The 84,418-nt window shown below is 39.0% G+C and carries 83 protein-coding genes (1 of these 83 cut by a window edge); 38 read left to right on the top strand and 45 right to left on the bottom strand.

Annotation, left to right across the window (positions count from 1 at the left end; all coding sequences use genetic code 11):
- A partial coding sequence (locus EHQ62_RS03070; protein ID WP_135640778.1) for a hypothetical protein occupies positions 1-640 on the bottom strand: 640 nt, incomplete at its 3' end.
- 10 nt (positions 641-650) lie between these two features.
- Positions 651-1,493: an SDR family NAD(P)-dependent oxidoreductase gene (locus tag EHQ62_RS03065; RefSeq protein ID WP_135640777.1), complete on the bottom strand. Its 843-nt coding sequence runs from the start codon at positions 1,491-1,493 to the stop codon at positions 651-653.
- Between the two features lie 117 nt (positions 1,494-1,610).
- On the opposite strand from EHQ62_RS03065, the gene EHQ62_RS03060 reads away from it, so the two are divergent.
- Both EHQ62_RS03060 and EHQ62_RS03055 read left to right on the top strand, forming a co-directional pair.
- Complete coding sequence (locus EHQ62_RS03060) at positions 1,611-2,054, top strand: MarR family winged helix-turn-helix transcriptional regulator (RefSeq protein ID WP_167482831.1); 444 nt, start codon at positions 1,611-1,613, stop codon at positions 2,052-2,054.
- A gap of 44 nt (positions 2,055-2,098) precedes the next feature.
- Positions 2,099-3,121: a glycosyl hydrolase family 18 protein gene (locus EHQ62_RS03055; protein ID WP_135640775.1), complete on the top strand. Its 1,023-nt coding sequence runs from the start codon at positions 2,099-2,101 to the stop codon at positions 3,119-3,121.
- 177 nt (positions 3,122-3,298) lie between these two features.
- Here the strand turns inward: EHQ62_RS03055 and EHQ62_RS03050 are convergent, their stop codons facing one another.
- The 3 genes from EHQ62_RS03050 to EHQ62_RS03040 all read right to left on the bottom strand — a co-directional run bounded on the left by EHQ62_RS03050 (position 3,299) and on the right by EHQ62_RS03040 (position 7,234).
- Entirely contained in the window at positions 3,299-4,390 is a 1,092-nt protein-coding gene (locus tag EHQ62_RS03050; protein ID WP_135640774.1) for a hypothetical protein, read from the bottom strand.
- An 83-nt stretch (positions 4,391-4,473) separates the two neighbouring features.
- Positions 4,474-5,433, bottom strand: coding sequence for an SH3 domain-containing protein (locus EHQ62_RS03045; protein WP_167482830.1), 960 nt, complete (start codon positions 5,431-5,433; stop codon positions 4,474-4,476).
- Positions 5,434-5,620: 187 nt separating this feature from the next.
- On the bottom strand, positions 5,621-7,234 hold the full coding sequence (locus EHQ62_RS03040) for a fumarate hydratase (protein WP_135640772.1): 1,614 nt from the start codon (positions 7,232-7,234) through the stop codon (positions 5,621-5,623).
- A 98-nt stretch (positions 7,235-7,332) separates the two neighbouring features.
- On the opposite strand from EHQ62_RS03040, the gene EHQ62_RS03035 reads away from it, so the two are divergent.
- Positions 7,333-7,929, top strand: a complete 597-nt coding sequence (locus tag EHQ62_RS03035) for a class I SAM-dependent methyltransferase (protein ID WP_135640771.1) — start codon at positions 7,333-7,335, stop codon at positions 7,927-7,929.
- Positions 7,930-8,009: 80 nt separating this feature from the next.
- Here EHQ62_RS03035 and EHQ62_RS03030 read toward each other — a convergent pair whose 3' ends face one another.
- The 4 genes from EHQ62_RS03030 to EHQ62_RS03015 form a co-directional block, all read right to left on the bottom strand.
- The gene (locus tag EHQ62_RS03030; RefSeq protein WP_135640770.1) at positions 8,010-8,408 is read right to left on the bottom strand and encodes a DUF3703 domain-containing protein; all 399 of its coding nucleotides are present in this window, start codon (positions 8,406-8,408) and stop codon (positions 8,010-8,012) included.
- A 121-nt stretch (positions 8,409-8,529) separates the two neighbouring features.
- Positions 8,530-9,009 (bottom strand): hypothetical protein, encoded by a 480-nt coding sequence (locus EHQ62_RS03025; protein ID WP_244241609.1) that lies wholly within the window; start codon positions 9,007-9,009, stop codon positions 8,530-8,532.
- A 42-nt stretch (positions 9,010-9,051) separates the two neighbouring features.
- On the bottom strand, positions 9,052-9,408 hold the full coding sequence (locus EHQ62_RS03020) for a DUF3147 family protein (RefSeq protein ID WP_135640784.1): 357 nt from the start codon (positions 9,406-9,408) through the stop codon (positions 9,052-9,054).
- 70 nt (positions 9,409-9,478) lie between these two features.
- Entirely contained in the window at positions 9,479-10,492 is a 1,014-nt protein-coding gene (locus tag EHQ62_RS03015) for an alpha/beta hydrolase (protein ID WP_135640769.1), read from the bottom strand.
- A gap of 73 nt (positions 10,493-10,565) precedes the next feature.
- On the opposite strand from EHQ62_RS03015, the gene EHQ62_RS03010 reads away from it, so the two are divergent.
- Positions 10,566-11,165 (top strand): TetR/AcrR family transcriptional regulator, encoded by a 600-nt coding sequence (locus EHQ62_RS03010; RefSeq protein ID WP_208720609.1) that lies wholly within the window; start codon positions 10,566-10,568, stop codon positions 11,163-11,165.
- Between the two features lie 93 nt (positions 11,166-11,258).
- Here EHQ62_RS03010 and EHQ62_RS03005 read toward each other — a convergent pair whose 3' ends face one another.
- The 3 genes from EHQ62_RS03005 to loa22 form a co-directional block, all read right to left on the bottom strand.
- On the bottom strand, positions 11,259-11,732 hold the full coding sequence (locus tag EHQ62_RS03005) for a DUF1801 domain-containing protein (protein ID WP_135640767.1): 474 nt from the start codon (positions 11,730-11,732) through the stop codon (positions 11,259-11,261).
- Positions 11,733-11,878: 146 nt separating this feature from the next.
- Positions 11,879-12,118 carry a hypothetical protein gene (locus EHQ62_RS03000; RefSeq protein ID WP_208720608.1) on the bottom strand — a complete coding sequence of 80 codons (240 nt, stop codon included), beginning with the start codon at positions 12,116-12,118 and terminating at the stop codon, positions 11,879-11,881.
- Positions 12,119-12,450: 332 nt separating this feature from the next.
- Positions 12,451-13,020: an OmpA family outer membrane lipoprotein Loa22 gene (loa22, locus tag EHQ62_RS02995; protein ID WP_208720613.1), complete on the bottom strand. Its 570-nt coding sequence runs from the start codon at positions 13,018-13,020 to the stop codon at positions 12,451-12,453.
- 56 nt (positions 13,021-13,076) lie between these two features.
- Here loa22 and EHQ62_RS02990 point away from each other — a divergent pair, with 56 nt between their 5' ends.
- The 4 genes from EHQ62_RS02990 (at position 13,077) to EHQ62_RS02975 (ending at position 16,939) form a co-directional block, all read left to right on the top strand.
- Positions 13,077-14,015 (top strand): RluA family pseudouridine synthase, encoded by a 939-nt coding sequence (locus EHQ62_RS02990; RefSeq protein WP_135640765.1) that lies wholly within the window; start codon positions 13,077-13,079, stop codon positions 14,013-14,015.
- Positions 14,016-14,089: 74 nt separating this feature from the next.
- Positions 14,090-15,562, top strand: a complete 1,473-nt coding sequence (locus tag EHQ62_RS02985) for a hypothetical protein (protein WP_167482829.1) — start codon at positions 14,090-14,092, stop codon at positions 15,560-15,562.
- Positions 15,563-15,633: 71 nt separating this feature from the next.
- Positions 15,634-16,368 (top strand): TerC family protein, encoded by a 735-nt coding sequence (locus EHQ62_RS02980; RefSeq protein ID WP_208720611.1) that lies wholly within the window; start codon positions 15,634-15,636, stop codon positions 16,366-16,368.
- 1 nt (position 16,369) lies between these two features.
- Positions 16,370-16,939 carry a DUF1569 domain-containing protein gene (locus tag EHQ62_RS02975; protein WP_135640763.1) on the top strand — a complete coding sequence of 190 codons (570 nt, stop codon included), beginning with the start codon at positions 16,370-16,372 and terminating at the stop codon, positions 16,937-16,939.
- On the opposite strand, the gene EHQ62_RS02970 is transcribed toward EHQ62_RS02975, so the two are convergent.
- Positions 16,928-19,210, bottom strand: a complete 2,283-nt coding sequence (locus EHQ62_RS02970) for a hybrid sensor histidine kinase/response regulator (RefSeq protein ID WP_482793324.1) — start codon at positions 19,208-19,210, stop codon at positions 16,928-16,930. The genes EHQ62_RS02975 and EHQ62_RS02970 overlap by 12 nt on opposite strands.
- Positions 19,211-19,369: 159 nt before the next feature.
- On the opposite strand from EHQ62_RS02970, the gene EHQ62_RS02965 reads away from it, so the two are divergent.
- The 5 genes from EHQ62_RS02965 to EHQ62_RS02945 are packed head-to-tail and all read left to right on the top strand — an operon-like array spanning position 19,370 to position 24,037.
- Positions 19,370-19,966, top strand: coding sequence for a response regulator transcription factor (locus tag EHQ62_RS02965; RefSeq protein WP_015676622.1), 597 nt, complete (start codon positions 19,370-19,372; stop codon positions 19,964-19,966).
- 45 nt (positions 19,967-20,011) lie between these two features.
- Positions 20,012-20,524, top strand: coding sequence for a SixA phosphatase family protein (locus tag EHQ62_RS02960; RefSeq protein ID WP_135632923.1), 513 nt, complete (start codon positions 20,012-20,014; stop codon positions 20,522-20,524).
- Positions 20,521-21,033 (top strand): hypoxanthine phosphoribosyltransferase, encoded by a 513-nt coding sequence (gene hpt, locus EHQ62_RS02955; RefSeq protein WP_135632925.1) that lies wholly within the window; start codon positions 20,521-20,523, stop codon positions 21,031-21,033. Before EHQ62_RS02960 ends, hpt begins: the two co-directional genes overlap by 4 nt.
- Positions 21,030-22,526 carry an adenylate/guanylate cyclase domain-containing protein gene (locus EHQ62_RS02950; protein WP_135640761.1) on the top strand — a complete coding sequence of 499 codons (1,497 nt, stop codon included), beginning with the start codon at positions 21,030-21,032 and terminating at the stop codon, positions 22,524-22,526. The genes hpt and EHQ62_RS02950 overlap by 4 nt, the downstream gene beginning before the upstream one ends.
- The gene (locus EHQ62_RS02945; protein ID WP_135640760.1) at positions 22,499-24,037 is read left to right on the top strand and encodes an NHL domain-containing protein; all 1,539 of its coding nucleotides are present in this window, start codon (positions 22,499-22,501) and stop codon (positions 24,035-24,037) included. The genes EHQ62_RS02950 and EHQ62_RS02945 overlap by 28 nt, the downstream gene beginning before the upstream one ends.
- 119 nt (positions 24,038-24,156) lie before the next feature.
- Here EHQ62_RS02945 and EHQ62_RS02940 read toward each other — a convergent pair whose 3' ends face one another.
- Positions 24,157-25,068, bottom strand: coding sequence for a phosphate ABC transporter substrate-binding protein (locus EHQ62_RS02940; protein WP_135640759.1), 912 nt, complete (start codon positions 25,066-25,068; stop codon positions 24,157-24,159).
- A gap of 109 nt (positions 25,069-25,177) precedes the next feature.
- On the opposite strand from EHQ62_RS02940, the gene EHQ62_RS02935 reads away from it, so the two are divergent.
- Entirely contained in the window at positions 25,178-26,593 is a 1,416-nt protein-coding gene (locus EHQ62_RS02935) for an OmpA family protein (RefSeq protein ID WP_135640758.1), read from the top strand.
- Here EHQ62_RS02935 and EHQ62_RS02930 read toward each other — a convergent pair.
- Positions 26,590-27,858 carry a lysophospholipid acyltransferase family protein gene (locus tag EHQ62_RS02930; protein WP_135640757.1) on the bottom strand — a complete coding sequence of 423 codons (1,269 nt, stop codon included), beginning with the start codon at positions 27,856-27,858 and terminating at the stop codon, positions 26,590-26,592. The two genes, EHQ62_RS02935 and EHQ62_RS02930, sit on opposite strands and share 4 nt — an antisense overlap.
- A gap of 48 nt (positions 27,859-27,906) precedes the next feature.
- Positions 27,907-30,294 (bottom strand): sulfatase family protein, encoded by a 2,388-nt coding sequence (locus tag EHQ62_RS02925; protein WP_135640756.1) that lies wholly within the window; start codon positions 30,292-30,294, stop codon positions 27,907-27,909.
- An 83-nt stretch (positions 30,295-30,377) separates the two neighbouring features.
- On the opposite strand from EHQ62_RS02925, the gene EHQ62_RS02920 reads away from it, so the two are divergent.
- The 4 genes from EHQ62_RS02920 (at position 30,378) to EHQ62_RS02905 (ending at position 32,701) form a co-directional block, all read left to right on the top strand.
- On the top strand, positions 30,378-31,244 hold the full coding sequence (locus EHQ62_RS02920) for an alpha/beta hydrolase (protein ID WP_039928543.1): 867 nt from the start codon (positions 30,378-30,380) through the stop codon (positions 31,242-31,244).
- 13 nt (positions 31,245-31,257) lie between these two features.
- Complete coding sequence (locus EHQ62_RS02915) at positions 31,258-31,695, top strand: FAS1-like dehydratase domain-containing protein (protein ID WP_015676961.1); 438 nt, start codon at positions 31,258-31,260, stop codon at positions 31,693-31,695.
- 17 nt (positions 31,696-31,712) lie between these two features.
- Positions 31,713-32,132, top strand: a complete 420-nt coding sequence (locus EHQ62_RS02910) for a MaoC/PaaZ C-terminal domain-containing protein (protein WP_015677334.1) — start codon at positions 31,713-31,715, stop codon at positions 32,130-32,132.
- A gap of 143 nt (positions 32,133-32,275) precedes the next feature.
- Positions 32,276-32,701: a PH domain-containing protein gene (locus EHQ62_RS02905; RefSeq protein ID WP_135640755.1), complete on the top strand. Its 426-nt coding sequence runs from the start codon at positions 32,276-32,278 to the stop codon at positions 32,699-32,701.
- A 169-nt stretch (positions 32,702-32,870) separates the two neighbouring features.
- Here the strand turns inward: EHQ62_RS02905 and EHQ62_RS02900 are convergent, their stop codons facing one another.
- The 6 genes from EHQ62_RS02900 to trxA form a co-directional block, all read right to left on the bottom strand.
- The gene (locus EHQ62_RS02900) at positions 32,871-33,461 is read right to left on the bottom strand and encodes a WG repeat-containing protein (protein WP_135640754.1); all 591 of its coding nucleotides are present in this window, start codon (positions 33,459-33,461) and stop codon (positions 32,871-32,873) included.
- 17 nt (positions 33,462-33,478) lie between these two features.
- Positions 33,479-34,231 (bottom strand): M15 family metallopeptidase, encoded by a 753-nt coding sequence (locus EHQ62_RS02895; RefSeq protein WP_208720607.1) that lies wholly within the window; start codon positions 34,229-34,231, stop codon positions 33,479-33,481.
- Positions 34,200-35,063 carry a VanW family protein gene (locus EHQ62_RS02890; RefSeq protein WP_135640753.1) on the bottom strand — a complete coding sequence of 288 codons (864 nt, stop codon included), beginning with the start codon at positions 35,061-35,063 and terminating at the stop codon, positions 34,200-34,202. The genes EHQ62_RS02895 and EHQ62_RS02890 overlap by 32 nt, the downstream gene beginning before the upstream one ends.
- Entirely contained in the window at positions 35,053-36,336 is a 1,284-nt protein-coding gene (locus EHQ62_RS02885) for a hypothetical protein (protein ID WP_135640752.1), read from the bottom strand. The genes EHQ62_RS02890 and EHQ62_RS02885 overlap by 11 nt, the downstream gene beginning before the upstream one ends.
- A 5-nt stretch (positions 36,337-36,341) precedes the next feature.
- Positions 36,342-37,634: a discoidin domain-containing protein gene (locus tag EHQ62_RS02880; protein ID WP_135640751.1), complete on the bottom strand. Its 1,293-nt coding sequence runs from the start codon at positions 37,632-37,634 to the stop codon at positions 36,342-36,344.
- Positions 37,635-37,701: 67 nt separating this feature from the next.
- The gene (gene trxA / locus EHQ62_RS02875; protein WP_135640750.1) at positions 37,702-38,016 is read right to left on the bottom strand and encodes a thioredoxin; all 315 of its coding nucleotides are present in this window, start codon (positions 38,014-38,016) and stop codon (positions 37,702-37,704) included.
- Between the two features lie 137 nt (positions 38,017-38,153).
- Here trxA and EHQ62_RS02870 point away from each other — a divergent pair, with 137 nt between their 5' ends.
- Positions 38,154-38,738, top strand: a complete 585-nt coding sequence (locus tag EHQ62_RS02870) for a Crp/Fnr family transcriptional regulator (RefSeq protein WP_135640749.1) — start codon at positions 38,154-38,156, stop codon at positions 38,736-38,738.
- On the opposite strand, the gene EHQ62_RS02865 is transcribed toward EHQ62_RS02870, so the two are convergent.
- The 3 genes from EHQ62_RS02865 to EHQ62_RS02855 form a co-directional block, all read right to left on the bottom strand.
- Positions 38,674-39,627 carry a type 1 glutamine amidotransferase domain-containing protein gene (locus tag EHQ62_RS02865; RefSeq protein WP_135640748.1) on the bottom strand — a complete coding sequence of 318 codons (954 nt, stop codon included), beginning with the start codon at positions 39,625-39,627 and terminating at the stop codon, positions 38,674-38,676. The two genes, EHQ62_RS02870 and EHQ62_RS02865, sit on opposite strands and share 65 nt — an antisense overlap.
- Before the next feature lie 101 nt (positions 39,628-39,728).
- Positions 39,729-40,760: an MBL fold metallo-hydrolase gene (locus tag EHQ62_RS02860; protein WP_208720606.1), complete on the bottom strand. Its 1,032-nt coding sequence runs from the start codon at positions 40,758-40,760 to the stop codon at positions 39,729-39,731.
- A 54-nt stretch (positions 40,761-40,814) separates the two neighbouring features.
- Entirely contained in the window at positions 40,815-42,677 is a 1,863-nt protein-coding gene (locus EHQ62_RS02855; RefSeq protein ID WP_135640746.1) for a gamma-glutamyltransferase family protein, read from the bottom strand.
- A 378-nt stretch (positions 42,678-43,055) separates the two neighbouring features.
- Between EHQ62_RS02855 and EHQ62_RS02850 the strand changes: the two genes are divergently transcribed.
- Together EHQ62_RS02850 and EHQ62_RS02845 are read left to right on the top strand one after the other, a co-directional pair.
- A complete protein-coding gene (locus EHQ62_RS02850; RefSeq protein WP_135640745.1) occupies positions 43,056-44,108 on the top strand; it encodes an SDR family oxidoreductase in 1,053 nt (350 codons plus the stop codon).
- 178 nt (positions 44,109-44,286) lie between these two features.
- Positions 44,287-44,877, top strand: coding sequence for a DUF4269 domain-containing protein (locus EHQ62_RS02845; RefSeq protein ID WP_135640744.1), 591 nt, complete (start codon positions 44,287-44,289; stop codon positions 44,875-44,877).
- Between the two features lie 113 nt (positions 44,878-44,990).
- Here EHQ62_RS02845 and EHQ62_RS02840 read toward each other — a convergent pair whose 3' ends face one another.
- Positions 44,991-45,596: an alpha-ketoglutarate-dependent dioxygenase AlkB family protein gene (locus tag EHQ62_RS02840; protein WP_135640743.1), complete on the bottom strand. Its 606-nt coding sequence runs from the start codon at positions 45,594-45,596 to the stop codon at positions 44,991-44,993.
- Between the two features lie 154 nt (positions 45,597-45,750).
- On the opposite strand from EHQ62_RS02840, the gene EHQ62_RS02835 reads away from it, so the two are divergent.
- The 3 genes from EHQ62_RS02835 to EHQ62_RS02825 are packed head-to-tail and all read left to right on the top strand — an operon-like array spanning position 45,751 to position 47,771.
- Positions 45,751-45,987, top strand: coding sequence for a hypothetical protein (locus EHQ62_RS02835; protein ID WP_135640742.1), 237 nt, complete (start codon positions 45,751-45,753; stop codon positions 45,985-45,987).
- The gene (locus EHQ62_RS02830; RefSeq protein ID WP_135640741.1) at positions 45,987-47,129 is read left to right on the top strand and encodes a suppressor of fused domain protein; all 1,143 of its coding nucleotides are present in this window, start codon (positions 45,987-45,989) and stop codon (positions 47,127-47,129) included. The genes EHQ62_RS02835 and EHQ62_RS02830 overlap by 1 nt, the downstream gene beginning before the upstream one ends.
- A gap of 60 nt (positions 47,130-47,189) precedes the next feature.
- Entirely contained in the window at positions 47,190-47,771 is a 582-nt protein-coding gene (locus tag EHQ62_RS02825; RefSeq protein WP_135640740.1) for a hypothetical protein, read from the top strand.
- 333 nt (positions 47,772-48,104) lie between these two features.
- On the opposite strand, the gene EHQ62_RS02820 is transcribed toward EHQ62_RS02825, so the two are convergent.
- Complete coding sequence (locus EHQ62_RS02820; RefSeq protein ID WP_135640739.1) at positions 48,105-49,124, bottom strand: synaptic vesicle VAT-1 family membrane protein; 1,020 nt, start codon at positions 49,122-49,124, stop codon at positions 48,105-48,107.
- A 77-nt stretch (positions 49,125-49,201) separates the two neighbouring features.
- On the opposite strand from EHQ62_RS02820, the gene gcvT reads away from it, so the two are divergent.
- From gcvT to EHQ62_RS02795, 5 genes are all read left to right on the top strand, one after another.
- Positions 49,202-50,314 (top strand): glycine cleavage system aminomethyltransferase GcvT, encoded by a 1,113-nt coding sequence (gene gcvT, locus EHQ62_RS02815; protein WP_135640738.1) that lies wholly within the window; start codon positions 49,202-49,204, stop codon positions 50,312-50,314.
- Between the two features lie 15 nt (positions 50,315-50,329).
- On the top strand, positions 50,330-50,722 hold the full coding sequence (gcvH, locus tag EHQ62_RS02810) for a glycine cleavage system protein GcvH (protein ID WP_135640737.1): 393 nt from the start codon (positions 50,330-50,332) through the stop codon (positions 50,720-50,722).
- A gap of 16 nt (positions 50,723-50,738) precedes the next feature.
- Entirely contained in the window at positions 50,739-53,654 is a 2,916-nt protein-coding gene (gene gcvP, locus EHQ62_RS02805) for an aminomethyl-transferring glycine dehydrogenase (protein ID WP_135640736.1), read from the top strand.
- Positions 53,655-53,668: 14 nt separating this feature from the next.
- Positions 53,669-53,998: a (2Fe-2S) ferredoxin domain-containing protein gene (locus EHQ62_RS02800; RefSeq protein ID WP_135640735.1), complete on the top strand. Its 330-nt coding sequence runs from the start codon at positions 53,669-53,671 to the stop codon at positions 53,996-53,998.
- Positions 53,999-54,313: 315 nt separating this feature from the next.
- Entirely contained in the window at positions 54,314-55,090 is a 777-nt protein-coding gene (locus tag EHQ62_RS02795) for a c-type cytochrome (protein WP_135640782.1), read from the top strand.
- 39 nt (positions 55,091-55,129) lie between these two features.
- Here EHQ62_RS02795 and EHQ62_RS02790 read toward each other — a convergent pair whose 3' ends face one another.
- The 5 genes from EHQ62_RS02790 to EHQ62_RS02770 all read right to left on the bottom strand — a co-directional run bounded on the left by EHQ62_RS02790 (position 55,130) and on the right by EHQ62_RS02770 (position 64,306).
- Entirely contained in the window at positions 55,130-57,583 is a 2,454-nt protein-coding gene (locus EHQ62_RS02790; RefSeq protein ID WP_135640734.1) for a C1 family peptidase, read from the bottom strand.
- Positions 57,580-58,092 carry a permease gene (locus EHQ62_RS02785; protein WP_244241606.1) on the bottom strand — a complete coding sequence of 171 codons (513 nt, stop codon included), beginning with the start codon at positions 58,090-58,092 and terminating at the stop codon, positions 57,580-57,582. Before EHQ62_RS02785 ends, EHQ62_RS02790 begins: the two co-directional genes overlap by 4 nt.
- A 175-nt stretch (positions 58,093-58,267) precedes the next feature.
- Positions 58,268-59,968, bottom strand: coding sequence for a hypothetical protein (locus EHQ62_RS02780; RefSeq protein ID WP_135640733.1), 1,701 nt, complete (start codon positions 59,966-59,968; stop codon positions 58,268-58,270).
- A 38-nt stretch (positions 59,969-60,006) separates the two neighbouring features.
- Positions 60,007-63,381, bottom strand: coding sequence for a methylmalonyl-CoA mutase family protein (locus EHQ62_RS02775; RefSeq protein WP_135640732.1), 3,375 nt, complete (start codon positions 63,379-63,381; stop codon positions 60,007-60,009).
- Positions 63,382-63,484: 103 nt separating this feature from the next.
- Complete coding sequence (locus EHQ62_RS02770; protein ID WP_208720605.1) at positions 63,485-64,306, bottom strand: lysophospholipid acyltransferase family protein; 822 nt, start codon at positions 64,304-64,306, stop codon at positions 63,485-63,487.
- 71 nt (positions 64,307-64,377) lie between these two features.
- Here EHQ62_RS02770 and EHQ62_RS02765 point away from each other — a divergent pair, with 71 nt between their 5' ends.
- Together EHQ62_RS02765 and EHQ62_RS02760 are read left to right on the top strand one after the other, a co-directional pair.
- Positions 64,378-65,388, top strand: a complete 1,011-nt coding sequence (locus EHQ62_RS02765; RefSeq protein ID WP_135640730.1) for a phosphatase PAP2 family protein — start codon at positions 64,378-64,380, stop codon at positions 65,386-65,388.
- Positions 65,389-65,391: 3 nt separating this feature from the next.
- Positions 65,392-66,669 carry an oligosaccharide flippase family protein gene (locus EHQ62_RS02760; RefSeq protein WP_135640729.1) on the top strand — a complete coding sequence of 426 codons (1,278 nt, stop codon included), beginning with the start codon at positions 65,392-65,394 and terminating at the stop codon, positions 66,667-66,669.
- On the opposite strand, the gene EHQ62_RS02755 is transcribed toward EHQ62_RS02760, so the two are convergent.
- The gene (locus EHQ62_RS02755; protein ID WP_135640728.1) at positions 66,647-67,273 is read right to left on the bottom strand and encodes a hypothetical protein; all 627 of its coding nucleotides are present in this window, start codon (positions 67,271-67,273) and stop codon (positions 66,647-66,649) included. The two genes, EHQ62_RS02760 and EHQ62_RS02755, sit on opposite strands and share 23 nt — an antisense overlap.
- Here EHQ62_RS02755 and EHQ62_RS02750 point away from each other — a divergent pair.
- A complete protein-coding gene (locus EHQ62_RS02750) occupies positions 67,230-68,702 on the top strand; it encodes a hypothetical protein (RefSeq protein WP_208720604.1) in 1,473 nt (490 codons plus the stop codon). The two genes, EHQ62_RS02755 and EHQ62_RS02750, sit on opposite strands and share 44 nt — an antisense overlap.
- Here EHQ62_RS02750 and EHQ62_RS02745 read toward each other — a convergent pair.
- The 4 genes from EHQ62_RS02745 to EHQ62_RS02730 are packed head-to-tail and all read right to left on the bottom strand — an operon-like array spanning position 68,693 to position 73,334.
- On the bottom strand, positions 68,693-69,598 hold the full coding sequence (locus tag EHQ62_RS02745; protein ID WP_135640727.1) for an ATP-binding protein: 906 nt from the start codon (positions 69,596-69,598) through the stop codon (positions 68,693-68,695). The two genes, EHQ62_RS02750 and EHQ62_RS02745, sit on opposite strands and share 10 nt — an antisense overlap.
- 59 nt (positions 69,599-69,657) lie before the next feature.
- Positions 69,658-71,022, bottom strand: coding sequence for a PDZ domain-containing protein (locus EHQ62_RS02740; protein ID WP_135640726.1), 1,365 nt, complete (start codon positions 71,020-71,022; stop codon positions 69,658-69,660).
- Positions 71,009-72,466, bottom strand: coding sequence for a S1C family serine protease (locus EHQ62_RS02735; RefSeq protein ID WP_135640725.1), 1,458 nt, complete (start codon positions 72,464-72,466; stop codon positions 71,009-71,011). Before EHQ62_RS02735 ends, EHQ62_RS02740 begins: the two co-directional genes overlap by 14 nt.
- Positions 72,459-73,334 (bottom strand): LIC11113 family protein, encoded by an 876-nt coding sequence (locus EHQ62_RS02730; RefSeq protein WP_135640724.1) that lies wholly within the window; start codon positions 73,332-73,334, stop codon positions 72,459-72,461. Before EHQ62_RS02730 ends, EHQ62_RS02735 begins: the two co-directional genes overlap by 8 nt.
- A 172-nt stretch (positions 73,335-73,506) precedes the next feature.
- Between EHQ62_RS02730 and EHQ62_RS02725 the strand changes: the two genes are divergently transcribed.
- From EHQ62_RS02725 to EHQ62_RS02715, 3 genes are read left to right on the top strand one after another with little or no spacing between them, the layout of a single operon-like run.
- Positions 73,507-74,358: a sulfurtransferase gene (locus EHQ62_RS02725; protein WP_135640723.1), complete on the top strand. Its 852-nt coding sequence runs from the start codon at positions 73,507-73,509 to the stop codon at positions 74,356-74,358.
- A 60-nt stretch (positions 74,359-74,418) separates the two neighbouring features.
- Complete coding sequence (locus EHQ62_RS02720; RefSeq protein ID WP_135640722.1) at positions 74,419-76,653, top strand: alpha-glucosidase; 2,235 nt, start codon at positions 74,419-74,421, stop codon at positions 76,651-76,653.
- 11 nt (positions 76,654-76,664) lie between these two features.
- Positions 76,665-77,492: a metallophosphoesterase gene (locus EHQ62_RS02715; RefSeq protein ID WP_135640721.1), complete on the top strand. Its 828-nt coding sequence runs from the start codon at positions 76,665-76,667 to the stop codon at positions 77,490-77,492.
- Positions 77,493-77,561: 69 nt separating this feature from the next.
- On the opposite strand, the gene EHQ62_RS02710 is transcribed toward EHQ62_RS02715, so the two are convergent.
- The 7 genes from EHQ62_RS02710 to flgN form a co-directional block, all read right to left on the bottom strand.
- Positions 77,562-77,969 carry an OsmC family protein gene (locus EHQ62_RS02710; protein ID WP_135640720.1) on the bottom strand — a complete coding sequence of 136 codons (408 nt, stop codon included), beginning with the start codon at positions 77,967-77,969 and terminating at the stop codon, positions 77,562-77,564.
- Positions 77,966-78,640, bottom strand: a complete 675-nt coding sequence (locus EHQ62_RS02705) for a lysophospholipid acyltransferase family protein (protein WP_135640719.1) — start codon at positions 78,638-78,640, stop codon at positions 77,966-77,968. Before EHQ62_RS02705 ends, EHQ62_RS02710 begins: the two co-directional genes overlap by 4 nt.
- A 61-nt stretch (positions 78,641-78,701) precedes the next feature.
- Positions 78,702-78,941: a carbon storage regulator CsrA gene (csrA, locus tag EHQ62_RS02700; RefSeq protein ID WP_083901971.1), complete on the bottom strand. Its 240-nt coding sequence runs from the start codon at positions 78,939-78,941 to the stop codon at positions 78,702-78,704.
- A gap of 3 nt (positions 78,942-78,944) precedes the next feature.
- Positions 78,945-79,406: a flagellar assembly protein FliW gene (fliW, locus tag EHQ62_RS02695; protein ID WP_174705089.1), complete on the bottom strand. Its 462-nt coding sequence runs from the start codon at positions 79,404-79,406 to the stop codon at positions 78,945-78,947.
- A gap of 52 nt (positions 79,407-79,458) precedes the next feature.
- Positions 79,459-80,724 carry a flagellar hook-associated protein 3 gene (locus EHQ62_RS02690; RefSeq protein ID WP_244147691.1) on the bottom strand — a complete coding sequence of 422 codons (1,266 nt, stop codon included), beginning with the start codon at positions 80,722-80,724 and terminating at the stop codon, positions 79,459-79,461.
- Between the two features lie 5 nt (positions 80,725-80,729).
- Positions 80,730-82,643 (bottom strand): flagellar hook-associated protein FlgK, encoded by a 1,914-nt coding sequence (gene flgK, locus EHQ62_RS02685; protein ID WP_135640718.1) that lies wholly within the window; start codon positions 82,641-82,643, stop codon positions 80,730-80,732.
- Positions 82,644-82,652: 9 nt separating this feature from the next.
- The gene (gene flgN / locus EHQ62_RS02680; protein WP_135640717.1) at positions 82,653-83,165 is read right to left on the bottom strand and encodes a flagellar export chaperone FlgN; all 513 of its coding nucleotides are present in this window, start codon (positions 83,163-83,165) and stop codon (positions 82,653-82,655) included.
- A gap of 86 nt (positions 83,166-83,251) precedes the next feature.
- Here flgN and EHQ62_RS02675 point away from each other — a divergent pair, with 86 nt between their 5' ends.
- Positions 83,252-83,431 (top strand): DUF1289 domain-containing protein, encoded by a 180-nt coding sequence (locus EHQ62_RS02675; RefSeq protein WP_135640716.1) that lies wholly within the window; start codon positions 83,252-83,254, stop codon positions 83,429-83,431.
- A gap of 1 nt (position 83,432) precedes the next feature.
- Here the strand turns inward: EHQ62_RS02675 and EHQ62_RS02670 are convergent, their stop codons facing one another.
- Positions 83,433-83,720 carry an LIC10235 family protein gene (locus EHQ62_RS02670; RefSeq protein ID WP_135633002.1) on the bottom strand — a complete coding sequence of 96 codons (288 nt, stop codon included), beginning with the start codon at positions 83,718-83,720 and terminating at the stop codon, positions 83,433-83,435.
- 216 nt (positions 83,721-83,936) lie between these two features.
- Here EHQ62_RS02670 and EHQ62_RS02665 point away from each other — a divergent pair, with 216 nt between their 5' ends.
- Complete coding sequence (locus EHQ62_RS02665) at positions 83,937-84,272, top strand: Mpo1-like protein (RefSeq protein ID WP_135640715.1); 336 nt, start codon at positions 83,937-83,939, stop codon at positions 84,270-84,272.
- A 1-nt stretch (position 84,273) separates the two neighbouring features.
- Positions 84,274-84,418 carry the 5' portion of a hypothetical protein gene (locus EHQ62_RS02660; protein ID WP_135640714.1) on the top strand. It continues 446 nt past the right edge of the window, so only the first 145 of its 591 coding nucleotides appear in the window; the start codon lies at positions 84,274-84,276; the stop codon falls past the right edge of the window.

Raw genomic sequence — 84,418 nt, 5'->3', positions numbered from 1 at the left:
GGAAGACTGTTTCGTAACCATTGCTATTTGTTTCCTTCCAAATTTCAGGTTCTACGGAAAGTATTGGTATTTCTGATTCTATAAATTGAAAATGTAGTTCTAAATCATCATTTACACTTGTGACAATACCAAATGCGACTTTGGGAGGGACCATTCCCAATTCAGAAAATTTGGTTTTGGTCATTCCCTTCCAAACCCCAGTTCCATTTTGAATTTCTCTAGTAACCTGAAAGGTCAAATTAAAATCACGATTCCCTTTTCTGAAGATCCCTTTTAATTCAAAGTTAGTATTCTTTTTCTGAGTCCACTCACTAAATGATATCAGATTCGAAATAAAAATTAAATTGGGTTGAATCTCTTCTTCTAATAACTTTCTTACTTCATTATCCCTCATTTCTTGATTGCTATTAAAATTGGAAATAGGAAACTTTCCTTCAAATTTATATCCTAATTTACTTTGATCAATTTTTAATTCAATTTTGCAATTCAAACCAACCGGTGATTGTTTGTTCACAACAATTAGAGTTTTGTCTGTTTTCCAAGCGACACAACTTTGTCCTTTCGGAAAAGAAATTTCTTCACCTAAAACCGTATTGATAATTCCAAAAAAAAGAATGATATAAATCAATATGTTTCTCATCTGTATATCCTCATATAGATTTGATTTTATTTTCTGTATGATTCCATAAATTTTTACGATTTTTTTCAGATAAAATCCATGGATCACCATCAAAAAATTTCTGATCTTTATAAAATCGATGATTCCCTTTTTTTGGAGATTCATTTTGAATGACATTCCACAATTCATTCGAAACTTCATTGGCAGTTTTGGTTTTAAAAATAAAAAAAGGTGCAATTAAATATTCAAAAAAGTTTGGAATTTCTCTTCGGATATTCGTTTTTACAATGCCTGGTCCTATTCCAATGGTTGAAAGATGGTAACGTTTCGCAACTTCCACTACCCATAAATCATTGGCTAGTTGAGCCTGCCCATGACCAGCCATTCCCATTCGTACATCATTTTCTTCATGGTTCGCAAAGTTAACCTTCAAATAATTTGGTATTTTTTCTGAGGAAGCTGCAATGTTCACCAAAACTGAATCTCCTCCAATCATTTGATTCTCAAAAAGAAGTTTTGTTAAGTAAAATCGAGAGAGGAAACTAGTAGCAAAATTGATTTCAATCCCTTCGTTTGTTTTCGACTTCTTAGGGTTGAGAATGCCCATTGAATGAAAGATCAAATTGATTTGAAAAGGATCTATTTTTAAACTTTTAACTAATTTCTTAATATTGGCAAGCACTGAGAAGTCTCCGCAATGCCCTTCTAATTCTACATTTTCGGGTAATTCCCTTGCTAATAGGGCATCCATTTTCGTTTTCGATCTGCCAATGGCGATAATACGTAATTTCCCAATCTCAGTTTTCTCGAGACATGTTTCAATAAAGGCTTTTCCGATTCCATCGGTTGCACCCGTGACAACAAATACCTTCATATTAAATACCTATATATTCAATATATTTAGTATATGAAAAAAGCAAGTACATTTCTAGTTGGCGAGATGAGGAATTCTGTTTTTTATGAAAATGCACCGTTTGATTTGAGGACTCATATGAAAAGAAAAGCAAAAGAGGATAGTGTTCTACTTTTATTGAAAACATTCGGAGAGTTTGGCCCCAAATACACGAAATGGATAGATAAAATGGTCCGTGAAAGTGGTGTATCTTCCGCTAGGCATAATTTGTTATGTATCTTAAGGAAAGAAGGCCCTCTCAAGATGAGTGAATTGGGTCGCTTATTGACTGTTAGCCCGACCAATATTACACTTCTCGTCGATGGATTGGAAAAAGATGGATTTGTAGAAAGACAATCGGATGAGACTGACAGAAGGGCAACTCGTATCAAACTTACAGAACGAGCAGAAAAAGAAGTGACTTTCGATTCGGACGTAATTTTTAAACCGGCGATTCATTTATTTTCTTCCGTTTTTGAAGAAAAAGAAATCCGAGAATTGGTTCATTATTTAAATCAGATTATGGAAAAACTTCCGAATTAAAATTTCCTATCATCTTTTTAAGGGAAATAAGTAAGTTCAAAGTAATGAAACATGTTTTTGCAGTATTGATCCTATTACTTTTACATTTCGACAACATTTTATGTGAATCAATTTTAGATAATACCTTATCTTTAGATAAAAAACTTGTTTTTACAAACCACATCCGGAAATCAAATCGATACAATTACAAAACCATTTTCGTTAAAGCAATGCTCAAAAAAAATGGACAAATTTATTGGAAACCAACTTCATTTCCAACTCACTCTTATTATCTGATGGTTACACCCGAGTTCAGAGTTTGGAAAGAAACAAATACTGAATCATTTTTACATCAATTCCGAAATTCTTTAGAAAACTTATCTTCAAATTATAAAAATCTATCTGGATTGATCCTCGATGCGGAAATGAGTCCGATCCAAACAAAAAAAGAATATTCTAAATTTATTTGTTCACTATTCACCGAGATAAAAAATTTTAATTCGCTTTGGATGTTTTCAATCGCTATTTTCCCTCCGGATCACCCTGACCAAAATGGTTATTACGACTTACAAAAATTATTTGTTTGTTCAGATAATTGGATTATTATGTTCTACGATGAACATAGTCCAAGAACGGCAGAAGGGCCAGTTTCTTCTTCCAATTGGATCCATACAAATTTAAAATCGATCGAAACGCAATTAATGCAATTTGAACCAAACAAAACGATCCATACCCAATCGATTCCAGATCAACAAAAACCAAAAGCCAAAGATGAGAAACTAAACCCTTCCCATCCGTTTTCAATTGAAGCCATACGAAAGAAAATCTATCTAGGCCTACCATTGTATGGTTATGCAAAATTAAAATCGGGAAAATTTGGCAAGGTAGTTCCCATTCAACATTGGATGCACTTACCTGAATTTCAAAATGCAAAAACCGACTACGTCAAATTCAATCATTTGGGTGAGGTTCACTATTTACCTACCTTAAATTTTTTAAGAACATGGGAACAAAAATGTATCCAAGGAGGATATGCAGGTGTTGCGTATTGGAGGGAAGAATTTGGTTCTACCTATTTAGATCATTGAAGAATTCGAATCCAATTGTGTAAGAATCGATTCAAACCTCACAGAAAGTTTCAACTAACGAATTGAAAAGTATTTTGAGAATAGGCCTAAATCTAATGAACTGATGCTAAAATTAAAATGAATTTCAATTATTCGCATAAATTGTATTATGCGATTTCTTTCAATTTAAACTATTATTTAATAACCTAAGTGATCTAAAATTGTTTTTAATAATGCTAAAGTTTTGATATCAATTTCCGGATCTTCTGCAAAAAAATGGTCTGATTTTGGAGCGAGTATCGTATGACTATTTGGCGCAACTAAATCTGGTAGCAGTGATAATCCATCATTTGGTCCATCTTCTCGCATCAAACAATATTTATCATATGCAAATCTGGAAATATCACCAGAGAGAGACATACCAATGTAATTTAACGTATAGATGTGCCCAGGCAATTTGATTCTGTTAAACCTCTCTCTGCTGACTGCAGTTTGCATACTTTGAAAACTTTTGATTCGCCAATCCTTAAACCAAACAATCGTTTTGAATAAAAATCCTTTGATCCCTATCGAAAACTGATCTAAAACTGGAACTCCTTGCAAAACTCCTCCTAAGTTAAGCCATGCTTTTACTTGTTTTGTTTGATCCAATGTTAATGATTCACCCAATGCCAAATGGATGGCCGGGCCAGCCGAACTCGCTCCTGCAATTAATATATTTCTATTCGGGAACGAAGAGATTGTCTTTGAGATAAATGCAGCATTTTCTTCAACACTCCCAATTGGATCAATTCCCACTAGCTGAACTTGAATCCCTGTTTGCGAAAGCAATTCTTTGGGTTTCGCAAAATCTGCACCAGTCACTTTACCATTTTCTACATAATCGAATCCAGGAACTAACAAAATGAGTAATTTTGAATCGTTGTATTGTATTTTCTGATTTTTGACATACTCTAAATTCAATAGAAACTGCTTCTGTAAGATTAAATTTGATTTATCATTTAACATTTGTCTTGCGAAATACAATGCAGCAAAGTCAATAGAAGTTTTATCAGAAATTTGTTTTAAAATATCTCGATTCGGTTTTTGATCATTGAATTCAGCAGATATACCTCTTATGACTTTGTCAAATTCTGGATGATTAATTTTACTTTGATTAAATGATTCTAAATAATATTTTGCTAACTCTGAATCAACCGTAGTTTCAATTTGATATTCGGAAAAACGTGCACTAACTTTGTGTTTTGGAACCAAACAGCAATTTGTAATTAGAAAGAGTAATGCTATCATCAACATTATTTTTTTGGATGATTGAATTTTTATATGATCGATTCCGAAATTACTTAATCCCATATTGTCCAACGAGAGCAAACTCATTCCTTTTCATCCGAAGATTCTTCTGCAGTTTCCTCTTCTATTGTTTCACTCTCACTGAGACTACAATTGATAAAAGGATCCAATTCATCCTCTGTGATGTATCCATCAATCACTCGCTGCAATTCTCCAACGAAGTCGACTCTTCTCATTTCACAAAAATACTGCTTTCCATCACTTACTGTGAGATCAAAGTAAACTGCTTCTTCTGGCATTCCAAAACTAGACTCACCCATTCGGTATGTTGCTGAACAATCTAGTTCCCCAACCTTACAAGTAGAAACAATAAATCCTTCCCCTGTGATCGTTAATTCTGTTTTAAAATTATCTTCTTTCGCAGTGAATGTATGTGCTTTCACAAGATTAATTAAGTTCATTTGGTAAAATTGAATGTCAAATTCATCATCACTCAGTAAATCTCGCCTTACCCAACCAACCTTATCATGATAAGTCACTTTAACATATCCTAATCTTTTCATTAGTGGATTTGTATTTTCTTCAACATCCAAAACAATATTCATCGGGATTGTCGTTAAAACTTTAGCATTTGGATTTGGATCGTTCAAAAGCAATACTGTTCCCACATTCAAAGTGCGAAGACTCTTACCAATATCTAAATCAAATCTACTGACTAAAATTTCATTACCTTTCCATAGCGCTTGGTAATAATAAACATTTTCAGCGATTTTAACTTCTTTTAGCTTCCCGTTCCGATCAGCGAGCAATGTAATTGGATCAAATGCCTCTGGGTGAGGAGTTCCGAGAAAAGATAAATCTAATTTACGGACACTTAAAAACGAACCTGGGGAATAAAATGTCTGCAAACACTTGTAATTTTTAGGGCATCGAACAGATCCCATATCTACCGATTCGGATAAAACGGTTCGATTGAAGAGGGAAAGGGAAAATAAGATGATACCTATTTTTAGAAAACATATTCTTTCTTTGCAAATTTCCATCTTACAAGAACCTCGTAGTTTCAAGAAATTGATTCAGTATCTGATTGGAAAAAATGTTTCAAATCAATCAATATGATACTTTCATCTCAGGATTTGATTTACCAATGCAATCTAATATTTTTAAATCCTGGTGTAACGATTGAGTTTTGATTCGATCGTTACACCTATCAATTGTTTGGAGCGATTTTTAATTCAACATTTGGAAAAAGTCATTCCCTTTATCATCAACTACGATAAAGGCAGGGAAATTTTCCACATCGATGGACCACACCGCCTCCATTCCGAGTTCAGGAAAATCCAATACTTCCACCTTTTTGATGTTCTCCTTTGCAAGTAATGCCGCAGGTCCCCCAATGGATCCAAGATAAAACCCACCATTTTTTTTGCAACTGTCGGTCACTACTTTAGAACGATTGCCTTTTGCAAGTGTGATCATGGAAAAACCTTTTTCTTGGAAAACAGGCACATAACTATCCATACGACCAGCTGTGGTTGGACCAAAAGAACCAGATGGCATACCTTCCGGTGTTTTTGCAGGGCCCGCATAATACACTGGGTGGTTTTTAAAATACTCAGGGAGTGGTTCCCCTTTGTCCAATTTTTCTTTGAGTTTGGCATGGGCAATATCACGGGCAACCACCAAACGCCCGCTAAGCATCACTCGAGTCTTCACAGGGTATTTGGTCAGAACTTTTAAGATCTCTGGCATTGGTTGGTTAAGATCAATGTGTACCGATTCCGTATTGGAATCCACTTCATCAATGGTTGGCAAAAATTTGGCTGGATCGTATTCGAGTTTTTCTAAAAAGATTCCATCTTTTGTAATCTTTGCTTTGATGTTACGATCGGCACTGCAACTCACACCTAGACCAACGGGACAGGAAGCTCCATGGCGCGGAAGGCGAATCACTTTAAAATCATGTGCTAAATACTTTCCACCAAACTGTGCACCAATACCCGATTTTTGAGCTGCTGCAAGCATCTTTTCTTCCAATTCAATGTCTCTAAATGCAGAGCCAAATTTATCTCCCTTTGTTGGTAAATGGTCTAAATAACCAGCTGACGCAAGTTTTACGGTCTTTAGGTTGGCTTCAGCGGAAGTTCCTCCAATCACAACAGCGATATGATACGGAGGACATGCAGCTGTTCCCAAATTGGAGACTTTGTCTGCGATAAATTTTTCAAGAGAGGTTGGGTTGAGCAGTGCTTTGGTTTCTTGGAAAAGATATGTTTTGTTCGCCGACCCACCACCTTTTGCCAAAAAGAGGAAACTATATTTGTCACCTGGTGTTGCATAAATATCAATTTGAGCAGGTAAGTTAGAACCAGAGTTTACCTCTTCATACATTGTTAACGGAACCACTTGTGAATAACGTAAATTTCGGTTCACATAGGTATTATAAATTCCTTTGGAAAGTGCTTCGGCGTCATCTCCACCTGTAATGACATACTCACCTTTTTTTGCCATGACAATGCCTGTTCCTGTGTCTTGGCAGGATGGCAATTGTTTGTCAGCAGCGATCACTGCATTTTTTAGTAATGCCATTGCCACAAAACGATCATTTGGTGTTGATTCAGGATCGTCTAAAATTTTTCGTACCTTTTCCAAGTGAGCCGTTCGTAGGTAAAAGGAAACATCCTCCATCGCTTTTTCTGCAAGGAAGGTGAGGCCTTCTGGTTCCACTTTCAATATTTCTTTATCGCCAAAGGGGACTGTGCTGACATAATCTTTTGTCAAAAGTTTGTATTCGGTAGTGTCTTGTGTGAGTGGGAAGGGATCGGCGTAAAAGAATTCTGGCATAGAAACCTCTAATGTGTACTTCTAATCTCTTGGGAATCCTTCTTTCGTAAATGAATTTTTCACGACAATGGGACGGGATTGTGTTTTGCTGATTCCAAATGGAACCAAACGTTTTCAATCAAATTGCAAATCAATATGATACAGAAGAGAGAATCCAACTTGCCAGACGCATTTTAGAAAAATTAAATCCAACTCTCTCACTTGGAACAAAGAAAACCCTACTCGATTTTGGATGTGGGACAGGCCTACTCGGAATCCCTCTCACAGCACAGTACAAGGAAGTGGTCTTTGTCGATGACTCAGCTGTCATGTTAGAAGTGTTACAGTCCAAAATCAAAGCAAATGGGATAGAAAATACAAAAACAATGGCAGTGGGTGATTTGGCTGGTTCCAATGTTTTGCCAGTAGATGAGATCCTATTGTCACTTGTACTCTTACACATTCCCGAAACAGAATCGGCCATCCAATTCCTTTATCGTTTGATAAGACCGGGTGGAAAACTGTTTCTCGTGGACTTTGACAAAAACGAGAAAGTTTCCCATCCAAAAGTGCATAATGGTTTTGATCAAAAAACTTTAAGGGAATTATTCCTGAAAATTGGATTTCGCAACGTTTCTTCATCTACTATTTTGGAAGAAAAAAAAGTATTTATGAATGAGGACGCATCTCTATTTCTTTTGGTAGCCGAAAAATAAGATAAGTATCAAAAACATACCTAGCGCATGTGAGGCGAATTTATTTGTCATCAGTATGATTGACGTAAACGTCGAACCGTTTACTGTTTAAAGCCAGACAATCCTTTTGCTTCAGTATCTGCATTCCAAAGTAAAGATTTTAGATCTTCTGGAATCGGCATGGGAGCAAAAATAGGTACAGTTGCACTGCCAGTATTTCCCATTGGGATCCGATTGAATAGACTCCCAATCCAACCAAAACTCATTCGCACAAATTGTCCTAAAATTTCATTGAAATCGAACTTTCTGATTCCAAAAACAAACATCCTGAAATGGACACCCGTATGTGAAACTGGATGGTATTGTCCAATGATATGGGCTCGCTCCAAATGAAGCCATGCCAACGAATCGTTCTTATGTGCTAAAGCTTCTTTGTATTTTTTTAGTTCATTTTGATAAGCAAACTTTAGATCATTTGGCATTTTTAAATTTAGTTTCATGATGGTTCCTATCTCGTTTCTTGGATTCCTAATATTTCAAAATTCAAATTATTGTAGACGGATCATCATGAATATTCTAGCAATTTTTCAAAGTTTTAAATAAGAAATTCCGAAGTATGTTTCACCTAACGGGATCTAACATTTGAAAATTTCGAATCCATTCTTCTGATACAATTGGATCATCATAAAAATGTTCATTGTCTTTTCCGAATCGTTTTTCATATTCTTGTATTTTGTAGCTATCATGATGACAATGAACTGCCGCATAACATTGAATATCTTTATTGGAAGTAATTTTTAAACCATTGGCCTCCTCAAATAAATCCAAATAACCGATCCTCCAACCATATTCACTCAAAAGAAGTGGCATCACATTTCGGTATGCTTTGTGCGCACTGACAGAACTTGGATTCAATTCAAAAAAGTTGACAAATATTTTGAATTTGGTCCCCTCCGGAAGCGCTTGTAACACTTGGGTCAGATCCTTTTCCCATTCGATTGCATCTGCTTCTGTAATGGCGCCTGATAACCTTGTGGTGATTAAATTTGAGTCCTTTTCCCATTTTGTATAAAATTCAACTTGCATATGACTTAGACTCATTTGGGACAGATTCCAAATCAAACTTAGTATTTTCAGATTGCCTCATGATGAAAATAAATGAATCCCCAATCGACCGAGGACCAATTGGAATAAATAAAACAAAACAAATGTAAGAATGATACTGACAAAAAGTGCCAACCAAAAACCAATCAGTGGATTCAGTTTTGGAAAAAACAAAAACATCGGCAATGTTGGCAAAACAAACCAAAACGTATAGTACGCATGGTTTGAAATTTTTGCGACTGATGCATTCTCTAATTTTAACCAAATCAGTGTTAGGATAGTGATCAATGGAAGGGAAGCGATAAGACTTCCCAATCGGTCATTCCGTTTTGCCACTTCCGATACCAGCACAACAAGAGCCGCTGTAATTAGATATTTAAAAAACAAATATACCAAGGGATTCATTTTCAAATTTATCATCCATTTTAAAATCACAAAAAGATTTCATACACAAAATCAGATCTCTTTATTTTATTTTTAAATCTGAGACGAATTTTGTAACAGATTCTTTCAGCAAACTGACACCAGGCTCCTCGTAAGGAAAGTGACCTGCTCCGACAAGTAAGACAAATTCTTTTGTTGTTGGAATTTTGTCAAAAAATCGTTTACTCAAATGAGTTGGTGTCCATGGATCGATACTTGGATGAGCAAGTAACACAGGACAGACTCGAAAAGTTTCTGGTTCGATTTTAGGTTTGTAATTGAGGAATGTATTTAAAAAACCAAGACTAACCTTAGAACCGCCTGCATATGGATCATTAGAAAATACTTTCGAAAAGTTCGGATCATTTGTAATGAATTCCATTTTGCTAAACCACTTGATTGGGAAATACATCCTATTTGTGGCAAAGGAAAAAAAAGAATTTAGTGGCATTCCAATGCGACTAAAAAACCAATTGGATGAAATTGCATCTCGTACATCTGATTCTCTCGGATCAACTAACGTGGTCGCTAAAAGGCCATCCACTTCTCCGTTTTCGGAAGCTGTATGATAGGCAAGCATTCCTCCTATACTAAGTCCAAATAGAATGATTTTTTGATTTGGATTTTTTTCTTTTTGAATCAAATCGTTTAATACTAAAACCCAATCCTGATAAGAAACAAAAGCTTTGTCTGATGGAATTTTCGTGAGGCCAAATCCAGGGAGGTCAGGTGCCAACCATTCACATCCTAAATGTTCCAAACCGATAGCCAAAGTACCTAGGATACGACCGTTCCCTCCTCCTCCATGAATTAATAAAATTTTACACTTAGCATCTTTTTTCGGATACCGATCCAAATGAACCTGATATCCTTGCGACTCAAAATATTCTTCAGTTGGTAAATTGTATTTTCTAAACCTTAAGTCATCTGGTAGGAAATGTTGGTATCTATGCCAATAGGAGATCTCCGCATAACTTTTAGGTTTTTCCAAGGAAGAGGAACAGGTGATCAAAGTAAATCCAAGTCCAAATACTTTTAAAAGGTTGATGAATTTCATAGACTTAAACTGAAATATGTATCTGTGAATGTCGAAACTTTATTCACCATTTCAAGGAGATAATATTTTACAGATGTATAATAAAAAAGATAAAATTTCGGAATCCTACGAAAAATTAATTCGCACCTTCCACGAAATTTTCTTAGTCACTCCATACGAAAAAATCAGTATAGAAAACATTGCAAAACGAGCAGGTATGACTCGCGTCAATTTCTATCATTATTTTGTTGATAAAGAGGATATTCTATATCGAACTTATATTGATTTCTATAGAAAAATGGAATCAGAATCACCTACGGTAGATCCAAAAACTTTACTAGCCAATGGACGTTCATTGACTTACTATGCATTAGAAAACACGAAAGCCAATATTCAATTTTACAAAATGTTATTTCAAAATTCAATTCCGGCATCCGTTACCTATCGAATTATAGATTTTATCACAGAAGAATCGTATCGAACACACGAACCATTAAGAAAACTTTATAAAGAGAAATTCCCACCTTACCAATTTGTGAATCAATGCTTAGCAGGAGCCTTTTGGAACTTAATTCGTAACTTAGTTTTATCTGGGACCGACTTTGATTCAGAATTGGTCTCCGATTTTTTTACAAAATTATCAACTCAAGGTTTACCATCATTTTTAGATGTTGGAAGCCAAAAACAAAATTAAGAGTATCATCCTTTTTATTCTTTGACGAAAACGATGTCAATTTTTGAACATCATACATCTGCAAGGTGTCATCTTTTAAATTTTGATAGAATTCTATTCTCCATTTTTACTTTTTTCTTTTGTCTTCTTCAAATTCTTTTCATAGAGATCGATCCACTCTTTTGGACCCATTTTGGAAACAAGTTCCTCGATCAGTTTCCATGGAATTCCTTCTATTTTTTTGAATCGAATGCAACTTTTCCCCATATCCAATTTTGTTTTACAATGTTTTGGGTATTCTGTCTGAAACCATTTGAGTAATTTTGGATCGGCATAGATTCCCATATGGTAAAGGGCAAGTCCATTCTTTTGGGAAGCGATATGGAGGAAAGGGAGTGCAAGCTCTGGTGTTACATGGTATCCAGCCGGGTACATTTTTTTTGGCACCACATAACCGATCATATTGTACTGAAATGTTTCTTCAAAACCTTTGGGGAGATTGGTTTTTACGACCTTACGAAGTTTAGAAAAAACAGTTTTTCTTTCTTCTGAAAGGGATTCAATATATTCTTCAATCGATGATGCCATGCGAGAATGATAAACAAAATGACAAAGTTTCGGAAAGAAATTTTCATTCGATGCATTAGAAAAATGATCCGATTGAGAATTGATACATTCTTATTTGTGAGGTTGTATCCTTCCCTAGCATTCAATGGTAAGGAAGGAATTTAGGATTATTTTTTAGCAGGAATCCACAAAGGACCTACTCCAATCAGTAAAACTAATATATTAAACAATGCGTTTGATGGATTCCCAGAAGCGATAGAACCCGCACTATCCAAAACAAACCAAGAAAGCAAACCAAATAAAACTGCTTTTCTAATTTCCTCAGGCGCCTTATCATAAACCAATACTGCCAACATCCATACTGTCACCCCCCAACCTAATAAAAATCCACCTGTTAACGCAGACAAAAATTTGGTTCAAATGGAATTCAATCATTTGTTTTGTGAAATTTTCCAAATCAATGAACAAAAAATAAAAAGAAGATTTCGGTTTTCCAACAGCTTTGGCTAACCTTTCGATTTTCAAATTGTCAAATCCATCGATGGCTACCATTTCGTAACCTTTAACGATCCAAATGTTTCTTGATGCTGGCATGAAAGTGAATGTTAAATGAATTCCTTAAAGTGGCTTCACGTTAAGTGAATATTTGGAAGGCGCAACTACTAAAATGGCATAAAAAAACCCACCAAGTGGTGGGCCTTTATTAGAGAAAGGTCTCTAGGTAAGAAAATCGAATTTCTTATTTAGAAACAACTTGGAAAGTCACACGACGGTTGATCGCGTCTTTTTCATCAAAACCAGAGATTGGTTTAGAAGAACCAGCAGCTTTTGTTACAATTCTTTCTGCAGGGATCCCTTGTTTGACAAGAGCGTCTTTCATGGCGTCAGAACGAATTTGTGAGTAGTATCCGTTTCCTTTTTTCGCACCTTCTGCTTCTTCTGGACCAGATGCATCTGCATGTCCTGTGATTTCTAATGCATAACCTTCAGGGAGTTTTGCAAGAGCGTCTTTGATGTAAGCAACATTGTCTTTTGCCCAAGTTTTGAAATCTTCTGCTTGGATGTCTGCTTGTTTGTAGCTAAATCCTCTGCGACGAACGCCATCTGGGTAACGGTAGTCTTTGAGTGCTACGTTGATTTCGTCCAAAAGAGCTCCGTTGAGATCTCTGGAAGAAACTGCAGTTGTGTTGTCCGTAGTTGTGGACGTTTCTTTTGGAGTTTCTTTTTCTTCAGAAGACGAACAATTCGTGAATGAAATAGAAAGACCTACGAGGAGGATGAGGCTTAAAAAAAATCCTTTTTTCATCAGTTGACCTACCTTAATGTTTCCATAGTTTAGTTCTTTTCATTAGATAACAACCGAAAATGCAAATATTTGTAACCGTTTCCGAAGATTATGACCAAAGTCGCTTAGACGTTTTCCTAAAAGACAACGCTGGCGACGACCTTAGCCGTTCTACTGTCCAAAAATGGATCGATTCTGGCTTTGTGACAAACAAAACAAAGGACCAAGTCGTACATAAAAACGGCTATAAGGTGGCCTTGGGAGAAGAGTATGTGGTGGATGTCATCGCAAGACCCCCTTCTCGTTTGGAGCCGATCCCAATGGATATCCCTGTTTTGTACGATGAAGATGAATTTATGGTCATCCATAAAAAAGCAGGGATCGCTTGCCACAGTGGACCTGGGGATGATTCGCCTTCCCTTGTGAATGGACTCCTCCACCAATTCAAAAACCTATCAGGCACAGGTGGTGAACGCCGTCCAGGTATTGTGCACCGATTGGACAAACCCACAGAAGGGGTTCTCATCATTGCGAAAACGGACAGAGCCCATGCCGCGTTATCCAAACTTTTCCAAGACAGACTTGTGGACAAAACCTACTACGCTTGGGTTTTGCAAGCACCCGTGGAAGCAGAAGGAACGATCAGTCTTCCCATAGGCCGCCACCCCGTAGAACGAGTCAAAATGTGTGTCAGAGAAGATGGACGAATGGCCATCACCCATTACAAAACCGAAAAAATTGTCCAAACGCAAACAGGACGTAAGTTTAGTTTGATGAAGCTCGGCCTGGAAACAGGTCGTACCCACCAAATCCGTGTTCATATGGCAAAAGTGGGATGTCCTGTGGTTGGGGACAGTTTGTACTCAAGGTCCGCAAAAGATTACACGCAGTATGGGCTTTTACTTTTTGCCAAAAAACTAGATTTCCCCCATCCTTTTGTACCAGACAAACGCATTGTTGTGGAACTTGAGTTTCCAGAACGATTTAAGGTCTTTGAACGAAAATGCCCTAGTTACTAACAGATCTTTGAGTATAAAAAGAATCGTGAGTAAGTGCCACATAGGAAAAGAACCGCAAGAGACGTCCAAAGAAAATGGATTCCCAAAGGTTGTTTGAATCAGTGAAACAATTCCGATGTTTCAAACCCTTTCTTTTCCTTTTCGGGATTTTTGCCAGCTTCCATCTGTTATATGATGTGATCTACGAAAATCATTTAGGAGAAGTTACGGATAGTGATGTGCTGTATCCCTATTTGTTCGCGCGGGATTTTTGGGCTGGTGGTTTCAATGGCATTCGTGGTTGGAACTTACCACCTTGCACCTATCTCTTTCCTGAAATCGTAATCGCGATCCTACTATTTCCAGTCATTCCATCTGTATATGGGTTCCATTTGGTATTTGGGTTTTTCTCCTTTGTATTGCCGTTTTTTTTTGCCAGACAATTGGGAATGCCAAAACGTTACTCCTATTTAGTTGCTCTAGGATTTTTGTTTTTAGCTGGTTTCTATCCCAATTCTCTAGGGCAATTTTATTTGCCTGGGTTCCATGCGATGGTCTTTTTCTTTGCGATAGGGACTCTGTACGAATTGGAACATTGGAATCCAAAAAAAGTCAAAGTTTGGTTTCGGTTTCTCATCCTAATGACACTCGTTTGGGTTTCCGAATATTGGTTTTTTGTACAATTTGTCCCGTTTTTATTTCTCTTTGCGATCCTAAGGTTAGGATGGAGCTCCCTTGGACCAACTTTCATTTGTTTGGTTGGATTCCATTTGGCAAAGGCCATCACAAAAGGCTTACGCTTCATGGGAATTGGGACCATTGGGACAGACAATGTCCTACTTTTCACCCAACTGAAACGTTTTGGAATTTTACTTGTTTCCGATCCAAATTCGCTTTGGCAAGGATACCTGCAATCACTTAGGAACCAAGAATTGCTTTCTCAGTGGTTTTACTGGTACTTGGTCATAGGAGTTGTGTATGGAATTTTATCCTTCTTCCTTCACTCCCGAAAGGATTTTTTCTTAGCATTTATTTTATACCTATCTCCCTTCATCACAGTGTTATTTTTGTATGCCATCCAAGTAGAACCAAACATTCGTTATTTGTATTTTTTGCCTTTTGGTATTTTATATTTTTCGTTTCGGATCCTGGAACGAATCCCTTTCCTTCGATGGATTTTTCCCATTGTTTTGGTGATTGGATGTTTTTGGTATTATTTAGGCAAACATACGGAACTCGTTTCCTTAGTGAAAGCTGGAGAAACAAAACGAAACCATCGAATGGAATGCCTCTCGCAGTTTGACCCAAACCTCCCAGGTGCAGCCACGTACTGGCCAATCAAATACAGTTATACATTTTCCGACCAAAATTGGAATCTAGTTCCCTTCACCAAAGACGGTGTGTATTACCCTTGGATTGCCAACACCTCATGGGATCAAAATTTCAAAGAGAAACCCTTTGGTTCCTTCGGATGGGGGATTACCGAATCCAAAGAAAATTTGGCGTTTTGGAAGGGTGTGAGTTTGGTAAAGGAATGTGAAGGTTGGTATTTTTTTCAAAGAAATTGACTCTTGGAAATCCTAAACCCAAGAATTGAATTGATTCTTGTTTTCCTTCAAACAGTTTGGGACAGGTTATGATAGAACTCCTTTCCGATCCATCACTTTGGCTTGCCCTTCTCACCTTAACTGCTTTGGAAATTGTCCTTGGCATTGACAATATCATCTTTATCTCCATCCTCTCATCCCGATTGCCCAAAACCAAACAAAAACAAGCGAGACAAATCGGTTTGTTTTTGGCGATGGGAACTCGCATTTTATTACTTTTTTCCTTATCGTTTATCATGAAACTCACCACTCCACTGTTTACGGTAATGGAACATGCAATCAGTGGAAGGGACCTCATCTTAATTTCGGGAGGACTTTTTCTCATCGCTAAGTCCACCACCGAAATCCATCACAAATTGGAAGGAGAATCTTCGTTAAGCGAAGACTCCAAAAAACAAATTTCCTTTACCCAAGTGATCGTTCAAATTTTGATTTTAGATGTTGTCTTTTCATTGGATTCCGTCATAACCGCTGTGGGAATGACAGACAAATTGGGTGTTATGATCACGGCCGTTGTTTTGTCCGTTGGTTTTATGTTGCTCTCAAGTGGAAGCATTTCTGATTTTGTGGACCGCCACCCAACCATTAAAATCCTTGCTCTCAGTTTTTTGATTTTGATTGGTGTTGCTTTGTTAGGCGAAGGATTAGAACTTCATATTCCAAAAGGTTACATCTACTTTGCGATGTGTTTTTCTGTGATCGTAGAATTTCTCAATATGAAACTCCGAACCAAATCTGAAAAACCAATTGCTCTTAGGGGAAAATAATATGAAACGTAAAGAATTCATCAAACGTTCCGCTTTTACTTTTTCAGTCGCACAACTTCCATTACTCGGTGAGACAAACGAAGATCAAAATCCTCCAGATCCTTCGGAAAAAACTTCCCCATGGATGGATGCAGAAGATTTAGGTGACTACAAAACCTTAGTAACCCAACTCCTTTCCAAACCAGAAGCGTACCAAGTAGAGGGAAATTGGACCCTCGGAAAAATTTTATCCCATTGTGCCCAAAGCATTGAGTATTCTTTGAGTGGGTATCCTGAAATGAAGTCTTCTCTCTTTCGAGGTTCGGTAGGGAAAATCGCGTTTTCTGTTTTTGCCTTCAAAAACAAAATGAATCATGGTTTGGAAGAACCAATCCCGAGCGCAGAAGAGATTCCAAACAACACGGAAGTGAAACTCGGAGCAAAACGCCTTTTGTTAGCCATCGACCGTTTTTCCAAAACGGCGGAATCAAGTTTACGGCCCCACTTTGCATACGGCGAATTAACAAAAGAAGAGTATGACTTGGCACATACCCTCCATATCAAAAATCATATGGAACGACTACTCTTCTAAACTGAATTCAATTTGTTGGCAAAGGTCCTCTGCTTTGTACATTTTTGAAAAATAAGCAGAGACTACGGTTTCCAAACCTTCCTCTTCCAGGAAGGTTTCCCCTCCATTCAGTGGGGCATCGGAACTGATAAGGATGATGGGGATTTTTTGGTTTTGGTTTCGCCTTCCTTCCCATTCGTGGATGAGAGAGATTCCATTCATTCCTGGCATATGCAAATCAGTGATGATGAGAGAAGGTGTGATCCTTGCCAAATGGGAAAGTGCCTCTTCACCATTGCCTGCCTCAATTACAATCCACTGATTCCTTCGCATAACTTCTGCTAATTCCGATCGAAAGTTTCCAGAATCATCTACAAGTAATACAGATTTGGTGCTTTTCGACAAAGAAATTTCAAAGGAAGAACCAACACCGAGAACTGACTTAATTCTGAGTTTCCCGAAATGAACTTCTAGGATATTCATACAAAGTTGTAATCCAAGACCTGTCCCACGTTCGCCAGCCGTTCCTGGTGTACTTTTGATATTTTCATCGCCGGTTAATTTGTGGATTTGTTCTTCACTCATACCAAGGCCGCGGTCTCGGATTTCTACAGACAACCATTTTCCTTTATACGAAACTCCAACCCAAACTTCTGAATTCAAATACGAGTATTTGATCGAATTGGTAAGGATATTTTTGAAAACCTCTCCAATCAAAGTACGGTCAGCGATGATTTCTGCTTCGATCGGTGTGTCTTTTTGGATTCGGATTCCTTTGAGTGTCGCAAGAGGTTCGATGGATTCAATGATTTCGTTTAAGAGTTCGTTCACCGAAAATTTGGTTTGGATGAGTTTGGTTCCAAAGGCATCAAATCGACTGACATCTAAAAGTTGTTCCAACATCCGAAGGGATTGGCTCACTCCCGATTTACAAATGCCTAAAAATTTCTTTTTTTCCTCTACCGATGTTTCATCAAAACTAAATTCGATCACATCTAGGATCTGATTGACACTATTGAGCGGCGAACGGAGGTCATGCGAAATGAGGGAAACGAAATTCGCCTTCCATCGATTGGCTTTTTCCAACTCGGCCGTACGAGCCTTTACTTTTTTCTCCAATGCCTCTTTTCGTTTGTAGAGTTCTTTTGAGATGGATTCGGAACGTTTGTAAACACGCACCAAACCAAACGTAACACCTAAAGTCTGAGGTAAAATAAACAAATAAAGGGAAACAAGGCCCATCGGCCTATAACCGAAGTTAGGATTTGAAATCAGATACACATCGATAATGCCACCAAAAACAGCAAGGACTAAACTGTAAAAATACAATTTGCTATCCTTTCTTTGTAAGTATAGGGCAAGGGAAACGGAAACCAAACTCACCAGAATAAAAAATCCGGAAAGAGTTTCAAAATAAAAAGTAATTTCTGATAAATGTCGGACTGGAGTGAGAACCGATACCATTAAAAAGGTTAAACAATACAATTTTAAAAATGAAATTACTTTTTTAAACACACGCATTTGTGCTAAGTTTAAAAGGATGGATGCTCCAAAATACAAAACGATCACAATTCCAATCCTTGAAAATCGAAAGAGTGGCATACAAAACACATCGGGAAGTAGATTAAACAATATCCTTGATTCGATCAGAGTAGAGCTTAAAATCAAAATGCCTAAATAGACGTATGACATTCGTAATGCGTTTTTTTCAGACCGATTGATAAAATACACTAACATATGATAGAGGGACAAAATTCCCATAAACAACAAGATCATCCAGGAGACGGTATAGTTCACATTCCAAAGGGGAATGATTCGATCCAAATGTCCTAACCGAATGAGTCCATGAATCCCGGCATACTTATGCGAAAAATTGGAGATATGGATGACCAAGTCCAATTCCCCGCTCACAACCGCTAGTGGAAGGATTTTTGTATGAAAGGAAGGTTGGTGGGTTGCAACGTTGATTCCCAAATTTCCATTTTCAGCAATCAACTTCCCGTTTGCGTACATTTTGTAAGCACTATGGAGGACTGGCACAAACAACGCATAGGCTTTCGTATTCTTTGTTGGTTTGGGTAATTTAACACGGAGACGGTAGGTCGCATAACCATAACTGGGATAATCTTCACCTGCCTGATTGGCCTGCGAAAACCAAGGTACACCCACTTTGAGATACGTTTTGTTTGGTGGGGACTTCTGGTTTGGGTTTAAAAATTCATTCCAATAGAATTCCCATTGGCCGATCAGAGGAATGGTTTCCTTCGTGAAATCAACGAATTCCGTATCCAAAACACCTTCGTCGGCAAGCAAAGTGGGATAGGAGTCAAACCGACAGGAAAGGGTTCCACCTAAGACCAAAAGAAAAATTAAGGGATAACGACAAAATTTTACTGAGTTACAAAAAGATTTTTGGATAGATGAGAAGGAGACTCTGAAAATCATAAGGTTGTGGAATCTGTTAAAATTGCTATCTTAGAAGACCATTCCGTTGTCACTGAAGGAATCATATCTATTCTGAAATCCAATCCTTTCTTTTCTCTTGCCGGAGAATTTCGAACTGCTGCCGATTTGTTTTCCTTCCTCGAATCCAATCCGATCGATGTCCTAGTCCTTGACATTGATTTACCGGATCGGAATGGAATTGATGTATTACGCGAAATCAAAGAAAAACACCAACCCACAAAGGTCATTATCTTCTCGTTACATGGAAGCCGAGTGTATGTAGAAGACGCTCTCAAATCAAAAGCTGATGGGTATATGCTAAAATCTGACCCTATCTCCAAACTTCCGGAAGTCATCCAACTTGTGATGAAGGGTGGATCATTTGTATCTGACGGGGTGAGTAAAGTCCAACTTCCATTCTCTGCATTCCAAATGGAAATTTTGAACCTACTCGTGCAAGGCCTTTCCCAAAATGAAGTGGCAGACCGCATCCAAAAATCCCGTAAAACGGTGGAATACCACCTAAACCAAATGCGGACAAAATTTTCCTGTAAAAACAATAACGAACTCATTTCGAAATACGAAAAAGAAATACAAAAATAGCGATTTCGTGATTTCTAAAGCGAATGTTTCGACTAAACTATTCGTATGAAACATATTTATCTTTTACGGCACGGGAAGTCTGAATGGGACTTACCGTACGAAACCGATTTGGAAAGGACTTTGTCCCGCAGGGGAAAAGAACAATCCAAAGCTTTACGAGAGTATCTCAAAGAAAGCCGGTTTGAATTTGACCAATGTTTGGTTTCCCCTTCCGAACGAACCTTAAAAACCTATTCCTCACTTCGTAAGGAAATCCTCCGGTTTCCAAAACCTGAAATCCGCGAAAACTTATACGACGCAGACAAAGAAGATTTATTATTTGTTTTGCATGGCCTTCCGTCTAGCACTCGTTCCGTTTGCTTGGTCGGTCACAATCCAGGACTCGAAGAATTGGGCTCTTCCCTTGTTTTGGGGGAGAAAGAAAAATCCCTCTTCCAAAAATTCCCAACTGCTTCCTTTCTCGGGCTTAGTTTTTCTGAGGATTCTTGGAAAAATCTTAGTTGGGGAAGTTGCCAATTAGTAGTATTCTGGATCCCTGGGCAAATAGGGAAAGAATGAAACCACTGTATTCAGAAGAGCGCATCCACCACCGTGTCGAAGAATTAGCACGCGAAATCTCTCGAGATTTTTTAAGTAAAGATTTAGTTGTCATTGGGATTCTCAATGGCGGGTTTATCTTTACGGCGGATCTTTGCAGGAGTATTGCCATCCCTCATGAAGTCGATTTTATGGCAGCTTCTTCTTATGGTGACGGGACCACTTCTGGAGAATTCAAAATTACGAAAGAATTAAAAAAATCTGTGCAAAACAAGTCTGTTTTGCTTGTCGAAGACATAGTGGATACGGGGAAAACTTTGGAATACCTCCTGACCGAAGTCCAAAAACAAAATCCAAAGGATTTAAAAGTGGCAGCTCTTTTTTGGAAACAGCAAAAGGCAAACCCACATATCCTTGTGGATTATCCTGGATTTATCATCGAAGATGATTTTCTTGTGGGATATGGACTCGATTATAAAGGAAAATTTCGTAATTTACCGTATGTTGCTAAGTTAGAGGGCACGGATTGAATCATTCTATCATCAAACAAAAATTTGACACACTGACAACTTTCCCCGTTTTAAAACCAGAAATCTTAAAGGTCGCCGAGAATTACGTAAACCATTCCGATGATTGGAAACTGCTCCGTGTCAATCCACTGAAATTTGCCGCAGAACATAATGTAAGCGAAAATGACTCTGTGGATTTTTTTGTGCACGCGGCAAAAGTTGGACTTTTTGATTTTGCTTATAATTTGATTTGTCCGATGTGCGGTGGAATTGTCCATAGCCATCATAAATTGGATGAAATCGAAGGAAAAGAATTCCATTGTGTATCTTGTAATATTGTAGTTCCAACATTACTAGACGACCAGGTGGAAGTTGCCTTCCAAATCCACCCTTCTCTTCAAAAAAACGAAATTGATCCCTTTGTGGATGTACAAAACTACTTTCGCTATTTTTTCTCCGAAAACTTTGATAAGTCAACCGAACTAAGGGATTGGATCCAGTCGACAATCAAAGATTATGCGAAGATAAAACCAGATGATGCCTATCATTTTACTTATGAGACAAGTTTCGGCGGATTACAAGGCCATCTCGTACAATTTGTGAGTATCGACCGAAATGCCATGTGCCTATTTTCGGTAGATCCAAGTTTGCCACCTTCCAACCAATCGTATTTAGTGGATTTGATGGAAAGTGGGATGAAACCAGATACAATCTCCATTCCGTTGGGAACACACAAGTTTACGATTCACAACCGTACTCGCTTCCAAGTGGGTCTGAATGTCCTAACACCAAACCCAAATGAAATAGGTCGGATTGCAAAAGAATATCCGACGATACGCCATTCCTTTTTAACAGCGAAGATGTTGTTAAACAACCAATCGTTCCGTGATCTATTCCGCATCCAAAAACTATCTCCCGATTTAAATTTAAATGTGAAATCACTTACAATCATGTTCACTGACCTAAAGGGTTCTACAGAAATGTATGATACAGCTGGGGATATTTTCGCGTACAAATTGGTACAAGAACACTTTCGGATCCTAACAGAGATTGTGCGAAAGTTCAAAGGTGCCATTGTCAAAACCATGGGAGATGCCATCATGGCTACCTTTTCCACTCCAACCGAAGGGTTACTCGCAGCTTTAGAAATGATGGAACGAATTGAATCCATGAACACACAGTGGAAAGAAGAAGGTTACGAAATTGGATTGAAGGTGGGACTGAACGAAGGGTCCGCATTAGCGGTTGTCAATGATGAACGCCTCGATTATTTTGGACAATCTGTGAACATTGCCGCACGGGTGCAAGGCCTTGCCAAATCGGGAGAGGTCTGGCTCAGTGAAACCGTTTGGAATGCAACAGGATCCGAATCTCTGGTCAAAGAGCATGGTTACTTTTATCGCAAACAAAAAGCAACCTTGAAGGGAGTGGGCACTCCCGTACCAGTCTTTCAATTGAGTCGAAAAAAACTGAAGGAACCTTCCAAGTGGAAATCATTGTTCACCAAAAGCTAAAATGGAAATTTTTTTACAAGATCATATTCCTCTTCTCTCTTCCAATTGTGGCCAATGCTTGCAAACCAGAGGGCCTAAACAACCTTTGTGATCTAAAGTCCGATGACTTTATTCCCACTGTTATTTTACAAGCAAGTACCGCCTCTGGTTCTTACCATTGCGGTTACAAACTGGTGGATGTTCCCCCTTTTGGTTACCGTTATACCCAATTTCGTTTTTATTTAAATTTTCCAGTTTCCATCTTACCTGAATTTGAGACAAATTCAAGTTATGCGATCGAAGGGAATTTACCATCTGGTCTTAGTTTTGATCCGGCAACGGGAGAAATCAAAGGCACTACTCTTTCCGTCACGGCACCAACCACCGTCCGAGTCACTCGGAATAGCCCTGGTTTTGCCACCGTGAATCTTACCTTACAAGTGGCAGAACCCTCCGCGACTTTTGTTTACGGCCAGTATGGTTCGCTTACTTGTAGGTCCGCTTATAATAATGGAAGTTGTTTGGATAGTCCCAATCCCAATAACCAAAACTTAAGCTCGCCAACAGGTGTGGTGACTGATTCCGATGGTGGGGTCTACATTGCAGGGGTGAATCGGATCCAATACTTTCCACCTAATACCAATCAATCGACATTTGTATATGGTCAATTTGGAAACTTCAATTGTGATATCGCCAATAACAATCAATCTTGTGGAGGTGGAACCGCATCAGCGGGAAATATGAGTTCAGTCCGAGGGATCATACTCGACCGAGAGAATGGCTTATATGCCACTGATCTTGGCAACCATAGAATCTTGTACTTTCCTAATTCATCCAATGTACCGGCTAGAATTTACGGTCAAACGAGTTACACAACTGCAATTACTGGTTTATCAGATACGGCATTCAATGCTCCTCGCGCCGTTGCCTTATCACCTGAAGGTGGACTGTATGTTGCTGAAGCTTTCAACATTCGTATCGTTTACTTCCCACCTGGATCCACAACGGCAACAAGGGTGTATGGACAAGTGGATTTTTCAAGTAGTACTAACGGTACCTCGGAAACGAGATTTACCGGACCATTTGGAATGGCTGTCGATTCCAAAGGTGGCTTGTATGTTGCCGATTCTCCGAACCACCGAGTATTGTACTTCCCAGTTGGATCCACAACCGCAACGCGGGTCTATGGCCAATCGAATTTTACAAACAATACATTATCGATCGCATCAGCCACAGCTTTGAACAATCCTACATGGATTGCCCTCGACCAAAGTGAAAACTTATATGTCTCCGATACTGGTAACAACCGTGTGGTGGTCTTTCCTAAATCGACACAAACCACTGGTCATACAGCAGTGGCCGTATTTGGTCAATACAATAACCTTACTTGTGCCGTGTCAAACAATGTCGGGGCTTGTACTGGTGGTTCTGTAAATCCTGCCAGTTTGTATGCGCCTTCAAGCATCACGTTCAATCGACAGGGACAATTGTACATTAACGACCAAAACAACCATAGGATTTTGGTGTATTGAGGGGGATGCTACGCATCACACCGGTCGGAATTCCGACCGGGTGCGATTGTAAGTGAATTGGGAGGGTTTTTGGGTAGGGTGACCGATTAATCTATTTAGATAAAGTGAGAATTCCCCCCCTACTTCACAGGTTCTGCAGAAACTTCTACTTCTGGAAGCGAGGATCGCAAATACCCAGACTGTAACACTGCCACCTGCCCTTGTTCGCTTGTGAGGTAAGTCACAAAGGCATCAATTTTATCACCCTGGTCTGTTTTATAGATAATAAACAATTCACGTGCTAGTTTGTACTTTCTATCGTACACATTGCGAATGGAAGGAGTCACAAAAGGATCCTTTGCGTTTTTTGCATACTCTAGCGCTTTTAATTTGTCTTTATGGTCCACAAGTGCAGAACCCATGCCCATATAACCAATGCTATTTGGATTTTCTTGGATGTATTTTGCCATTTCTGCATTGTCTTTCACAATTTTGGCGTTTGGAGAAAACACATTGGATTTGTAGGTTGTGTATTCCTTTTCTCCCAAATCCCTACGTTTTAAAATATGATTTTGGAAGTAGTCTTGTGTTCCGGATTTGTCGTTGCGAATCACAATGGAGATGGGTGCATCTTGTCCTCCAACCTCCTTCCAGTTTTTGATTTTACCCGAAAAAATATCTGATGTTTGGACCAAATGCAATTTGGAAACTGGATTGCTTGGATTGACCACAAGGGCGACACCATCATAAGCCAAACGAACTTTTTCGAGGTTACCTGTTTTTCTTAGGTCATCAAATTCAGCCTGGTTTAGGTCACGAGAAGAAACTGCCATGTCAATCTCTCCTTTTCTAAGTCGGTCGATTCCCGATTCGGATCCACCGCCTTCTACTGTTACACGAACATCTGAATTTACCTTTTCGTATTCTGTTCCTAAAAATCGCATCATGCTGTTCATGGTCTCGGAACCAGCAACTTTTAGAGTTTGTTTGTCTTTACAGGCGACAAATTGAATTGTAATCAAAATGTAAAAAAGCAGAGAAAGGTTTTTCATCGTAAATCAGGTAAAGCCCAAATTCCGTCCTTCGTCAATCGCAAAAACCCGTTGTTTTTTCCAAATCAGACCTCAGTTTTTCCGAAAAAACCCCGATCTTTGCAACGTGATGTCCCAAACCCGTTTGCTCCTCTTTTGTTTTGTAACAATGGTTCCTATATTGGATTTGGTTGCAGGTCCCGATTTGAAAACCCAATTCCGATGGAAGTGGAATGAGAACCAAGTGTTGGAATTAAACGAATACCATGATGTTTTTTTTCGAGTGGGGACAAAAACAGTGGAACGGGAAGATAAAAACCGAGTGGTGATGAAAACCAAACAATGTTCGACTGATTCCTGTTTGGTGAATGCTTGGTTTGATACCTATATGCGGTATGGCAAAACATCGGGACCATTTTGGAAGGACAAAGAATTTTTGTCTGATTTTACACTTTTTCGAAATGGCCGTTACGAAGTACCAAACGAATTTTCTATGCCGAATCTTCGGAGTTTTCCTTCTTTTCCCGAAACTCCAGTCTCTGTCAATGATGTGTGGAAATTACCTGCCGAAGAGTCTTTTGATTTTTCATCCGAACGCATTCGAGTGAAAGTCACACCAGAATACACATACCAAGGGATTTATCCTTGGAGAGAAGGAAACTATTCTGGCAATTGCGAAAAAATCACTTACACCTATCCTATTTTTTATTCTAAATCTGATTCTGAAAAAATGGCACCTAACGTACCTTATAAGATATTTGGATTTGCAACGGGCACAGTTTTTTTTAATGCGGAACGAGGAGTCCCTGAATATAAAGAAGTAAAACTTTCGTATACGTTTATTTATCCAAATGGCACAGTCCAAGAAGCAAACTTCCATATCAAAGGAGTGTATTTTTTACGGAACCAAGTCAATGCGAAAGACAAAGAAACCATCCGTGAAGACATCCTAAATGATTTGATTGTGGGCTATACGAGAGACGGATTGCCAAATGGAAAACGGATCCAAAACCAACATCGTCCAAACTCAGGGAATCCACAAGCCGTGAATGTTGGGAATCAAAATCCCAACACCAATCCTACAGGAACTTTTATTACCAATGAAAATCCAGATCCCAACGCGATGCCCATGGGAGACACTGAGGAAAAGGATAGAATTGCGGATCAATTGCCAGTGAAAGTTCGTAGTACTGAGGATGGAATTGTGTTTTCCTTGGATTCGATTTTGTTCGATTTTAATGATAGCAAATTGAAACCTGATGCTGAATCCGCAGTTGCCAAAATTGCAGAGATCTTAAAAAGATACCCTGATCGTGAGATTCGTGTGTCAGGTCATACAGACAATATTGGAAAAAAAGAATACAACCAAAAATTATCAGAAGATCGTGCTAAGTCCGTTTTACAATCATTAGTTGACAATCATAAAATGGATGAAAAACATATTTCCTTTCGTGGGTATGCGGATGAATTTCCTGTAGCACCAAACGATAACGAATCAAATCGACACAAAAACCGAAGGGTGGAAATCACACTCGTTTTGGATTAACCAATTTGTAAATCAAGGCCTACAGAGTAAGGAGGTACCAAAGGTTCACTTTCCTTTTTCCCTCGCTCCAATAACTTTTCCATCTCTTTTCGAATGTCACCGAGTAACAAGTGATAACTTTCTTTTTTACTTGTTTTGTACTTTTCAAAATAAGGACTGAGAGGGATGGAACGCGAAGCATATACATAGGCTTTTTTGGCTCGCATCTCCGATTTCCCATAGATATGCCTTTCGAAACTACAAATCCATTCCATGAGTCGCTCTGCAGAAGGCCACTGGATGAGGTTTTTTGGTTGGGTAATCAAAAAAGCGTACGCAGTCTCCACCAATTGTTTGGCCCTGCGGATATTTTGGTCTGTTAGGTGTTTGGGGGTAGATTCCAAGGGAATCCCTGCCTCAATTCGGTCCAATGTATGGAACAAAATTCGGATCTTTTGGATGGCATTATCAGAATCCTGGAATTTAATTTGTAAGATTTGGCCGGCAAGATTGAGTGCGGTATGCCTTGCGCGTCCCAATCGGTAATCAAAATCCTTACCGTTGATTTCCGATTTTGGAATTCCAAGTTCAAACTCAGTTTCTTCCAACATCACACGACCAACAGTTAAAAAACGACGAAGGATTGTCCTTCCACCTGGGTATAACTTTAACTTACGTTCTATCCGAGATAGGGAAGATTCTATGTCCTTTAAAATCGAATCCCGAGTTCCTGAGATTTTATATTTTACGAAGGTAGGTTGCAAAAACAGTTCTGCACTCGGATCCTTCTTTTTGGCTTCTTCCAAACCCCAATAAATCAGTTGCGCCGTACTGGGTAAAAAGGAAACCAAGTTATCATTTTCTCCAGACTTGATCCCTTCGGGGTACATAACGAGTTTTCCATCCCGTTCGGATAATATCCGTTTGGTGGTTCGTATCATCTTACGATTGGAACTTCCATGTAATACGGAAAATGCCCCAACACGTTTGATGAGTTCACCCACAATGCCAAATCCCCAATTGAAGACACTTCGTGATGCCATAAAATGAAAGCGAGTTCCAATGGTATTGGCAACTTGGTAGGCAACGATTGATTCCATTTCAGTTGGTTGGTTGAATAGATACACAACTCGTTTGTCCTTTGTATCCTTCAATCGTTGTTCATCTTCTTTTGAGATGACCACTCCATCTAAGTTAAACAGAAGTTTTGTGAGGATGGGAAATCCCAAGTCCAATCCCAAGGCTACCGGAAAATCAAAACGAGGAGCGATAAACGTATCTTTCATAGAACTGTGTAATTAGACTAAGAAAATAACCTCAATCACTACGAGCAATCATTCATGGATGTAACCCCATGTTTCCAATATTTTTTTTACCTCTTTGCCCATCTCTTTTTGCACTTCCGTTTCTCCGGACCCACTAAAGGCACCATCATTGTACACCCAAGGCAAAGGCGATTGGAAGAGACCATCAGGTTGCCTTTCGGATACAATCAAGTCATCGAGATTTGTCATCGACCTTTGGTATTCCAACCCATACTTTCCAAAACGAACAGGGATCGTTTTTCCATTCCGAGTGAATTGGAAGTAAGCACCAAGTTCCGGATTGACTGTTTTCAAAATGATTTCTTCAGGCTGGTACCCTGTTTGGAATTTGGGATCGTATTCTTTTTTCGATCCTTTGGGCTCTTTCACTTGTTTAGATTCCTTCACAACCAAGACCGTCTTGGCAGAACCCGAATTGATTTGCACTGTTTCAGGCGCTTCCCAATCATAAAGGGAACCTTGCACATTCATCGATAGAAAATCACGGCAGATGGCTTCCTCACAAGGTGGGATCCAAATGCGAATTCCATTTCGTTTCAAAAAATTTTCCCTTCGAAAATCAGCCCTCGCCGTCTGCAAAAGAGTTTCCCCTTCCGTTTCTAAACTTAGGTTTTTTAATTCTTTTGGATCTTTTTTCAGGTCATACAATTCTTCCGCCATGGTATGAGGTTCACCAGAAGATGTTCGCCTAACAGTAGTAAATCCAGGATAACGACGGATGTACTTGTAGGATTCTGTTCGAACCGATTCGGACATACGACCTTCTGTATAAATATAGGTTTCCTTTGGGCATGGATTGGATTGTAAAATGCAGGTTGCATAATCTACGCCTTGGTAAGTCGAATTTTTAGGTTTCAAATCCAAAAGTCCCAAAATGGTAGGTGCCAAAGACATTAAAGAAGACTGACCAGAAATTCGGATTTGAGGTGTATTTTTTTCTTCGCTAAACAAGGATTTGGTCTTCGTATTTACCAAATTTTTTGCCATAGATTTGGGTAGTTTGATGAAATAGGGAACATTGATTTCTTCATCGTAATGGGTTTCCCCATGCCCAAACCTTGTTTGCATGATAAAGTGATAACTATAATCGTGTTCAGGGCTAAAGAGCTCACCGTGGTCTCCTGTTACAATGATCATGGTTTCATCATAGGTGCCGAGTTCTTTTAATTTCCTAACCAATCGACCAATTTCGCGATCTGTATAATGCATTTCACCTAAGTAACGTTGTACGGGAGATTCAAACCGATAAAATTCGGAGTCTGGCACAATTTTACGGACTGCCAACATATCTTCTTGTGGTGGAGAATAGGAAGCATGGGGTGTGTTCAAATTAAAATGCAAAAAATATGGAATGTCTTTTTTTTCGGACACAAACGAAATGGCCTCGTTTGTCAAAACTTCGGTATCCACAATGTCCATCCCTACTTGGAAAGAATTATGAAATCCCAAATCCAAACCCACCGTTGTGTAATCCAAAAAGAAAACATTATTCATGATGGTTTGGGTAAAGTACCCTGCTTCCCGGAATGTTTTCGCTAAATTATCACGTTTTTTTCCGTAATACACTTTACGTTGGTAGGGTTTTGTTGAAAACCATGAATTCCCCAAACCGAGGTTAGATGAGTACTCCGAATGGAAAAAAGACATCATGGATGGTTTTGTCCAATTCCCATTTGCAAATGGATTCTCAAAAAAAACGGATTCCTTCGCAATTTCATCCATCACAGGAGTGACAGAATGCCTAAATCCATACGCACCAAAAAAATCCTTCCTTGCGGAATCAATGACAATGAGGACAACAGATTTGGGTTTTTTCACATCGGAAAATGATTCCGACCATTCGCCTGGATATAACAATGGTTCGCCGATAAATAGATAACTATCCTTACTATCCCAAACCAGGCGTAATTCCCCGTCAATTGTGATGGTTTCCCCTTTTTTTTGCCACTGCTCCTTCGGTAGGCCAGTGAAGTCCCACTCCAAAATTGGATCCGACCCGGAATACAATTTTAGTTTCCCAGAAACAGAAGACTGGAATTCTTTTTCGCCTAACAGACCCATTAGCGAAGAAAAATGGTATTTACCTTTGGGAATGGAAAATTGGTATTCCTGTCCTGGTGGAAAAAAGAGAGCATCCAAAGAATGGTTTAAAAAAATATCTTTGTTTGTGTTAAAGGTGATCTGGGTGTTTTCCCATTTACGGGACAGGGGCAGACCACTTTGCCTTCCTGGATTTTTTTTCCAATGGTAAGGCAATGGGTCCTTAGCAATTTTGATTTTGGAACGAGCGTGTTTTAATTCCAAAACCAAATCCACTGGAAAACGGAATTCCGATTTGTTCAAACAGTGAATGAGACAAAAACAAAGGACTAGGGCGAAGGGAAGGATCTTTCGCATTTGGAACCAGTTTGCAAAACAGGTTTCCTAAGAATAGGAAAAGTTGTTTCTTTTTAGGTTTCCATCGTCCATCCTTGACATCTATGAGTAATTGGGAACAAGCCTACTCCCGAGTGGAGTCTACCTTTCAAAACAAAGATGGTGGTAAAATTTATTACCAAATCTACCGACCCAAGTCAGGTGTCAAACGAGTGCTCGTTGTCCACCATGGGATTGGGGAACACGGTGGTCGTTACAATTTTTTATTGGAAGCGATGGCGGAACGAAACTATGCGATTTACCTCATCGACTGCCGTGGCCATGGTAAGTCGGATGGACGCCGTGGGGTCATCACACATTTTTCTGATTTTTTTGCCGACTTAAAACAACTGATCGACATCGCCAAACAAAATGAAGGTGTTAGCAAAGTCACTTTACTGGGTCATTCTATGGGGGCTGCCATCACGTTCTTATACACTGCCACTGACAACTACCAAAATGATTTGGATGCGTATATCTGTAGTGCCCTTCCAATCAAAGTGAAAACTGATATCGTGATGGACATTAAAAAAGCTGCGGGTGGTTTTTTAGCAAAAGCGCTCCCCACTCTCACAATCCCAACTGGTCTTAATGTGAATCTCATTTCTCGTGACAAATCAGTGGTTGATGCTTACGTAAAAGACCCACTTGTTCATGGAAATGTATGTGCCTACCTAGGCGATTACCTTCTTAACTGTCATACGCTTGCATTGGAATCTGCCGAAAAAATCAAAGTTCCAATTTATATGTTTCACGGAAAAGAAGACCAAATTGCACTTCCAGAAGGGACAAACGAAGCTTTTGAACGCGTAGCGTCCAAAGACAAAACCAAAAGACTTTTTGATGATTTATACCATGAAACCATGAACGAACTTCCTAAAGACAGAGCAATCGTCTTAAAAGAGTTAGTTGCTTGGATCGACAAACACTAAGGAGAAAATGCCAATGGCAATAACAAAAGATATAGTTGGAAAAAAACTAGATCGTTTTGATTTCACAGTGGAACGAGGAAAAATCAAAGAATTTTGCCTCGCCATCAACGAAAAAAACCCAATCTATTTTGACGTAGAAGAAGCAAAAAAAGCCGGATACTCAGATGTTCCTGCTCCACCAACTTTCCCTACAGTCATTATGTTTTGGGGATACCCAAAGATTTGGAATGATATGGCCGAACTTGGGATCGACCTTTCCAAAATCCTTCACTTGAAAGAAGAATACACGTACCACAAAATCCTTTATCCGGGCAAAGTGTACGCACAATCTGAAATTTCAGACGTTAAAGTAGGAAGAGCAGAAATCGTAACTTTCAAAACAACTATCTATGATGAAAAAGATGATCCAATCCTCTCTGCAGAGATGGCGATTTTCATTCGTAAGGATTAATTCCAAGGAGGCAAACAATGGCAAAAATTCAATTTGATAAAGTAGAAGTTGGTCAAACTCTTCCTCCGCTAGACGTTCCAGTGATCGAACATGCAAATTTAGTGCGTTATGCGGGAGCATCTGGGGATTTTAACCCAATTCACAATGATCCTGATTTCGCAAGGAAAGCAGGACTTGATGGAACCATCTCACACGGTATGTATGTGATGGCACAAGTAGGAAGGCTTTGTACTTCTTGGGCCGACCAAAAAGACATCGCGTACTTTGGTGTAACATTCAAAGCAATGACAAAACTTGGCGAAAAACTAACAGTTGTTGGAACCATCAAAAAGAAATTTGAAAAAGATGGTAAAAAAACTGTAACGGTTCTCGTGGAAGCTAAAAACGAAGCTGGCGAAGTGAAAGCTGGCGGCGATTTAGTCGTCAACGCAGTGTAAAAATTTTGAATCTAAAATAAGGTTCAGAAATTTTAATTTCCATCACCAAAGGCATCTGACGAAAGTTGGGTGCCTTTTTTATTGCCAAATTTGGAACAAACTTACACAATTGGCACTTTCAATGTTGAGGGGAAAGGATAATAATGCAAACTTCGGACCAAATCAAATCACAAATCCAAACTTTACTTTCCAAACACCCAGAAATCAGTGTCGACGTTCTATTTTTATATGTGCCTGAATTTAAAATCCTGCACCAGTTCCTAAACGAGGATGAAACCATCCAAGGTTATACCATTGGACTTTTGGAAACAAAACAACAAAAACACACAGCAGGGAAATGGTTACTGGTTCTCACAGACAAACATTTCCATTTGCTCCGTAATCCGATGTTAGGTAATCCAACCCATATCGCGATCAACTTTGCCGATTTAAAAAAAATATCCACGAAACTCGGTTGGTTTTTTGGACAAATCCAAATGGAAACAGAAGGAGAGACGTTTCGATTGATCCAAATTGGAAAAAAAGATTACCAATTCTTTTTACCAAGTTTACAATCGTTTTTGAAATAAGTGAATGATTCGCATAATATGTGTAATGTTTAACTGTAATACAAAAAGTAAAAATTCATAAATGGTTTTGCCAGGCGCGCAATCCACACTGCGACAGGCGCAAGTGTAAATGAATGAGAGATTGAAACATGAATCTAGACTTGGCATGATTCGACATCGTCTTGGATGCCTATTCCATCTTCAACTTGATTGTCTTCTCACCTTCCTTTACTTCTACCCATCTTTTTTTGGCATCAACGGAAAGGATCGAATCATATTGGACTGGCACAACCATTTTCCCTTTTCGATTCATGAGACCATACAATCCACCAACAATCCGACTGTGTTCCCCTTCTGGTTTCAACTGACACCCGTTACATACAATTGCATATCCATTTTCGAAAGGGTAAACAAAATCATATTCCGCTTTGATTACCTTTTGGCAACGTTCGTTATGAAATCCCATTTTGCCATTTTCGACAAATCTGGCAAGTTTCTCGGAAAGGTAATCAGGTCCATTGTCATACAGAAAACTTTCAAGTAAGACTTTGTTCTTTTGATCGATACAAACCCATTTGTTTTTCGAAACTACGAATGCCACACCAAACTTCGTAAATTCCATTGATTGTTCGTATTGTGGTTTTATGATCACCTTTCCTTTTTTGTCTTTAAATCCATATAACCCATTTTCTTCAAAGGAGATGTATCCCTTTCCTTGTGCCAATAGAGTTCCAAAATGGATCAAAACCAAAACCAATATGGTAAATTTTTTTGGTAACATAACGCTCTCCTGAAATCCTAATCTACTAATCCTTCAAAGGGTATGTCCAATACTTCATACCCTCCACATTCTAAAAAATCAAAATGCCACCATTCTGTTTTATTGACCCGAAATCCAAATTGACCAAGCACAGTGATGAGTTTATCTCTGTTTTCTTTGGCAACGGGAGAAAAAACGGGAGCGTCTGCCCAAGCAGCCTTTTCAAAAGAATCGTATTCGGTAGGCATTTGTAATTCTTGTTTTGTATTTGCATCTACCAAGGTTAAATCAATCGCACAACCCTTGTTATGCCTTGATCCTGTTTTGGGAGAAGCAACATAACGAGTGTCTTTGATCAATTCATAAAATGCAACTGTTGCTTGGTAAGGCCTGTATGCATCATAAATCTGAATGGAATACCCATGTTTTAAAAATTCCATTTGGGCATTTCGGAGGGCTTCCGCAACTCGTTTTCTAGCAAATGCTTTGGGTTGGTTGTACATCTTCCGACCTGTGAAGTTGTTCGTTGTAGCATAACGAATATCCAAAACAATGTTTGAAATGGTTTCTAAGTTTACCAAAACACGGTTTGGATCTTTGGCAATCGACTCTAAGTACATTTTTTTGTCAAAAACGATGAGTTTGGACCCTTCACTTTGGATCGGTAAACTGAAGATTGTGAAAGAGAAAAAAAGATATGCCAATCGTTTCAGCACTACTTTCCCTTGGGATCGGAATATGATTTGGAAATGTTTCATGTTAATTTCGATCTGATTCGAGTAATGGTTCATACATCATCCAAGCAATATTTTCAGTGACCAATTGGTCTTCTACAACCTCGTTTGTGGATTTTAAGGCCACCTTCCTACGAATGGTATTCCGTCGCGTATAACCACCATAAGGCTCTGCGTGAAAGGCATGGTAGGATTCGTAAACGGTATAAGAATAGGGAATGTCTCTGTCCGTCCTCCATTCTCCCCTTAAATTTTCGTTATCAATCCAGATATGTAAAACAAACGGTTGTTTGGTTGTATTTTGGATTTGTAGGTCTATGTAGTTATAAGACAAGGTTGCTCCCGATCCAAAGGGAAGTGTACGATTTGAATCAGGAAAGATATCAAAACTATGGCGCCACCTTTCTTTTACGGTAAGGGGTGTGTGGAGTGTCATCCAATAAATCAAATTTGCCATTTGGCAAAGACCTCCACCTGTGCTTTCCACAAACCCCCCGTTCTTTAGCTGCATCCCTGGTAAATACCCTTTCCGTTTCGTTGGTTTTCCCACCAAATACCAAAAAGAAAAAACTTGGTTTGGTTCCAAAAGAATTCCATTTATCTTTTGTAAGGCGATTGATAAATTAACTTTTTTATTTTCTTGGAGGTACATGGGAACATCTTTTAGTTTTCGATAGATGGGAGACTGGTGAGAAAAAATGGAAATGGGAAATTCTCTTTCTAAAAGTTTTGCTTCCACAATTTTTTTAGCGAAGTGTTTTTGTTCGCATAACCAAACAAATCTTCTTTTCCAAATGAAATACAATTTCCCAAAAAATAGGCGGAGTTCACTCCGATGCACTCTTTTTGGGAAAAGAACTGGAATGTGTTTTCGAAACCTAAATCCCATATTTTTGTTTTCTCTGGATGAATCCTGGCCGTTTACGATACGGATTTTTCCAAGACTTGGCAATCGATAAAAGTTTTGAGTTCTTTGTTTCGAGCCACTGAAGGTAATGTTGCCAATCACCCTCTAAAACGAGTTGGTATTCTCCCATGGGTTCGATTTTGGAGAAAATTGGATTTCCATTCTCCTTACTGGCACGGAGGTTTTCCATTCGGATGCCATAAACAAGCCGGTACACTTTTGTCCCTTTGGGAAGTTCCGATATGGCTTTCTCATCTGGCTCCCAAGACATACAATCCTTTCTAAATTGAAAATGATAGTATTCGCAAAATCCATGGTGGGCAACCAGTAAACCATTGTCAGAAACGGATGCTGCTTTTTCCCCAGGATTCCACATTCCTTCATAGGGGTAACGAAATAAATTCGGTGACTGTATGAAGACAAATACCCATAAAGCAAAACTAACAGCCGTTTTGAATGTTTGTTTGGCATTGCATCGAGAAAAAATTTCAAAGAGGAGTAGGAACGAAATTAAAATTCGAAATTGGATATCTGCAAAATGAAAAATGGGTAATACAAGTACCATTCCAACAAAAGCAAGGCTACGACGAATGGGAAGGTAACGATCCGATACATTCTTTCCAAAAATCAAAATACCCCAATCCCACAAGATCCCGATGCCCATCATTCCATACGCCTCAAAAATGGGGAAGGATTTACCATCGATCACAAAACGGTCGTTATCATTTGTTGGGATGAGAAAAGGACAAAAACCTAATAGTAAAAAGAGAATCAAATCAAACTTTCTTGGAATTTTGTCAATACACCAAAGGCCCAATCCCAAAACGCCGACCATGGTATGAAACCAAGTGGTGGATACAAAAAGGATACCAACGAGAGTCCATTTGCCAAATTTCCAGGTGATTCGATCAGAGAATAAGAATCCATATGTTAAAAGCAGGAATCCAATCGCCCAGGCTTGTTTTGGATAAAGAAATCCCAAAACAAAGACCATAACACTGGGCAATCCATTCCAAAATTCATTCTTCGATTTGAGAATGTACCTAGCAAAATAGAGACAAAATGATAACCAAACAACCGTTAAAAGTTGGAATACAAATAAACTTTGGTCACTCGCACCGAATAACCGAAAGACGAATGCCACAATGTGAAAAACAGGGGAACGATCGGGAGAATGCAATTCTCCCGTTTCTAAAATTGAAATTGCTTGGACACCATACCAATAGATGTCCTTACCAAATAGGGAATCAAACAATCGAATTAATTGGAGATTTGGACTTTTTTGCCCACCATCTGAATTCCATTTCCTACTTTTTTCACAGTTAACGTATCACCAAATATCACAGTTGATTTTTCTTCTGTTTTTTCGGAATAAGGGCTACTTGAATCTAAACTTTGAGTCACAACTTTGTGATCTCGGCCAAAAATTTTAATTTTTGCTTCTGTGGCATTCGCTTCTAAAAAAACCCAGTTTCCATCTAACACTCGTTTTTCCTTCAGATCATCTAACCAAATCACAAAAGATCCATTGGAACGAAATACATAGTCCATTCGTCCTTCAGGGATATCTGCAAAGTAAGCTTTGTTCACAACTCCAGATAAAATTGTGTTTTTGGTTTTTTTCAAAATTTCATCTTTGAATTCTTTGGCATTTTGGTCGATCACAGTGTACCGTTTCCCTTTTTCTCCTAGGAAAATGATTTCGGCGATCACAGTATCTTTCCAAGTTTTCCCAGGTCTTACTTTTTGGATCGTGAATGTGAACGTCTTGCCAGAAAGAATTTTTGGAAACACAATCCTCTGTCCACCTTGTTTGTCTGCTACAGGGATCGTAAAAGATTCAGATCCATTCGAAACAAGTAATTCGGTAACCGAACCATTTTTATGAAATAGTGCATCTAACCTTTGGTAACCATTAAAAATTTCGATGCCTGCTAAATCAATTTTGTCTTCCAATTGGACTTGAAAGGATTCACCTACTCCATCGGTTTTGACACCTTCTACCCAAGCAAAATCAATACTTCCATCAAACAGTCCATAGGCGGGATAGTTGGGAAGTGTACTACTAGCAGTCACCTGTCCTTCCACTGGTTCTGGATAAACAACATCTAGTTTTTTCCCATTTTTGAAAAAGGAAACGGTTTTGATTCCATTGGCAGCGTCTGGCAAAAGATAGATCACATGGACTCCATTGGATTTGATTTTGAGAGGTGTTTCTTTTGAGCAGTCAAAATTCGTTGCATAACTTCCATCTTTATAGAAAGCTACATAACCTTTTTTCTCTTGGCATTCGATGGAGATTTCATTGAAGTAAGCACGGCCATCTGTTTTACCCATTTGGTTCCACTTGGCTCCATTAGAAAAGAAAATGGTGATTCCATCTAAACTTGTTTCTGGTTTCCAATGTTTACCTGGGATAAATACATTGATTGGCATCGTTCCATCTGTAGAAGAAGCAGCTTGGATCCTTTCTATGACAATGGATGTTTCAATCGAACTTTGGTTGGAGAATAGTAAAAAAAATGACAAAAGAGTAAAGATTGTTTTTTTCAAGAAGGTTCACCTCAGAGAAACAAAGAATCTAATACTCTTTTGGGCGGTTCAAGTAAAAAATGAAGGGTTAAATGAAACTTCCAAAAACTTTTTTAAACTCTTCACTTCGCATAGCACCAGAAATACGATGAACCTCTTTCCCATTTTTGAATAAGATAAACGTTGGGATTCCTGAAATTCCGTATTTTCCAGCAATTGCTTGTTTTTCATCCGTATTCACTTTGATGATGGAAACCTTTCCCTTCCAATCTTTGGCAAGTTTTTCGAGTTCAGGTGCTACCATCTTGCAGGGACCACACCAAGGAGCCCAAAAATCCACCAAAATTGGTTTATCATGAGTCTCGAGTAAGGTTTCAAAACTTTTTGGGTACACGTCAGACATATCCGGCCTCCTATCCCTTAGACCATATACCCTACAGGGTATGTAAGAAAAAGTAAAAAATATCAGCAAAAAATGAAATTTAAAGACTTTTGATTCACTGAAAAAAACATCAATTTGGTAAATGTAATGGGAATCCTATGAATCAAATGCAAACAGATGATTGGGCACGAATCATCAAAATTTTCCAATCCAAAGGCAAACTTGTAAAATTTAGGAAAAAAGAATTTTATGCAAAACAAAATGAAGCATTCGATAGCATTGGTTATGTGAAAAAAGGAGCTTTTAAACTAGTGTACCATAATGAGAAAAAAGAATGGATCAAATCCTTTCTCTTTGAAGGTGCATTTCTAGGAAGTATCCCAAGTACATTCCAAAAACAACCGAGTACCTATTCCATTATCTCTATGGAAATCTCTGAAGTATTTGTATTACCAATCAAAGTTTGGAACCAAATATTTGAAGAGGAATCTTCTTACCAAAAATTTCTCATTCAATTTTTAACAACCTTGTACTTAAAAAAAGAAAAACGTGTTTCAGATTTTTTGCTTTTGGATGCCAGTAAACGTTACCAAGAATTTATAAAAGAATATTATCCTCATGTTTCACGAATTTCCCAAATAGACCAAGCTGCCTATTTGGGAATCACAAATGTGGCACTTAGTCGGCTAATGAAACGTTCTTTTGCAAATAATCCTCTATCGCTTCCCAATACAGTTCGCTAAATTCATTTCCAGAAAATGGATTTTGAGACGTGATTAAATTTCTGTCTCGGATCGCATAACTTCGACCAGGTAAAAAGGAAGACTGGTATTCCATACCTAAATCTTGTAAGGCTCCAGAAATGTTTCTCAGTTTTGGTTTCCCTTTCATAACAATGGTTTCAATGAACCATTCTTCAATTTTAGTTACCGAATTCACTTTGTAACCTTTGAATAAAAAATTTTCTTTTTCCCCTTCTGAGCGTAAGCTGGTTAACAAAGCAGGTGCATGGCAAACAAGTCCGATCGGTTTCCTTTTTTCGTGAAAGGATCTGAGTAATTGTGGGACCTTTCCATCATACAGCAGATCCGTCATAAGACCTTGCCCACCAGGTACAAGAATTCCCACAAAGGTATGGTTGTCTTTCATTGCTTGTTCTAAGGAAATAGGTTTTTCGTAGGTAGGAAAGTTAGATAACAATCGAATTGCTTCTTCTTTTTCACTCTCCGATTGCCAATACTTATCCTTAGTACTCTCTGGATCAATGGTCGCCTTCCTACCCGATGGTGTGGCAAACACAATCTCGAATCCTTTTTCGTTTAACATTTTGACAGGGAAATAGAGTTCATTTAAAAAAACACCTGTTGGATGTTTTTTGACACCATCTAACAAGATCGTATCGGCGGCACTCATCACCACAAGTACCTTTGGTTTTCCTTTCGGATTTGCGATAAGTCCAGATGTTAAGACAGTTGCCAAACAGAGTGTTAACAAATAGAATTTAAGTTTACCCAAACCTCGAAATTCAGTTTGTTTGCCTGTTTTGTTTTTTTGAGGAATGGAAAGTTTCCCTGCTACTATTCTCGTTTGCGAATGGAATTCTCCATTGGTGATCTTTAATTGGTGTTTCATGTTCACTCCTTTTCATCTCTCGGCAAGCGAACCCATAAGGAAACTCGCTTACAGAATAGATTGTGGAATGATTCGGATTCCTTTTAACCTAGGTTAAAATGTTAAAATAAATCCATCGTTTCAAAACCTTGTAACAACTGCACTTTGATTTGGCCTTTCGATGTCCTAGTTAACAATTGATTCATATTCCCTTCAAAATCATCCCCCAGTTTTAAATTTGGTTCCAAAGGTTTGCTAAGTGGTTTGAAAAAATTATCCCAATGGATGGGAATGATGAGTTTTGGATTCAATTTTTGAATGGTTTCTTCGAAGTATTCTTCCTGGAACGGTTTAGGTTGTAAGGACAATTGGGCAATCCCCAAAAACAAAACATCGGCTTTGATTTGATCGTATGCACCCTTCACAAAATTTGTACTACTTTTGATCACAATTTTATGTTTCCCATGTTGGATATAAAAATCAAAACTTCCCCCTTCTATGTATTCTAACGCTTTTACCGGTTGGACTAGTGGTACTGTGATGTTAGGAAAATTGGGATCTGTCGCATTTGTTTTTCCTAAGATACGAAAGGGAGGTGTGTGTTTGGACTCTAAAACAGTGACAAAAAATTTTCCAAGTTTGAGTGGCTTTCCTATTGGAAACACTTCCATATTTTCTTTGTTTAAACCTGCACCAAGTCCCACATTGATTGTCGAGGATGAACCATATAACTTCGCATTCGTGAGTTTCGCAACAAAGGGTGCGTCCATAACATGGTCATAGTGTGAGTGGCAAACAAAAATTCCTTTTAATCGATTGATCTTTGCCTTCTCGATAACAGAAGATAGGATGGCAGGATCAGATTCTATTTTAGAAAATGCAGTTTTCCAAAGGGATGGCCTTGTAAAAAATCCATCGGTTAAAATCTGTGTTTCTCCATCATCTAACAAAATGGAGGTGGTTCCTAAAAAAGTGACTCTTACTTTTCCTTTTTGAATGGGATTACTTGGATTCTCATGAGGAAAATGTGATTCGTATCCTTTGAGATCACCAGAAGGGCGTAGGACACATTGTAAGTTTGCAAAAATCAGAATTCCAAATAAAATACAGCGAAGTAAAGTTTGTTTGTATCTATTTTTTATATCTAAATTCATTGTTCCTCCAATTTGTTTTCGAATCATTTTAACGAAATGTACAATAGCTCCAAATCAACGTCCTTCGGCAAATGACACTTCCCTCGGATCGGCAACCCCTAGGAGTCGTTTCTTCTGAACATCATTGATCACTGCACATACGGCACCAAAGTCATTATCCAAATTTCCTTTTTCGTACACTTTGTATCCTTTTTCTTTTAGTGAATTTGAGACGGTTTGGTAAAGGGATTCTTCCAATTCAATGCCTCCTGGACGATAGGCATGTGGAGAAAAACTATCAGGCCAGTTCACCGACCGAAACCTTGGGGCTTCCACTGCTTTTTGTGGGTCCATGCCAAACACAATCACATTCAGAAAGAACTGGATCATCGCTTGGCTTTGGACATCTCCACCAGGAGTACCAAAACTCATCCATAACTTTCCGTTTTTCAAAACCATACCAGGGTTAGGTGTAATCCGAGGACGTTTGCCTGGGTGTAAGGAAGAGGGATGGTTTGGATCCAATCGAAACTGAGTCATACGAATCCCGAGTGTAAGCCCAGTTCCTGGAACCATTGGCGATTGTGGAAAATCACTTGGTGTAAGGGACACCGCATTCCCTGAAGCATCTACGATGCTCACATAGGTAGTGTCTTTTCCATACTTGATTTCGTTTGCCGATTGGTCCTTATGATTGTGAGTGGATACTTGTATCAGTTTTGGTTTTTGTTTGGAAAAGGCCCAAGGATTTCCACTTGGTGGTGTTTTCCCAAAGGCTTCCTTTTGCAAAAGTTTCCGCCTCAATTCCGCATATTTTTTGGATAATAAACCATCCAAAGGGACAGCAACAAACTTAGGATCACCAAAATAGGTCTCTCGGTCGGCAATCACCAATTCAATCGCTTGTGCAACTGTATGAATGTATTCGGGGGAGTTATGACCCATCGATTTTAAATTTATTCCATCTAACAATTGCAAGACTATTGGAACTACAGGTCCTTGTGTCCAAGTTTGGTTTGATAAAATTTGATAGTCTTGGAATTCGCCTACCACTGGTTTTTCCCAACCACCAGTGTATTCGCTCAAATCTTCTTTTGTGAAGAGACCACCTTTTTCCTCATGAAGTTTGACAATGGCATCGGACACAGGTCCTTTATAAAAATAATTCCTTACAGCTTCTAACGCCTGTTTTCTGGTATTCCCTCTTTTTAAGGCTAACTTTTCTTCATTTGCCATCATCTTCCATGTTTTTGCCAAATCCAATCGTTTGGTCAACTCAGCTTCTCGGATACTGTACCACCATTTTTTTTCTAAATACACTTCCGAATTATAAGGCATCAGGATTGTGAAACCTAATCTTTTGTACAAAGGTAAATCTAAGTTTTTTACCAAAATACGATTAGCGGGGAACCCCTCTTCAGCTGTGCGAATCGCCGGTTCCACTAATTCAGAAAATGATTTGGTGCCATGATCCTGTAACAGGCGTACAATGACATCGGGAGAAGCAGGTAACAATTGAGACAAAATCGAATTTTTTGGCATCACATCATAACCTTTTTCTTTGAACCACTCGATTGTTGCTTTTTTTGGTGCTGTTCCCGCACCGATGTAACTTTTGACCTGGCCAGTTTTATTTTCATAAATCAAAGTTGGGGCAACGGAAGGAAAACTTGCAGCCTCTCCATTTGTTACATTTAATACAAGTAAGGCGGCTATGGCCGCATCAACTGCATTGCCTCCCTCTTCCAATACTTTGATTGCGGCCTTCGTTGCGAGTGGATTTCCTGTCGCTACCATAAACTTGTTTCCAACACTTACATCTCGTAAACTACCTTGTGGATCAACATATCCTGTTACGATTGGCCTTCGACTTCCTAAACAATGAATCAAAAGAAATAAAATGAATGTAAACTGGCTAACATTGATTATGATTCTCATAAAACCCCAGAGGATTGGAATGCATTAAACTCTAATCGAAATTTATTTCATGTCTAACTATTTTTTTATGGCGCCTTATCCGGCTCTACGCTGCAATCTTTGCTTCGCAAAGGATTTCCGCTGCGATCCGGGGCGTAGTTTGTTCGTTTAACTGTGATTTGTATGCTTTCGATGGATCATTGTCTTCACGCGAGAGGGATTTGTAGGACTTGGTCCCTCTTTGCCACATTGTGGAAAAGAGGGACGGGAGCGAACGCGGACTCCGGAAAAGCCCGACCCGTAGGGACTCGCCGAGGAAAAGAATACAAACTGTAATTTTGTTTTTTTATGCGAATGGAAATGTAGAATTTATAGTTTGCAATTGAGTCTAAATTGAAAATGAAATCGATCAATGAAAATTTGCCCGTTGTTGTCACTGGAGGTTCCGGATACATTGCATCCTGGATCGTAAAATACCTGTTAGAAGATGGAAAAAAAGTTAGGACAACTGTTAGAAGCCTAAAAGATACCTCCAAAATCCAACATCTATTGGATTTAAAAGAAAAGTTCAAAGATAATTTGACGATTTTTGAAGCTGACCTTATGGTTGATGGAAGTTTTGATAAAAGTATAGAAGGAACGGAGCTTGTCATCCATACTGCGTCTCCTTTTTTTGTGGCAGGTATCAAAGATGCACAAAAACAATTGATTGATCCAGCTTTACAAGGAACAAAAAACGTTTTAGAATCCTGTAATCGTATTCCATCAGTGAAACGTGTTGTGTTAACTTCTAGTGTTGCGGCCATTCATGGTGACAATATTGATTCCTTACAAGTTCCAAACCAAACATTTACAGAAGAACATTGGAATACCACGAGTAGTCTGAAACACCAACCGTATGCTTATTCCAAAACATTGGCTGAAAAAGAAGCATGGGAAATTCAGAAAAAACAAACTCGTTGGGATTTAATTACGATCAATCCTTCTTTCGTGATGGGTCCATCAGTATCCAATCGATTGGATGGAACCAGTGTGGAATTTATGAAAAATATGTTGAAAGGAATTTTTCGCACAGGAGTTCCTGATACAAAGATGGGATTTGTTGATGTTAGAGATGTTGCGAAGGCACATATCTTAGCAGGATTTACACCCAATGCAAAAGGACGGCATATCACATCGGCAGAAGTATTACCGATGTTAGGCATTGCCAAAATCATTAAAGAAAAATTTGGAAAAAAATATGCTGTGCCTACTGGCGTTCTGCCCAAACCCCTTGTGTATTTGATCGGTCCATTTTTTGGATTATCTTGGGGTTATACAAAAAATAATATTGGCCAACCTTTGAACTTAAACAATGAGTATAGCAAAAAGGATTTAGGTCTCACCTATCGTCCGTTAAAAGAAACGATTATCGATCATGTGAATCAAATGGAAAGTTCAGGATTCGTTTAAACTTTTAAACTTTTTTAGTGAAACTGCGAAGTTTTTTTAAAAATTTTCGCCAAGATTGAATTTCCAAAAGACATGCGTCCGGTTTTATGGTAGGAGTTCGGGCGGGAATTTTCTCCCACAAGCCCGCCTCCACCACCCAATGAGGGTGGGGGCCGGTACAAACCACATGAGACATAATATGCAATCGCTGGAATCGAATCCGTTTTTAGAACCTGATTACTTGCGGTTAGGAAATCCAAAACAACAGGAGTTGTGGGAAGATTTAGAAAAATGGAAAATTCTAAAAAACTTAATTGGGTTCAAACCAACTCTCGCTGGCACAATTCCGATCGATATTGATACAGAAACAAGTGATGTGGATATTTTGGTGAAATACAATGTCCCTTCTCATTTACAAAAAATTTGTTATGCAAAGTTTCGAAATTTTGCAAACTATTCTTTCTCTGAAAAAACGATTTCACTTCGCGTAACTTTGATTTGCCGATTTTCAACTCCCAAATTCAAATATGAAATATTTGGACAGTCTTTGGAGCCAACCGAACAATACGCTTGGATCCATATGATGGTAGAAAATCGGTTTTTAACTCTAGCAAACAATCATTTTCGCGAGACCATCAGGGAATTAAAACGAAGTGGTTTGAAAACCGAACACGCTTTTTGCCAAACCCTTGCACTCAAAGGGGATCCCTTCAAAACTCTATTGTTATGGAATCAAAAATCGGAGGATGAATACAAAGACTTATTATTGAAACAAGGTTTTCGATCATGATTTAGTCTGAGGCTGGATTGTATGGATGGAAGGAAGTCCAAAATCGTTTCCATCCTTTGGCGTGCGAATGGATCGGAATGACTTTTTTGATCCGTTATATTTCTAAAGGCCTTTTATATCGTACCAAATTGTCGAAAGGTTAAATTGATACGGGGTCTTTTGACTTTGAGTGCTTTGGGTAAGGAATGTAGCCAATGGTGTTGGATTTCACCTTGCATCAACAGAAGACTGCCTGGCTCTAAATGCAACTCTACTTTTGAGTCCTTCTTTTTGTGTTTGAATCGAAAGATCCTTTCCGCACCTAAACTCACCGATGCGATGCATGAGTTTGGTTTGAGAGAGGTTTCGTCATCGCTATGCCATGCCATCCCTTCTGAACCATCATGGTATAAGTTTAATAAACAGGAATTAAAGGATTCCTTGGTTTCTCTTTCCACTGCCTCTTTTAACTCTAGGAGTCCTTTGGACCAGGGTAATGCAGTTTTCGTAGTACCAGAATAACGATATGAAAATCCTTTGTCTGCATACCAAGCCACACTTCGTTTGGTTGTGATGTGTTTCCCGTAAAGGATGGCTTCATCTTGTTTCCATTCAATTGTATGGAGAAAGGTATCAAAATAGTACTCACTCTTTTCTAAATTCAAAAAATGAGGTAGGTAAGTAAGTCTCCCATCAAATGGTAATCGATTGGAATTTGTGACTTGGTGGAATAATTGCATCGTTTCAAAATTACCTGAGGAAGTTTCCAAAATGCAACCATTCAACCTTCCTCGTAATTGTGGCTACTGTCATCAGAAAACTCAGGAATTTCATCCTTTTTTGTCTAAAATTTTGGTTGGATTCCCTCCGATCCCAAAGAATCTATACGATAGTATGACCCCTACGCGAACGATACAAGCTTTCATCGATGCCAAAAAAGAGAACTCCACACCTTCTGAAGAAGTTTGGAACGCTTTAAAAGGATACCGCCAATGGAACGAACCAGAACTCATTGGACTTAGAAACGCTTCTGGGTTTTATCCAGAAATTTATTTTGAGCCTGGTATGGATGAAACCATTTCCAAACTGCTTGCGAAGTTTAAAGAGAAAGTGGTACCACATAAATTTTAATGAATCCCATCACTCCCAAAGTTTTATACCAAGAAGCAAATCCTTACGGCTCCTTCACAGCCTTTTTAGAAGACGATGGAAGGACCATTTATTTATACCTTCAATCACATAACAATCCTGAGTGGCCAATGAAAACACTTTGGGTTCGTAATACCATCGATGCACCTGATCAAAGAACCGAAGAAGACTTTGATTTGGGTCTTGCTCCCATTCTCACCAAATCTGAAGTCACCGATCCAAAAGCACAAAGCACTCTCACAGAAGACCAAATTCATTTCATTTGGTCTGAAGAAGGTGATGCAGTTGCATTATTTGTAGACGAAGAACTGCAGGCCTACCTTCCTTCATGGTCAGGTATCAAAGGCATTCACGGGTATTCAAAGTTTGCAAAAGAAGAAGCGCCCACTGCATCCCCTCTCGGTGATCCCGATCATGGTGTGATTGCAGAGAGAGTGAAAGGCAATCGTAAGTTTTGGGAATCAGTCGCTGAAAAAAACCATTGGAAAAACGCACAATCACTTCGATTGGAATTTTTAGAATCCAAACTTGGCAAACACCAAACCTATTGGTCAGCGGATGGAGGAAAGTATCCATCACTTGGGATCGCATCATTCCTTCCAAAAGAATTCCCAGAGATCAAAATTTTTTCTACCATTGGGATGAGCGTACAAAACCAACCGAGCATTGAACTTTACCATAAAGAATATGAAAACTTTTCCCGTATCGAACTCGTGTTTGCGATCCAATTATTAAAAGATGCTCCCGATAAATCAGAATCATGGATCCAACATGTTTTAGGTGAGATGGTAAAATTCCCTTGGAACACTGGAATCTGGTTTGGTCATTCGCATACGATCCAAAATCCACGCAAAGACCCAGACCAATTGTATTTGGATTTCAATTGGTTTGTCCTTCGTAACCTCACTGACGAACTCGACAAAGGGATTGTCGATGGAGTACCGGAACTAAACGGACTCATCACTGAGAATGGAAAACGAGCCAACTTTCTTTTTTTAACACCGATCTCAACGGAAGAACGAATTTGTTTTATGAGAGAAGGCTCACAAAAGTTTTGGGAGACTTGGAAACAAGAAGGATATAGTTTTTTTCATGATTCCGAACGCAGAATGTTAGAATTCTAGTTCCAAATCACAAAAAAAATCCGATTCAAACTCTAAAATCTGTCCGTTACTCAATATGATATGGCAGAGACGTATACAAAGTATTTCAATTTAGAGTTTGAACCCTTTTCTTTAGAAAGAATCCTCGAAGAAAGACAAGATTCCACAGGATTTTTCCTCTCTACCGTATTCCAGAAGCGGTTTTCAGAAGAAGTGAATCTAAAACGACATGAAGACCAGAAATTATGGATCCAATCGAAGAACCTTCGCTACGTAGTCCTCGATGGTATCCAAAAAATTTCAGATGAAAATGGAAGACTCGAACCAACCAACATCCTCTACTTACTCGTTTTTTTTGATTTTAATTCCATCACAGAGTATGGATTCGAAGAAGTGTGCAATGTTCTCATCAAACGATATGATTTGCCTTCGCTGATTTTAAAAATGCCGGAGAATGACCATTTAGAAATTTGGGGAAAGGATCATTCACGGAAAAGTTATAAGAATGTGATCCATCCTAACATCGAATCACTCATGAAAGCACTCTTTGATTCCATCAATAAGAAGGATCATTTCCAATTTATTGGTGTTGAGAGAGCAAATTCGGAGAGAAAATCAGGATTTTTAATGACGAGAAGGGGTTTTACAAGGGCAATCGCGTAATTTTTTCCGATTGTAAGCCCTATAAATGAAAAAACCCGCAGGTTTTGCGGGTTCACACAATCTTACTTCGATAGTTTCGAAGGAAGAATCGAATCTAAGTTATTTCTTAGATTTTTTCTTTGCAGCTTTTTTCTTAGCGGCTTTCTTTTTTGCGGCTTTCTTTTTAGCAACCATTGTGATCGTCCTTATCTTTTGATTTCAAAACACGGCTGTCCTTGGCAAACAGAGAGTGAATTGATACGACATAATTAAATCATATCATTTTAAATGTAAAGAAATTTTATTTTTTGCATGAATTTTTATTCAAAATAAAAAAACAGGCTAATACTCATTCTACGGAACATTGATAACAATCTTACCGATTGATTGTCCACTTTGCATTGTACGGAGTGCATCATGCATTGAATCGAATGAAAATTCATGTCCAATCGTTTGTTTTGGTAAAGATAACTTCATTAATTCCGAAAAATGTTTTCTAAGTTCATCAATTTCATTCCACAACCATATTAAATTGAAGCCCAACACTGATTTATTGTCTGAAATCATCGATAAAGGATCAATTTTTGGTCTCGTGAGGTATGAATAGGCAATGGAAAACCAATTTCGGAATGAATGAGATGGTGTGAAGTTAGCACTTCCATAGGTAACAAGCCTTCCCATCGGTGCTAATAGTTCATAACTGTCGTGAAAATAACGACCACCTAAACATTCTAAAACGATTTTTAATGGGGCTCCTAACAAAATTTTACGCATCTCTTCTTTAAAATTTGGTGATCGTGTGAGAAAAAAATCATAACCAACCTCTTTTAAGATCGAAAATTTACGAGAATCACCTACAAGACCGATGGCGATTGCTTTTTTTTTCTGAATGATATGACCTGCCATGATGCCAACACCACCGGCAGCACTATGAACCAAGACATGATCCCCTGCTTTCACTTGTCCAAGTGGAATGAGTGCATAGTATGCAGTGAGTGCTTGGACAGCAAAGGATGCACCATCTTGCATCGTCCAATCCTTCGGTAATGGGAAGATTGTTTTTTCTGAAATGTTGAGATGAGTTGCATACGCTCCGAATCTCGTGACACCAAAAACATTGTCACCAACCTTAAAATCCTTCACTTTTGGGCCTATTTTTACGATTTTCCCTGAAAATTCTAAACCTGGGATGAAACTTCCCTTAGGAGTTGCTGAGTACAAACCATAAACTGAAAATACATCTGCAAAGTTAAGTCCTATGGCTTTTACTTCGATCGTGACCTCATCATTCTCTGGAGGTGGTAACATTTCTTTTTTTCGGTGTAAATGATCGATGGATCCCGTTTTGTCGATTCGGTAGACGTCTCTTTGCATATTGGGTTAAAAAAAATTCAATTCCAGTACCATGAAACCATTTTTCTATGGTAGAAGAGTCTACATAAGAGAACACCGTGGAACTAAAACAAACACCCCTACACTCAATTCATAAAGAAATGGGAGCCAAGATGGTTCCTTTTGGCGGATGGGACATGCCTGTCCAGTATACTGGTATCATCCAAGAACATTTGGCAACACGATCGAACGCAGGTCTCTTCGATGTATCGCATATGGGTGAAATTTTTGTCACTGGTGATGCCAAAGAAGTTTTAGATTTTTTAGAATCGGTCACATGTAATACCATTTCATCCATGAAAGATGGCCAAGTGCAGTACAATGCTGTTGTGAACGACTTAGGTGGCCTAGTCGACGATATCACTGTTTATAAATTCAATGATACAAAGTATATGATTTGTTCTAATGCTTCCAACTACGAAGCCGTAACCAAACATTTACTAAAATATGTAAAAGGTAACGTTACTGTAGTTGATGATAGTAAAAATTGGCACCAAATTGCCTTACAAGGTCCAAAAGCGGATGCAATCTTCGCAAAATACTTAGGAAAAGATTTATCAAACATACTGTATTACCATTTCACTGAAATGAATTGGAGAGGAGAAAACATCATCGTGTCTCGCACCGGTTATACGGGAGAAGATGGTTTTGAAATTTATACTTCCAACAATTTAGGTGTCACTCTCTGGAAAGAGTTACTGGAAATCGGAAAGGATTTCGGACTTGTTCCAGTTGGGCTCGGGGCACGTGACACACTTCGTTTGGAAGCAAAATACCCACTCTATGGACATGAATTGAATGCCGAATGGACTCCAGTAGAATCGGGAATCAATTTTATCGTAAAGGAAAAACCAAAACCATATCTTGGGTATGACCGCATCATCGCTGATAAAAAAAATGGCCCCAAACAGAAAATCGTTGGGATCCGCCTCATGGAACCAGGGGTTTTACGAGAAAATTTTCCCATTTTTTCCCCAGATGGGAAAGAAATTGGCAAATCAACGTCAGGAACCCACTCCCCTAGCCGTAAAGAATCCCTTGGACTTGCCATCCTAGAGACTGAATTCGCAAAAAACCAAACGGAAGTATTTGTGGAGATTCGTGGCCAGAAGAAATTGGCTAAAGTAGAGACTGGTGCCTTCATCCAAGGCAGTGTCCGAAACAATCGTTGATGTAAGGAAAAAACCATGGCAGACACACAAGCTAAAGACGGATATTTTTATACAGAAAAACATGAGTGGGTGAAGGTAGAAGGTGATGTTGCACTCATCGGAATCACTGACTTCGCTCAAAACGCATTAGGTGACATTGTTTTCATCGACCTTCCAAAACCTGGAAAACAAATCAAAGCAAAAGATAGCCTTGGAACCATTGAATCTGTAAAAGCTGCAGAGGACTTATACTCTCCTATTTCAGGAGAAGTCGTAGAAACCAACGGTTCTCTCGGTTCCAACCCACAGTCTGTGAATGCAGAACCATTTGATACTTGGATGGTTAAATTAAAAAACATCCAAACATCTGAGTTAAGTGGATTATTATCTGCAGCACAATACAAAGAATACGTTTCGAAATTAGACTAATAGGAGTTATTTGCAAGTGAGTTCCGTACAACCTTCATCACCCATCCATTCCCCCTACGAAGAAACACTTGAACCAAGTGATACCTTCCTTCGCCGTCATGTTGGTGTGACAGAAACAACTGTTTCTGAAATGCTATCTACGATTGGGTATAAGGAGTTGGATGATCTCATCAATGATGCAGTACCCGAAAACATTCGGTTACGAAAGGAACTCAATTTACCAAAACCAATTGGTGAATATGCATTGCAAAAAGAGCTTAAAAAAATTGTTTCTAAAAACAAAATCTACAGATCCTACTTAGGTCTTGGTTATTATTCTTGTATCACCCCACCTGTGATCCAAAGGAACATTTTAGAAAATCCAGGTTGGTATACTGCTTACACTCCTTACCAAGCAGAAATCGCACAAGGACGTATGGAAGCACTCATCAACTTCCAAACCATGATCACAGACCTCACTGGGATGGAAATTGCCAATGCATCCCTTCTTGATGAAGGAACTGCTGCTGCAGAAGCAATGAATATGTTGTTTTCATTGAAAGATGATACTCAAGGAAAATCATTTTTTGTTTCCCAATCCGTTCACCCACAAACCTTAGATGTGATCCGCACACGTGCAATTCCTCTTGGCATCAATATTGTTGTGGGATCTTTCAAAAAGATGGTTCCATCCAATGATTTTTTCGGCGCGATTGTCCAATACCCTTCTACTGATGGAACCATTTATGATTTTAGTGAATTCATTGAAAGCCTGCATAAAGTTGGTGCCAAAACAGTTGTCGCTGCTGATTTACTAGCACTTACCATTTTAAAATCTCCAGGTGAAATGAATGCAGACGTGGTAGTAGGTACCACACAACGATTTGGATTGCCACTTGGTTTTGGCGGACCACACGCTGGTTACTTTGCAACGAAAGAAGAATACAAACGAAACATGCCAGGCCGTCTCATTGGCGTTTCCAAAGATTCACAAGGAAAACCCGGATACAGACTCAGTTTGCAAACTCGCGAACAACACATTCGTAGGGATAAAGCGACATCTAACATTTGTACAGCGCAAGTATTACTCGCAGTTTTATCCTCGATGTATGCTGTGTATCATGGTCCCAAAGGACTCAAACAAATTGCCTCTCGTGTCCACAGAATAACAACCATTCTTGCGACAGGACTTGAAAAGTTAGGATACAAAATCATTTCCAATCCATACTTCGATACGATTCGTGTTGAATTGTCTAAAATATCCTCTGCCGAAATCATACATTATGCAGAAGAAAGAGAAATCAATATAAGACAAGTTTCTGGTCATGTGATCAGTATCTCTTTGGATGAAACAACCAATTTAAAAGACATCAAAGATTTACTAGAAGTATTTAACGAAAACAAATCACTCCACTTCCCTTTAGAAGATCTAACATCAAAAGAAGAATGGAAAATTCCAGAACTTCTAGAGAGAAAATCTACTTATCTCACTCACCCAGTCTTTAACAGTTTTCATACTGAAACAGAAATGTTGCGTTACATTCGAAGACTCGAAGCAAAAGATTTATCGTTAACCACATCCATGATCGCACTTGGATCCTGTACGATGAAACTCAATGCTTCCACAGAGATGTATCCGGTTACCTGGCCAGAACTTTCCAATATCCATCCTTTTGTGCCAGAAAACCAAACAGAAGGATACCGAACTCTATTTAGCCAATTGGAAAAATGGTTATGTGAAATCACTGGATTTGCTGAGGTATCTCTACAACCTAACGCAGGTTCGCAAGGTGAATATGCAGGGTTACTTGCGATACGAAATTACCACCAAAGCCGTAATGACATGCACAGAGACATTTGCCTTATCCCTATCTCTGCGCATGGAACCAACCCAGCCTCAGCTGTGATGGCAGGTTTCAAAGTGGTTCCGGTCAATTGTGATATCAATGGAAACATTGATGTTGACGACTTAAAACAAAAAGCCAGCGAGCATAAAGACAAGTTAGGTGCTCTAATGGTCACCTATCCTTCTACGCATGGTGTTTTTGAAGCATCTATCAAAGAGATTTGCCAAACCATTCATGACAATGGTGGGCAAGTGTATATGGATGGTGCCAATATGAATGCACAGGTGGGTTTAACACGACCTGGTGATATTGGGGCTGATGTATGCCATTTGAACTTACACAAAACATTTTGTATCCCTCATGGTGGTGGTGGACCAGGTGTTGGTCCCATTGGAGTGGCCGAACACTTAGCTCCTTTCCTACCAGGGCATAGCCTTGTGGAAAATGGATCCAATAATAGCCAGTGGGCTGTGTCTGCGGCTCCTTGGGGATCTGCATCAATCATTGTGATTTCTTGGGCATACATTGCCATGCTCGGATTTGATGGACTTCGTTACGCAACAAAGATTGCCATCCTAAATGCCAACTACATTGCAAAAAAATTAGAGCCCGCCTTCCCTGTGTTATACAAAGGAAACAAAGGTCTCGTTGCTCACGAATGTATCCTTGATATGCGTGGATTCAAAAAAACAAGTGGAATCGAAGTGGAAGATATCGCCAAACGACTCATCGACTACGGGTTCCATTCACCTACTATGTCTTTTCCGGTTCCTGGAACTCTTATGGTAGAACCAACTGAATCTGAATCAAAAGATGAATTGGATCGTTTTATCGATTCGATGTTGTCCATTGCAGGGGAAATCAAGGACATTGAGTCCGGTGTCCTTTCTAAAGAGGATAACCCTCTGAAGAACTCACCTCACACAGCTGATATGGTGATTAGCGATGCATGGAACCATTCCTATCCAAGAGAACGTGCAGCATACCCACTTCCTTGGTTACGAACTCGCAAATTTTGGCCAAGTGTGGGTCGCGTCGACAATGTGTACGGCGATCGAAACTTGGTTTGTTCCTGCATCCCGATGGAAAACTACGTCGTTTCATAAAGACGAATTAACTTATGTTTTACGAAAAACATATCTTCGTTTGCGAAAACCAAAGGGCACCCGGCGAACGGGTGTCTTGTGGAAACCAAGGTTCCATTGAACTTCTTAAACTATTAAAACAAAAAGCAGCGAAGGCTGGAATCGAATACAAATACCGAGTCCAAAAATCAGGTTGTTTGGATCGTTGCGAACTTGGGCCCATCCAAGTTTCCTATCCTGAAGGGAAATGGTTTGCCATGAAAACTGAAGCTGATGTCGATACCATTTTAGAATTCTATTTAAAGACGAACCAACCTCAAAAGTACCAACATCTGATTGTTTCAGATGACAGAGTGAACCCATAACACGAACACAATGCACGCTTAACATGAACTTTTGTTAGGAATTTTTTTGGGGTTTTGAATTAAGGTTCGTCGATCGAGCAGATTTGTGGTAGGTTGGCGTCAATGGGTGGCGGGTGGATAACCCCACCCATTGTCAGGGCGGGGAGATAATTTCCGCAAATTCCCCCACAAATCCCACTTGACCAAATCCCCTACTCCACTCCAATTCCTCCACCTATGAAAAAAATTTCCCGAATCCTCTTTATCTTTTTCGTAACCCTATTCCTCCTCCTCACAGCAGTTGTCTCTGCGGTATACCTAATCAGTGGCAACCGCATGGGAAAAACTTTCACTGTGAACGAAACCCGAATCCCAAAATTCAATTCCCCTCAAGACCTTTTGGAAGGGAAACGCCTTTACCAATCTCGCGGTTGCGGTGATTGCCACGATGTTGATGGAAGTGGTAAAACTTTCATCAATGACCCAGCCATCGGGACAATCTCAGGTGCGAACCTAACAGCTGGTATCGGAGGGATACTCAAAGATCGGAGTGATGAAGAATTGGCAATTGCGATACGCCATGGTGTTGGCAAAAATGGACGAGCGCTTATCTTTATGCCATCCACTGATTTCCAAGGGATGACAAACGAAGATGTGGGTAAACTGATCGCTTACCTTCGTTCAACACCTGCTGTGAACAAAGAACAAGGGGAAATCAAACCAGGACCATTGGGTAGATTTTTATACTTAATCGGTGAAATTCCAATTCTCGTTTCAGCAGAACAGATAGACCATGATGTAAAACATTTAGAGAATCTGAAACCAACAGTCTCCTTAGAATATGGAAAGTATGTGGCAGCCACTTGCACGGGATGCCATGGCATGAAATTGGTCGGTGGACCCATCCAAGGTGCTCCTCCTGAATGGCCCCATGCACAAAACATTACAAAGGTGGGACTAACCCATTATTCCGAAAACAGTTTTATCCAAGCCATCCGAACAGGCAAACGTCCCGATGGCTCCGAAATGAAATTTCCCATGCCTTGGCAAAGTTTGTCAAAACTAACTGACACAGAACTCAAAGCAGTTTGGATGTACTTACAATCCATTTAAAGAAATGGATTGTAATCTACCACTTAAGCACAAGAGAACCTAATTTTCTTTTTCGAAACTCAGTTCCACTCCATTTTCAATTTCTTTGATGGATTGGAACTGTACTATTGAATTCCCTTCCAAGGAATTTGAAAGTTCCAAACTAAAACCTTTTGTTTTAATCATTTTACTACCAGGTGTCCAAGAACCTGTGAATTGTTTTACTTCTTTATCATTTAACTTTAGTTTTGCGACAAAGTCTTGCCCATTTCCGGAAATTTCCATTAGTAAATTTTGTGGACCAAGTTTTGGATTCCAATACATAGAAGACCACTTTCCTGTAAATTGAGTGGGCAATTCTTCTAAAGACATTGCTCTTTTTTTTACCATTTGTTTCGGTTCATTCCAAAAAACAGAAACAAAATTAGAGTCCTTAGACTCAGATCCAAATTCTGATTTGGAACGAACGGAATATAAGAATAAATCTCCCGATTTACCAGGGAAAGGTTCTGTATAATTTGTTTTTTTACCATCTACATTCGACACAAATTCCAACTTACCAGGTTTCCCATTTTGGATTGGTTTTCGGTATATGTAATATTCAAAACTATCCTTCACCGCATCCCATTTTAAAGACACTTGTTTGTCCTTTCCTACTGGATTTGAAACTAATTGTTTCGGAGCTGCCAGCGTGACTCCACCAGCCCGTTTTGTGAGACCAGGATCTGTTTTTCCAAACGCAACTTCACTTGGTTCCGCATAACCCATATCATTTGCCGCAATCACAGTATAAATAAATGATTTTCCATTTTGAATGGTTGTATCTGTATCTGTATACGAAGTTCCCGAAACTTCAAATTGGCCAGATGGTTCGGCATTTTCATCAAAACGAAACAGGAAATAATTTTTAGCACCAGGTGCTGCTTTCCAATTCAATTGAATTTTATTCGCATAATCTCCATTCGTTGCCGATAGCTGACTCACTTGGTTGGGTAACAAATTTTGGTTGGCAACTTCAACCGCAATGGAATCACTCCATTCAGTAGAAAGTTTCGAACTGAGCACTGCACTTACTTTGTAATAATTCACTTCACCCGATTTTGGTGAACCATCCACAAAATCAGTAGATTTCGTATTTCCAATGGTTTTCCATTTAAATGATGAGTCAGCTTTTGCAACAGAATAGTTTAACGCACCATCCACCTCAGACCATGTCAATTGTACACTGGTCGTATTGCCTGTAGAGAAAACAATTCCCGATAATCCTGCCACTTGGGTGACATTCCCATCGTTTGATGGCTCAGATGAGGTAAAACCTTCAACTTCCAAAGAAGCAACCGATACTTCTTCAGCTCCAATGGCCAAAATTCGGTACGCATAAGACGAATTAGGTGAAACTGACACATCAGTAAAACTTGGTTTATCAGAATATGCCAAGTCAAAAAAATCAGACTCTTCCTTCCTTTGGATTAAATAGGCAACAACAGAATCTTGGTGATTCCAGGTGAGTAAAATTTTGTTATCAAAATCTCCTTTGGATACTTTGATTTCAGTTGGTGGTAAAAGTGGTTTTTTTGTCGGACTTACATTGACCGTGGGTGTTTGAGTGTTTTGTGGTGCTGGTTCATCAATGATGGCATAGGTTTCTTGTCCTACTTTTGCAAGGATGGAATACGAAACCCAACCAAATCCTTTGTCACCCCAATTGGTTCCCCAAGAATTTTGTAATTTAAATGCACCTTTTTTGCCAGACTTGGATTTTTTGTTGTCATCATACCCAACAATTGTCATGGCATGCCCACCATAACTTTGCCCTCCATTGGCATCGTAAACAGCATCCCCTTTCAACTTGTAAAACGCGTCATCGATGATCATCCCTACCATCACAACATTTTTACCAGCTAATACGCGTTTAATTTCATCTGGATTTTTAAAATTCAATCGAGAAAAGGATTTAATTTTATACTTAAGAGCTTCTCTTTTTGAATCGGCTGAAGGTTGCGACAAATAATCTTTATCTGTGTAAGGCATGGAACTCCAAGGTGCCACTCCGTTTGACTTCAAAAATTCCATCGTTTTATAATAATACAATCCTTTGTCTTCACCACCATTCTGTTGGTTGTAGATAAAAGCTGGGGAAAACACATAATTCCCTTTCCCACCGGCAAAGGGAGGATCATAGGATGTACTTTGGCCGTTGTTTTTCAAAAGGTAGGATTTGATCGCATAACCGGTTGCCCATGCCACACAACTATTTTGCCTTCCTTGGTTCCCAACGGGAGGCATTTGTGAAGATAAATCAATGGAAGATGGTAAGTCCTCAAATGAATTAAAATCTCGTTTGAGAGGGATTGAATCTTGGACTTCTTTTGGACTGGGGATATACCCACAAGAAAAAGTACCTGGTTTACAACCCGGCGACCGTACGCTATTTGGATCAAATTCTTCTGCGACAATTGTATTGAACGAGATCAATACAAATCCGAGTAAAATTGTTTTGAGTTTGAGATTCATGGTTTCATCCTTTCTATCGATTCAATGATTGCTTTTTTTTCTTCCCATTCAGGTTGGTTGATTTCTTCTAAAGTATAATAAAACATTGATTTGGTGGAACTATACCGAAATTTAACAAAATTATAACTAATACCTGTGATTTGTTCTTCCGGGATTTTTTCATTCGACATTTGATGGATTCCCTTTTTGAAAAGCTCATTCATCCATTTTTGGTAAAGTTTTGGTTGGATTTCTTTTGTTTCTTCTAAAACCAATTTTCCATTTTTGATAATCTTTCGAGATAGAAAAATTTTTTTGACATCGGTGAAGAGATGAAACGTTTTTGCATAACGGAATTCTGGTGCCACCGCTCCAGAACTTTCTTCCCAGGTTAGATCCATTGGTTTCCAATTCCCTTTATGGTTTTTATAATTGATCTTTTGGATGGAAAACTGATTTGAATGCGTCTTTTTCTTAGATTGTTTGGAGGTAGAATGGTTTTTAGATTCTAACGAATTTGGATTAGCCACCACCCCTCCTCCGAATGAAAACCAAAAGGACAATGATAGAAATATCTTTACTAAGAATACCAAAGTGGATCGATTTCACATTGTTTTGGAAAGAAAACAAGACATTTTTTCAATGAAAAACGGTGTTCGAGGTTACTGAATGCTACTTGTTTGCAAAAAGGAAATTGGAATGGATTTAACTACTTCCAATTTCCGATTTTAACCATTTTTTCTCACCAATGGACTTCTTCATATTTTCAATGAGAGCCACAGAAATATTGGTATTGAGTTTCACCATATCTGGGTCTTCTGCCACAAGGATCATTTCATCAATGAGATAATCAATTAAGTTCTCTATCGATTTCATTCCAGAAGGGTCTGTTGCCATCGCAACTGTTGCTTGTGACACAGCTGTATAAATCGTTAAACTAATTTGTTTGGTAAGATTTGCCTGCATTTCTTTTGGAAGCAATGAAATGGGTTTCATATTTGCCGACACTCGTTCCGAAACTTCAGTTACCAAATTTTGGATCAGCGCTTGTAAGTTTGGATTTTGTGCAGACTTTGCTATATTTTTGATCGCTACCTTTTTTAACTCGGAACGGTTTTGGTCAATGGCATTTACCAATTGGTCGAGTGAATTCCCAGAACGAACTTCATTCTGCATCTCCGTTAAAATTTGGATGGTAACAATATCGGAAATTTCTTCTTTGATGATGTTGGAATAATAACGTAATGTTTTACTGATCAAATCATTCCCTAAAATTTTGGTGAATTGATTGGTTTGTAACATTAAATAAATTTTATAAACACGCACCAAACGAAAGAATCGAAACTCAACTACAGGGATAAGACCTAATACATCGTACCAATGGTAGATGGGATATAAAAACCATGCAATGTAGGTTTTATTTTTGATCGCGAGTAACCAACTGAGAACAAATTCAGCCAAAAAGAAAAAGAGAAATGGTGCATCTAACAACAAATAGTTGTTTACTGGACTTCCATCAGAAGCGATGGAGCGATAATAATTGAGAGAAAAATACTCTCTAAAATTTTGATTAAAAAAATCAATTTTTTGTTCTAACGATCTGTTTTGGTCTCTCCAAAACCATGCAAAGGCGACTACTGTTGAAGGAATTCGATCACGACCTAGGATTGGATCTAACTCCTGTCTAATTTTTAAATCTCTTGCCTTTGTTTTATGAGTTTGGTATTCGTTTTTGATTCCTGATTGGATTTCCAATAGGAATTGTGTTTGGCCAGACATTGCAAATGGATTGGTTTCAACAATCTCTAACATTCGTTTGTCCATTTTTTGGATGATGGATAAAATTTCTTTTGCTTCGTTTGTTTCAATGCTCAATCGATTGATAAAAGCATACTTTTCAGAAAGTTCACCAAGTGTTGTGATTTCATCCGTTTCTTCCATCACACTGAAAAAATCATTCAATTGGCTAAGGATCTCTTCTACTTTTTTCCTTCTGGTTTGTACATCTTCAATTTGAAGTGCCAATTCAAAATTAACATATAGGGCATCAAATTTTTCATTTGCCACTTGGGATTTTAGAGAAGTTAACACTTTATAAATTTCTTCTCTTGTATGTTTTCTTTGGGATTCACGAAACTCATCGTCACGTAACTGTGTGAGGTATTTTAGGTCATCCACCAAATCAGTGTAAGCTGTCGTTGTACGGTGAGGTTCGATTCCCAATATGGGTTTGTCATATAAAGAGAGGATTTCTGGAAATTTGTGGAAATAAAAGGGCCTCAAACTTAAGTAACTCAAATCAAATATGATAAGAGCTAAGTTTCCTAGGACAACAAACACCATGGTGATGTCCCATAAAAGAGGAATTCCCAATTTGTGTTTTTTGATCAAATCCCAAGAAATCATAATGTGACCAAGGGTAGACTTTCCCTACCCTATCCTTTTTACATATTGCGGCGGTACTGGCCTCCCACTTCATACAAGGCATGGGAGATCTGCCCTAAAGACGCCACTTTCACTGTTTCTAGTAACTCTTGAAAGATATTTTCTTTGGCACGAGCCACTTGTTTTAATTTTGTGATCGCCGCTTCGGTTTTGGAAATATTTGCGTTTTGGAATGCCTTTAGATTCCCAATTTGTTGCCTTTTTTCCTCATCTGTAGAGCGAATCACTTCCGAAGGAATGACTGTTGGCGATCCATTTCGATTGAGAAAAGTATTCACACCAATGATCGGATACTCTCCCGTATGTTTTAAGGTTTCATAGTGGAGAGATTCTTCTTGGATTTTATTCCTTTGGTACATCCGTTCCATGGCACCGAGCACTCCACCTCGTTCTGTCAATCGATTGAACTCCGTAAGGATTGCCTCTTCTACTAAATTGGTGAGTTCTTCGATGATGAAAGCCCCTTGGAGTGGGTTTTCATTTTTAGCAAGACCCAATTCCCGATTGATGATGAGTTGGATGGCGACAGCACGACGTACCGATTCTTCTGTTGGAGTTGTGATCGCTTCATCATAGGCGTTTGTATGAAGAGAGTTACAGTTGTCATAAATTGCGTATAATGCCTGCAATGTGGTTCTAATGTCATTAAAATCAATCTCTTGGGAGTGAAGGGATCTTCCCGAAGTTTGGATGTGGTATTTTAACATTTGAGAACGTTCATTGGCACGGTATTTGAACTTCATCGCTTTTGCCCAAATCCGACGAGCCACGCGCCCAATCACCGAATACTCTGGATCAATTCCATTGGAAAAGAAAAAGGATAAATTGGGAGCAAACTCATTGATATCCATCCCTCGGCTGAGATAATACTCAACATAAGTGAATCCATTTGCTAAGGTAAATGCCACTTGTGTGATCGGGTTTGCACCTGCTTCTGCTATGTGGTAACCACTGATCGATACAGAATAAAAATTACGAACTTGGTTTTGGATGAAATGGTGTTGGATATCACCCATCATCTTTAACGCAAATTCGGTGGAGAAGATACAAGTATTTTGTGCTTGGTCTTCCTTTAAAATGTCTGCCTGCACTGTACCCCTCACTTGGGAAAGTGCTTCTTTTTTTAATTTTTCATACGTGTCTTTAGGAAGGACCTCGTCCCCTGTCACACCAAGTAACAATAAACCCAAACCATCATTTGATTCTGGTAGCGGGCCATCAAATCTTGGTAAGGCGACACCTTTTGATTCATAAATCTTTTTGATTTTTGACTTTATCTCTTCGGTTTTCCCTTCTGCACGAATGTATTTTTCGCAAGTTTGGTCGATGGCAGCATTGAGAAAAAAAGCAAGCACCATAGGTGCCGGCCCATTGATTGTCATCGAAACGGAAGTTGTTGGATCACAAAGATCAAACCCCGAATATAGTTTTTTTGCATCATCTAACGTTGCTACGTTGACACCTGAATTTCCAATTTTTCCATAAATGTCTGGCCGGATGTCAGGGTCTTCCCCATACAAAGTTACTGAATCAAAGGCAGTTGACAGACGTTTGGCGGGCATTCCCAAACTTAAGTAATGAAACCTACGATTGGTCCTTTCGGGTCCGCCTTCCCCTGCAAACATCCGAGTTGGGTCTTCTCCACTTCGTTTGTATGGGTATACTCCTGCCGTATATGGGAAAAATCCTGGGAAATTTTCTTGGTAAGACCATTCCAAAATATCTCCCCAATCAACAAATCGTGGGGTCGCAATTTTTGGAATTTTAAGATGGCTAAGGGATACAGTATAATTATCTACCTTGATCTCTTTTCCACGAACAAAATAAGAATACTGGTCTTTCCGAAATGATGCGATGGTATCGGACCAATTTTCAATGATCTTTCTCGAATCAACGGACAAAGTATTCCATACCAATTGGTATTCCGTTTCCAATTCGGTGACATTTTTCCCTTTTTTAGAAAGTTGCGAAATGGCACCTTTCAGTTGGTAGGCGGACCTAGCAAGTTCTGCTTCCTGTTTGATCCAATCTGCATTTCGATTGATTTCTTCTTTGATTTCTGTTAGGTAACGAACTCGGTCAGGTGGAAGGACAACTGATGCCTCTCTACCATTTTGATTTTTTTGGTATTTTGATTTCCATTCCAGTTTTGCCTTATGGATCACAACACCAATGAGGTGTGCATACAATTCGTCAGTACCTGCATCTTGGAATTGAGATGCAATGGTGCCAAACACTGGCATGGCATCAATCGGATCATTGAATAAATTTCGGGACCTTTGGTATTGTTTTTTGACATCACGTAACGCATCCAGTGCCCCTCGTTTATCAAATTTATTGATCGCAATCACATCTGCGTAATCGATCATATCAATTTTTTCTAACTGAGTGGCTGCACCATATTCAGGTGTCATCACATACAATGATACATCGGCCACTTCTGTGATTTCGGAATCACTTTGTCCAATCCCTGCTGTTTCAACTATGATAAGATCATACCCAGCTGATTTTAAAATTTGAATGGCACCTTTTACACTACGATTGAGCGCGATATTTGCTTCTCTCGTGGCAAAGGAACGCATGTACACCCTATCGTTAAAAATGGAATTCATGCGAATGCGGTCACCGAGAAGTGCCCCACCTGTTTTCCGTTTGGAGGGATCCACAGATAAAATTGCAATGGTTTGGTTTGGGAAATCATCCAAATACCTACGGACAAGTTCATCGGTTAACGAAGATTTGCCGGCACCACCTGTACCTGTAATTCCAAGAACTGGGATAGTTTTTTTAGGAGTGGGAAAATCAAAATTAATTGTATAATTAGTTTTTTCCTGTAAAAGCGAAAATTCCATCTGTGTGATGGCTTGTCCCAATGCTAAATAGTTTTTCTTTTGGATATGAGACGCCAAATCTCCGTTAAATGACGATGGGGTAGGGAAATCAGATTGTTTGACAACATCGTTGATCATCCCTTGTAAACCTAAGGTTCGACCTTCATCTGGAGAATAAATATGAGTCACACCATATTTGTGTAATACTTGGATTTCAGAAGGTAAAATCGTCCCACCACCTCCACCAAACACACGTATATGGCCAGCACCTTCTTTTTTTAATAAATCAATCATGTATTGGAAGTATTCGACGTGACCACCTTGGTAACTGGTAATGGCGATCCCTTGTACGTCTTCTTGGATGGCACATTGGACGATCTCTTGGACACTACGATTGTGGCCCAAATGGATCACTTCTACCCCACTTTGTTGTAAGATCCTTCGCATGATATTGATGGAAGCATCGTGTCCGTCAAAAAGGGAAGCCGCCGTGACAAAGCGGATTTTGTTTTGCGGGGTATATGTCGAAATTTCGGTGCTCATAGAGAACAACGTTCTATAATCACGGTTTGAGATTCAATTGGAAAATGTGACGAGAATGACATAACTTCTCAAATCATGCCATAGATTCAAAAAAAGGTCTAGCCTAAAGGATGGATTCTGCCTCTTTCATCAACTCTCGGACACGATTTTCCAACATTTCTGTCAGTTCTTTGGCAGCTTTTTTCTCAGGGCCCGTTGGAAATTCCGAAGGTTGGATCGGCTTTCCAATTTGGTATCGGATTTTGGTTTTGAAAGCATCACCCGTGAGAAAGGCTTTGGGTTTGGACATATTGGTCGCCCCAACGATCCCAGACGGGATGATCGGAACCCCTGCACGGATCGCTAGTTTTGCCGCCATCGCACGGAAGGGTTGTAACTCCCCAGTTTCGGAACGAGATCCTTCTGGATAAATGGAAAGAAGTTCCCCTTCTTTCATGAGGTCGACCATATAGGTTTCCAATTTTTCGTAGTATTCCATGGCCGCGCGTTTGTCCATCTCGGACTCCTTGGCGGCATTGCGGATGATGGGCATACTCCCCCAATTGATCAGGTTCTTTTTCACCACACTGCCAAGAGAGTTTAACAAGATCTCAATGACCGGTTTTGTTAGGCTCAAAGGTGGGTATTGGAATGGGGAATTTTTGTGGTTTAAGATGGCCATGATCTCTTCTTGGGGGTGAAAGAGTTCGTATTTGCCCAAATAGACAATTTTCCGATCCGCAAAAGCCCCTTGGACTGGAATGTCCAAATAATCCGTATGATTCGATATGATGAGAGCCCCACCCGATTCTGGGATATTCTCAGAACCAGCCACTTTGACATCGTAAATCAGCTCCAAAAGGTTACGCAGGATGGTTTTTGGTACTTCACGAGGGATTACGAACAAACTTTCAAGAATATCAGCTGGATTTTGGTTAGGTTCCATAGAAACATCACATATTTCAAAATAAAACTTTATGAAATCAAGTTCGATTTTCAACTTAGATGGAAAATCCTATGAAAGAACTCATTTTAGCAGAGACTTCCCTTTGGTTCTCCCAAATCCCTCTCGAATCCTTACATGGCTTAGATCCTTCCCTCGGGGGAATTTTTTATGTGATTTCAGTCATCTGCCATTATTTGGGAGGGAGTAGTTTTTTCCTCGGTCTCATCTCCTTTGTTTACATTTATTACCGACCCAAACTAGCATTTGAACTTTCTTTGGGCTTACTCACTTCCGGGATCGCCGTTTCCTTATTCAAATTTTACTTCGAAAGTCCAAGGCCATTTCCGTATCCAGAAGCTTTCGATGAAAAAGCCTTTGGATTGCCTTCTGGGCATGTGTATTCTGCTGTCGTCGTTTGGGGTCTGTTAGCTTATCGAATTCCAAAACTTTGGTTTCGCATTGTATCCATCCTCATCATCGCCTTTATGCCATTTTCGAGAATGTATCTTAAAGTACATTACTTAGGAGATGTCACTTTTGGATTTGGATTAGGAATTTTGCATCTAATCATTGTTCTACTTTTATTAAATAAATTTTATGAACCGAAAAAAAATGAACCATTTTTCCAGACCAATCAATATCGTACTTTAGGTTTATTAGGAATTGTTGTGACTCTTTTTCCTATCACCTTAGATTCACCATTTTTATCGGAAGAACACCACCATAGTTTATCAGGAGTATTAATGGCAAGTGGTGCACTCGGCGGATTTTGGCTTGGAGTTTTATTTTACCCAAGACTTAGTAAAAAAGAATTTTTAAACTGGAGTATGCCAAAGTTTAGTTTTCAATTTGGTTCTGATTCATTTTCGATATTTTGGAAAACCTTTTTGGTAAGACTTTTGATTTTGGGAACTGTCATTTTTTTGCTTTATGTTGTCCCTGGAATTTTGATTAAAAAATCCATTTGGAAAGATGATTTATTTTTACGATACATTCGTTATTTAGTGGTGGGATTTGCCTTGGTTTGTATTGTTCCTCTTGTCTTACAAAAGGTACAAAAAGGAAAGTTTTTGCAAAACTAATACATGCAAAAAATCAAAAAAATCTTTCAAATTCTAAAAGTGGAACTCATGAAAGAAGGAGTTTTAAAAAACTCTTTCTTTGTAAGCAGTTCCAAAGCGGTTTCTGCCGTTACCAATTTAGTGTTTATGATTTATTCCGTAAACTTGCTTAGCAAAGCAGAAAACGGAAAACTCCAATATTTTTTGGGATTTTTACCAGTTGTGCTTGCGGTCGCAGAATTTGGATTACCAAACGCCCTCATTAAGTACATCTCACCTTTAGCGGAAAAAAAAGAAAATCCTGGCGCAATTTTAAACGCATCACTTCGGATTAAGTTTTATTCTTTTTTATTTTTATCGTTTATCACCATCATCGCCTATTTCACAAGTGATGAAAACTATTTGGTCCTTTTATTATTGTTATTCGGTGGGATCATCATTTCCTTTATTTCCTATTTCGAAAGCCTATTTGTATCCTATCGAAAGTACAAATCCTTATCATTATGGAATCCACTTCCAAACATAGTCCGTTTAGCATTACTTATTTATTTTTCCGAAACTAATGCGCATCCATTAACCTATATGGATATTTTGGCTATTTTTTGTATAACGCCGATTTTTGTTTTGTTCCTCTTTTTCCTTTTTTTTGGAAAGGAAGAGATTTCGTTTTCCGCAGCACCTTCCGAAATCCGTTCCAATGAAAAAAAATTATTACTCTTCAATTTATGGGCATTTGCAGCTTCGATCTGTGCCATTTTATCAGATCGACTCGAGATATTTTTTCTAAACCAATTCCATCCACCAGAAATTGTTGCAGATTACGGCACCGCCTTGCAATTGTTTAGTGGATTTATCATCATCCTGGCTACATTTAATTCCATCATATATCCAAAATTGGCACGTCTTGCAGAAACAGAAGAATTCCCAACCGTTCTCAAAAAATCCGTTTTTCTCGGTGGTATGATTGCGATTGCATTATCACCTGGAATTTTATTAGCAGAACCCATCTTAACCTTGTTATTCGGAATGAAATACACAAACTCTATTTCTGTGTTTAAAATTCTGTATCCTAACTTTTTGTTACAGTTAGTATTTGCGCCTTTAGGAACAGCTTTATTTGCTTTGGGTTTACCAAGGTTACTGGCAGGACTTGCCTTATTACGTTTGATCTTCGGAGCTATTTTTGATTATTGGATCATTCCTGACTTTGGTGCAAACGGTGCAGCAGTGTCTTTATTTTTAGGTCAAATTGTATCTTGGTTATTACTCATCGGATACTTTATGGCTTATTTTCGGAAATAACATATTCATATACTTTTTTATAATTTTGAATGAGCGTTTCCCATTCATTTGCATTCGGGTTAGACCCATAAATTTTTTCATACGCTTCTTTGGCTGATTTCCCTTCTGCCAAATATTCTTTAAATTTCAATAACACCATTTTGAATTGGATTGAGTCATTTTTAACATCATAATCACGATTGATTTTTACGCCGGATGATAATTCAAATTCTCTGATAAAAATTTCAGATAAAGCTAATATGCCATAACCCTTCGGAGTTTCAGGTTGTAAGTTCGTTCTTGTTTTTGCCCATGCTAGGAAAAAGAGTGAAGGAATAGGTGGATATTCACCTAACATTGATTTATCTGGAAATTGTAATTTTTGAGAGTTTCGTACGATCACTCTCGCAAATTCTTTTTTCCTTCTAAGGGATAAGTTGGAAGATTCCATCTGGAGTAAATACGAAACAATGACCTCTTCTTCTTTGCTATGGTCTGTTTTTTCAAAAAATCGACTCAGGTCATAGGAAAAACGAGTGTCAGCTTCCCTGTAAGAAAAAATAACAAGTAGAAGAGGGAAAATGAGAAGAAATCCGTGTCGATATTTCAAAAGTATTTTCTTCATCCCTTTAAGTATCGGGATAGTTTCGCTCCACTTTCTGTCTTTTTTTCCGATCCATTTCGCCCAAACGTATTCTGATGCAGTTCGTGACGACGACAGAGCCAACCGCAATTTCGGAAGAGTGATTGCCAAAGAACGAAACGCTCGTTTGCAAAACGACAATCCTCTCAATGGATTTGGGAGTGAAACTTCCCTCATTACCGGTGGTCGATTCCAATCCCAAAAAGGTGAGATCGACTCGGAAAAAGCCAACCGTTACCATTCAGAAGGAATGATCACAACACCTACTCTTTTTTCTTACCAAACCTCGAGTGGAAGTGTGGGACTCTTTTTGGCTCCACGTGTTGTTTTGTCCGAAAGTCGTGTGACGAACAAAGAAGTGCGAACAATTTATGATACAGAAGGTACCTTCCTTCTAAACCAGGAAATTGCCAAACTCCAATTTGCGATGGAGATAGGCCGAGGTTACAATCGGCTGGATCGTTATGGATTTATCTTTGTGGGTATGTCAAATTTTGTATCCATGTCTCTCTTCACAAATTCTGGCTTTCGCATAACAGGAATTCGTTTAAATGCAAAACCTGAATTGGAAAACTGGTTTGCTCCTCCTTGGACCGGATACTTACGAGAATTGTATGGAGGAAGGATTTCTTCCGAAAATATTCTTTTTTGGCAAGAATTTCGACTTTTTCATTTTGTTTATGAGGACCCAAATCACAATACCAACTTTGGAATTGGCTCAGGGCAAAGGGTATCGGGACGGTATTCTTATAGTGGGATCGAATTTTCATCCAAACCTTTTTTTGAAACTTGGGGATTTGATTTCGCCCTCATCAGACTTTTGGGTGAATCAAAAACTTCCAGTTCGCCGTGGTCGGAATCCAAAATCGCAACAAATTCCCATTTGGGATTTTTCTCCATTCACTCACAAAATGAAAAATTAAGTTTTGCCTTGGCAGGGCTTGTGGCCAAAAAAGATGAAAAAGATCGGTTGGATTCAAATAGCAATGGTTATGCGTCTTGTTTTGCAGAACCTAGAGTTTTAGGGGGATATTCTTCCTTTTTATTGTACCAGTCTTTGGACTTTGTACACCCACCACTATTTCGGGAACGTGCCCTTTCACAAAATCCCAATTTTGAAAACAAAGGAATCCAAATGTTTGGTATCCAATTGGGTTGGGATTGGAACTCATTTTTACGTAGTGATTTGTTTTTAAATCGTGCAGATTCCATTTTAGGTAAAGGCACGGAAGCCATTCTCAAACTCAGTGTCGCAGCAAAAGATTTTGGAAATTTGGTTTCTCAATTCAGTGTATCCTATACCGAGATGGATCCCCGAAAACAAAGGGTTCTTGTGACCGAACCTTTTACGGAAAGAGAACCTAACAAAGAATATCTGAGGTTTTATATTTCTTTAGGAATTCAGTTTTGATAGTTTTGGCCAGCAATCCGATTCCATGTTTTAAAAAATCGAACTTCGTTCCCCTTCTCATTATACACAATCGAATCGATATTCATTTTTGCTAAAAATATACCTCGTCCACTGACCAAATTGGCACTTGGATTTTCAATTGGGTTGGGGATTTGGCTTACAGCAAATCCATTCCCTTCATCACAGATGACAACAGTCACTCCCACATCATCCATTAGCAATTCAACAAATACAGATGAATTGGTATCAGCGCACCTCTCATCCACAAACTTAAAGTAGTCCTGATTGGCTTCCAAACATTCTTGTTTTTCCGCATAACTCACGCCAGCAACTCCATGTTCGATGGCATTCGCTAAAAGTTCATACAATACAATTTTGATAGAAATTAAATCTTCGGGAGTGGCATGAGGAGAATTTAAAATTTGTTTGGTTAAAAATGCAATGTAGGAAGTTAGTTTTTTAATTTGTGGTTTTAATTTGATTTTGCAATCACCACTGAATTGTGTGATTTCTCCGCTATTGTAGAGTAAAGTGAGATCAATGTCAGCATTTTCAAATTTTTTGATCCGTGATCGGAGTGCTTCCATTCGGAAAGGTTTCAAAAAAAAGTCAACTGCACCCATACGAAACACATCGATCGCGATTTGGATATCGCTATCACCTGTGATCACAAGGAACGGAGTTTGGTTTCCATCTGCCCTTAATTTTTGGATGAATTGGATACCATTTAATTTTGGTAAGCTGATGTCAGAAATGATTAAATCAAAAGTATTTTGGTTGGAAATGGCAAGTGCCTCCATCCCATCGGAGGCAAGTGTGACATTAAATTCGTCTTTGAAGTATTCCCAAAACAATTCGCGGATTGTTTCTTCGTCGTCTACAAAAAGGATTTTCATACAATACTTAGAGAAGTACTATCCCTAAGCGTTAACAATTGTAAATCTCTTTTTAAAAATTACTCTTCTAGGTTGTAAGAACGACCTAATTTGTATGTGGATTGTAATTCTTGTTGGAGATCTAAAATTTCCCTTTTGGTAAAAAAGGCAATTTTGCCGCCTGACATCTCAAATGCAAAATAACTGTTTTGTTCGGATTGCAAAAGAGTTTTTAATTGGCTAAGCGAACTGATTCGAGTTCCGTTGACCTTCTCTAAAACCAAATCCTGAAAGTCTTGGTATCCTAGGTTACCTTCTAGGGGGAAAACACGGCTGAGGATCACAATTTTTTCCCGCACAGGATGGACTTTTTTCTGGTAATAATCCGAGAGATAAACCAATTTTTTTTCTGATTTCACTCTATACTCAGACCCAAATTCTTTGAGGTAGGCATTGGATAGTTCGGTAAAGAAAAACCCACCTACAATCAAATACAATGGCCTTCGGTTTTTGGCTTCTTCTGGAATTAAAAAATCATTCGAATCATACGCACGTAAATCGTAAGAAACGGAAAGATTTTGAAAATTTCGATAGAGTTTTAGTTGGACAGTTTCACCTAATTCACGCAAACGACCGTCTGACTTTCTTAACACCAAATCAAAAATTTTATCTGCTCGATCCCAATCATCCACTTTGGTAAGTGAAAAAGAATTGATCATTGTGACCAAATCTCCAGGGAACAAATTGTAAGCGGGTCCAACACCGGGAACCACTTCCGTCACGAGGAGTGGATTTGGAAAGGATTTAGAATAATACTCTTTTTCCGAAGGTGTTAAATTGACATCAAATAGAAAACCAGGATGTGGAAAGGACTTCCCACCAGATCGCAAAAACAATTCTACATAGTCTGTTGGAATTAAAAAATCAGAGATTGTGATTCCGCATAACAATTGATTTTTGAAGAAAAAATCGGATTCCTCTGTTTTTTTCTGATCCAAAAGGAATACTTTGATTGGAGTTTTGGAAAAAGGTAAATAAACATATTTAGATTTTCCACTTGGGCAATGTTTGGCGGTCTGTTTTAAATCCAATCCAACAGGTTTTGGTAATTTATTCATACCTGTTGATTCTAATAACAAAAAACCTGTTTCCCCATCATATGCCTTAATCGAAAGTTTTGGGACAGAATAATCAAAGGATTCAAATTCTGCATACACTGGATTTTGTTTCGAGAGTGTAACACCAAAAAAGAGTCCCTTACCCAAATGGATGATATTGAGTTTTCGGGTAAAAGGTTCACCAACTAACCAAGGGTTTTGGTGGCTAATCTTTTGAAATGTAACTCTCGATTCTATGACACGTTTGTCTTCAAACTCTTCTGCATTCAAAAAAGTATATGTGCATAGGAAAAAAGTAACAAAAATAATTGTTTTAAAGTTCTTCATAATTGGCACCATATCTTTTTTTCACTCTTTGGTTCATTTGGTATGTGGATTCTGGTCGAAGGACAATTGGCAAATCCATTCCCCGAAATTTGATGACAATCATTCCACGTTTGTTTTCCTTCCAAATTGACTTAAACTCATTTAAATCTTTTGGAACACGACTGTTAATGGATTCAACAACTTTGTATTTGTATTTTTTGTACTTTGAAGTTTCTGGATCATTAAAGGTATAACTGAGTACAATATCTCTTGTTGTGTAACGATAGAGAAGGTCTTGGATAAAATAACTGTAATGGTATTGTAAAGAGCTGTCCAAATCGCCATCCTCTGAATGGAAAAAAGACCTGGTAATTGGTTGGAACACAAATCCAGCTTGTAGGAAATAATCATCGGATCCATCGCGATAGAGTTCCAAAGCATAATTTTTTTGTAAGTTAACTTCGGCTTGGTTTTCCTTCCCAGCGCGGAAGTAGGTGATTGTAACTTTTGAATTCAATTGTTTGTCTTCAATCCAATCGATGATAAATTCTTTTTTATTCGACAAAGTCAATTCGCCATCATTCGAAATTCGTATCCCATCGAATGCGGTTACAAAATCTTTTTCCTTTAAAACCTTAGAAAACGTAGAGGAAGGGTAAATCCGATTCACAAAAATTCCAGTTTCACCAGAAGGAACCTTCATTGCTTGTTTTAAACTTTTGGGATTTCCGTTTTGGAATGTGAAACCTATGTTTGGAAATCCATCATACTTTCCATCATTGATATCTTCTAAAAAATGCCGAATGATATCATTAGAGATTAGATAAGCGATTCCTTGTTCCAATGTGCTAATTTGAAACACAAGCCCCACTACTTTACCATTTTGAACTGCGGGACCACCTGAATTTCCTGGTTGGATATTGGCAGAGATTTTTAATACATTTCGATAATCTAACCCAGAATAGGTGTATCTATTTTTTTCAAAACGTAAAATTGATCCTTTTTCTACAGATAAACTATCATTCCCATTAGGAAATCCAAGTAACAATACATCCGATCCTAAATTGGGAATCCCTTCTAAAAAGGATAACGAAGTGGTTTGCTCCGAAAAATCTGGATCATTGACTTGTAATAAAGCCAAATCACAATCATAACCTATAAATTTAACATCTGCTAAGTATTCTTTTTTGGTAAAACTACTCTTTACCAAAATTCGTTTTGCATCCCGAACCACATGGGCGTTAGTCAATATAGTTTGGTTGGGTAAAACAAGACCTGAACCAAAACCAGTATAAAGGTTTTTTTTCATCCATGGTTGGGTTTTATTTTCTGTGTTAAATCCTTCGTTTCGTATGAGAACCACAGATCGAAAAATAGAATCCACAGCTGGTTCTACTTCCCCTTGCGAAAAAATGGAATCACTCCAAAAGAGTACAATTAATAAAGTAAATATGAATTTATTCATAATATAGAATGACTTTCTCCCAAATGATTTGAGTTTCTGAAATTTTTTTCAACACTGCTTTACCTAACACTCTTTCACCCGGCCCTGGGTTTTTCCAAATTGTATTGGAAACCATAAGTTCTCCGGAATTGGTTGATGGGACACGGATCAATCGATACACAGAATCCTTAACGCATGTGATGCGAAAAACATAAGAAACTGTTTGGTCCCAATAAAAACTTTGGTCCTTTTCGATAAATTCTAGAGGACAAGACGGATCAAAAAAAACTTCTAAATTGGAAGGTACTTCTTTTCGCCTTTTGGGATTTTCAGCTATGGATTGGAAATAAAACAAATTTGGATTCTGAATTGGTTTTGTTTGGATGGATGGTTTTCGATTCTGAAATCCTGTTTGGTTTACTTTTTTTTGTGGGTAATCCAAATCAGTATCATCTGTATTTTGTTTTCCCTCGTTTGTTTCTTTTGCATTAGAAAACAAATTACCAGTTTGGATCTCGATGAATTGTTTTTTTCCGATTCGCTGAACAGACTTTAAACGAAATTCATTTTGGTTGATTTGATTCTTTTTTTGGGATAAAAATTCGATGAAACTTGGTTCATTCGTTTCTTGGCAACTGAGCCGGTAGTATGTGACTGTGGATATTTTAGAAGCAAGTTCGAGTTCACAATTGCCATCATTGACCAGATACCGGGATCCATTTCGAATCTTCCGTTGGAATTCACGAGAAATCTTACCCTGTTTCCATTGAGAAACATCTTCCTTCAATGAAGGCAAAGACTGTTCCAATGGAATTTTGTCAGCGAATAGATTGGCCAACGAAAATAGAATGAAAATCACAGTTGAGATGATAGAAAGTTGCCAATTCATGGATTACCGACTGTCTTAAGTATCGGCTTCCCTACCCCATAGAATCAACTCTCGATCCATTGATTTCTCTTCTCATTATGTCCCGACCCAGCTTTGAATTTTTTTTTTGGTTTTCAGACTTTCAAAAATTCGAGGGGGGGAAAAGTAATGTAAGAAATAGGAGAATACTTTTTTGAACTGGAACTTTCTTAAAACCGAAATAGAACCTGGTGACTTCCTCATCGATTGTCGTTCCCAATCAGCATATGAAGAAGAAACATTAGAAGGTGCTTATTACTATCCATTCATCAAAAAAGCATTCGGCTCTGACCCAGAATCCCAAAAAAAATTGTACGGCCCTATGGCGGCAGTGATACAAGAGTTTCAAAAATCCAAAAAAACACGGATCATCGTTTTTGATGAAGGGATGGGGATGTTTTCCACACGGATGGTCTATTTACTCCGAGGGATGGGGATCAAAGACGCATACGTACTAGGTAAAAAATGGCCTGTGGAAGGGAAAAAAGCAAAAGGGGAACTCAAAATCGAACCTCCCATTGCAGACAAGGCAAAACCAATTGAAGGTGTTGTCGACAAAGCCTTTATGGAACGGAACCTTACCAAACTCCAAATCTTTGATGCAAGGACCATGGACGAATACGAAGGCCGACTCCCTCGCCTGACTGCACCTGAAGAAGGGACACTCTGTGGCCGTTTGCCAGGAGCATTCCTTTGGGATTGGAGGAATTTGTATGATGGCGAAGCCAATCTCATCGAACGTTCTCTTTTCAAAAAACGCCTCAACGGTTTTCCATTTATGCCAGAAAGGCCTACTGTGATTTATGATTACAACGGTGCCCGGTCTTGTTTACTAGCTCTGATGTTACGAGAAGCTGGTTACATTGATGTGACCACATACCAAGGTTCTTGGTTTGAATGGAGGAAATCCAACTTACCAAAACAAGCAGTGGCTGTCTTTGGTGCCAAACAAGGAGCAGCGGCAGGCGCTCCGCGAGTGGGCGGAGTCGATCGCAAGAAAGTCTAAAAAAAGATTTACGAATCCAAAGACCATCGGTTCACTAAGCTCTCGCTCTTGGAGGATCCGATGGTTTTTCGTTTTTTATCCCTTTGTTCTTTGTTTTTATTTTTAGAATGTGCCTCACATGTTCTATCCCCTGTTCCCATTCCTGAAGAAACTTTTTCCGTCTCAAAACAAATCCAATGGATCCAAACACCAAATGAGTTAAAATTAAAAAACACATCCTTTGATCGAAATTTCATTGAACTTTCGTTAAGCGAACCATTCCTCACTGTTTCCGAAGTGGAAACTGTCTCCAAATACAGAATGGCCTCATTTAAGTTTGAAGAATCAACCAAACGCACTTGTTCCCATCAATCCATTGATTCGATCAAAAAAGAAATTGGGAAAATCACAATTCTTGGCAAACTATCTGGTAAAAATTGTGATAGCAATTACCAAGTAACATTCTCCTCAAAATCTGATACAGAAATTGAATTTAAAATCACAATTGCAGATGAAACTTTGAACCGGATCCAATTCATCTATGGCTCCCACCCTGAAGAAAAGATTTTTGGCCTTGGAGAACAATTCACCTATGATGAATTCAAAGGCAAAAAACCATTTTTTTTCACGGAAGAACAAGGCATTGGACGAGGTGACCAACCCATCACAGCTGGTGCCAATTTGCTTGCAGGTGCCGGTGGAAATGCCTACACAACTTATGCTCCTATCCCCCACTACATCACATCTGAAAACCGATCTGTCTTTTTTGAAAACAGCGGTTATGCGAAGTTTGACTTCAGTGACGCTAAAAAAACAAAGGTAGAGTTTTGGGACTTCCAATCGGAAAAATCAATCACAGGTACTCTTTGGATCGGAAGTTCAGCAAAATCTCTCATTGAAACCTATACGAAAAAAACAGGAAGATTTCCAAAACTCCCAGATTGGGCTTATGGAACTTGGCTCGGGGTACAAGGTGGTTCTGAAAAAGTAACAACCATCGTCAAACAAGCAAAAGATGCAGGTAACCCAGTCACTGCCCTTTGGATCCAAGATTGGTGTGGTAGACGTGTTACCAATTTCGGGGACCAACTCAAATGGCGTTGGTATGCAGATGAATCATTATACCCTGATTTTAAAAAATTTGTAAAATCAATGAACGATCAGAACGTACAAGTATTAGGTTATATCAATTCGTTTTTGGCTGATACAGATCCGAAAAAACCTGGTGATGATTTTACAAACCCACTGCTTACAGAAGCCAAAACAAAAGGATACCTTGTCAAAAATGGAAAAGGAGAAGACTACCTCATCCAAACCGTTGGTTTTCCAGCTTACCTGATCGACCTAACAAACCCTGCGGCGGTGAAATGGACAAAGGATCTTATCAAAAAGAATTTAATTGGAATGGGTCTTTCCGGATGGATGGCTGACTTCGGTGAGTGGTTGCCTTATGATGCAAAACTCCATTCTGGTGTGGACGCAAAGGTTTACCACAACCGTTACCCTGTGGATTGGGCAAGGATCAATCGTGAAGCAATCAAAGAAGCAGGAATGGAAGGAAAAATTGTATTTTTTACGAGAGCTGGGTACAGTTATTCCAATGCCCATTCCACTCTCTTTTGGGAAGGGGACCAAATGGTAAGTTTTGGTACCAATGATGGCCTTCCCTCTTCCATTGTCGGGCTCACAACATCGGGTATCAGTGGTTATGCGTTAAACCATAGCGATATTGGTGGTTACACAACAATCTCCAATCCATTAAAAAACTACCATCGAACCAAAGAACTTTTACTCAGATGGGCGGAAACTTCTGCGTTTACTCCGGTGTTCCGAACACATGAAGGCAACCGGCCATTAAAAAACTGGCAAGTGTATACGTACACAAAACCGGATGGTACAAAATCTCTGGGAGATGAAGATACAGTCCAACTGTTTGCAAAAATTGCAAGGATCCATTTCGCACTCAAACCATATATCCAAAGTTTGGTGGAAGAAGCATCAAAAACAGGTTTACCTGTTGTGAGACACAATGCCATTGTGGAACCCGAGGACAAAACTCTCCTAAATTACAAATACCAATTTTTTCTTGGTGATGACTTACTTGTCGCACCGGTTGTGGAGTCCAACGAAATCGTCCAAGAGGTGTACCTGCCTCGTGGCAAATGGACTCATTTTTGGACCGGTACAACTTACGAAGGGAACCGAAAGATCCAAGTGCCAGCTCCAATTGGGAAACCACCTGCATTCATCCGCGTTGGTGGCAAATCAGAAATGTTGATCCGTTCTTCCTTGGAAAGCATTCGGAACAAAAATTAAGGATTCAGAAAATGAAATTTGCTCTGATCGGAGACATCCACGGGTATTGGAACCAAAAAGACATCGAGTATTTTAATGACTCCGATTATGATTTTTTATTTTTCACTGGTGACCTAAGGGGAAATCCAAAATTGGGTAAGGTTTCCTTCCAAGGCCTCACCAAACGTTCGTACATGATTCCAGGGAATTGGGATGGGACAAGCCTTACATCTGTAATTGGTGAGATCATCCAATCAAAAGTTCTCATCCAATCTGGCCAATGGGGCCAAAGCAGAAGGTTACGCAAACTTTCGGAACGAGTCAAACCCATCACCATCCTAGGTTACAGTTCTGTAGTTTTGTCACAAGAGTTTGATGTATCTCTCCTTGTTGGGCGTCCTCATGCAATGGGTGGAGGGCTTAGCTTTTCGCCTAACATGAAAAAGACGTATATGGTTTCCAATATGGAAACATCAATTGAAAAATACAAAAGACTCATCGATGGAACCAAAGAAAAAAACATTATATTCTTATCGCATAACGGACCTTTTGGGCTCGGTAGTGCCAAAAATTCCATATATGGTGCAGAGTTTAAAAAAGATGGTGGGGATTGGGGGGACATCGATCTAACGGAAGCGGTTTCCTATGCCAAATCCATTGGGAAAAAAGTTCCACTTGTTCTCTCGGGTCATATGCACCATTCCATCAGCAAAACAAAAGAACGAGAAACCCATGAATACACTGGTGGGACTTTTTATGTGAATGGAGCCAAGGTCCCAAGGATCAGAGAAGGAAAACATTTCCACACCAAAATCGAATGGTCTGGTGGCTCTGCTACTGTCATCCCTTTATGGGTGTAAAAACATTCATTGAAACAGATTGCATTTGATTCCTAGTAGAATGAGTGTGGATCTGTTTCGAAGTTCTGTTTATGGCAGTAATAGAGTTTCAATTTCAATTTTACCAGAAAGGAGTTTATGAACGGGGCAGGCATTGGCGACCGAATGCAATCTTTCTCTTTCTTCTGGTTTTAAATTCCCTTTGAGTTCCACTTCGCGAATGAATTTATGATCTTCCGGTGATCGTTTATCGATTGTTACCTTTACAGATACGGAATCCAAAGCATACCCTTTTCGGTCGGCATACATACGCACAGTAATCGAAGTACAAGCACCCAAGGACGAAGCAAGTAATTCCGTTGGCATCGGACCCAAATCCGTTCCTTCTTTATCCGCTGGTTCATCGGCAATCCACTGGTGTTTGCCTTTCGTAATTTTGGTTTCGTATTTTGTTTTCTCTGTTGTGACGATGACTTTATCTTCAAATACTGCTGTCATTTGGAATCTCCTGTATGAATTCGTTTGGCTTCTCCAATCGCCCTGTCCCGATTTTGTAACATAGCCTCTTCGACTTTCAATCGCATTTTTTCAAATTCCACATCACTCAATTCACGAGGGACATAGATTGGCTCTCCATAAGAGACAACAAAAGTTGTAAAGGGTTTGGGGACTCTATGTTTGTCCCAGGCCCTTTCTAAAATCCACTGCCTGCTACATTCATAATGGAAGGGAACAATGGGAACTTGTGTCACTTGGGCCGCTGCGATGATCCCAGGTTGTACAATGAAAGCTGGCCCTCTGGGACCATCAGGCGTGAAGGCTGCGGGCAAACCTTTTTTTAAATGTTGGATGACTGCTTTTAGTGCCTTGGATCCACCTTTGGAACTACTACCCCGTATACTTGTATTGCCAAATCGATGTACAACTTCGTTGATATAATCTCCGTCTTTTGATTCAGAAATCAAAACAGCGACGTTTTTCTTTCGATGTAAATAAGGGGAATACAATACATTCGTGTGCCAAATGGAATAGATGTATGGTTTTTTGTTTTGAAATAATTCTTCGTATCGTTCGTTTTTAAGGATACGAAACCGAGATGTGAGGCCAATCAATCGCTGGAACCAAACAACGATTAAAGGCAAAAGCCAAACTAATATTTTACGTTTCAAGAGATGGATTTACTCCCTGGAGGTTGTCTCCAGAGAATTTTGGATTCAGAGAAAGATCAAGTTAAGTTTTCTTTTTGAATAAGTCTCCCAACTTACCTAAATCTTCTGGTTTGATATTTGCACCAGCTGCTTTTTTGTTCTCTTCTTGGATTTCTTTGTAAACTTCTGCTCGATGGACAGAAACATTTTTAGGAGCCTTAACACCAATCTTAACTTGATCTCCTTTGATATCAACAATGACGATTTCAATATCATCACCGATCATTATAGATTGGTTACTTCTCCTTGCTAAAACTAACACGAGTTAAACCTTTTCGGAAGACATTTCTTCCATAGACTCAATGATATTTTTGCGTATTGGATGATTTTCATCGCGGGAAATACATTGTTTTCCTTTTCCTTCTTTTCCATTGAGTATGATTGGACCTTGTAAATTGGCCGTCATCCCTTTTGGATTATCATGAGGAATTGTTACAATTAAAAAAATGATTCCATCCTTCCAACTAGTAAGTCCGATATCATGTAACTCTTCATCACTGATTGCTGGTTTGTAATGATTCATAAAGAGTTCAGGTTGGATCACGATGAATGCAAGCCCTGATTCTTTTGTAGACTGCAACCATTTAAATGGACTTTCTGCACTTTCTTCAATCAATGCATATTCATCAAATTCTTCAAATCCAAGTAACCCTTGTGGGAATTTTAGAATTTGTTTTGAATCCACTTGGATGGTTCCGAAAGGTTTTGTATGAATCGTTACCGACATTCTAGTTCCTGTTGTTTCTAATCTTTCTAATGTGCCTGTCATTCTGCCTTAATTACCTAAGGAAATCCATCAAAGTTGGTTTGATGATTTTTGATCCAACATTTAGCGCATAACTATGGATAGTTTCTAACCACTTCATGTTCATGATCGTTTCTGGAAAATCGATGCCTTCATTTTTCGCAAGAAGTTCCGTCATATACATTTTATCATAAGAAACTCTTTCTTCATGTTGTTCCAAACGATTCATACGAGCACCAATCGTAGATCGGTGGCGTAATATGTTTTCCAATGCCAAATCCAAATCACCCAAATCCCTTCCACCAATTCGTTCTTGGTCTTTTTGGATGAGGTCATTTCGGAGTTGGATGAGGACATCAAATACGGAGAGTCCAGTGACGGTTGCTGATTTAGAAAAATTGTTAGGTGGTTCGCTTGCACTTGGTTCAATGAGTCCAATGTCACGCAAAACAGTCCCACCATCCACATCTTCCAACCAAATTTGGTGAGGGGCCGTGGATGAGATTGAAATATTATCTTGTGCAAGTTTACTTGCTTTCACTTCCAAAGGAGCATTGTTGATTTTATCGATCACATCATCAATGGTATCTCCGACTGAGATATGGATTTCCACTCCATCAATTTTGAACTTTTGGTCGGATGTCGCTTGGTAGGCAGAGTTATCCACTTTGGAAGTCACACTGACGTTTGTCCCCCAAAATACTTTATTTCCTGGAATGGTGATGGGGATGTATTCACCTTTTTCGATTTCACGGAGTTGTTCCCCAATATCACCACGGTATTCCACACCAACATATTGGTTTTTGAGTTCGAGGCCTTGTAGTCCTTTGATTTTTGATTCAATTGGTTCAAACGGAGGCCTTTCAATCACATGGCCACCAAACAAGGGTTGCCCTGTCGCATCACGAGCGTTTGCAAGGTCTACGATTGCTCTTAAATGTTGGTCAATTTCTTTTCCAATGGCTACTTCAAGTTCAAAACCTTTGTCCCCTTGGTAAATTCCATTCCCTGCTTGTACTGTCAAAACACGTACACGTTGGAAAATTTCACCCATTTTATCAAGGACACCATCAACCTGTTGGAGCCTTTGGTATCCGTCCCCAATGTTTTCTTCGTACTGAGAAAGTTCGTTCAGCCGTGACCGAAAGTACATTTGGTTTGTGGCCGCACCCGGATCATCTGAAGGTTTTCGGATTTTTAATCCAGTTCCCAATTGGGTTTGGGTTTCATCCATTGCCACTTGGTGGCGGTTTAAGTTCCGCACCAAGGAATTGTTTTGCATCATGTTAGTGATTCTGATCATGATTATACACCTAACCTATTGATGATGGTATCTAACATTTCATTGAGTGTTGAAATCATCCGAGCGGATGCATTATAAGATTGTTGGAACTGAACCATATTGGCCATCTCCTCATCTAAGTTTACACCCATTACGGATTGGCGCATATTTTCCAACTCAACCATCAATTCATTCTGAGTGGTATATTCTTGTTTCGCTTCCCGTGCCTCAGTTCCAAGCCTTGAGATGAGTGAGTTGTAAAAATCATCCGTTGTTTTGGAATAATCAAACATCACTGGCTTTTCACGAAGGGCAGCAGCGATGAGGAGGGCATTGGACCCATCCTTTTGGCCGTTAGGTGAATTGTAATCACCCGAACCATTCACATCCTTACCACGAGCGGCTGCAATGTTTGCTGGGTTATTCCTTACATCTTCCGACATTTTAAAAAAAGAAGATGGATGGTACATCGGCGTGAGAGTGATGTCTTGGGCATTGGATTGGAATTTATTGATCTCACCAATCTTACGATAATCAAATGATCCAGATACACCAGAAGCAGTTAAAATCCCTGTGAGTCCAACAAGGAGTTCGCCAGAATCCTCTAGATGGCGGATCATAAAGTTTTCTTTTTTATCGTGAGGGTTTGTTGTTGCTTTTAGCGCCAACTGGTTGTCATGCGACATGTAAGCAACAACACCTGTTTCCGAACGATTGATTCGTTTGATGACTGCATTTAAGGTATCATCCTTGGAGTAAGGAACTAAAATTTCAGTTTCCCCTCCAGGACTTGCTTTTAAAAATCGCATGGTCCCTGAAATTCCAATCGGACGATCAGGATCGAGCGAGGTGCGACCTGTCACACGGAACACTGCAGTTTTATCATTTAATCCGTCACCGTCGGTATCAATTTCCCCGAAAGTATTTGTGGCAAGGGCCCTTGCTTCAAAGAAGTTCACATTGGTTTTGCCATTGAGGCCAAATCCATCTTTGTGGATTTCGTTGATGACATCCATCGCATTGATGGCGAGAGCATCCACAGCATTGATTTTTTCAACAAGGATACGGTCTCTGATTTCATACAAAGCTTGGATACTTCCCTGACGAAGCAGAACCGTGTCACCAGTATTTGACCATTTTAGATCGAGTAAACCATCGTTATTTGGATTTCCAACCAAATCAATTTTGTGAACCTTTTGTCCTTGGATGAGGATTTGTTGGCCAATGAAAACCATAAGTTCATCATCATCACTACGACCAATGGTGATATCTGCCATGCCAGCAAGTTCTTGTAACAGTTCATCCCTTCGGTCTAAAAGGTCATTGGGATTGTCACCTAATGCTTGTGACTTGGTTATTTTTTCATTCAGAGATTTGATGTTCTCCGCAACCGTGTTGAGGTGATTGACCTTAGCTTCAATCTCACGGTTGGATTGGTCACGTAAAAGGGAAAGTTTTCGATAAACATCTTCCATCCGTGATCCAAGCGCTTCTGCTTTTTCTTGCACCACAGCGCGGTGGGCTGTTTCTTCTGGGTAATTAGAAAGGTCTTCCCAAGAAGACCAAAACTGGTCCATCATGGAACGGAGTGTAGTTCCAGTGGGTTCATTAAAAACGGTTTCTACTTGGTACAAATAATCATTTTTTTTGCCCCAATACTCTTTTAAAGATGAGGAATCAATGATACGGTCATCAATGAAGTTGTCACGAACCCTTTCGATTTCAGAAATTTTGACACCTTGACCAATTTGGCCAGGCACTTCTGCACGATTAAATGCTGGATCATAAATGGGATCCATACTATTCATGACAACTCTTTGACGCGCATAATGTTTGTTATCCGCATTGGAAATATTATGACCTGTGGTTTGGATCGCTTGTTGGTGGACCGAAAGTCCTCGTTTTCCGATTTCTATACCTTGGAATGTTGATCCCATACGATTCTCCTAGGCAGTCGCGTTCAAAATGATCGCGCCTTTTTGGCTCTGCCCACGCCTTGTTGGTTGTTTGTGTGATGTATACACTTTCTCACGAGATAACTCTTGTAGTGAGTCTACAGTTGCTTGCAAAAATTCCTTTCTCGTCCTAAGAAGTTTTTCGTTTGTGATGATGGCATCTTTTAAGTCAGAAACGACCTTCTTGAGTTCCAAAGCAAAGGTTTTGAGTTTAAAATTGGACTCACGGTCCATATGGTTTAAAAAATGAGTGAGTGTGATGGAAGATTCATCTTTTTGGAACTTTTCTTTTTCATAGACATCTTCAATGGTTTTCATCCGAATCCTTTCGAGTTCCGATGCTTCCACCATGATATGGTAACTTTCTTTCACAAGGGACTCGAGAGTTTTGCCGTCCGCAACATGGATGGCCGCTCTTTTTTTGCCTTCCAACTCCAAAAGGCGCTTGTAACAGTCTATTTCTGTAGTAAATAAACTTCTAAGTGATTCAACCCAATCCAACATGCGAATTCCTTTTCCCTTATGGGTAGGATCGACGGATTCCCAAACTTGCTTAGGAAAATTTATAAAAATTTACTATTTTCAGGTCTATGTCTCGAAACTCACCGTGTACCAAAATTTGTATGATGGACCCCGAATCAGGGCTTTGTGCCGGGTGTTTCCGTACCTTGGAAGAGATCGGGAATTGGTCTAGGATGACCGAAGGGGAAAAAGAAAAGGTTTGGAGTGAGCTCCCGCTACGAAAGGCGGGAAACTCTACCAAGGATTAGGTTATTTAGAACCTTTATCAATTTTATTACGGTGTTCTTCACAGAGTCTGTAAAGTTGATCTGTAGATGGATTTTTCTTTGTGACTTTTTTTCCGCATACAATGCACATTCCTTGTGCCCTTCTTCGTTTGTATAACAATTGGACTCGTTCGGCACCTGATAAATTGTACTTACTGATTTGAAGTCGAACTCCTTTTACCAAATAACTTCCGATAGCAGACTCATCTCCTTTTTTTAATTCGGAAAAAATCTTGTTCAGCTCATCCGGTTTAATCGATTTAGGTTTCATACAATCTCCTGCTTTCCTGCTAAATTTAACTCTCTGTTAGATTCTAAATGTTAATGCACATTAGTTTTTACCCACTAACGTGCAACTCTATTTTAAAATCATATCTGAATTCTCGAATATAGATTCAAAATCTAGGGACAAACTCTAATATTTAGAATGATTTTTGAGTTGGCAAACTGAAAAGATCGACTATCGTTTAGTGAAAGGAACCAAACCATGGAAAAGAAATACAAAACTCTCAAAGATTTTTTCCCATTTTACTTAGAAGAACACAGTCATCCAATCAATCGTGCCTTACATTTTATTGGCTCAAGCCTTGCCCTTGGTTGTATCTTGGGGTTTATCGCTTCGGGTAAATTTTATATTTTGGGTTTGGCACTTGTTAGTGGGTACTTTTTCGCATGGATAGGCCATTTTTTCATCGAAAAGAATCGCCCCGCAACCTTTACATATCCATTTTATTCCTTTATTTCCGATTGGATCATGTACTTTAAAATGTTAACGGGAAGAATTGATGTTGAATTTGCCAAAATCAAGTCAAAACAAAATTAAGATGAATCTAGTTCTCAAATTGATCATCACTCTTGTATTGGTTTCGAATTGCAGACCGAATACGATCACAAAAGAGGAGATCACTTCCTTACGCGATAAGAACCAAGCTAACATTTCACAGTTTTCACAAATGGTTCTACCTAAAA

This window comes from Leptospira jelokensis (assembly GCF_004769635.1).
Lineage (GTDB): Bacteria > Spirochaetota > Leptospiria > Leptospirales > Leptospiraceae > Leptospira_A > Leptospira_A jelokensis.
The sequence above is the reverse complement of the archived record's forward strand: the minus strand, read 5'-3'. Positions and strand labels throughout refer to the sequence as shown.

What these genes read in the sequence shown, in the direction of transcription:
- EHQ62_RS03065 (WP_135640777.1), bottom strand. Translation starts at nt 1,493, where the DNA reads ATGAAGGTATTTGTTGTCACGGGTGCAACCGATGGAATCGGAAAAGCC.
- EHQ62_RS03060 (WP_167482831.1), top strand. Translation starts at nt 1,611, where the DNA reads ATGAAAAGAAAAGCAAAAGAGGATAGTGTTCTACTTTTATTGAAAACA.
- EHQ62_RS03055 (WP_135640775.1), top strand. Translation starts at nt 2,099, where the DNA reads ATGAAACATGTTTTTGCAGTATTGATCCTATTACTTTTACATTTCGAC.
- EHQ62_RS03050 (WP_135640774.1), bottom strand. Translation starts at nt 4,390, where the DNA reads ATGATAGCATTACTCTTTCTAATTACAAATTGCTGTTTGGTTCCAAAA.
- EHQ62_RS03045 (WP_167482830.1), bottom strand. Translation starts at nt 5,433, where the DNA reads ATGGAAATTTGCAAAGAAAGAATATGTTTTCTAAAAATAGGTATCATC.
- EHQ62_RS03040 (WP_135640772.1), bottom strand. Translation starts at nt 7,234, where the DNA reads ATGCCAGAATTCTTTTACGCCGATCCCTTCCCACTCACACAAGACACT.
- EHQ62_RS03035 (WP_135640771.1), top strand. Translation starts at nt 7,333, where the DNA reads ATGGAACCAAACGTTTTCAATCAAATTGCAAATCAATATGATACAGAA.
- EHQ62_RS03030 (WP_135640770.1), bottom strand. Translation starts at nt 8,408, where the DNA reads ATGAAACTAAATTTAAAAATGCCAAATGATCTAAAGTTTGCTTATCAA.
- EHQ62_RS03025 (WP_244241609.1), bottom strand. Translation starts at nt 9,009, where the DNA reads ATGAGTCTAAGTCATATGCAAGTTGAATTTTATACAAAATGGGAAAAG.
- EHQ62_RS03015 (WP_135640769.1), bottom strand. Translation starts at nt 10,492, where the DNA reads ATGAAATTCATCAACCTTTTAAAAGTATTTGGACTTGGATTTACTTTG.
- EHQ62_RS03010 (WP_208720609.1), top strand. Translation starts at nt 10,566, where the DNA reads ATGTATAATAAAAAAGATAAAATTTCGGAATCCTACGAAAAATTAATT.
- EHQ62_RS03005 (WP_135640767.1), bottom strand. Translation starts at nt 11,732, where the DNA reads ATGGCATCATCGATTGAAGAATATATTGAATCCCTTTCAGAAGAAAGA.
- EHQ62_RS02990 (WP_135640765.1), top strand. Translation starts at nt 13,077, where the DNA reads ATGCAAATATTTGTAACCGTTTCCGAAGATTATGACCAAAGTCGCTTA.
- EHQ62_RS02985 (WP_167482829.1), top strand. Translation starts at nt 14,090, where the DNA reads ATGGATTCCCAAAGGTTGTTTGAATCAGTGAAACAATTCCGATGTTTC.
- EHQ62_RS02975 (WP_135640763.1), top strand. Translation starts at nt 16,370, where the DNA reads ATGAAACGTAAAGAATTCATCAAACGTTCCGCTTTTACTTTTTCAGTC.
- EHQ62_RS02960 (WP_135632923.1), top strand. Translation starts at nt 20,012, where the DNA reads ATGAAACATATTTATCTTTTACGGCACGGGAAGTCTGAATGGGACTTA.
- hpt (WP_135632925.1), top strand. Translation starts at nt 20,521, where the DNA reads ATGAAACCACTGTATTCAGAAGAGCGCATCCACCACCGTGTCGAAGAA.
- EHQ62_RS02940 (WP_135640759.1), bottom strand. Translation starts at nt 25,068, where the DNA reads ATGAAAAACCTTTCTCTGCTTTTTTACATTTTGATTACAATTCAATTT.
- EHQ62_RS02935 (WP_135640758.1), top strand. Translation starts at nt 25,178, where the DNA reads ATGTCCCAAACCCGTTTGCTCCTCTTTTGTTTTGTAACAATGGTTCCT.
- EHQ62_RS02930 (WP_135640757.1), bottom strand. Translation starts at nt 27,858, where the DNA reads ATGAAAGATACGTTTATCGCTCCTCGTTTTGATTTTCCGGTAGCCTTG.
- EHQ62_RS02925 (WP_135640756.1), bottom strand. Translation starts at nt 30,294, where the DNA reads ATGCGAAAGATCCTTCCCTTCGCCCTAGTCCTTTGTTTTTGTCTCATT.
- EHQ62_RS02920 (WP_039928543.1), top strand. Translation starts at nt 30,378, where the DNA reads ATGAGTAATTGGGAACAAGCCTACTCCCGAGTGGAGTCTACCTTTCAA.
- EHQ62_RS02915 (WP_015676961.1), top strand. Translation starts at nt 31,258, where the DNA reads ATGGCAATAACAAAAGATATAGTTGGAAAAAAACTAGATCGTTTTGAT.
- EHQ62_RS02910 (WP_015677334.1), top strand. Translation starts at nt 31,713, where the DNA reads ATGGCAAAAATTCAATTTGATAAAGTAGAAGTTGGTCAAACTCTTCCT.
- EHQ62_RS02905 (WP_135640755.1), top strand. Translation starts at nt 32,276, where the DNA reads ATGCAAACTTCGGACCAAATCAAATCACAAATCCAAACTTTACTTTCC.
- EHQ62_RS02900 (WP_135640754.1), bottom strand. Translation starts at nt 33,461, where the DNA reads ATGTTACCAAAAAAATTTACCATATTGGTTTTGGTTTTGATCCATTTT.
- EHQ62_RS02895 (WP_208720607.1), bottom strand. Translation starts at nt 34,231, where the DNA reads ATGAACCATTACTCGAATCAGATCGAAATTAACATGAAACATTTCCAA.
- EHQ62_RS02890 (WP_135640753.1), bottom strand. Translation starts at nt 35,063, where the DNA reads ATGGGATTTAGGTTTCGAAAACACATTCCAGTTCTTTTCCCAAAAAGA.
- trxA (WP_135640750.1), bottom strand. Translation starts at nt 38,016, where the DNA reads ATGTCTGACGTGTACCCAAAAAGTTTTGAAACCTTACTCGAGACTCAT.
- EHQ62_RS02870 (WP_135640749.1), top strand. Translation starts at nt 38,154, where the DNA reads ATGAATCAAATGCAAACAGATGATTGGGCACGAATCATCAAAATTTTC.
- EHQ62_RS02865 (WP_135640748.1), bottom strand. Translation starts at nt 39,627, where the DNA reads ATGAAACACCAATTAAAGATCACCAATGGAGAATTCCATTCGCAAACG.
- EHQ62_RS02860 (WP_208720606.1), bottom strand. Translation starts at nt 40,760, where the DNA reads ATGAATTTAGATATAAAAAATAGATACAAACAAACTTTACTTCGCTGT.
- EHQ62_RS02855 (WP_135640746.1), bottom strand. Translation starts at nt 42,677, where the DNA reads ATGAGAATCATAATCAATGTTAGCCAGTTTACATTCATTTTATTTCTT.
- EHQ62_RS02850 (WP_135640745.1), top strand. Translation starts at nt 43,056, where the DNA reads ATGAAATCGATCAATGAAAATTTGCCCGTTGTTGTCACTGGAGGTTCC.
- EHQ62_RS02845 (WP_135640744.1), top strand. Translation starts at nt 44,287, where the DNA reads ATGCAATCGCTGGAATCGAATCCGTTTTTAGAACCTGATTACTTGCGG.
- EHQ62_RS02840 (WP_135640743.1), bottom strand. Translation starts at nt 45,596, where the DNA reads ATGCAATTATTCCACCAAGTCACAAATTCCAATCGATTACCATTTGAT.
- EHQ62_RS02835 (WP_135640742.1), top strand. Translation starts at nt 45,751, where the DNA reads ATGACCCCTACGCGAACGATACAAGCTTTCATCGATGCCAAAAAAGAG.
- EHQ62_RS02830 (WP_135640741.1), top strand. Translation starts at nt 45,987, where the DNA reads ATGAATCCCATCACTCCCAAAGTTTTATACCAAGAAGCAAATCCTTAC.
- EHQ62_RS02825 (WP_135640740.1), top strand. Translation starts at nt 47,190, where the DNA reads ATGGCAGAGACGTATACAAAGTATTTCAATTTAGAGTTTGAACCCTTT.
- EHQ62_RS02820 (WP_135640739.1), bottom strand. Translation starts at nt 49,124, where the DNA reads ATGCAAAGAGACGTCTACCGAATCGACAAAACGGGATCCATCGATCAT.
- gcvH (WP_135640737.1), top strand. Translation starts at nt 50,330, where the DNA reads ATGGCAGACACACAAGCTAAAGACGGATATTTTTATACAGAAAAACAT.
- EHQ62_RS02800 (WP_135640735.1), top strand. Translation starts at nt 53,669, where the DNA reads ATGTTTTACGAAAAACATATCTTCGTTTGCGAAAACCAAAGGGCACCC.
- EHQ62_RS02795 (WP_135640782.1), top strand. Translation starts at nt 54,314, where the DNA reads ATGGGAAAAACTTTCACTGTGAACGAAACCCGAATCCCAAAATTCAAT.
- EHQ62_RS02790 (WP_135640734.1), bottom strand. Translation starts at nt 57,583, where the DNA reads ATGAATCTCAAACTCAAAACAATTTTACTCGGATTTGTATTGATCTCG.
- EHQ62_RS02780 (WP_135640733.1), bottom strand. Translation starts at nt 59,968, where the DNA reads ATGATTTCTTGGGATTTGATCAAAAAACACAAATTGGGAATTCCTCTT.
- EHQ62_RS02775 (WP_135640732.1), bottom strand. Translation starts at nt 63,381, where the DNA reads ATGAGCACCGAAATTTCGACATATACCCCGCAAAACAAAATCCGCTTT.
- EHQ62_RS02770 (WP_208720605.1), bottom strand. Translation starts at nt 64,306, where the DNA reads ATGGAACCTAACCAAAATCCAGCTGATATTCTTGAAAGTTTGTTCGTA.
- EHQ62_RS02765 (WP_135640730.1), top strand. Translation starts at nt 64,378, where the DNA reads ATGAAAGAACTCATTTTAGCAGAGACTTCCCTTTGGTTCTCCCAAATC.
- EHQ62_RS02760 (WP_135640729.1), top strand. Translation starts at nt 65,392, where the DNA reads ATGCAAAAAATCAAAAAAATCTTTCAAATTCTAAAAGTGGAACTCATG.
- EHQ62_RS02750 (WP_208720604.1), top strand. Translation starts at nt 67,230, where the DNA reads ATGAGAAGAAATCCGTGTCGATATTTCAAAAGTATTTTCTTCATCCCT.
- EHQ62_RS02755 (WP_135640728.1), bottom strand. Translation starts at nt 67,273, where the DNA reads ATGAAGAAAATACTTTTGAAATATCGACACGGATTTCTTCTCATTTTC.
- EHQ62_RS02745 (WP_135640727.1), bottom strand. Translation starts at nt 69,598, where the DNA reads ATGAAAATCCTTTTTGTAGACGACGAAGAAACAATCCGCGAATTGTTT.
- EHQ62_RS02740 (WP_135640726.1), bottom strand. Translation starts at nt 71,022, where the DNA reads ATGAAGAACTTTAAAACAATTATTTTTGTTACTTTTTTCCTATGCACA.
- EHQ62_RS02735 (WP_135640725.1), bottom strand. Translation starts at nt 72,466, where the DNA reads ATGAATAAATTCATATTTACTTTATTAATTGTACTCTTTTGGAGTGAT.
- EHQ62_RS02730 (WP_135640724.1), bottom strand. Translation starts at nt 73,334, where the DNA reads ATGAATTGGCAACTTTCTATCATCTCAACTGTGATTTTCATTCTATTT.
- EHQ62_RS02720 (WP_135640722.1), top strand. Translation starts at nt 74,419, where the DNA reads ATGGTTTTTCGTTTTTTATCCCTTTGTTCTTTGTTTTTATTTTTAGAA.
- EHQ62_RS02715 (WP_135640721.1), top strand. Translation starts at nt 76,665, where the DNA reads ATGAAATTTGCTCTGATCGGAGACATCCACGGGTATTGGAACCAAAAA.
- EHQ62_RS02710 (WP_135640720.1), bottom strand. Translation starts at nt 77,969, where the DNA reads ATGACAGCAGTATTTGAAGATAAAGTCATCGTCACAACAGAGAAAACA.
- fliW (WP_174705089.1), bottom strand. Translation starts at nt 79,406, where the DNA reads ATGTCGGTAACGATTCATACAAAACCTTTCGGAACCATCCAAGTGGAT.
- flgK (WP_135640718.1), bottom strand. Translation starts at nt 82,643, where the DNA reads ATGGGATCAACATTCCAAGGTATAGAAATCGGAAAACGAGGACTTTCG.
- flgN (WP_135640717.1), bottom strand. Translation starts at nt 83,165, where the DNA reads ATGTTGGATTGGGTTGAATCACTTAGAAGTTTATTTACTACAGAAATA.
- EHQ62_RS02675 (WP_135640716.1), top strand. Translation starts at nt 83,252, where the DNA reads ATGTCTCGAAACTCACCGTGTACCAAAATTTGTATGATGGACCCCGAA.
- EHQ62_RS02670 (WP_135633002.1), bottom strand. Translation starts at nt 83,720, where the DNA reads ATGAAACCTAAATCGATTAAACCGGATGAGCTGAACAAGATTTTTTCC.
- EHQ62_RS02665 (WP_135640715.1), top strand. Translation starts at nt 83,937, where the DNA reads ATGGAAAAGAAATACAAAACTCTCAAAGATTTTTTCCCATTTTACTTA.